Origin of the sequence: Acidovorax temperans, assembly GCF_006716905.1 — a bacterium.
Taxonomy (GTDB): Bacteria; Pseudomonadota; Gammaproteobacteria; order Burkholderiales; family Burkholderiaceae_C; genus Acidovorax; species Acidovorax temperans.
In genome coordinates this window covers 1-112,408 of sequence record NZ_VFPV01000003.1, presented here as the reverse complement: position 1 = coordinate 112,408, position 112,408 = coordinate 1, and the positions used below count along the sequence as shown (strand labels likewise).

General features: G+C 62.0%; 110 protein-coding genes and 2 pseudogenes (1 of these 112 cut by a window edge). 60 read left to right on the top strand and 52 right to left on the bottom strand.

All coding sequences use genetic code 11. The annotated features are described in order from the left end of the window. A protein-coding gene (locus tag BDD18_RS15395) for a DMT family transporter (RefSeq protein WP_142084262.1) crosses the window boundary here: on the bottom strand, nt 1-28 show its 5' portion. 887 nt of this gene lie to the left of the window's left edge; the window shows 28 of its 915 coding nt (coding positions 1-28); its start codon is at nt 26-28; its stop codon lies off the left edge, out of view. Nucleotides 29-431: 403 nt separating this feature from the next. On the opposite strand from BDD18_RS15395, the gene BDD18_RS15390 reads away from it, so the two are divergent. Then, complete coding sequence (locus tag BDD18_RS15390; RefSeq protein WP_142084259.1) at nt 432-1,439, top strand: class I SAM-dependent methyltransferase; 1,008 nt, start codon at nt 432-434, stop codon at nt 1,437-1,439. Here BDD18_RS15390 and BDD18_RS15385 read toward each other — a convergent pair. After that, the gene (locus tag BDD18_RS15385) at nt 1,417-1,905 is read right to left on the bottom strand and encodes an EVE domain-containing protein (RefSeq protein ID WP_142084257.1); all 489 of its coding nucleotides are present in this window, start codon (nt 1,903-1,905) and stop codon (nt 1,417-1,419) included. The two genes, BDD18_RS15390 and BDD18_RS15385, sit on opposite strands and share 23 nt — an antisense overlap. Before the next feature lie 206 nt (nt 1,906-2,111). On the opposite strand from BDD18_RS15385, the gene BDD18_RS15380 reads away from it, so the two are divergent. After that, entirely contained in the window at nt 2,112-3,377 is a 1,266-nt protein-coding gene (locus BDD18_RS15380) for a hypothetical protein (protein ID WP_067513568.1), read from the top strand. 282 nt (nt 3,378-3,659) lie between these two features. Further along, a complete protein-coding gene (locus tag BDD18_RS15375) occupies nt 3,660-3,971 on the top strand; it encodes a DUF3592 domain-containing protein (RefSeq protein WP_170207414.1) in 312 nt (103 codons plus the stop codon). A 17-nt stretch (nt 3,972-3,988) separates the two neighbouring features. On the opposite strand, the gene BDD18_RS15370 is transcribed toward BDD18_RS15375, so the two are convergent. The 4 genes from BDD18_RS15370 to BDD18_RS15355 all read right to left on the bottom strand — a co-directional run bounded on the left by BDD18_RS15370 (nt 3,989) and on the right by BDD18_RS15355 (nt 9,197). Beyond that, entirely contained in the window at nt 3,989-5,170 is a 1,182-nt protein-coding gene (locus BDD18_RS15370; RefSeq protein WP_067513566.1) for an HPP family protein, read from the bottom strand. Between the two features lie 195 nt (nt 5,171-5,365). Continuing rightward, a complete protein-coding gene (locus BDD18_RS15365; protein WP_142084253.1) occupies nt 5,366-8,143 on the bottom strand; it encodes a DEAD/DEAH box helicase in 2,778 nt (925 codons plus the stop codon). After that, nucleotides 8,124-8,528: a hypothetical protein gene (locus tag BDD18_RS15360; protein WP_066697449.1), complete on the bottom strand. Its 405-nt coding sequence runs from the start codon at nt 8,526-8,528 to the stop codon at nt 8,124-8,126. Before BDD18_RS15360 ends, BDD18_RS15365 begins: the two co-directional genes overlap by 20 nt. Nucleotides 8,529-8,612: 84 nt before the next feature. Beyond that, entirely contained in the window at nt 8,613-9,197 is a 585-nt protein-coding gene (locus BDD18_RS15355) for a C40 family peptidase (RefSeq protein WP_066697450.1), read from the bottom strand. A 166-nt stretch (nt 9,198-9,363) separates the two neighbouring features. Between BDD18_RS15355 and BDD18_RS15350 the strand changes: the two genes are divergently transcribed. Both BDD18_RS15350 and BDD18_RS15345 read left to right on the top strand, forming a co-directional pair. Next, nucleotides 9,364-10,557, top strand: a complete 1,194-nt coding sequence (locus BDD18_RS15350; RefSeq protein WP_142084251.1) for a PQQ-dependent sugar dehydrogenase — start codon at nt 9,364-9,366, stop codon at nt 10,555-10,557. Nucleotides 10,558-10,609: 52 nt separating this feature from the next. Beyond that, nucleotides 10,610-11,065 (top strand): phosphoribosyltransferase family protein, encoded by a 456-nt coding sequence (locus BDD18_RS15345; RefSeq protein ID WP_420837329.1) that lies wholly within the window; start codon nt 10,610-10,612, stop codon nt 11,063-11,065. A 350-nt stretch (nt 11,066-11,415) separates the two neighbouring features. Here the strand turns inward: BDD18_RS15345 and BDD18_RS15340 are convergent, their stop codons facing one another. Then, nucleotides 11,416-12,318: a LysR family transcriptional regulator gene (locus BDD18_RS15340; protein ID WP_066695306.1), complete on the bottom strand. Its 903-nt coding sequence runs from the start codon at nt 12,316-12,318 to the stop codon at nt 11,416-11,418. A gap of 126 nt (nt 12,319-12,444) precedes the next feature. Here BDD18_RS15340 and BDD18_RS15335 point away from each other — a divergent pair, with 126 nt between their 5' ends. Genes BDD18_RS15335 through BDD18_RS15325 form a run of 3 tightly spaced genes read left to right on the top strand, consistent with a single transcriptional unit; the run spans nt 12,445 to nt 15,940 of the window. Next, nucleotides 12,445-13,785, top strand: coding sequence for an MFS transporter (locus BDD18_RS15335; protein WP_142084249.1), 1,341 nt, complete (start codon nt 12,445-12,447; stop codon nt 13,783-13,785). A gap of 37 nt (nt 13,786-13,822) precedes the next feature. Next, complete coding sequence (locus BDD18_RS15330; RefSeq protein WP_066788714.1) at nt 13,823-15,010, top strand: M20 aminoacylase family protein; 1,188 nt, start codon at nt 13,823-13,825, stop codon at nt 15,008-15,010. A 3-nt stretch (nt 15,011-15,013) separates the two neighbouring features. Next, on the top strand, nt 15,014-15,940 hold the full coding sequence (locus BDD18_RS15325) for a glutaminase (protein WP_142084247.1): 927 nt from the start codon (nt 15,014-15,016) through the stop codon (nt 15,938-15,940). 141 nt (nt 15,941-16,081) lie between these two features. Here the strand turns inward: BDD18_RS15325 and BDD18_RS15320 are convergent, their stop codons facing one another. Beyond that, complete coding sequence (locus BDD18_RS15320; protein WP_142084245.1) at nt 16,082-16,270, bottom strand: hypothetical protein; 189 nt, start codon at nt 16,268-16,270, stop codon at nt 16,082-16,084. A 146-nt stretch (nt 16,271-16,416) separates the two neighbouring features. On the opposite strand from BDD18_RS15320, the gene BDD18_RS15315 reads away from it, so the two are divergent. After that, nucleotides 16,417-17,022 carry an isochorismatase family protein gene (locus BDD18_RS15315; protein ID WP_142084242.1) on the top strand — a complete coding sequence of 202 codons (606 nt, stop codon included), beginning with the start codon at nt 16,417-16,419 and terminating at the stop codon, nt 17,020-17,022. Between the two features lie 128 nt (nt 17,023-17,150). On the opposite strand, the gene gloA is transcribed toward BDD18_RS15315, so the two are convergent. After that, nucleotides 17,151-17,564, bottom strand: a complete 414-nt coding sequence (gloA, locus tag BDD18_RS15310; RefSeq protein WP_066695315.1) for a lactoylglutathione lyase — start codon at nt 17,562-17,564, stop codon at nt 17,151-17,153. Further along, the gene (locus tag BDD18_RS15305; protein WP_142084240.1) at nt 17,561-18,112 is read right to left on the bottom strand and encodes a PaaI family thioesterase; all 552 of its coding nucleotides are present in this window, start codon (nt 18,110-18,112) and stop codon (nt 17,561-17,563) included. Before BDD18_RS15305 ends, gloA begins: the two co-directional genes overlap by 4 nt. A gap of 73 nt (nt 18,113-18,185) precedes the next feature. Here BDD18_RS15305 and BDD18_RS15300 point away from each other — a divergent pair, with 73 nt between their 5' ends. From BDD18_RS15300 to BDD18_RS15280, 5 genes are all read left to right on the top strand, one after another. Further along, nucleotides 18,186-18,665 (top strand): MarR family winged helix-turn-helix transcriptional regulator, encoded by a 480-nt coding sequence (locus BDD18_RS15300; protein WP_142084238.1) that lies wholly within the window; start codon nt 18,186-18,188, stop codon nt 18,663-18,665. A gap of 175 nt (nt 18,666-18,840) precedes the next feature. Continuing rightward, nucleotides 18,841-19,272, top strand: a complete 432-nt coding sequence (gene tnpA / locus BDD18_RS15295) for an IS200/IS605 family transposase (protein ID WP_026437438.1) — start codon at nt 18,841-18,843, stop codon at nt 19,270-19,272. 140 nt (nt 19,273-19,412) lie between these two features. Beyond that, entirely contained in the window at nt 19,413-20,579 is a 1,167-nt protein-coding gene (locus BDD18_RS15290) for an MFS transporter (protein WP_156451477.1), read from the top strand. A gap of 32 nt (nt 20,580-20,611) precedes the next feature. Next, on the top strand, nt 20,612-21,118 hold the full coding sequence (locus tag BDD18_RS15285) for a MaoC family dehydratase (protein WP_066695349.1): 507 nt from the start codon (nt 20,612-20,614) through the stop codon (nt 21,116-21,118). Further along, nucleotides 21,115-22,521 (top strand): MATE family efflux transporter, encoded by a 1,407-nt coding sequence (locus BDD18_RS15280; protein WP_142084234.1) that lies wholly within the window; start codon nt 21,115-21,117, stop codon nt 22,519-22,521. Before BDD18_RS15285 ends, BDD18_RS15280 begins: the two co-directional genes overlap by 4 nt. A gap of 383 nt (nt 22,522-22,904) precedes the next feature. Here BDD18_RS15280 and BDD18_RS15275 read toward each other — a convergent pair whose 3' ends face one another. Both BDD18_RS15275 and BDD18_RS15270 read right to left on the bottom strand, forming a co-directional pair. Continuing rightward, a complete protein-coding gene (locus BDD18_RS15275; RefSeq protein WP_066695324.1) occupies nt 22,905-23,285 on the bottom strand; it encodes a response regulator transcription factor in 381 nt (126 codons plus the stop codon). 165 nt (nt 23,286-23,450) lie between these two features. Then, complete coding sequence (locus BDD18_RS15270) at nt 23,451-23,816, bottom strand: ArsR/SmtB family transcription factor (RefSeq protein ID WP_244939117.1); 366 nt, start codon at nt 23,814-23,816, stop codon at nt 23,451-23,453. Between the two features lie 103 nt (nt 23,817-23,919). Between BDD18_RS15270 and BDD18_RS15265 the strand changes: the two genes are divergently transcribed. From BDD18_RS15265 to BDD18_RS15250, 4 genes are all read left to right on the top strand, one after another. Beyond that, nucleotides 23,920-24,300: a rhodanese-like domain-containing protein gene (locus tag BDD18_RS15265; protein WP_044394697.1), complete on the top strand. Its 381-nt coding sequence runs from the start codon at nt 23,920-23,922 to the stop codon at nt 24,298-24,300. Nucleotides 24,301-24,382: 82 nt separating this feature from the next. After that, complete coding sequence (locus BDD18_RS15260; protein ID WP_044394699.1) at nt 24,383-24,574, top strand: YgaP family membrane protein; 192 nt, start codon at nt 24,383-24,385, stop codon at nt 24,572-24,574. A gap of 41 nt (nt 24,575-24,615) precedes the next feature. Further along, nucleotides 24,616-24,969, top strand: a complete 354-nt coding sequence (locus BDD18_RS15255) for a carboxymuconolactone decarboxylase family protein (RefSeq protein ID WP_066695331.1) — start codon at nt 24,616-24,618, stop codon at nt 24,967-24,969. Between the two features lie 165 nt (nt 24,970-25,134). Next, nucleotides 25,135-25,290 (top strand): hypothetical protein, encoded by a 156-nt coding sequence (locus BDD18_RS15250; RefSeq protein WP_244939116.1) that lies wholly within the window; start codon nt 25,135-25,137, stop codon nt 25,288-25,290. A 43-nt stretch (nt 25,291-25,333) separates the two neighbouring features. On the opposite strand, the gene bioB is transcribed toward BDD18_RS15250, so the two are convergent. Beyond that, nucleotides 25,334-26,371 (bottom strand): biotin synthase BioB, encoded by a 1,038-nt coding sequence (gene bioB, locus BDD18_RS15245; RefSeq protein ID WP_142084231.1) that lies wholly within the window; start codon nt 26,369-26,371, stop codon nt 25,334-25,336. 22 nt (nt 26,372-26,393) lie between these two features. On the opposite strand from bioB, the gene BDD18_RS22130 reads away from it, so the two are divergent. After that, nucleotides 26,394-26,564 (top strand): hypothetical protein, encoded by a 171-nt coding sequence (locus BDD18_RS22130; protein WP_156451478.1) that lies wholly within the window; start codon nt 26,394-26,396, stop codon nt 26,562-26,564. 259 nt (nt 26,565-26,823) lie between these two features. Here the strand turns inward: BDD18_RS22130 and BDD18_RS15240 are convergent, their stop codons facing one another. From BDD18_RS15240 to scpA, 5 genes are all read right to left on the bottom strand, one after another. Then, nucleotides 26,824-27,294 (bottom strand): VOC family protein, encoded by a 471-nt coding sequence (locus BDD18_RS15240; protein ID WP_142084229.1) that lies wholly within the window; start codon nt 27,292-27,294, stop codon nt 26,824-26,826. A 111-nt stretch (nt 27,295-27,405) separates the two neighbouring features. Next, entirely contained in the window at nt 27,406-29,454 is a 2,049-nt protein-coding gene (locus tag BDD18_RS15235; protein ID WP_066695334.1) for an acetyl-CoA carboxylase biotin carboxylase subunit, read from the bottom strand. A gap of 284 nt (nt 29,455-29,738) precedes the next feature. Continuing rightward, nucleotides 29,739-31,271, bottom strand: coding sequence for an acyl-CoA carboxylase subunit beta (locus tag BDD18_RS15230; protein WP_142084226.1), 1,533 nt, complete (start codon nt 31,269-31,271; stop codon nt 29,739-29,741). Between the two features lie 46 nt (nt 31,272-31,317). Continuing rightward, complete coding sequence (gene meaB / locus BDD18_RS15225; protein ID WP_142084224.1) at nt 31,318-32,346, bottom strand: methylmalonyl Co-A mutase-associated GTPase MeaB; 1,029 nt, start codon at nt 32,344-32,346, stop codon at nt 31,318-31,320. Further along, complete coding sequence (gene scpA, locus BDD18_RS15220) at nt 32,343-34,514, bottom strand: methylmalonyl-CoA mutase (RefSeq protein WP_142084222.1); 2,172 nt, start codon at nt 34,512-34,514, stop codon at nt 32,343-32,345. The genes meaB and scpA overlap by 4 nt, the downstream gene beginning before the upstream one ends. 131 nt (nt 34,515-34,645) lie before the next feature. On the opposite strand from scpA, the gene BDD18_RS15215 reads away from it, so the two are divergent. Continuing rightward, nucleotides 34,646-35,281, top strand: a complete 636-nt coding sequence (locus BDD18_RS15215; protein ID WP_142084220.1) for a GntR family transcriptional regulator — start codon at nt 34,646-34,648, stop codon at nt 35,279-35,281. 35 nt (nt 35,282-35,316) lie between these two features. On the opposite strand, the pseudogene BDD18_RS15210 reads toward BDD18_RS15215, so the two are convergent. The 4 genes and pseudogenes from BDD18_RS15210 to BDD18_RS15195 all read right to left on the bottom strand — a co-directional run. Further along, a pseudogene (locus tag BDD18_RS15210) lies at nt 35,317-35,679 on the bottom strand (saccharopine dehydrogenase family protein); the annotation flags it as partial. Nucleotides 35,680-35,777: 98 nt separating this feature from the next. Further along, nucleotides 35,778-35,954, bottom strand: coding sequence for a Tn3 family transposase (locus BDD18_RS22960; protein ID WP_136223706.1), 177 nt, complete (start codon nt 35,952-35,954; stop codon nt 35,778-35,780). Nucleotides 35,955-35,979: 25 nt separating this feature from the next. Continuing rightward, nucleotides 35,980-36,807, bottom strand: coding sequence for an IS5 family transposase (locus BDD18_RS15200; RefSeq protein WP_027868003.1), 828 nt, complete (start codon nt 36,805-36,807; stop codon nt 35,980-35,982). 217 nt (nt 36,808-37,024) lie between these two features. Beyond that, nucleotides 37,025-38,104, bottom strand: a complete 1,080-nt coding sequence (locus tag BDD18_RS15195; protein WP_244939115.1) for a YeiH family protein — start codon at nt 38,102-38,104, stop codon at nt 37,025-37,027. Between the two features lie 43 nt (nt 38,105-38,147). Between BDD18_RS15195 and BDD18_RS15190 the strand changes: the two genes are divergently transcribed. Beyond that, a complete protein-coding gene (locus BDD18_RS15190; RefSeq protein WP_036216428.1) occupies nt 38,148-39,071 on the top strand; it encodes a LysR family transcriptional regulator in 924 nt (307 codons plus the stop codon). A 66-nt stretch (nt 39,072-39,137) separates the two neighbouring features. On the opposite strand, the gene BDD18_RS15185 is transcribed toward BDD18_RS15190, so the two are convergent. Both BDD18_RS15185 and BDD18_RS15180 read right to left on the bottom strand, forming a co-directional pair. After that, a complete protein-coding gene (locus tag BDD18_RS15185) occupies nt 39,138-40,070 on the bottom strand; it encodes an IS5-like element ISAav2 family transposase (RefSeq protein WP_142082744.1) in 933 nt (310 codons plus the stop codon). Between the two features lie 176 nt (nt 40,071-40,246). Next, complete coding sequence (locus tag BDD18_RS15180) at nt 40,247-40,717, bottom strand: 1-acyl-sn-glycerol-3-phosphate acyltransferase (protein WP_420837328.1); 471 nt, start codon at nt 40,715-40,717, stop codon at nt 40,247-40,249. 354 nt (nt 40,718-41,071) lie between these two features. On the opposite strand from BDD18_RS15180, the gene dusA reads away from it, so the two are divergent. Further along, nucleotides 41,072-42,043: a tRNA dihydrouridine(20/20a) synthase DusA gene (gene dusA, locus BDD18_RS15175; RefSeq protein ID WP_244939146.1), complete on the top strand. Its 972-nt coding sequence runs from the start codon at nt 41,072-41,074 to the stop codon at nt 42,041-42,043. Between the two features lie 390 nt (nt 42,044-42,433). Here the strand turns inward: dusA and BDD18_RS15170 are convergent, their stop codons facing one another. Together BDD18_RS15170 and BDD18_RS15165 are read right to left on the bottom strand one after the other, a co-directional pair. Next, nucleotides 42,434-43,318 (bottom strand): HTD2 family dehydratase, encoded by an 885-nt coding sequence (locus BDD18_RS15170; RefSeq protein ID WP_242638256.1) that lies wholly within the window; start codon nt 43,316-43,318, stop codon nt 42,434-42,436. Between the two features lie 201 nt (nt 43,319-43,519). Then, nucleotides 43,520-46,072: a bifunctional diguanylate cyclase/phosphodiesterase gene (locus tag BDD18_RS15165; RefSeq protein ID WP_244939114.1), complete on the bottom strand. Its 2,553-nt coding sequence runs from the start codon at nt 46,070-46,072 to the stop codon at nt 43,520-43,522. Between the two features lie 319 nt (nt 46,073-46,391). Between BDD18_RS15165 and BDD18_RS15160 the strand changes: the two genes are divergently transcribed. From BDD18_RS15160 to rsxB, 3 genes are all read left to right on the top strand, one after another. Beyond that, nucleotides 46,392-47,465, top strand: coding sequence for a GTP pyrophosphokinase (locus BDD18_RS15160; protein WP_142084216.1), 1,074 nt, complete (start codon nt 46,392-46,394; stop codon nt 47,463-47,465). A gap of 265 nt (nt 47,466-47,730) precedes the next feature. Beyond that, nucleotides 47,731-49,131: a polyhydroxyalkanoate depolymerase gene (locus tag BDD18_RS15155; RefSeq protein ID WP_142084214.1), complete on the top strand. Its 1,401-nt coding sequence runs from the start codon at nt 47,731-47,733 to the stop codon at nt 49,129-49,131. A gap of 32 nt (nt 49,132-49,163) precedes the next feature. Further along, nucleotides 49,164-49,826: an electron transport complex subunit RsxB gene (gene rsxB / locus BDD18_RS15150; RefSeq protein ID WP_142084212.1), complete on the top strand. Its 663-nt coding sequence runs from the start codon at nt 49,164-49,166 to the stop codon at nt 49,824-49,826. Between the two features lie 83 nt (nt 49,827-49,909). Here the strand turns inward: rsxB and BDD18_RS22955 are convergent, their stop codons facing one another. The 3 genes and pseudogenes from BDD18_RS22955 to BDD18_RS22945 form a co-directional block, all read right to left on the bottom strand. Beyond that, on the bottom strand, nt 49,910-50,392 hold the full coding sequence (locus BDD18_RS22955) for a cache domain-containing protein (RefSeq protein ID WP_420837334.1): 483 nt from the start codon (nt 50,390-50,392) through the stop codon (nt 49,910-49,912). Between the two features lie 75 nt (nt 50,393-50,467). Continuing rightward, a pseudogene (locus BDD18_RS22950) lies at nt 50,468-50,818 on the bottom strand (methyl-accepting chemotaxis protein); the annotation flags it as partial. A gap of 147 nt (nt 50,819-50,965) precedes the next feature. Continuing rightward, complete coding sequence (locus BDD18_RS22945; protein WP_142084208.1) at nt 50,966-51,397, bottom strand: HAMP domain-containing protein; 432 nt, start codon at nt 51,395-51,397, stop codon at nt 50,966-50,968. A gap of 167 nt (nt 51,398-51,564) precedes the next feature. Between BDD18_RS22945 and dapC the strand changes: the two genes are divergently transcribed. From dapC to BDD18_RS15105, 7 genes are all read left to right on the top strand, one after another. Then, on the top strand, nt 51,565-52,770 hold the full coding sequence (gene dapC / locus BDD18_RS15135) for a succinyldiaminopimelate transaminase (protein WP_142084206.1): 1,206 nt from the start codon (nt 51,565-51,567) through the stop codon (nt 52,768-52,770). A gap of 5 nt (nt 52,771-52,775) precedes the next feature. Beyond that, nucleotides 52,776-53,609: a 2,3,4,5-tetrahydropyridine-2,6-dicarboxylate N-succinyltransferase gene (gene dapD / locus BDD18_RS15130; RefSeq protein WP_142084204.1), complete on the top strand. Its 834-nt coding sequence runs from the start codon at nt 52,776-52,778 to the stop codon at nt 53,607-53,609. Between the two features lie 92 nt (nt 53,610-53,701). Further along, nucleotides 53,702-54,862 (top strand): PilT/PilU family type 4a pilus ATPase, encoded by a 1,161-nt coding sequence (locus BDD18_RS15125; protein WP_142084202.1) that lies wholly within the window; start codon nt 53,702-53,704, stop codon nt 54,860-54,862. A gap of 39 nt (nt 54,863-54,901) precedes the next feature. Continuing rightward, a complete protein-coding gene (dapE, locus tag BDD18_RS15120; protein WP_142084200.1) occupies nt 54,902-56,095 on the top strand; it encodes a succinyl-diaminopimelate desuccinylase in 1,194 nt (397 codons plus the stop codon). Next, entirely contained in the window at nt 56,092-57,000 is a 909-nt protein-coding gene (gene prmB / locus BDD18_RS15115) for a 50S ribosomal protein L3 N(5)-glutamine methyltransferase (RefSeq protein ID WP_142084198.1), read from the top strand. Before dapE ends, prmB begins: the two co-directional genes overlap by 4 nt. A 205-nt stretch (nt 57,001-57,205) precedes the next feature. Further along, nucleotides 57,206-59,245 (top strand): ABC-F family ATP-binding cassette domain-containing protein, encoded by a 2,040-nt coding sequence (locus tag BDD18_RS15110; protein ID WP_142084196.1) that lies wholly within the window; start codon nt 57,206-57,208, stop codon nt 59,243-59,245. Nucleotides 59,246-60,116: 871 nt separating this feature from the next. Then, nucleotides 60,117-61,835, top strand: coding sequence for a sensor histidine kinase (locus tag BDD18_RS15105; RefSeq protein WP_142084194.1), 1,719 nt, complete (start codon nt 60,117-60,119; stop codon nt 61,833-61,835). Nucleotides 61,836-61,873: 38 nt separating this feature from the next. Here BDD18_RS15105 and BDD18_RS15100 read toward each other — a convergent pair whose 3' ends face one another. Next, entirely contained in the window at nt 61,874-62,773 is a 900-nt protein-coding gene (locus tag BDD18_RS15100; protein ID WP_142084192.1) for a LysR family transcriptional regulator, read from the bottom strand. A 167-nt stretch (nt 62,774-62,940) separates the two neighbouring features. Between BDD18_RS15100 and BDD18_RS15095 the strand changes: the two genes are divergently transcribed. From BDD18_RS15095 to mmsB, 5 genes are all read left to right on the top strand, one after another. Next, nucleotides 62,941-64,464 carry a CoA-acylating methylmalonate-semialdehyde dehydrogenase gene (locus tag BDD18_RS15095; protein ID WP_142084190.1) on the top strand — a complete coding sequence of 508 codons (1,524 nt, stop codon included), beginning with the start codon at nt 62,941-62,943 and terminating at the stop codon, nt 64,462-64,464. Between the two features lie 196 nt (nt 64,465-64,660). Further along, nucleotides 64,661-65,038 (top strand): lysozyme inhibitor LprI family protein, encoded by a 378-nt coding sequence (locus BDD18_RS15090; RefSeq protein WP_211360802.1) that lies wholly within the window; start codon nt 64,661-64,663, stop codon nt 65,036-65,038. A 53-nt stretch (nt 65,039-65,091) separates the two neighbouring features. After that, entirely contained in the window at nt 65,092-66,258 is a 1,167-nt protein-coding gene (locus BDD18_RS15085; RefSeq protein ID WP_142084186.1) for an acyl-CoA dehydrogenase family protein, read from the top strand. An 86-nt stretch (nt 66,259-66,344) separates the two neighbouring features. Continuing rightward, entirely contained in the window at nt 66,345-66,833 is a 489-nt protein-coding gene (locus BDD18_RS15080) for a TfoX/Sxy family protein (RefSeq protein ID WP_142084185.1), read from the top strand. Between the two features lie 116 nt (nt 66,834-66,949). Continuing rightward, nucleotides 66,950-67,831, top strand: a complete 882-nt coding sequence (gene mmsB, locus BDD18_RS15075; RefSeq protein WP_142084182.1) for a 3-hydroxyisobutyrate dehydrogenase — start codon at nt 66,950-66,952, stop codon at nt 67,829-67,831. A gap of 103 nt (nt 67,832-67,934) precedes the next feature. Here mmsB and BDD18_RS15070 read toward each other — a convergent pair whose 3' ends face one another. Both BDD18_RS15070 and BDD18_RS15065 read right to left on the bottom strand, forming a co-directional pair. Then, on the bottom strand, nt 67,935-68,234 hold the full coding sequence (locus BDD18_RS15070) for a hypothetical protein (RefSeq protein ID WP_142084180.1): 300 nt from the start codon (nt 68,232-68,234) through the stop codon (nt 67,935-67,937). A 172-nt stretch (nt 68,235-68,406) separates the two neighbouring features. Next, the gene (locus BDD18_RS15065) at nt 68,407-69,582 is read right to left on the bottom strand and encodes a hypothetical protein (protein ID WP_142084178.1); all 1,176 of its coding nucleotides are present in this window, start codon (nt 69,580-69,582) and stop codon (nt 68,407-68,409) included. 121 nt (nt 69,583-69,703) lie between these two features. Here BDD18_RS15065 and BDD18_RS15060 point away from each other — a divergent pair, with 121 nt between their 5' ends. Next, the gene (locus BDD18_RS15060) at nt 69,704-70,051 is read left to right on the top strand and encodes a helix-turn-helix domain-containing protein (protein WP_142084176.1); all 348 of its coding nucleotides are present in this window, start codon (nt 69,704-69,706) and stop codon (nt 70,049-70,051) included. 179 nt (nt 70,052-70,230) lie between these two features. On the opposite strand, the gene icd is transcribed toward BDD18_RS15060, so the two are convergent. Continuing rightward, nucleotides 70,231-71,490 carry an NADP-dependent isocitrate dehydrogenase gene (icd, locus tag BDD18_RS15055; RefSeq protein WP_066784016.1) on the bottom strand — a complete coding sequence of 420 codons (1,260 nt, stop codon included), beginning with the start codon at nt 71,488-71,490 and terminating at the stop codon, nt 70,231-70,233. Between the two features lie 267 nt (nt 71,491-71,757). Here icd and BDD18_RS15050 point away from each other — a divergent pair, with 267 nt between their 5' ends. Then, the gene (locus tag BDD18_RS15050; RefSeq protein WP_142084174.1) at nt 71,758-72,234 is read left to right on the top strand and encodes a DUF192 domain-containing protein; all 477 of its coding nucleotides are present in this window, start codon (nt 71,758-71,760) and stop codon (nt 72,232-72,234) included. A gap of 83 nt (nt 72,235-72,317) precedes the next feature. Here the strand turns inward: BDD18_RS15050 and BDD18_RS15045 are convergent, their stop codons facing one another. Together BDD18_RS15045 and xseA are read right to left on the bottom strand one after the other, a co-directional pair. Then, nucleotides 72,318-72,899 carry a superoxide dismutase gene (locus BDD18_RS15045; RefSeq protein WP_066690166.1) on the bottom strand — a complete coding sequence of 194 codons (582 nt, stop codon included), beginning with the start codon at nt 72,897-72,899 and terminating at the stop codon, nt 72,318-72,320. Between the two features lie 189 nt (nt 72,900-73,088). Beyond that, complete coding sequence (gene xseA, locus BDD18_RS15040; RefSeq protein WP_142084172.1) at nt 73,089-74,411, bottom strand: exodeoxyribonuclease VII large subunit; 1,323 nt, start codon at nt 74,409-74,411, stop codon at nt 73,089-73,091. A 352-nt stretch (nt 74,412-74,763) separates the two neighbouring features. Between xseA and BDD18_RS15035 the strand changes: the two genes are divergently transcribed. From BDD18_RS15035 to adk, 6 genes are all read left to right on the top strand, one after another. Next, nucleotides 74,764-75,396, top strand: coding sequence for a MotA/TolQ/ExbB proton channel family protein (locus BDD18_RS15035; protein WP_066783898.1), 633 nt, complete (start codon nt 74,764-74,766; stop codon nt 75,394-75,396). An 18-nt stretch (nt 75,397-75,414) separates the two neighbouring features. After that, a complete protein-coding gene (locus tag BDD18_RS15030) occupies nt 75,415-75,849 on the top strand; it encodes an ExbD/TolR family protein (RefSeq protein WP_066783920.1) in 435 nt (144 codons plus the stop codon). 92 nt (nt 75,850-75,941) lie between these two features. After that, entirely contained in the window at nt 75,942-76,964 is a 1,023-nt protein-coding gene (gene lpxK / locus BDD18_RS15025) for a tetraacyldisaccharide 4'-kinase (RefSeq protein WP_244939145.1), read from the top strand. A gap of 36 nt (nt 76,965-77,000) precedes the next feature. Then, nucleotides 77,001-77,183, top strand: a complete 183-nt coding sequence (locus BDD18_RS15020; protein WP_142084167.1) for a Trm112 family protein — start codon at nt 77,001-77,003, stop codon at nt 77,181-77,183. Then, nucleotides 77,180-78,022 (top strand): 3-deoxy-manno-octulosonate cytidylyltransferase, encoded by an 843-nt coding sequence (gene kdsB, locus BDD18_RS15015; protein ID WP_142084165.1) that lies wholly within the window; start codon nt 77,180-77,182, stop codon nt 78,020-78,022. The genes BDD18_RS15020 and kdsB overlap by 4 nt, the downstream gene beginning before the upstream one ends. Before the next feature lie 150 nt (nt 78,023-78,172). Then, complete coding sequence (gene adk, locus BDD18_RS15010) at nt 78,173-78,829, top strand: adenylate kinase (RefSeq protein WP_044394792.1); 657 nt, start codon at nt 78,173-78,175, stop codon at nt 78,827-78,829. Between the two features lie 211 nt (nt 78,830-79,040). Here adk and BDD18_RS15005 read toward each other — a convergent pair whose 3' ends face one another. Next, entirely contained in the window at nt 79,041-80,018 is a 978-nt protein-coding gene (locus tag BDD18_RS15005; RefSeq protein WP_142084163.1) for an asparaginase, read from the bottom strand. An 84-nt stretch (nt 80,019-80,102) separates the two neighbouring features. On the opposite strand from BDD18_RS15005, the gene lexA reads away from it, so the two are divergent. The 3 genes from lexA to BDD18_RS14990 all read left to right on the top strand — a co-directional run bounded on the left by lexA (nt 80,103) and on the right by BDD18_RS14990 (nt 82,525). Continuing rightward, nucleotides 80,103-80,777 (top strand): transcriptional repressor LexA, encoded by a 675-nt coding sequence (gene lexA, locus BDD18_RS15000; protein ID WP_142084161.1) that lies wholly within the window; start codon nt 80,103-80,105, stop codon nt 80,775-80,777. Between the two features lie 129 nt (nt 80,778-80,906). Next, a complete protein-coding gene (locus BDD18_RS14995) occupies nt 80,907-81,395 on the top strand; it encodes a hypothetical protein (protein WP_142084159.1) in 489 nt (162 codons plus the stop codon). Nucleotides 81,396-81,517: 122 nt separating this feature from the next. Beyond that, nucleotides 81,518-82,525 (top strand): D-2-hydroxyacid dehydrogenase family protein, encoded by a 1,008-nt coding sequence (locus tag BDD18_RS14990; protein WP_066699363.1) that lies wholly within the window; start codon nt 81,518-81,520, stop codon nt 82,523-82,525. A gap of 112 nt (nt 82,526-82,637) precedes the next feature. Here BDD18_RS14990 and BDD18_RS14985 read toward each other — a convergent pair whose 3' ends face one another. From BDD18_RS14985 to BDD18_RS14970, 4 genes are all read right to left on the bottom strand, one after another. After that, a complete protein-coding gene (locus BDD18_RS14985) occupies nt 82,638-83,768 on the bottom strand; it encodes a branched-chain amino acid ABC transporter substrate-binding protein (protein ID WP_066783904.1) in 1,131 nt (376 codons plus the stop codon). A 148-nt stretch (nt 83,769-83,916) separates the two neighbouring features. Further along, nucleotides 83,917-84,183, bottom strand: a complete 267-nt coding sequence (locus BDD18_RS22840; RefSeq protein WP_338071829.1) for a hypothetical protein — start codon at nt 84,181-84,183, stop codon at nt 83,917-83,919. A gap of 193 nt (nt 84,184-84,376) precedes the next feature. Next, on the bottom strand, nt 84,377-84,811 hold the full coding sequence (locus BDD18_RS14975) for a DNA polymerase III subunit chi (RefSeq protein WP_066699357.1): 435 nt from the start codon (nt 84,809-84,811) through the stop codon (nt 84,377-84,379). A gap of 6 nt (nt 84,812-84,817) precedes the next feature. Next, nucleotides 84,818-86,344: a leucyl aminopeptidase gene (locus BDD18_RS14970; RefSeq protein WP_142084155.1), complete on the bottom strand. Its 1,527-nt coding sequence runs from the start codon at nt 86,342-86,344 to the stop codon at nt 84,818-84,820. A 23-nt stretch (nt 86,345-86,367) separates the two neighbouring features. On the opposite strand from BDD18_RS14970, the gene lptF reads away from it, so the two are divergent. From lptF to BDD18_RS14940, 6 genes are all read left to right on the top strand, one after another. After that, nucleotides 86,368-87,462 carry an LPS export ABC transporter permease LptF gene (gene lptF / locus BDD18_RS14965; protein ID WP_066783919.1) on the top strand — a complete coding sequence of 365 codons (1,095 nt, stop codon included), beginning with the start codon at nt 86,368-86,370 and terminating at the stop codon, nt 87,460-87,462. Further along, on the top strand, nt 87,459-88,607 hold the full coding sequence (lptG, locus tag BDD18_RS14960; RefSeq protein ID WP_142084153.1) for an LPS export ABC transporter permease LptG: 1,149 nt from the start codon (nt 87,459-87,461) through the stop codon (nt 88,605-88,607). The genes lptF and lptG overlap by 4 nt, the downstream gene beginning before the upstream one ends. Nucleotides 88,608-88,678: 71 nt before the next feature. Beyond that, nucleotides 88,679-89,110: an IS200/IS605 family transposase gene (gene tnpA, locus BDD18_RS14955; protein ID WP_026437438.1), complete on the top strand. Its 432-nt coding sequence runs from the start codon at nt 88,679-88,681 to the stop codon at nt 89,108-89,110. Between the two features lie 81 nt (nt 89,111-89,191). After that, entirely contained in the window at nt 89,192-89,662 is a 471-nt protein-coding gene (locus tag BDD18_RS14950; RefSeq protein ID WP_142084151.1) for a sirohydrochlorin chelatase, read from the top strand. A 103-nt stretch (nt 89,663-89,765) separates the two neighbouring features. Then, a complete protein-coding gene (locus tag BDD18_RS14945; RefSeq protein WP_142084150.1) occupies nt 89,766-90,707 on the top strand; it encodes a CysB family HTH-type transcriptional regulator in 942 nt (313 codons plus the stop codon). Between the two features lie 11 nt (nt 90,708-90,718). Further along, nucleotides 90,719-91,891, top strand: a complete 1,173-nt coding sequence (locus BDD18_RS14940) for a pyridoxal phosphate-dependent aminotransferase (protein WP_142084149.1) — start codon at nt 90,719-90,721, stop codon at nt 91,889-91,891. A gap of 86 nt (nt 91,892-91,977) precedes the next feature. Here BDD18_RS14940 and BDD18_RS14935 read toward each other — a convergent pair whose 3' ends face one another. The 10 genes from BDD18_RS14935 to BDD18_RS14890 all read right to left on the bottom strand — a co-directional run bounded on the left by BDD18_RS14935 (nt 91,978) and on the right by BDD18_RS14890 (nt 102,479). Beyond that, nucleotides 91,978-93,057: an IS630 family transposase gene (locus tag BDD18_RS14935; protein ID WP_005801445.1), complete on the bottom strand. Its 1,080-nt coding sequence runs from the start codon at nt 93,055-93,057 to the stop codon at nt 91,978-91,980. A gap of 76 nt (nt 93,058-93,133) precedes the next feature. Next, complete coding sequence (locus BDD18_RS14930; protein WP_063462293.1) at nt 93,134-94,219, bottom strand: IS630 family transposase; 1,086 nt, start codon at nt 94,217-94,219, stop codon at nt 93,134-93,136. Nucleotides 94,220-94,323: 104 nt separating this feature from the next. Then, nucleotides 94,324-95,403 (bottom strand): IS630 family transposase, encoded by a 1,080-nt coding sequence (locus BDD18_RS14925; protein ID WP_005801445.1) that lies wholly within the window; start codon nt 95,401-95,403, stop codon nt 94,324-94,326. 154 nt (nt 95,404-95,557) lie between these two features. Continuing rightward, the gene (gene rng, locus BDD18_RS14920) at nt 95,558-97,048 is read right to left on the bottom strand and encodes a ribonuclease G (protein WP_142085012.1); all 1,491 of its coding nucleotides are present in this window, start codon (nt 97,046-97,048) and stop codon (nt 95,558-95,560) included. Nucleotides 97,049-97,076: 28 nt separating this feature from the next. Further along, nucleotides 97,077-97,703: a Maf family protein gene (locus BDD18_RS14915; RefSeq protein WP_142084148.1), complete on the bottom strand. Its 627-nt coding sequence runs from the start codon at nt 97,701-97,703 to the stop codon at nt 97,077-97,079. A 100-nt stretch (nt 97,704-97,803) separates the two neighbouring features. Next, nucleotides 97,804-98,271, bottom strand: coding sequence for a 23S rRNA (pseudouridine(1915)-N(3))-methyltransferase RlmH (gene rlmH / locus BDD18_RS14910; protein ID WP_007858784.1), 468 nt, complete (start codon nt 98,269-98,271; stop codon nt 97,804-97,806). A gap of 70 nt (nt 98,272-98,341) precedes the next feature. After that, nucleotides 98,342-99,187: a ribosome silencing factor gene (gene rsfS / locus BDD18_RS14905; protein WP_142084147.1), complete on the bottom strand. Its 846-nt coding sequence runs from the start codon at nt 99,185-99,187 to the stop codon at nt 98,342-98,344. Nucleotides 99,188-99,426: 239 nt separating this feature from the next. Beyond that, on the bottom strand, nt 99,427-100,374 hold the full coding sequence (hemF, locus tag BDD18_RS14900; protein ID WP_142084146.1) for an oxygen-dependent coproporphyrinogen oxidase: 948 nt from the start codon (nt 100,372-100,374) through the stop codon (nt 99,427-99,429). Next, on the bottom strand, nt 100,374-101,654 hold the full coding sequence (gene purD / locus BDD18_RS14895; protein WP_142084145.1) for a phosphoribosylamine--glycine ligase: 1,281 nt from the start codon (nt 101,652-101,654) through the stop codon (nt 100,374-100,376). The genes hemF and purD overlap by 1 nt, the downstream gene beginning before the upstream one ends. Nucleotides 101,655-101,759: 105 nt before the next feature. Then, a complete protein-coding gene (locus BDD18_RS14890; protein WP_066690248.1) occupies nt 101,760-102,479 on the bottom strand; it encodes a YebC/PmpR family DNA-binding transcriptional regulator in 720 nt (239 codons plus the stop codon). A gap of 78 nt (nt 102,480-102,557) precedes the next feature. On the opposite strand from BDD18_RS14890, the gene BDD18_RS14885 reads away from it, so the two are divergent. The 5 genes from BDD18_RS14885 (at nt 102,558) to upp (ending at nt 107,924) form a co-directional block, all read left to right on the top strand. Beyond that, a complete protein-coding gene (locus BDD18_RS14885; protein WP_142084144.1) occupies nt 102,558-104,090 on the top strand; it encodes a helicase HerA-like domain-containing protein in 1,533 nt (510 codons plus the stop codon). A gap of 179 nt (nt 104,091-104,269) precedes the next feature. Next, nucleotides 104,270-105,088 (top strand): glycine-rich domain-containing protein, encoded by an 819-nt coding sequence (locus BDD18_RS14880; RefSeq protein WP_142084143.1) that lies wholly within the window; start codon nt 104,270-104,272, stop codon nt 105,086-105,088. A gap of 169 nt (nt 105,089-105,257) precedes the next feature. After that, nucleotides 105,258-106,112, top strand: a complete 855-nt coding sequence (locus tag BDD18_RS14875) for an enoyl-CoA hydratase-related protein (RefSeq protein WP_142084142.1) — start codon at nt 105,258-105,260, stop codon at nt 106,110-106,112. 119 nt (nt 106,113-106,231) lie between these two features. Further along, nucleotides 106,232-107,206, top strand: a complete 975-nt coding sequence (locus BDD18_RS14870; protein WP_142084141.1) for a threo-3-hydroxy-L-aspartate ammonia-lyase — start codon at nt 106,232-106,234, stop codon at nt 107,204-107,206. Nucleotides 107,207-107,294: 88 nt separating this feature from the next. After that, on the top strand, nt 107,295-107,924 hold the full coding sequence (upp, locus tag BDD18_RS14865) for a uracil phosphoribosyltransferase (protein ID WP_044394847.1): 630 nt from the start codon (nt 107,295-107,297) through the stop codon (nt 107,922-107,924). A 158-nt stretch (nt 107,925-108,082) separates the two neighbouring features. Here upp and BDD18_RS14860 read toward each other — a convergent pair whose 3' ends face one another. Continuing rightward, nucleotides 108,083-109,801 (bottom strand): nitrite reductase, encoded by a 1,719-nt coding sequence (locus tag BDD18_RS14860; RefSeq protein ID WP_142084140.1) that lies wholly within the window; start codon nt 109,799-109,801, stop codon nt 108,083-108,085. Nucleotides 109,802-110,144: 343 nt separating this feature from the next. On the opposite strand from BDD18_RS14860, the gene BDD18_RS14855 reads away from it, so the two are divergent. Next, nucleotides 110,145-111,413: an amidohydrolase family protein gene (locus BDD18_RS14855; protein WP_142084138.1), complete on the top strand. Its 1,269-nt coding sequence runs from the start codon at nt 110,145-110,147 to the stop codon at nt 111,411-111,413. Between the two features lie 80 nt (nt 111,414-111,493). Here BDD18_RS14855 and BDD18_RS14850 read toward each other — a convergent pair. Then, nucleotides 111,494-112,408: ABC transporter permease (locus BDD18_RS14850; protein WP_142084136.1), on the bottom strand; the 915-nt coding region annotated here is incomplete at its 5' end.

The window sequence follows — 112,408 nt, the reverse complement described above, 5'->3', positions numbered from 1 at the left end:
GTTCGGCGGACCAGTGTTTCCAGGGCATCAGTGGGGGCGCAATCCAGAAAGTGCGAGGCGGGCGGTCAGGTACCCGCCTTCATTGAGTGGACGTGATGATGGGGCAAACCCGCTGCACCCGCCCTTGCCCATTTCCACAGCGTGCATTCGCCAAAAGCGAATGGTGCTACCGTGCGTGCCGCATTCGGGCAGGCGGCTCATTCACCCGCTGCAGCCGGTGGAACAGTGGGGCGCAAGGCGCAGATACTTTCCACTTGCTTCAAAAAACATAGCTACCTGCGCTTGTTAGCATTGCGCTGGCGCCCATTTTTGTATAAAACCCAGCCTCCCCATGCGGGTGGCGTTGTTGCCCCCGGCCATTCGATCCATCCATTCGCTTGCACCCGCACTGCACCCTGGCGGGGGCATGACCGTTCCATACCGCTTCCTCTATGCAAGCCCTGCTCAGCGCCATTGCCTCCATGCCCCTGCCCACCGATGCGCAGCGCATCTTCCACGGCCGTGGGGGCCGCTACCCCGGCTGCGAGCAGTGGACGCTGGACGCCTACCCGCCCGTGTTCGTTCTCACCAGCTTTTTGCCAGCCACCGACGAGACCGACGCGCAGTTGGCCGCTATTGGGCAGGCCCTGGCCGAGCGCTGGGCCGTGCTGGCCCCAGGGCAGCCGCTGAACTGGGTCTTCCAGTGCCGTAACGAAGCGCTGCGCACCCAGGGCCGCACCGAAACGCGGCTGATGCAAGGCGAGGTGCCTGACCCGCACGTGGTGACCGAGAACGGCGCGCGCTTCAAAGCCCATGTGCTGCGCGGCCAGAACCATGGTCTATTTCTCGATATGGCCGAAGGCCGCCGCTGGGTGCGCCAGTACGCCGAGGCCCGCAGGCAAGACCGCTACGGCCTCAAGGTGCTCAACCTGTTTGCCTACACCTGCGCGTTTTCGGTGGTGGCATTGCAGGGTGGGGCCAAACAGGTGGTCAACGTGGACATGAGCCACGGCGCCATGGCCATTGGCCAGCAAAACCACCAGCTCAACGGCATCACCACCGGCGCCAGCTTTTTGGCGCACGACATTTTCAGCAGCTGGGGCAAGATCACCCGCAGCGGGCCCTACGGCCTCGTCATCGTGGACCCACCCAGCTACCAAAAGGGCAGCTTCGTCGCCACCAAAGACTACGCCCGCCTCATGCGCCGTCTGCCCGACTTGCTCGCACCCGGCGGCCACGCCCTGCTGTGCCTGAACGCGCCCGAGCTGGGCGTGGACTTTTTGCAAAGCCAGATGCAGGAACTGGCACCCGAGCTGCATTTTGTGGAACGCGTGGCCAACCCCGCCGTGTTTGCCGATGTGGACGAGGGCAGGGCGCTGAAGGTGCTGGTGTACGCCATGCCCGACCTGCCACAGCCCAACGCGGCAGACCCAGCCCCTAGCGGGCCAGCCGCTCTGTAATCTCGGCCCATTCCTCGGGCTCCACCGGCGTGATGGACAGCCGGCTGCCTTTTTGGAGCACCCGCATCTGCGCAAGTGCCGGGGTGCTGCGCAGCTCGGCCAGGCTGATGAGGCGCGTTTTGCGCAGGGCCTGCACATCCAGCAGCAGCCAGCGGGGCGCATCGGCGGGTGATTTGGGGTCGAAGTAGGGTGAGGCGGGGTCGAACTGCGTAGGGTCCGGGCGGGTGCCGCTGGCCACGCGGGCGATGCCGGCAATGCCCGGTTCGGGGCAGCTGGAGTGGTAGAACAGCACGCCGTCGCCCACCTGCATGCCATCGCGCATGAAATTGCGCGCCTGGTAGTTGCGCACGCCCGTCCAGGGTACGGTGGCGTTGGGCGCGGCCAGGGCGTCGTCGATGGAACACTCGTCGGGCTCGGACTTCACGAGCCAGTAGCGGGGCGCTGGGGCAAGGGTGGATGTGGTCATGGGGTCGGCAGCTGGCTTAGCAGGGTTTTGATGCTATTGATTTAATAGCTGGTCGCGCTTATTCCATAAGCGCCATGTGCCATTTTGGCTTGAAAAACGGTGTGGCCGTTAGACTGGGTTCCACAAAAGTCAGCGCACCCGCACACATACCGCGCGCCGAAGCCCGCGCGAAACACAACAACAAACGACGCTTGAGGGAGTCTGTGATGGGTTCATCCGCAGAAAACGGGACTGTGCATGCCCCGCAAGGCCAACCCTGGCTGACGCGCAAGGCATGGGCAGGCAACCGCATTCGGTCGCACAAGCGCTGGGAGGTCATCATCCTGTGGGGCTTTGCCGTGGTCTGGAGCGCTCTGTCCATGCCCCTGGCCTATGTGCAGATTCCAAAGGCTTTGGCACGGGGCGAGACGCTGGTGGCCTGCATCATCGGCGTCATGCTGGTGGTGGCGGTGGGGTTGCTCATCGGCGCCATCCGCACCACGCGTGATGCACGCCGCTTTGGCGATGTGGCGCTGCAGCTAGACCCGTTTCCAGGCAGCATTGGCGGGCACTTTGGCGCCACCACGGTGCTGCCCGTGGCGTATCGGCCGGGGCTGCTGTTTGCCGCCACGCTGGCCTGTCTGCACCACAGCACCCGCCGCACCACCGACGCTGACAACGATAACAACACAGAGGTCCGCGAAAACGTGCTGTGGCAAAGCGAGGGCATGGCCCAGGTGCGGCCGCAGGGCGATGGCATTGCGCTGAGCTTTCGGCTGGATGTGCCCGCAGGCCTGCCAGAATCCGAGCCTGCCCACGGCGACCACCACGCCTGGCGCCTGACGCTGGAGAGCCGCAGCGACCCACCATTGGCATTTGTGCGCCACTTTGACGTGCCCGTTTACGCCACGGGCGAGGCATCGCAACGGCTGGTGGCTGATGCTGTCCAGCACCCGGCAGCAGTGCAGTCGCGCAAAGCCCGGCTGGACGAGGTGGTCCACCTGCGGCGCACCCCCGGTGGGGTGGATCTGTATTTGCCCTATGGCCGCACCTGGCAAAAAAACCTGGTCTGGCTGGTGTTTGGCGTGACCTTTGGCGGTTTTGGCCTGCTGGCTGGCCGCCTGGGGGCACCGCTGCTGTTTCCCCTGGTGTTTGGGGGCGTGGGCGGCGCTTTTACCGTGTGGGCCTTTTTTGCGCTGGGCAACAGCCTGAAGGTGCAGTTCAGCCCGCAGGGCCTGCGCACCGATCGGCGCCTCTTGGGTTTCATGTTGGCCTGGCACCAGGTGCCCCGCCGTGATTTGCAGGGGCTGCAGCTGGTGCAGAGCTACACCTCGCAATCCGGCTCGCGGCACACCGTGTGGTACCGGATACGGGTAGCGCTGAAAAGCGGCAAAACCATCACCGTGGCCGACAGCCTGCGCGGCGAGGCCGTGGCAGAGCAGATGCTGCAACAACTGGCCCAAGCCACCGGGCTGCCCGTACGTGCGGACTGACAGCCATTCATCCTCTCTCCAGCCCCATGTCTCGCACATCCACCCCCGCCACGCCCCTCGCCAGCACAAATCCTTCTCACGCGGGGGAGACTTCCTCGCCGCTCAAGCTCGGCCTGGCGGCGCTGTTCATGCTGCCCTTTGTGGTGCTTGGGCTCAGCCTGCTGCTGTTCGGTGTGACCCCCACGCTGGTGGACTGGGCCCGCGCCCAGCAGTGGCAGGCCACCCCGGCCATCGTTGAATCTGCCGCCGCCCTGTGGGAGCGTAGGCAAGAGGGCGCTGGAGGTGCGCTTTCGCTACACCGTGGCGGGCCAGGAATACCGTGGGCAGCGAGCATCACTGCACATAGGCAATGGCAACGCCAGCCTGTATTACCAACAACTGGGCGAAAGGCTGGAAGCCGCGCAGCGCACAGGCACACCGGTGCCGGTGTGGGTTAACCCCGCGCAGCCCACCGAGTCGATCGTGGACCGCAGCCTTCGACCTGGGCTGCTGGCCTTGCAGTTGGGGCTGGCCCTGGCGTTTGGGGGCGTTGGCGGCAACCTTTTGGTGCGCATGGGGCGCACGATGTGGGTGCGGCTGCGTACCCCAGGCTGAACGCTAGCGCCGGGCGGCTACAGCTTGGCCGCCTGGCTGGCCTGCCCCAGTGCAATGCTCTTGTACAGCGCCACCAGCAGGTCCGACTGCGTGACCATGCCCACCACCTTGCGCTGTTCATCCACCACCGGCACATGGGGCAGGGCACGCTGCGAGATCTGGCGAATCAGCTCCGACAAGGGCGTCTGCGGCGTGGCCGTGAAAACGTTGGCGCTCATGATCTGGCCCACCACTTCCGGCTTTTGCGCAAACAGGCCCGGAGTGCGTTTGAGCAGCACCTGAATCCGCGTGGCCAGGTCTTTGGGGGTGGCCTGGCGGTCAATCTGGCGCAGAAAATCAGCCACCGTGACGATGCCGATCACCCGCTCAAACCGGTCCACCACGGGCAGGGATTTGATCTTGTGCTGGCGCAACAGCCTCCAGACCTGGGCCAGCTCGGTGTCGAAGTGGGCGGTGATCACATCGCGCGACATGATGTCGGCGCAGGTCAGTGCCACATGGCGGCCAAAGGCGTGGTCCACCGCCAGGTTGTAGATCTCGACCAGCTCGTCCTCTTGCACGTCCACAAAGGTGTTGAGCGTTTTGACGGCGCTTTCCAGATCCGTGTGGTTCAGCCCCATGCGCTCAATCGGCGGCCGGTCTTGCGTGCGGTGGCTGGGGCCGGGCGGGGTGTTGCTGTGTGGGTAGCGGCGGCGCAGCAGCATGCGGTTGATGAGCAGCGCCACCAGCAGCAGGGTGCCTGCGTTGACGACAATCAGCTCAGCCACCGACACCATGTCGGCGTTGGAATACGGGCCGTTGAGCACCAGCAACAACGCCAGCGCGCCCCCCGGCGGGTGCACGCAATTGAGCCAGGCCATGAGCCAGATGGTCAGCGCCACCGCCAGGGCGGCCGCCAAAATGGGCTGGGTAACCCAGTGCGAGCAGGCCAACCCCGTAGCGGTGGCAATCAGGTAGCTGCCCAGCAGCGGCCACGGCTGGGCCAGCGGGCTGTGAAACTGCACAAACAGAATGACCACACTGGCCCCCACGGGCGCCAGCAGCCAATGCGCGTCCAGCGGCAGGCTGCGCAGCAGCAACCCGCAGGCCGCTAGGCACAGCAGTGCACCCAGGCTGGCTTTCCACCGCTCACTGCTCGATAGGGAAAGGGTGTTGCTCAACACCCTGGTGTGGAACCAGGCGTTTATTCTTTTGTGCACTTGAAACGAAGAGCAGGAAGGCTGGGGGAGGGACGAACGCTTGCCGCCGTGGCGCACCACATTGGGGCGGGCGCACATGGTACCGCTCAGGCCGCGCCATCGCGGCAGTAGGGTTTCCGTCGCCCGCGCTGCAGATTTGCTATCTTATTGATAGCTTGCTGCGCTTGTCAGTAAAGCGCTGGGGGCGAAAAAAACCTAATTTTCGGGCGGCTGCAGCGGCCGAGGCCGCCGCTGGCCGGTGCCGCCCCAGCGCAGTGCATCGTCGCCTGGAATGCCCAGCGGGTTGTTGGCGGGCTCGGTCAATGGCGCCAGCAGCGCGTGCAGGTCGGCCTCGCTGAACTTCACCGCGCCCTCGGCATCGTGGCCCAGCACGCCATGCGCCAGCGCGGCCTTGCGCTCCTGCAGTTCCAGCATGCGTTCTTCAATGCTGCCTTCCACCACCAGTTTGTAGACGAACACAGGCTGGCCTTGCCCGATGCGATGGGCGCGGGCGGTGGCCTGCTCTTCCACCGCAGGGTTCCACCAGGGGTCGAGGTGGATCACGGTGTCGGCCGCCGTCAGGTTCAGCCCCACGCCGCCGGCCTTCAGGCTGGCCAGCAAAATGGGCGCGCTGGTTTCGTCCTGCGCCTGAAAGCGCTTCACCACGGCCCCACGCTCGCGCGGCGGGGTCTGGCCAGTGAGCGTGAGGTAGGGCAGGGCCAGGGTGTCGAGCATCTCGGCCGCCAGCGCCAGCATTTCGGTGAACTGCGAGAACACCAGCACGCGGCGGCCTTCATCGACCAGGGCGGGCAACAGGTCGGCCAGCAGTTCGAGCTTGGCGCGCTCCATGGTGTGGGCGGTCTTCGTCGTTCCTTTGACGAGGCGAGGATCGCAGCAGACCTGGCGCAGCTTGAGCAACGCGTCCAGGATGGCGATTTGCGAGCCTTCAAAGCCTTGCCGCTCCAGTGCGCGGCGCACCTGCTTGTCGGAGGTGGTGCGTACGGCCTCGTACAGCTCGCGCTGCTTGCCTTGCAGCTGCACGCGCAGGATGGTTTCGGTGCGCGGGGGCAGTTCGGTGGCCACGTCCTGCTTGCGGCGGCGCAGGATGAAGGGGCGCACGCGCTGGGCCAGCAACTGGGCGCGCAGGGTTTCGCCGTTTTCCTCGATGGGCTTGCGCCAGCGGGCGTTGAAGCTGCGCACATCGCCCAGAAAGCCGGGCATCAAAAAGTCAAACTGTGCCCACAGCTCGCCCAGGTGGTTCTCCAGCGGCGTGCCCGTCAGGCACAGCAGGTGCGGTGCCTGCAGCTTGCGCAGGGCGCGGGCGCTGCGGCTGCCGGCGTTTTTCACCATCTGCGCTTCGTCCAGGATCAGCAGGTGAAAGGGCTGCGCGGCCAGCGCCTCCACATCGCGCCAAAGCAGGGGGTAGGTGGTGAGCACCAGGTCGTGGTCTGCAATGTGTGGGTAGCGTTTGGCACGGTCGGCACCATGCAGCGCCAGCACGCGCAGGCCGGGCGCCATGCGCGCAGCCTCGGCCTGCCAGTTGAAGAGCAGCGAAGTGGGCAGCACCACCAGCGCGGGGCGGGTGAGCCGGCCCGCTTCCTTCTCGGCTAGCACATGGGCCAGGGCCTGCGCGGTCTTGCCGAGGCCCATGTCGTCGGCCAAGATGCCGCCCAGGCCTTGCTCGCGCAGGTATTGCAGCCAGGCCAGGCCCTCCAATTGGTAGGGGCGCAGTTGCACTTGCAGCCCCTGCGGCGCTGCCACCGGCTGGGGCGTGCCGATGCGGCGCAGGCGCTGGGCCAGGTGGGCCAGGCCCGCATCGCCCTGCAGCTGCCAGTCGTTGCTCCAGCCATTCACGGTGCCCACACGGTGGGCTTGCACCAGCCCGGCGCGCAGGGCCTCGATGCGGCGGGCCTCCCACGCGCCCAAGTGCAGCGGATCGCCATCCTTGCGCTGGTTACGGGTCGGGTCGGTCAGCAGGTCCACCATGGCGCCCACGATGGCCTTGAGCGGCCCGGCGGGCGCGTCGATGCGTTTGCCGCCGGGTGCGCGCAGCGAAATGATGGCGATATCGTCGATGGCGGCCATCTGCTGCGCGTTCAGCCAGCGGGCATCGCGGCGCAGCAGGTCGGCCAGCAGCGGCGCCAGGTCCAGGGTTTCGCCGTCGATCTCGATGCCCAGCGTCAGCAGCCAGGCGCCTTCGCGCTCGGGCAGCATGAGCTTTTGCACGGGGCGCGCGCGCGCGGCTAGCGGGCCATCCACCTCCTTGCCCAGTATTTCGCCAGTGTCGGGGGCAATGTGCAGCTTCCAGCGCTGCACGGGCACGCTTTCGTGCGCAAAGCCGGGGCACACCACCACGCTCCAGCCTTCGGTGCGCAGCTGGGGCACCACGTCGGCCCAGAAGTCGCCAAACTGCGCCTCCTGCGCCAGCGTCCACACGGGGCCCAGGCTGCTGGCGGCGGCGCGGTGGCGCCATTGCAGCTTGGCGGGGTCCACGGGGACCAGGCCCAGATCCCACACGCGGTCCATGGCGTCGGCCTCGGCCGCCAGGTTGCGCTGCATGCGCAGCACGGGGCCACCGGTGTCGAACAATTCCTGGACTTGGGCAGGGCGGGCGCCCAGAACGGACGTGGGAGCAGGCGTAGCCCAGGTGGCGCCACTGTCGGTGCGGTACGTCCAGTCGATCTGCACCAGCGTCACGCTGTCGCCGCGCGGGCCCAGCTTGCCCTGGGGTTGCATGCCCAGCAAGCCATCGCCACGGCCCAGGGTCATCAAAGTGAGCCGGGGGCGGAACTGGCCTGGGGCCACGTCTGAGGAAGCGGCGCCGCCCGAGTGCGCCACTGCGGGGGCAGCGCTTCGCATCAACGCCATCACCTGCGCGGCTTCGCTGTCCGTCAGCGGGGCCATGGCCCGCAATTGAGCGGCGTTGGCTCCATCGCGCAGCGCCTGCACCCACGACTGAACCACCGCCGCCCGATCAGCGCCCGGGGGTGGCATCGTCCCGCACCCGTGTGCGCCCCCAATCCAGCCGCCCGCCTGCAGACCAGCCAGTGTCGCTTTGCAAAGGCACCCATTTCAGCCCAAAGCCCAGGCCCCGGTAGGTGGTGGCGGGTTCGTACTGCTTGTCTTTGGCGCGGCCCAGCACAGCTTCCATCTCCAGACCTGGAAGAACGCCTGCGCCCACCACCAGATCCACGCCCCGGGTCTTGTCGTCACGGAACGCAACGGCTTCCAGCTTCATCGTGCCCTGAGCAAGGGTGCCCGCGTCATCCGTGTGCATGGGCGACTCGGCCGCAGCGGGCACGGCGCAATTCAACCCGGCCAGGGCAATGCACCAGGCGATTGCTGGAAATGTTTTGAAAGGAGGGAGGGGAAAGGTCATAGGGCGCTCAAACGTAGAGCGCCCATTTTGCAACGACCGGGATAGCGCGAAAACCAAGGCGGCCCGCAAGCCGCCTGTAACTGCTTATTTGATGTCGTCCACCTGGCCGACCTGGGTGCCAGCCGCAGGCGTGACCCGGCGGGCGCCATCAAAGCGGCGCTGCCAGTAACTTTGGCGCATGTCTTCCACGCGCACTTCTGAGCCACTGCGGGGGGAATGGATGAACTTGCCGTCGCCCACATAGATGCCTACGTGGCTGAAGGTGCGGCGCATGGTGTTGAAAAAAACCAGGTCGCCCGGCTGCAGTTCTTTCTTGTCGATCACCTGGGTGGAAGCCGCTTGCTGGTCTGCACGGCGGGGCAAGACCAAACCCACGGTTTGCTGATAGATCGCCCGGACAAAGCCGCTGCAATCAAAACCGGTTTCTGCACTATTGCCACCGCGCTTGTAGGGCACGCCCAAAAAGCCCATGGCGTTGACCACCAAGTCGCCCGCACGGCCGGCAACGGTCTGAGCCTTGTCTGCCACCTTGTGGCTCACGTCTTCGAGTCGTGTGAGAAGCCCTTTGTCCGCGAGCAAGCGGTCCATATCGTCAGAATTGGTGCCTTGGGGGGCAGCGTGCGCTGCGGTTGCGCAGGCAAGGATAAGGATGCATAACCATTTGGACATGGGGGCGAAGGGTAACACGATATGGTCATTTATCAAAAATAATCGGTCTTACAAGCTGTTGATTTCATTCAGATAAACCGGTGGTTCCAGCCTTTTCCCAGGCAACTGCCGCTTGACACATGCGCGCCATGCGCACGCTGTACCGCGCTGGTGCCGGATGGAACGCATGGCCGGGGAATCCAAGGAGGTGGAAGGCATGGATTGGAGATCAAATCGGCCGGTAGCGCCAGTGCACAAAGCGCTGGTAGCTCTATTTTTGATAGTAACGAGCGTACAGACCGGCGCCCATGCCCAAGATGCGGCCGTCCCTGCGCCAGCGGTGTCGCTGGTGCCGGTCGCCACCGGTCTGGTGCATCCCTGGGCGGTGGCCTTTTTGCCCGGCGGGCAGTTTTTGGTGACTGAGCGCCCGGGGCGCCTGCGCGTGGTCAGCGCAGCGGGGCAGGTGGGGCCTGCGCTGGCAGGGGTGCCGCCGGTGGCAGCGGGCGGGCAGGGCGGTCTGCTGGACGTGGTGACCGACAACGATTTTGCCCGCACCCGCCGTATCTATTTCTGTTTTGCCGAGCCTGCAGCGGGTGGCGCGGCGGGCAACAGCACGGCGGTGGCGCGCGCCACCTTGTCGGCAGATGCCAGCAGCCTGCAGGACGTGCGCGTCATCTTCAGCCAGCGGCCCAGGGTGGAGAGCGCGCTGCACTTTGGCTGCCGCATTGCCCAGGCCAGTGATGGCAACCTGTTTGTGGCGTTGGGCGAGCGCTACCACCGCAAGGACGACGCCCAAAAGCTCGACAACCACCACGGCAAGGTCATCCGCATCACCCCCGATGGAGCGGTGCCGCCAGACAACCCCTACGTGAAGCAGCCCGGCGCGTTGCCCGAGATCTGGAGCTACGGCCACCGCAACCCCCAGGGCGCCACCATGGGCCCCGACGGCAAGCTGTGGATGCACGAACATGGCCCGCAGGGCGGCGACGAAATCAATCTGCCCCACCCCGGGCGCAACTACGGCTGGCCCGTGATTACCTACGGTGAGAACTATGGCGGCGGCAAGATGGGCGAAGGCACAGCCCGCGCCGGAATGGAACAGCCGCTGCACCAGTGGACACCGTCCATCGCCCCCTCGGGCATGGCGTTCCTGACCAGCATGCGCTACGGCACGGCGTGGCAGGGCAGCCTGTTTGTCGGATCGCTCAAGTTTGGCATCCTGCACCGCCTGGAGGTGGCGGGCGGCAAGGTGCAGCGCGAGGAAAAGCTGCTGCAAGGCAATGGCGAGCGCATTCGCGATGTGCGGCAGGGCCCCGATGGCCTTCTTTATATGGTGACCGATAGCCCGCAGGGCCGGTTGCTGCGCCTGCAGCCCCTGTGAGCGGGGTCAGAATCTTGATGCAGATCGCGCGCCGCTGCTGGCCGACTGGATCGTGCAGCAGCGCCCCGGCGCGCTGCTGATGGGTCCCGACGGCGAATCTGCCCAATGGGTGGCCCAGGCAGCCGCGCGCCACGGCCTGGAGCACGCCGTGTGCACCAAGGAGCGCCACGGCGACCGCAGCGTCACCATCCACCTGCCACCCGTGGCCGTGCAGGGCAGGGCGGTGGTGCTGCTCGACGACATGGCCAGCACCGGCCACACCCTGGCCCAGGCGGCGCGGCTGCTGCTGCAGGACGGTGCTGCCTCGGTGGACGTGGCGGTGACGCACGCGCTGATCGACGCAGAGGCCCTGGCCGCGCTGCACGCGGCAGGGGCGGGAGAGTTCTGGAGCACGGATTGCGTGGCGCACCCTACGAACGCGGTGGCGATGGCGGTGGCGCTGGCGCGGGGGGGGCAGTTGTGGGGCTCGAGGGCTGATATTCCCGGTTGCATGTGTTTGCCCGACTGAATATGTAGCACTGTCGGCCATGGTCCAGCAGCCGGTTTTCTGGTGGCCGGCTTGTGTGACACGACGGTTTGCAGCAGCCGACTCGTTCCAACTGCTGGTCAATTTTTGGCGAGCGACCGCTTGGGCAAGCATCGGGGGGTGCCAAAACTCCAAATTCATCGGCCCGATTTCACCCAACCCTCTGGGCAATTGCCTTGCCGGGCGGTCTGCGGCGTTACGGCGCTTGTGGATAGCCGAGCTGTACGCAGCGCCCCGTGCCTTGCATCCCAACCCAGCAAAGGACTCGTGCAACTCCAAAAAGACTTTGAACCAAGGCTCTTGGAAGATTTAGCGTGGCCCACAAGGGGCTCTCAGTCATGCAGATGCTCGGCTACAAACTGGCGAAAAATTCCCATGGCAGGCGCTTCAGTACGGTCGGCCAGGGTAACGAACGCAAAGTGTGCGCCCTCGTTCAACGCCGGAGTGATGGGCAACTCCACCAAGGTACCGTTGGCGATGGCTTCACGCGCGGGGCTGATGAGGCCGAGGAACACCGCGTCACTGCCGTGTACCGCGTGTAGCAAACTGTTGATATCGTTGCAGCGCAGGGTCACCGCGACCTGGGGGTCAGCTGCGGGCCCATAGCGGGTGATCAGAAGACGTGCCAACTCCGGATTGAGTGAAGTCGACGCTAACGGATAGCGTTGGAGGTGTGCAAATGTAATGGGGGTGTTGAGTTTGGTAAGGGGGTGACCCGCGCGACAGATGAAACCACCGCGCATTTGACCCAAATCTTCGATCAACAGGTCATCAGCTGGCGTGACGCTGCGTAGATCCACAACCAGTGCGTCGAATCCACGTTCGCGCAAACGGTTGGTCTGCAACTCGGGGGGGCCTGATTCGAGGCTGACCTGCACTCTTGGATGCATGCAGGCCATGTAACGCAGAAAGGGCTGCATCAGCAGTGCAGTAGGCCCCGCGCCGAGCCCAATGCGGATGACCCCCAAGTAGCCCTCTTGCAATAGCTGTGCGCTGCGTTTTAGCTCAACGGCATCCAGCACCATGCGGCGCGCCCGGCTTGCAACGGTCTGGCCGAACGGCGTCAACTCGTTGCGCTTGCCCATTCGGTCGATCAGACGTGCTCCGAGGTCGTCTTCGAGGGTCTGGATGCTGCGACTCAGGGCGGACTGGGTGATGTGGCACCGCTCCGCGGCGCGGCTGAACGAACCGGTGTCCGCCACAGCCAGCAGGTACTCCAGATGGCGCAGGTTCATTTCGTTTGTCGTATGAGTTTTTTGAATGCATTCCGAATAAATTATGCATTAGACGCATTTGATCATGATTCATATGATTTCGCACGCTGTCGTCCAGGGCAGCAGCAATCATCCGGAGACAAATTCATGGGCGTTCAAAATTCCAGTACGGGCGACGTCGCGTTGCCGCCCACATCCCAGCGCGTATCGAACAATTCAACTGCCGCGAAGAGCAAGGTGCAGCCCCGCGTCGTGGCTGCAACAGTGGCGGGCAACGCGCTGGAGTTCTTTGATTTCACCACCTACGCGTTCTTCGCGGTGTATATCGGCCAGACCTTCTTTCCTGCTGACGAGCCGCTGGTCACAGTGATGCTGTCGGTAGCGGTCTTTGGCGTTGGCTTCATCACGCGCCCTCTGGGCGGGCTGCTGATCGGCTCTTTTGCTGATCGTGTCGGCCGCAAGCCGGCCATGCTGTTGACCATTGCGCTCATCACGATCGGCACGATCGGCATGGCGCTCACCCCCTCGTACGCAAGCATCGGGTTGGCGGCACCCATCATCGTCATTGCCTGTCGGCTGGTGCAGGGGCTGGCACTGGGCGGCGAGGTCGGGCCGTCTACCACGTATCTGATCGAGATCGCACCCCAGGGCCGGCGCGGCCTGTATGGCAGCTGGCAGCTTGCCAGCCAGGGCATAGCCTCGCTGGCGGCTGGCGTCGTCGGCATTGTGCTCACGCTGGCGCTAAGCAAGGAGCAGATGCTGGCGTGGGGTTGGCGTATCCCTTTCTTGCTCGGTCTGGCATTGATCCCCATTGCTTTCTTTCTGCGCCGCCACATGCCTGAGAGCCTCGAGCAGCCCACGCATAGCGGACCCATCAAGAGCCCGCTGGCCGATATCCGGCACCATCTGCGACCGATCATGCTGGCGCTCATGGTCATCCTGGGTGTGACGATCTCGACCTATGCGGCGATCTACATGACCACTTATGCCGTGACCACGCTCAAGCTCTCCGCGACGATCGCCATGTCGGCGACCATCGTATTCGGCGTGGCGACCTGGGCGGGTGCGCTGCTGGGGGGCTGGCTGTCAGATCTGTATGGGCGCAAACCTGTGATGCTCTGGGCTCGCGTAGCGTTGTTTGTTCTGGTCTATCCGGCTTACATGCTGCTCATCGACCATACCAGCGTTGCCACTCTGGCACTGGCGACTGCGCTGCTGGCATTGCTCACGGGCATTGGTGGCGCGCCAACGCTGGTGGCCATCCCGGAGCTGTTCCCTGGTCATGTACGCGCGCTCGGGCTGTCGATTGCCTATGCCTTTGGTGTGGCGCTGTTTGGCGGCACCGCGCAACTGGTGATCACCTGGCTGATCAAGGTGACCAACAACCCGGCGGCGCCAGCGCTCTACGTACTTGTCACCAGCTTGATCGCCATCGTCGGCATTCTGCTCATGCGCGAAACCGGCGGTGACAAGGAACTACAGAAATGATCACCAGGCGAATTTTTGCGGACTGTGAGTTCATAGCATGACTGTTCAAGACACCTTGCAGGCGGTACGCGCACACGAAGACGAATTCATCGCTTTGCGCCGTGATATCCATCAGCACCCCGAGCTGCCATTCGAAGAGCTGCGCACGAGTGATTTGGTGGCTGCTCGACTGCGGGACTGGGGTTACCACGTTGAGCGCGGCCTGGGCGGAACCGGTGTGGTCGGGCAACTCAAGCGTGGCGACGGCACGCGCACGCTGGGCCTGCGTGCGGACATGGATGCACTGCCGATCCAGGAAGCCACGGGTCTGCAGTACGCAAGTCGCAACCAGGGCGTCATGCACGCCTGCGGCCACGACGGACATACGGCCATGCTGCTGGCGGCAGCCAAGGTGCTGGCAGAGCAGGGTGACTTCTCAGGGACACTCAACCTGATCTTCCAGCCCGCGGAGGAATACGGCACCAGCGACTGTGGCGCCGTACGCATGATCAACGACGGCCTGTTCGACAAATACCCATGTGACGCTATCTTCAGCATGCACAACATGCCCGGCTGGCCACAGGGGCACTTGATCTTTCGCGAAGGCCCAATGATGGCCTCCTCAGACAAGGTCTACATCACGCTGGTAGGCCACGGTGGTCACGGTGCTGTGCCGCACAAGACAGCCGATCCGGTGGTGGCGGCGGCCAGCCTGGTGATGGCGTTGCAGACCGTGGTCTCTCGCAACGTCGATCCACTGCAAACAGCGGTGGTTACTGTGGGGGTGCTGCAATCCGGGCGCGCCAATAACGTCATCCCCGACAGCGCACATCTCGAGCTGAGCGTGCGCGCGCTCGATTCTGAGGTGCGCAGCCTGCTGCAGCAGCGCATTACCGAAATCGCCCACGCTCAGGCGCAGAGCTTTGGCGTCAAGGCTGAAATCGACTATCGGCGCGGCTACGCGGCACTGGTCAACAGCAAGGACGAAACCGACTTCGCCCGCCAGATTGGCACCGAATTGGTTGGTGCCGAGCGCGTTGTGCTGCAGGCCCCGCCTCTCACCGGCAGCGAAGATTTCGCTTTCATGCTGGAGAAGTGCCCCGGCAGCTACCTATTGATCGGAAACGGGGATGGCGACAAGCTGGGCGCCTGCATGGTGCACAACCCGGGTTACGACTTCAACGACGCCAACCTGGCCATTGGCGCTGCATACTGGACGCTGCTGGCGCGGCGTTATCTGGTTTGAACGATGGACCGCGCCGCTTTGGAAACGCTCCAGGGCTTTCTGGTAGGGCTCGACGCGCGCATGAAGCGCGCGCACAAACGCGGCCAGGTGGCGCACTACATTCCGCAACTGGCCAGCGTTGATGTGCATCAGTTCGGGATCAGTGTGTGCCTGGCCAGTGGTGAGCAGCTGAGCGCGGGCGACGCTGCGACGCCGTTTTCGATCCAGAGCATCTCAAAGGTCTTCTCGCTGGCGATCGCATTGGGCCGTCACGGCGACCGGCTCTGGAAGCGGGTGGGCAAGGAACCATCTAACTACACCTTCAACTCGGTCATTGAGCTTGAGCAGGAAGGCGGCAAACCGCGCAATCCTTTCGTCAATGCGGGTGCACTGGTCACCACCGACGCCATGCTTGATGCGCCTGACGCGGGCGGCGGACTCGACGAACTGATGGATTTCGTTCGCACGGCGGCTGGAGATGACCGGATCTCGATTGATGAACAGGTTGCCGCCTCGGAATACCGCACGGCCTACCGCAACTTCTCCCTGGCGTACTTTCTACGCTCGTGCGGCAATCTGCACACGGAATGCGAACGGCTGCTGCAGATTTACTGTCGCCAATGCGCGATCACGATGAACTGCCAGCAATTGGCCAGCGTCGGCCGGTTCCTGGCCGGTTTCGACTCCGCAGCCCACCTGCTGAACCCAGCTCAGGCACGCAGCATCAACGCCTTGATGCTGCTCGCGGGGCACTATGATGGTTCAGGCGACTTCGCCTATTCGGTCGGCTTCCCCGGCAAGAGTGGCGTTGGAGGCGGCATTCTTGCCGTCGTTCCGGGACATGCATCGATCGCGGTCTGGTCTCCTGGCCTGAATGCGTTTGGCAATTCACTGCTCGGCACGCGCGCGCTGCAAGAGTTGTCAGAGTTCACAGGCTGGTCGGTGTTCTGACGTGCAGACTTTATCGTTTGCCTCGACATGAACAGCCCCGGATTTTGAGCAGGCTGGCTGGTTTGAATGAAGGTCGGTGAGACTGCCTCGCTGGCCCATTGCCGCCAGACTGCTTTGAGTGCTGGCATGGTCGGCTCAGCCTCAGCAAGGCAATCCCAGCAGCTCTGCGATCACTTTACACTCCAGCTTGGCAAGGTACTCCTGAATCAAGGGAGGCCCGGCGCGATCGGCCCATGATGTGTTGTCCTTCGCGTCATCCCGCGTGGTCATGACGACCGCAGCTCCGGGGTTCGTCGCGGTAAAAGCCTTGTTCAGAGCCAAGGGTTGCATGAAGCTACCTCCCATGCTCCTGCCAGGCAAGCGCGCTGGGGCCTGCCCGCAAAGTTCAAGATACGCCTGCTGGTGCAAAGCCCCCGGCGCTGCGCTACGGCTGCGACAATCCGGCCCTTGCAACCACAAGAGAGAAAGACCCTGCCATGCTGCTCGACGCTGACGAATCCCAACTTGTGCTGGTGGACTACCAGGCACGCTTGATGCCCGCCATCCACGATGGCCCGGCCGTTCTGGCCAACGCCCGCTTGCTGGCCCGTGTGGCGCGCACGCTGGGCGTACCGGTGTGGGGCACCGAGCAAAATCCGTCGCGTCTGGGTGCCAACGATGCCGACTTGCGCGCGCTGTGCGACCGCACCCTGGCAAAGATGCACTTCAGCGCTGCGGAAGAAGGTTTGGGCGAATGGCTGCGCCCGCCCGCCAAGCCCCAGCAGGGCGGCAATGCCCGCAGCCTGCCCAAGCACCTGCAAAAGCCAGTGCAACAGGCCCCTGAGCGCGGCACGATTGTGATTGCCGGATGCGAAGCCCATGTCTGCCTGTTGCAAACAGCGCTGGACTTGTTGGAGGACGAGTTTGAAGTGTGGGTGGTGACCGACGCCTGCGGTTCACGCACCGAGCGCAACCGCGATGCAGCGTTTGACCGGCTGGCCGGCGCGGGCGCAGAGCTGGTCACCACCGAAATGGTGGCCTTTGAATGGCTGCGCACTTGCGAGCACCCTGACTTCAAGGAAGTGCTGGGCTTGGTGAAGTAATCCTGCCGAGAAAATTTCAATAAAAATAGCTGCTAGCGCTTATCTGGAAAGCGCCAGCAGCTATTATTTTGAGAGCAACTGGCAAGAGGGCCAGCACCTTGCCAATGCGCTTGGTGACCAGGTTCAGGTCAGCGCAAGCCAGCGCCCGCAGCGCCCTCGGCCCGCTGAATCAATTCGATCTTGTACCCGTCTGGATCGGTGACAAAGGCAATCACGGTAGTGCCGCCTTTGACGGGGCCTGCCTCGCGCGTGACGTTGCCGCCAGCGGCCTTGATCTTTTCGCAGGCGGCATACGCGTCAGGCACGCCCAGTGCGATATGACCATAGGCGTTGCCGTGGTCGTAGCTTTCCACGCCCCAGTTGTAGGTCAGTTCAATTTCTGCCTGGCCAGGGTTGCCCCCCTCAAAGCCCAAAAACGCCAGCGAATACTTGTATTCGGGGTTTTCAGACTGGCGCAGCAGTTGCATGCCCAGCACCTTGGTGTAGAAGTCGATAGAGCGTTGAAGGTTGCCAACGCGCAGCATGGTGTGAAGGAATCTCATGCCTTCGATTGTGCCGGCAAGTCAAAAACCAAGCAGGTGGTGGTGGCATGCGCGTACAGCGTGCCATCCGGCCCCGCCAGGCGCGCTTCGGCCGTGGCCAGCTGGCGCCCGCAGTGGATCACGCGGCCTTCGGCGCGCACGCGCTGCACCTTGGGCGTGATGGCCTTGACCAGATCGATGCCCAGCTCCGCCGTGGTGTAGCCGCGGCCCGGTTCCATGCGCGTGTGCACAGCGCAACCCAGTGCTGAATCGAGCAGCGTGGCAAACCAGCCGCCATGCACCGTGCCCATGGGGTTCAGGTGCTCTGGGCGGGGCGTGCCCTGGAAAACGGCCTTGCCATCGTCCACCTCCACGATCAGGAAGTCCAGCGTCTTGGCAATGGCCGCGTAGGGCAGTTCGCCCCGCAGCATGGCTTGCATTTGCTGCAGGCCATTGAGGTGGGCGATCTGCTCGCGGGTGGCTACACCCGGGCCCGGGCCTGCGTCCAACGCGGCCAGGACCTCGCGCTCCTGCGCCAGCCAGTGTTCAAGGTGGTTGTGTTGGGTCATGGGGTGTCCGGATTGTGGGTGGGGCCAAAACTTATTAATTGCATATGCAATTATTGCAGATACAATTAAATCCATGCAAGCCGACTCATCCACCCAGGCCTCCGTGCTGCCGCAGGGCTGCACCAACTTCAAGCTGCGCCAGCTGATGCGCCGCGTGGCCAACCACTACGACGCCGAGATGGCGAAGTGCGGGATCAAGACCACGCAGTACTCGCTGCTGTCGCATGTGCTCAAGCTGGGGCCAATTCGCCCCGGTGATCTGGCCACAGAGATGAAGATGGATGCCTCCACGCTCACGCGCAACCTGCGCCCACTGGTCGATGCAGGTTGGGTGACGCTGCAGGCAGGCACGGACGCACGCAGCCGCTTGGTGCACATCACCGATGCAGGCCGCGACAAACGCGCCGAGGCCCAGCGCCACTGGAAGGCTGCGCAACTGGCGCTGAATGAAACGCTGGGTGTGGAACGTGTGCTGGCCTTACACGCACTGGTGGATGACTCGCTCGATTTGCTGGCGGCGCTGCCTGCGCAGGAGGCCGGGCATGACGAATAACGCGACACCTCAAGCCGCAGCCAGGTCCGCCGCGCCCGCTGGCCCTGTGGCTAGCTACCAAAAGGAGGCCCCCCGGCTCTGCCGGGGAGGCAGTAGAAGTTTGACTTTTCAGGAGGTTGTCCACCGTAGAGACTTTCAATCGTGAGCCGCCAAGCAAACGAAAGGAAGAAACACGATGGACAAGTATGAAAGTTTGAGTCACACGGCCTGGGATTGCAAATATCACGTGGTCTTCATCCCCAAGTGTCGAAGGCGAACGCTGTACAAGCAGCTACGCGAACACCTGGGTGAGGTATTCAGAAAGTTGGCCGCGCAAAAGGAATGCAGGGTTGAAGAGGGGCATCTGATGCCCGATCACGTGCACATGATGCTGTCGATCCCACCGAAGTACTCGGTGTCGCAGGTGGTGGGCTTTATCAAAGGCAAGAGCGCAATCCACCTTGCGCGGGTGTACGGAGAGCGAAAGCGCAACTTCGTGGGTCAGCACTTCTGGGCGCGAGGGTACTTCGTCTCGACGGTGGGACGCGACGAAGCGGTGATACGGGAGTACATCCGAAACCAGGAGAAGGAAGACGAGAGGTTGGACCAACTCGGTCTATGGAGGTGAGTAGCCACCGATAGGTGGCCCCAAGAATGAGGGGCCGCGTTAGCGACCCCTTACAGCCGCTTTGAGCGGCTCACATCCCGAATGCCCCCGGCTTTGCCGGGGGATGGTTACTGCTGCTGGCTGCAGCAGGCACCTTTGCGATGACGATGGGCACGCGCCAGACGATGGGCCTGTTCCTGTCCGCGCTCAACACCTCCACCGGCCTGGGCATTGGCAGCATCAGCCTGGCGTTTGCATTTGGCCAGCTGTGGTGGGGCCTGACCCAGCCGTTTGCCGGTGCAGTGGCCGACCGCATCGGCACAGGCCGCGTCATCCTGCTGGGCGTGGCGCTGGTAGCGCTGGGCACCTTCATCACGCCGTACATGACCACCACGGCCGGGCTGATCTTTGCGATTGGCGTGCTGGCCGCAGGTGGTGCGGGCATGGCCGGGCCGTCCGTGCTGATGGCAGCTACTGCGCGGCTGGTGCCGCTGCAAAAACGGGGCCTGGCCAGCGGCATCGTCAACGCAGGTGGCTCGTTCGGCCAGTTTGTGATGGCCCCTATCGCCATCAGCCTCACGGCCGCCGTGGGCTGGGCCAGCGCCCTGCAGTGGCTGGGCGTGCTGGTACTGCTGGCGCTGCCTGCGGTGTGGGTGCTCAAGGGCAACTCCAATGCGCTGGCAGCGCAGGCTGCGGCAGCCTCCGGCCAGAAGACATTGACCGCGCGCGAGGCCATTGCCCAGGCACTGGCCACACCCAGCTACCAGTACCTGGCAGCGGGTTTCTTGGTTTGCGGCTTTCATGTGGCGTTTTTGGCTACGCACTTGCCTGGCGTGATTGCAGCGTGCGGGCTGGCGCCCGAAGTAGGGGGCTGGTCGCTGGCGGTGATCGGGCTGTTCAACATTGTGGGCAGCCTGGGCATGGGCTGGGCAGTAGGGCGCTGGCGCATGAAGTCGCTGCTGTCACTGCTGTATACGGTGCGTGGCCTGGCGGTGCTGATCTTCCTGTTTGCCCCCAAAACGCCCGCCTTGGTGCTGATCTTCGCCGCCGTCATGGGCATCACCTTCCTGTCCACCGTGCCCCCCACGGCCGGGCTGGTCGCCAAGATGTTTGGCACGGCCAACATGGCCATGTTGTTCGGCATCGTGATGCTTTCGCACCAGGTGGGCGGCTTTCTGGGTGCCTACCTGGGCGGCAGCGTGTTCCAGGCCACCGGCAGCTATGACTGGGTCTGGTACATCGACATCGTGCTGGCCCTGGGTGCAGCGCTGGTCAACCTGCCGATCCGTGAAGCACACCTGGCGCGGCCTGCCGCCACGGCCGCGTGAACCCAAAACCTCGCACCAAGAAAGCCATCGACATGACGCAGACCCCGGCCAGCCACGCCTCGACGACCACCCAGCCCCCGATCTACCTGGAAGACCTGACCGCGGGCGACCAGTTCACCAGCGGCGAACACGCCATGGACGAGGCGCAGATCACCAGCTTTGCCGCGCAGTTCGACCCGCAGCCCTTTCACCTGGATGACGCTGCGGCCCGCGATACCCTGTTTGGCGGTCTGGCGGCCAGTGGCTGGCACACAGCCGCAATCACCATGCGTTTGCAAGTGACGAGCGGTTTGCCCATCGCCGGCGGCATCATCGGAGCAGGTGGCGAGCTGAGCTGGCCACGGCCCACCCGCGCTTCAGACGTGCTGCATGTGGTGAGCGAGGTGATAAAGGTCACGCCATCGCGCTCCAAACCCGACCGGGGCATGGTCTCCGTGCGCAGCGAAACACGTAACCAGCATGGCGATGTGTTGCAGGTGGCCACCGTGCGCATCGTGGTGCCGCGCAGGCCCGGCGCCAGCAAAGCAGCCCCCGCATGACTGCCACGCTCGACCCGCGCACCCGGCTCCTGCTGGAAGCCCCCATTGCGCCCACGCTGCTGCGCCTGGGCGCACCCAATGTACTGGTGATGCTGGCCCAGGCTGGCGTTGGCCTGATGGAAACCTACTTTGTTGGCAAGCTGGGCACCGATGCGCTGGCCGGCATGGCACTGGTGTTCCCGGCTGTGATGCTGATGCAAATGACATCGGCGGGTGCCATGGGTGGAGGCATTGCTTCTGCCATCGCCCGGGCCTTGGGCGCCCGGCGTCGCAATGATGCCGATGCGCTGGTACTGCACGCGCTGTTGATTGCGGCTGTGTTTGCATTGGTTTTCATGATCACGGTGGTTGCAGGAGGGCGCTGGCTTTACACCCGCATGGGCGGCAGTGGCGGGGCGCTGGATGCGGCAATGGTCTATTCAAACTGGGTGTTTGGTGGCGCGCTGCTGGTCTGGCTGTTCAACACGCTGTCGGCCGTGATCCGTGGAGCCGGCAATATGGCCTTGCCCGCCTATGTGACGGTAGCGGGAGCCGTGTTGCTGCTACCGCTGTCTCCGCTACTGATCTTTGGGTGGGGCCCGTTACCGGGCCTTGGCATCGCCGGGGGCGCCATTGCGCTGCTGATGTATTACCTGGCAAGCAGTGCGGTGTTGGCTGCTTACCTCTGGTCGTCGCGCAGTTTGCTGCGGCCATCGCTGCGCGGTCTGCAGTTACGGTGGGCACTGTTTGCAGACATTTTGCGTGTGGGCTTGGTGGGCACGGTGTCCACCGTGGCCACCAACCTGGCCATCGGAATCACCACAGCCTTGGTGGGTGCATACGGCACTGCGGCGATTGCAGGGTATGGCACCGCATCACGGCTGGAGTATCTGCTGGTGCCGCTGGTGTTTGGCCTGGGCGCACCCCTGGTGGCTATGGTTGGCACCTGCATCGGCGCCGGTCAGCGCGAACGCGCCTTGCGCGCCACCTGGATCGGGGCGGCGATTGCATTCGCGATGACCGAGGCCATTGGTCTTTGGGCTGCGGCGTATCCGGCAGCCTGGCTGTCGCTATTCAATACGGAGCCTGCCATGATCGAAGCAGGTTCACAGTATCTGCGGATCGTCGGGCCCTGGTACCGTTTCTTTGGTCTGGGCCTGGTGCTGTACTTTGCTTCGCAAGGGGCAGGACGCTTGCTGTGGCCGGTGCTTGGCAACATCGCACGCCTGGTGGTAGCCGTGGCCGGAGGTTGGTTGGCTCTGCACGGCGGCTACGCCATTGCAGGCGTGTTCGCTGCCCAGGCCGCCGCCATGGTGGTGTACGGCATCGCCAACGCCTGGACCATTGCCGGTGGCGCGTGGTTTGGCCCTGTGGGCTGGCCCCGGGGCATGGCAGCGTTGCTCAGACGTTTGCCGCAGGGTTGAAACAGGTATGAGGCTGGCTGCTAGGGCGCTGGGAGAGTGTTGTGCGCTGGCCGCTGGTCTGTGAAGTCCACAAGATACGCTGCATGTTCAGGTTTCAATCGACCGCGCTGGCTTACGGGATGACGATACCGAGAGCATCAGCGGAAGTTATGTGACTAGATACGATGTATATTATGTTAAATAGCTCAGCAGCAAACATCGAAAAAAATTAAACGCCTGGTGGAGATACGCCGCTTGCCCGCCCGGCATCTGCTGCTGATGACTGGATGCCTACCTCTAGGGCCAGGGCCGAGCTGACTGCCGGAACTGGCGACGTACCGATCTGCGGGACGTTTCAACGAATGTGTTGGACGGCAAAATTTCTTTTCAGCCGACCCAACACATTAATGTGCGGACTTTTCACAGAGACGCTTCACGATTTCCAGAAGCTTCATGGAATTGAAGGGTTTCACCAGATAGGCATCAGCGCCAGCAGCAAGCCCCGCTTCAATATCACGCGGTTGCCCCCGCGCTGTCACCAACACCACCGCAGGCAATCCCAGAGCTGGGTTGGTTTTCAAGAGACGACACAAGTCCAAGCCATTCATGCCACCCGGAAGCATGATGTCGAGCACCAGTAGATGCGGACGCACTCGGTGAACCATCTCTAAACCTTCAGACGCATCTGAAGCCTCATAGATTTCATAGCCATCGAACTCCAGCATCATTCGAATCAAATGGCGGAGGTCGGCATGATCTTCGACGATCAGAATGCGTGCGCTCATCGTGTATTTATTTTTTGCCTGCCGAGGAAAAAGAAAAAGCACCTTCATCAAGGTGCGATTCAAGAAGACTTTGCGGTTTTCCTCGATGGGAAGTGACTTGGCAAGAGACCCTGGCGGCACTTCGGCACCCCGCCAAAGCAATCGGCCCAAGGCTCCAAGCGAAGCCTACGCGATCTCACTGGTTTCAGGCACACAAAACTGCTGAAACAGCACGCTCATGACGGCCAAGGCCTGGGGGCTGGCGATCTGGTAATAGATGTTTTTGCCCTCACGGCGGGTACTGACCAAGCCTTCTTCGCGCAAGACCCCCAATTGCTGCGACAGCGTAGGCTGACCAATGCCGACCAGCTCCTCCAGCTCCCCTACCCGCTTCTCGCCCTCGGTGAGTTGGCACAGCAAAAGCAAACGGTCGGGGTTGGACAACGCCTTCATCAGCCTGCAAGCCGTATCTGCCGAACGCCGCATGGTTGCCAAGTCCATGGCAGTGGTGCCGTCAACGTCCATTTCCATCGACTCCATATTCAATTTCATTGACTATAGTCTATTGACTGACAATATATAAGTCAACATACTATGTGCCAGTTCATTCAGCCCGATCAATCCCGTCCCCCTACTCATCTTTGAGGAAACATCCATGAAAAATGCCCATGACCTCGTGCAAGACGCCAAGCTGCACGTGCAGGAGGTGCCGCTGGACCTGGCGGAAAAAGCCATTCAGCAGGCGGACGTTCTGATCGATGTGCGTGAAGCCGAAGAGTACATGGCTGGGCACATTCCGGGTGCTGTGCACATGTCGCGCGGCGTGCTGGAATTCAAACTCAGCGGCACCCCTGCTCTGGCAGCGCGCGACACCCGAATCACGCTGTATTGCAAGACGAGCGGCCGCGCCGCGCTGGCAGCCTGCGCGCTGCAAAGCATGGGCTACTTGAACGTGCAGTCCATTGCTGGCGGATTTGATGCATGGGTGGCTGCCGGCAAGTCGGTAGCGCAGCCAGAGCAGCCATCGTTTGAATAACCCACAGGCCGTCCACGCCACCTAATTTTCCCTTTTCCCAAAGGTGCCTCATGGTGGGGCACCACAACTCTCTGGAGGAACCATGAAATTCAACGTCGGAACCATAGATCGCGTATTGCGGATCGTTGCCGGTCTCGTGCTCATCGCCCTGGCCGCGACCGGCACCGTAGGGTGGTGGGGCTGGCTGGGGGTCATACCTCTTGCCACCGGGCTGTTTAGGTTCTGCCCCGCGTACACCCTGCTGGGCATCAACACCTGCCCACTGAAGAAGTAACCCCAGCGCGGCACTGCCGCGCGCACCGCGAGGAACATGCAATGAGTACTCTTGACCACGCAGGCCTGATCCAGGGCATCAACGAGAGCCTGGCCACCTTCCGCAAGGCCCAGCCTGAGACCATGCGAGGCTTTTCACAACTGGCGCAGGCCTCCATGGCCGAGGGCGCGCTCAGCAGCAAGCACAAAGAATTGATTGCCCTTGCCATCGGCGTCACCCAGCGCTGCTCTGGCTGCATCGGTTTTCACGTCAAGGCACTGCAAAAGCTGGGCGCTACCCGCACCGAGCTGGAAGAGATGCTAGCCGTGTGCGTCTACATGGGCGGCGGCCCAGCACTGATGTACACGGCCGAGGCTTTGAAGGCCTGGGACACCATGGCCGCAGCCGCCGCTTGATTTTCATGCCACCGGGGAGCGACAAATCCTCTCCGGCCTGACGCAGCAAAAGCACGCGGCGCTACAAAGGGCCGCGCGCAAGAAACCTTCATCCCAGCACCCCCCCCCGCGTCCTTATCCCTCGGCTCATGGCCCATCGTGTGCCGACCTCCTCTGGTAACGCCTTTGGCGGATTCCTTCCTCGCCCTGTCCGAAGACTTCCGGCGCATCGCCCAGGAGTTTGCCGACGCAGAACCCGCAAGGCTGGCCGAGGTAGACCGCCTGGCCGCTGATCTGCCCATCGAGCGCATTGAGCTGACATCGCGCGACGAGCCGCTTTGAAGGCCATGCTGCCCTGGCAACGCCCGCCGCAGCGGAGTGCGCTTCAGGCAGCGAGGGCGTGGTCGTCTTGGGTGGTTGTGGTGCGGTGGCCGTTCAGGCCCAGCTTGGCCAGCAACTGCACATCAGCATCCACATCGGGGTTGCCCGTCACCAGCAGCTTGTCGCCGTAAAAAATCGAGTTGGCCCCGGCCATGAAGCACAACGCCTGCACTACTTCGCCCATTTGCTGGCGACCGGCCGACAGGCGTACGCGCGCCTTGGGCATGGTGATGCGGGCCACCGCAATCACGCGCACAAAGTCAAACGGGTCGATAGGTTCGCTGTCGGCCAGCGGCGTGCCGGGCACGCGCACCAGGCTGTTGATGGGCACCGACTCGGGGTATGGCTGCAGGTTGGCCAACTGCGCAATCAGGCCCGCACGGTGCACCGGCGCCTCGCCCATGCCCACAATGCCGCCGCAGCACACGCTGATGCCTGCAGCGCGCACGTTCTGCAACGTGTCCAGCCGGTCCTGATAGGCCCGGGTGCTCACCACGTCGGTGTAGTACTCGGGGGCGGTGTCCAGGTTGTGGTTGTAGTAGTCCAGCCCGGCGTCCTTCAATGCCTGCGCCTGGTGCGATTCGAGCATGCCCAGCGTGGCACAGGTCTGCAGGCCCAGGCCTTTCACGGCGCCAATGAGGGCGCTGACTTTTTCAATGTCGCGGTCTTTGGGCGCGCGCCAGGCGGCGCCCATGCAAAAGCGGGTGGCGCCTGCGTCCTTGGCGGCCTGGGCGGCGCGCACTACCTCCTCCACTTCCATGAGCTTTTCGGCCTTCACGCCGGTGTCGAACTCGGCCGCCTGCGGGCAGTAGCCGCAGTTTTCAGGGCAGCCACCCGTTTTCACCGACAGGAGCGTGGCCAGTTCAATGTCGCCCGCAGGCCAGTGCTGGCGGTGCACCGTCTGGGCCTCGAAAACCAGCTCCAGCAAAGGCTTGTCGAGCAATTGCTGAATCGCTTCGACAGACCACGGGCCCGCCTGGCGAGCCTGAGGCGACGAGGGGCGGTGGATGTGTACGGTTTGGGACGTCGTGCCGGGGTTCATGCTTGCTCCTTGAATGGTGTTTGTGGAAATCGCCCTGGGCCTTGGCGGTCACCACGCCATGTGTGGTGCCGGGCCGCTGGGCTTGCAATGGGGCGGATTCTGGTCCAGAAAGTTGCACAAATCCAGCCTTCAAGGCCATAAAAACCGTCATAAAAATGGTGCAGCAAAAGACGGCAAATTGAAGAATATTTAGAAGCACTTAGAAAGTTTTTGATGTTTTTTAGACGAACTTGAAAGCATCTGAAAAGTCACTTTTTCTGCCACACGCAACCTGCCCTCATCTGCTGTCTATTGCCGGCAAACTCCCGCGCCAGTCTTCCAAAAATGAGCGCTTTTAACGGCAGACATCTGCGCCATGCAGACGAAAAAAAGCCAACCTCAAGGGTTGGCTGTTTCGGGGCGTCTGCTCAATCCCCCTGTCTGCCGTTGGGACCCTGTCCCAGGGCGGTGGTTCAGCCCAGCGCCGCAATCACATCGGCAGGTGCCTGCACCAGTTCAATCAGCACGCCCTCCCCCGCAATCGGAAACTCGTCATTGCTCTTGGGGTGCAAAAACGTGATGTCGTAGCCGGCAGCGCCCTTGCGGATGCCACCGGGGGCAAAGCGCACGCCCTGGGCGGTGAGCCATTCCACGGCCTTGGGCAGGTCGTCAATCCACAGGCCAATGTGGTTCAGCGGCGTGGTGTGCACGGCGGGCTTTTTCTCGATGTCCAGCGGTTGCATGATGTCCACCTCCACCTTGAAGGCGCCCTTGCCCATGGCCAGGATGTCTTCGTCCACGTTTTCGCGCTCGCTCTGGAAGGTGCCTGTCTGCTCCAGGCCCAGCATGTCCACCCACAATGTCTTCATGCGTTGCTTGTCGGTGCCGCCAATGGCGACTTGCTGGATGCCTAGGACTTTGAAGGGGCGTTGTGTTGCGCTCATGAATGCTCCTGATTTGATAGCTACCAGCGCTTATAAATCAAGCGCCAGAGGCCAAAAAGACTAAAAGGGGCGCAAGGCCCCTCTGGAATGCCTGGCAAACCAAGCGGCAGATCACTGGAATTCCAGGATCACCTGGTCTACCGCCAGCGACTCGCCCTTACCCGCCACGATCTTGCCCACCACGCCATCTTGCGCGGCAAAGAGGATGTTCTCCATCTTCATGGCTTCGATCACAGCCAGCTTTTCGCCCGCCTGCACCTTCTGGCCAGGCTGCACCGCCACATCCACCAGCAGGCCGGGCATGGGCGAGAGCAGGAACTTGGACAGGTCTGGCGGTGCCTTGTAAGGCATCAGCCGGTGCAGGCGCGCGCCCAAGGGCGAGAGCACCATGGCTTCGATCTGCGTGCCGTTGTGCTGAATGCGCAGGGCCAGCGGGTTCTTGCCCGCGCCGCGCTCGACCTGGGCGGTAAAGCCCTGGCCGTTGCAGGCGCCCTGCACGCGGATCTGGCCCAGCGTGGCAGTGCTACTGATTTGATAGCTTTTGCCGCTTACTGTGACTGCGCTGGAGCCCGATTTGTCTTCAAAGTCAGACACCGTCACCTCGTGGTGCTGGTTCTGCCCTTCGGCCCCCAAAACCACCACCACGAACTGTTCACCCACCTTCACCTCGTGGCCTGCCAGCTGGCCGCTGATGCCCGAGGCGCGCGCGCGGTAGCGGCGGTTCATGAACGCGGCCAGGGCCACCAGGAACAGCGGGTCGTCGTGCGGCACATCTTCGGCCGCAAAGCCCTTGCCGTAGTGCTCGGCAATGAAGCCGGTGTTGAACTGGCCCGACACAAACTTGGGGTGTGCCAGCAGCGCGGCCTGGAATGGGATGTTGCTGCTGATGCCGCGGATCACAAAGCCGTTCAGCGCCGCGCGCATCTTGGCAATCGCGTCGTTGCGGTCGGTGCCGTGCACGATGAGCTTGGCGATCATCGAGTCGTAGTACATGGGGATCTCGCCACCTTCGTACACGCCCGTGTCCACCCGCACACCCAGCTTTTTGCTGGTGTCGGACTGGAACATGGATTCCTCCGGCGGCTGGAAGCGCACCAGGCGGCCAGTGGAAGGCAGGAAGTTGCGGAACGGGTCTTCGGCGTTGATGCGGCACTCAATGGCCCAGCCGTCGCGCTTCACGTCGGCTTGCGTGAGCGGCAGCTTTTCGCCAGCGGCGACGCGGATCATCAGCTCCACCAGGTCCAGGCCGGTGATGCACTCCGTCACCGGGTGCTCCACCTGCAGGCGGGTGTTCATCTCCAGGAAGTAGAAGTCCTGGTCCTTGCCCACCACAAACTCCACCGTGCCCGCGCTCTGGTACTTCACTGCCTTGGCCAGGGCCACGGCCTGCTCGCCCATGGCCTTGCGGGTGGCGTCGCTGATGAAGGGCGATGGCGCCTCTTCAATCACCTTCTGGTGGCGGCGCTGGATGGAGCACTCGCGCTCGTTCAGGTAAATCACATTGCCGTGGCTGTCGCCCAGGATCTGGATCTCGATGTGGCGCGGCTCCTGCACGAACTTCTCGATGAAGATGCGGTCGTCGCCAAAGCTATTGCGGGCTTCGTTCTGGCAGCTGGCAAAGCCTTCAAACGCCTCTTTGTCGTTGTAGGCCACGCGCAGGCCCTTGCCGCCGCCGCCGGCCGAGGCTTTGATCATCACGGGGTAGCCAATGCCCTTGGCAATTTCCACCGCCTGCTCGGGGCCGGCAATGGCGTCGTTGTAGCCAGGAATGGTGTTGACCTTGGCTTCGTTGGCCAGCTTCTTGGAGGCGATCTTGTCGCCCATGGCCGCAATCGAATGCGCCTTGGGGCCGATGAAGGCAATGCCTTCGTCTTCGCAGCGCTGGGCAAAGGCCTCGTTCTCGGACAGGAAGCCGTAGCCGGGGTGGATGGCCTGTGCGCCGGTTTGCTTGGCGGCAGCAATGATCTTGTCGGCCAGCAGGTACGACTCGCGCGAAGGCGCGGCACCAATGTGCACGGCCTCGTCGGCCAGCTTGACGTGGCGCGCTTCCTTGTCGGCGTCGGAGTAAACGGCCACCGTCTTGATGCCCATCTTGCGGGCGGTAGCGATGACCCTACACGCAATCTCGCCACGGTTCGCGATCAGGATTTTTGTAAACATTCTCTTCACTCCTCAGGCGATGGGATGGCGTGTAGCAGCCCGCTGTGCGGTCTGCGGCAGGCAATTTGTCGAAACGTCCGCTGTGCGGCCGTTTTCGCCACGGTTGGCGATCAGGATTTTGGTGAACATGTTTTGTCTCTTTCCAAGGGCTCTTACCCGAAACGTATTGGGTTAGGTGCTGGCACAGCCCAGCGAAGCGGTTGGGGCTAGGCGCCGGACCGCAGGCAGTAGCAGCGCTACGACAAGGTCCGGTAACGACGCCCCAAGGGCTGTGGCAGTGCCGCTCAAAGGGGAATGTTCCCGTGCTTGCGCCAGGGGTTCTCGATCTTCTTGTTTTGCAGCATCACCAGCGAGCGGCAGATGCGCTTGCGGGTTTCGTGCGGCAGGATCACGTCGTCGATAAAGCCACGCGCACCGGCCACAAACGGGTTGGCAAAGCGCTGCTTGTATTCGGCTTCGCGCGCCGCCAGCTTCACCGGGTCGTTCTTGTCTTCACGGAAGATGATTTCCACCGCGCCCTTGGCGCCCATCACCGCAATCTCGGCGTTGGGCCAGGCCAGGTTCACGTCACCGCGCAAGTGCTTGGAGGCCATCACGTCATACGCGCCGCCATAGGCCTTGCGGGTGATGACGGTGATCTTGGGCACGGTGCACTCAGCGTATGCGTAGAGCAGCTTGGCGCCGTGCTTGATGATGCCGCCGTACTCTTGAGAAGTACCTGGCATGAAGCCGGGCACGTCCACAAACGTGACCACGGGGATGTTGAACGCATCGCAAAAGCGCACGAAGCGCGCGGCCTTGATGCTCGACTTAATGTCCAGGCAACCGGCCAGCACCAGCGGCTGATTGGCCACGATGCCCACCACCTGGCCTTCCATGCGGGCAAAACCGATGATGATGTTCTTGGCGTACTCGGGCTGCAGCTCGAAGAAGTCCCCATCGTCCACCGTCTTGAGGATCAGCTCCTTCATGTCGTAGGGCTTGTTGGGGTTGTCGGGCACCAGCGTGTCCAGGCTCATGTCCATGCGGTCGGCCGGGTCGTTGCTGGGGCGCACCGGGGCTTTTTCGCGGTTGTTGAGCGGCAGGTAGTTGTACAGGCGGCGCAGCATCATCAGCGCCTCCACGTCGTTCTCAAACGCCATGTCGGCCACACCACTCTTGGTGGTGTGGGTGATGGCGCCGCCCAGTTCTTCGGCCGTGACTTCTTCGTGCGTCACGGTCTTGACCACTTCGGGGCCGGTCACGAACATGTACGAGCTGTCCTTCACCATGAAGATGAAGTCCGTCATGGCGGGCGAGTACACGGCGCCACCGGCGCTGGGGCCCATGATCATGCTGATCTGCGGCACCACGCCGCTGGCCAGCACGTTCTTCTGGAACACGTCGGCATAACCGCCCAGGGATGCCACGCCTTCTTGGATGCGGGCGCCGCCCGAGTCGTTCAGGCCAATCACCGGTGCGCCGACCTTCATGGCCTGGTCCATCACCTTGCAGATCTTTTCAGCGTGTGTTTCGCTCAAAGCACCGCCGAACACCGTGAAGTCCTGGCTGAAGACGAATACCAGGCGGCCGTTGATCATGCCGTAGCCGGTGACCACGCCGTCGCCCGGCACCTTGTTGTCCTGCATGCCAAAGTCCGTGCAGCGGTGCTCCACGAACATGTCCCATTCTTCAAAGGTACCGTCGTCCAGCAGCAACTCAATGCGCTCGCGGGCGGTGAGCTTGCCCTTCTTGTGCTGGGCGTCGATGCGCTTCTGGCCCCCGCCCAGGCGGGCAAGTTCGCGCTTTTTCTCCAGTTGGTCCAGGATGTCTTGCATGGTCGTCCTTCGGTGAAATGCTGTCTCGTTGGAATGAATTTGCTATTTATTCAATAGCTGCTGGCGCTTGTCCAGACTGCGCCAGCAGCAGATTTCTTGCTGCAGTGGAAGCCGCGATGCGCCCCGCCACCACGTCTTGCTGCAACTGCGGCAGCAGCGCGCGCACCTGCGGGTGCTGGCGGAAGGCGAGCTTGAGGCCCGCCTCAATCCGTTCCCACATCCAGGCCAGAGCCTGCTTTTCGCGGCGCTGGGCGAGGCGGCCGTTGGCGGTTTGCAGCCTCTGGTATTCGCTCACTGCGGCCCAAAAGCCATCCACGCCCTGCCCCAGCAGCGCGCTGATCTGCACCACCTTGGGGTGCCACTGGGTTTCGTTGTGGTGGGCGTTTTCGGGGTTGCCGTGCTGGCCCAAGAGGCGCAGGCTGGAAGTGATCTGCGCCTCGGCCCGCGTGGCAGCGTTCTTGTCGATGTCGGCCTTGTTGATGACCACCAGATCAGCAATTTCCATCACGCCCTTCTTGATGGCCTGCAGGTCGTCACCCGCATTCGGCAGCTGCATCAGCACGAACATGTCCGTCATGCCCGCCACGGCAGTCTCTGACTGGCCCACGCCCACGGTTTCGATGATGACCACGTCGTAGCCAGCGGCCTCGCACACCAGTAATGCCTCGCGCGTCTTCTCGGCCACGCCGCCCAGCGTGCCGCTGCTGGGGCTGGGGCGGATGTAGGCGCGTTCGTTGACAGAGAGGTGCTCCATGCGCGTCTTGTCGCCCAGGATGGAGCCGCCGGACACCGTGCTGGAAGGGTCCACCGCCAGCACCGCCACGCGATGCCCCTGGCCAATCAGGTACAGGCCCAGGGCTTCAATGAAGGTGGACTTGCCCACGCCCGGCACGCCGCTGATGCCCAGGCGGAACGCCTTGCCCGTGTGGGGCAGCAGCGCCGTGAGCAGCTCGTCTGCCTGCGCGCGGTGATCGGCGCGGGTGGATTCGAGCAGCGTGATCGCTTTGGCCATGGCGCGGCGCTGCAAGGGGCCATCGCCCCCCACAATGCCGCGCTGGATCGCTTCAGGTGTCACGCCGCAACCGCCTTGCGAATCTGCTCCAGCACATCCTTGGCGCTGGCAGGGATGGGCGTGCCGGGGCCGTAGACGCCCTTCACGCCGGCTTCGTACAGGAAGTCATAGTCCTGCGCAGGAATCACGCCGCCCACGAACACGATGATTTCATGAGCGCCCTGCTTCTTCAGCTCGGCAATGATGGCGGGCACCAGCGTCTTGTGGCCCGCGGCCAGGGTGCTCACACCCACGGCGTGCACGTCGTTTTCAATCGCCTGGCGGGCGCATTCTTCGGGGGTCTGGAACAGCGGGCCCATGTCCACGTCAAAGCCCAGGTCGGCAAACGCAGTGGCCACCACCTTGGCGCCACGGTCGTGCCCGTCCTGGCCCAGCTTGGCAATCATGACCCGGGGGCGGCGGCCCTGGTCTTCAGCGAAAGCGTTGATTTCGGTCTTGAGTTTTTCCCAGCCTTCGGCTGAGTCATAGGCAGCTGCGTACACACCGGTCACCTTTTGCGTATCGGCGCGGTGGCGCCCGAAAACCTTTTCCAGCGCATCAGACACCTCGCCCACCGTGGCGCGCAGGCGGATGGCCTGGATGGACAGCTCAAGCAGGTTGCCCTCGCCCGACTCTGCTGCAGAAGTAAGAGCATCCAGCGCTTGCTGCACCTTGGCTGCATCGCGTTTTGCCTTGATTTCCTGCAGGCGGGCAATCTGGCCGTCGCGCACCTTCACGTTGTCGATTTCGAGGATATCGACCTTGTCTTCCTTGGCCAGCTTGTACTTGTTGACGCCGACAATCACGTCCTTGCCACTGTCGATGCGCGCCTGCTTCTCCGCAGCGGCGGCTTCGATCTTGAGCTTGGCCCAGCCGCTGTCCACGGCCTGGGTCATGCCGCCCATGGCTTCGACCTCTTCGATGATCTTCCAGGCAGCATCCGCCATGTCCTGCGTCAGCTTCTCCATCATGTAGCTGCCAGCCCAGGGGTCGATCACGTTGGTGATGTGGGTCTCTTCCTGGATGATGAGTTGCGTGTTGCGCGCAATGCGGGCGCTGAACTCGGTGGGCAGTGCAATGGCTTCATCCAGCGCATTGGTGTGCAGCGATTGCGTGCCGCCAAACACGGCTGCCATGGCCTCGATGGTGGTGCGCACCACGTTGTTGTAGGGGTCTTGCTCAGTCAGAGACCAGCCCGAGGTCTGGCAGTGTGTGCGCAGCATCAGGCTCTTGGGGTTCTTGGCGTTGAAGCCCTTCATGATGCGGCACCACAAGAGGCGCGCGGCGCGCATCTTGGCCACTTCCAGATAGAAGTTCATGCCGATGGCCCAGAAGAAGGAGAGGCGCCCGGCAAAGTCGTCCACGTCCATGCCCTTGGCAATCGCTGTCTTCACATATTCCTTGCCATCAGCCAGGGTGAAGGCCAGCTCCAGCGCCTGGTTGGCCCCGGCTTCCTGCATGTGGTAGCCCGAAATCGAGATCGAGTTGAACTTCGGCATGTTCTTGGCCGTGTACTCGATGATGTCGCCAATGATCTTCATCGACGGCTTGGGCGGGTAGATGTAGGTGTTGCGCACCATGAACTCTTTCAGAATGTCGTTCTGAATGGTTCCGCTGAGCTTGTCTTGCGACACGCCCTGCTCTTCTGCCGCCACCACGTAGCCCGCCAGCACGGGCAGCACCGCGCCGTTCATGGTCATCGAGACCGACACCTTGTCGAGCGGAATCTCGTTGAAGAGGATCTTCATGTCCTCCACCGAGTCAATCGCTACACCGGCTTTGCCCACATCGCCCGTCACGCGGGGGTGGTCAGAGTCATAGCCACGGTGGGTAGCCAGGTCAAACGCGACCGACACGCCCTGCCCGCCTGCGGCCAGCGCCTTGCGGTAGAAGGCGTTGGATTCTTCGGCGGTCGAAAAGCCTGCGTACTGGCGAATCGTCCAGGGGCGCACCGCATACATGGTGGCCTGCGGGCCGCGCAGGAAGGGCTCGAAACCGGGCAGCGTGTCGGCGTAAGGCAGGTCTTTGGTGTCTGCCGATGTGTAGAGAGGTTTGACGGTGATGCCATCGGGAGTGACCCAGTTCAGGGCATTCACGTCGCCACCGGGGGCCGATTTGGCCGCTGCCTTGGCCCAGGCCTCCAGGGAGGTGGGGGCGAACTCGGGGGCGTTGTTCTGGGGGGTGTCACTCATGGCGAAGGCTTCTCCGAAGATGGCGTTGGGGGTCGTCGCACGCGACGCTCGGCTGTTACCGATGTGGCGGCAAGTTTACATCATTCATAATTATTCATTCAAAATATTCCGCGCAGCTTACAATCTGGCCCATGTCAGCTATTACCCTCACGCCCAAAGCCCTGTACGAAGAAGTTGCCGAGCAATTGCGCCAGCGCATCTTCCGCCGCGAGCTGGAGCCTGGCAGCTGGATTGACGAACTCAAGATTGCGGAAGAATTCGGCATCAGCCGCACGCCCCTGCGCGAGGCGTTGAAGGTGCTGGCCGCCGAAGGCCTCGTCACGATGAAGGTGCGCCGTGGCGCCTATGTGACGGAGATGAGCGAGAAAGACCTGCGCGACGTGTACCACCTGCTCAGCCTGCTGGAGAGCGACGCCGCAGGCGTGGTGGCCGAGCGCGCCACGCCCGAGCAACAGCAAACCCTGCGCGATTTGCACGCCGAGCTGGAATCGGCCGCAGGCAACCGGGAAGCCTTCTTCTCAGTGAACGAGCGTTTTCACATGGCCTTGCTCGACATGGCCGACAACCGCTGGCGCAGCCAGATGGTGGCCGACCTGCGCAAGGTAATGAAGCTCAACCGCCACAACTCGCTGTTCAAGCAAGGGCGGATTGAAGATTCGCTGAACGAGCACCGCGCCATTCTGGACGCCATGCTCTCGCGCGACCCCGAAGGCACGCGGCGCGCCATGCAGGCGCACTTCGCGCAGGGGCTGCAAGCCGCCACCTAGAAACCTGTTCTAAGTGGCGGAGGCACACCGCCGCGTTAAGCCACCACCGCCACCGCGCCCCCGGCGTAGGCCACGCCAAAGCGGTTGTCCAAAAAGTCGGCCAGCGGTACAGCCTCCTGCCCCACAAACCCTTTTTGCGGCAAACGCCCCTGGGCCACCAGGTCCAGCGCCGTGCAAATGCCTGCCGCCGTGGTGAGCTGGATGGCGCTGAGCGTATGGCCCGCCACGGGCGCGCCCACGATGCGTGCTGAATACGAATGCTGCACCAGCCGCCCGCCGCGAAGCCCCGATGCGGTGGCAAACACCACGATCACGTCCTGGTCGGTGGTCGGAATGGCGGTTTCCAGCAGGTCTTTGAGCAAGTCGCGCCGATCACGCAGGCGCAGGTCATTGGGGAGAATAGGGAAAACGGAAAAAATCGGGCGCTAAGCCCTGTTACCGATTCTTGAAGTCCGCAGCGGCCGATATTTTTCTCATCAACCTTCTTGCTCTTCCTTCAAATGTAATATCCGGTCCCGTAGATGTGCTCCCAGGCCAACGAGGACACGAAACTGCAGCATACTGGCGTCGGGGAGCTGCCAGGACCGCGCGCAACCTGTGTCGCCCGCTCCAGAAACACCGCATGCCAAAGAACGATGGCGCCCGTCACCAGGTTTAAGCCGCGGTCGCACATATCACCTAAGAGACGGTTTAATAACTCACCGGAAACGCATCCGGTGCAGTAATGAAGAGCCGAGCGCGATGAAAATCATCGCTTCCGACACATCAAGGCGCTGCTCGTAGTCCCGGACAAGACGGCGATAGCGCATCAGCCATGCAAACGTGCGCTCGACGACCCAGCGTCGCGGTTGTACCTGAAAGCCGTCCTGGCCCTGTAAGCCACGTACGACTTCGACGGTAAAGTCGAGATAGGCTGCCTTGTCGAGCAAGGTGCGTCGGTCGTAAGCCGCATCGCCGAACAGATGCTTGACCCATGGCCAACGCTTGACTAAAGCATCGAGGACCGATTGCGCACCTGTTGAATCGGCGATGTCGGCAGGCGTCAGATTCACTGCCAGCAGTCGCCCGTCGGTATCGACCGCGATATGTCGTTTGCGGCCGCTGATCTTCTTGTGTGCGTCGTAGCCGCGCTCACGTGCGCCTGGTGCCTTGACGGACTGGCTGTCGACGATGCCGGCCGAGGGGACGACTTCGCGCTGTTCGCACATTCGGTCCAGCATCAATGCCAGATCGTGGATCGTTCGGAAGAGGAAGCGTCGCACTAGCCGACGGAACCAGTAATACACCGTTTGATAGGGAGGAAAATCGTTTGGCAACATGCGCCATTCGCAGCCCGAACGGACCAGATAACGAAGTGCATTGATCACCTGGCGAAGTTCCGTCCTGCGGGGGCGACCAGTACGAGCAGCGCCCGGCAGTAATGGCTCGATGAGTTTCCATTCCTGATCACTCACATCAGTAGGATAACCCTTGCGCTCCTTGGGAACCCGGACCTTATGCCGTGTTCGTTGCTCTGCTGTCCACATGGCGTACTCCTATCGAAGAGGACCATTTGGACATCATAGTTGCTTCCGAGTTTTCAAACCGTCTCTAAGCGATGAATCAAGACCGCTCTGGCAAGCGCATTGCGCGACTGCTTGCCAAGCGTATCAGACTGTAACTTTCTGCAATACCACCAAGTTTCTCGTATTAAAAAAATACAGATCCTCGATTTCTAACGGTAGCCGCTAATCGGGCAGTGCTTCAAACGATGCCGAGCATTTTTATCAGGAAAAAACTGATGACTGCCAACGCCAGCAGCGACAACACGACAACTGCGGCGACCCGGCAACCGGCCCGCATGACTGAGCGCGCATCGACGCCGAGTCCGAGTGCGGCCATCGACATAATGGTGAGGAAATTCGCCGTCACGTGCATCGGCGCAATTGCCGCCTCTGGAATGGCGCCGAACGAGCGCAAGGTCAGCAGTAGCAAAAAGCCGACGATGAACCACGGGACCATATGCGACAGCGCAGGACGACGACCACCTTCGCGCCGACCAATCAGCGACAGTACCAGCACGACTGGGCCCAGCATCAGCACCCGCACCAGTTTCACCAGGGTGCCGATGTGGACGCTGCTAAGCGATATCGATGAGGTCGCGGCCAGCACCTGGGGCACCGCGTAGACGGTCAGCCCGGCAAAGACACCGAACTGCGTTGGTGAAAACGACAACAGTGACACCATTAGCGGCAGCACCAGCACCACGACAACGCCAAGCACGGCAGTGAAGGCGATCGCCGCAGCGACGTCCTTTCCATCCGCATCGATAACCGGGGCCACCGCGGCAATGGCAGAGTTACCGCAAATCGAATTGCCGCAGGCAATCAAGATGGCCATCTTGCGCGGCAGACCAAAAGCACGGCCAAGGGCAAAGCTGAGCGCAATCGCGATGGCGACCACTGCCGCGATGCCGCTCATCAGACCGATGCCGTTTTCGAGCAGCGCACCGGCGCTGACCGAAGCGCCCAGCAGCACGACCGCGATTTCCAGCAATAATTTCGCACCGACTTGGATGCCGTCTTCGAAGCGAGTATCGAGCCGATGCACCGTCCGCACGGCGGTGCCTAGAAGAATGGCCAGCACCAGGCTTTCGAGCCATGCGTGGCCAAATAAAGCGCTTTCGATGTTTTCCATTGCGTAAGCTATCGCAGTAACCACAGCGCAAAGTGCCAAGCCTGGCAGCGCGTTGCGAACGAGTTTTAGTGGTTGCTTGACCATTTGCCGCTCCTGATTCTCGAATTCAATAGAACGATTATCAAGTCGACAGATTGTTATGTCCATCTTACAATATCGAATATATCGTTCAATAGAATTGAACAATCAGATGACACTAGAACAATTGCGGATTTTTGTTGAAGTCGCCGAGCGACAGCATTTGACCCAGGCCGCCGCAGTGTTGGCGCTCACCCCTTCAGCGGTAAGTGCTTCGATCAAGGTGCTGGAAGAACGCTATGGTACTGCCCTATTCAATCGCGTCGGCCGCGGCATCGAGATCAGCGAAGCGGGCCGTATTTTCCTGATAGAAGCACGCCGCACGATCGCCAGCGCGCGCGCCGCCGAACTGACATTGGCCGAGCTGGGTGGAATGAAACGTGGCACGCTGACCATTCATGCGAGTCAGACTATCGCCAGCTATTGGCTACCCGAGTACCTCGTGCAATTTCGCCAAGCGCATCCGGCGATCGCACTGAGCGTGACCATCGATAACACCCATAATGTCGCCCAAGCAGTGCTTCAGGGGGGCGCCGACCTTGGCTTTGTCGAGGGCGCCATCGACGAGCCGACACTATCGGTCGATGCCATCGCATCCGACCAGATCGTCGCTGTAGTCGCAGCGCACCATCCATGGGCTTCAGGGAGGAGGCTGCTGCACGCGGATCTTCTTGAGGCACAGTGGATCTTGCGCGAAAAGGGGTCCGGCACGCGCTCGGCGCTCGAGTGCGCACTTCAGGCGATGCATGTCGACTTCGATGCACTCGATATCGCACTCACATTGCCGTCCAACGAAGCGGTCCGCTCCGCTGTGATGGCCGGCAAGTTCGCCACCGCCATGTCGGAACTGGTAGTAGCCTCGCATCTGCGGGCAGGTTTGCTGGCGAAAGCAAACATCGACTTGCCGGAGCGCGCGTTCTACATGTTGCGCCATCCCGAACGGTACAAGACAAAGGCATCTCTGGCGCTGGAAGCGATGATCCGCCTCTCCCAAATAGCGCGCGACGAAACGCCTGCGAAAATTAATTTGAAATAGATGGAATAAATCGGCTTTGTTGCATAAATCGGCCATAGGCCAAGGCATCCCCAATCCCAAATAGATTTACGCAGCAGCGACCGTCTGGGGCGTGCCCAGATCGGTAAATTGATTGAGGATTGAAGCTCGGATGTGCAGCTCGGTCACCTGGCGCTCAAACGTCCTGGCCATGACCTTCTCGCCCAGGCGCTTGAAGCAATTCATCTTGGTCTCCACCAGTGACCTTCGGTGGTAGCCGCTCCAGCGTTTCCAGATAGCCCGCCCCAACTGCCTACACGCCTTGACCGCTTCATTGCGGTGAGCAAATGCCAGCCCTTTGCGCAGCTTCGCTCCTTTGCGCGGCGGGATGATTGGAATGGCTCCCCGCAGGTAGCACGCCTTATGTACATCCTGCGTGTCGTACGCCCCATCACCGGTAAAGCTAGCTATCTCTTCATTGCTTGGAATTTGACCTAGCAGGTCTGCTGCCATGGGCGAGTCGCCCACTTCATTGGTTGTTACTGCGATGGCCCGAATCTGCAGTGTCTGGGCATCAATACCCAGATGCACCTTGCGCCACTGGCGGCGCCGCTGTGCGCCGTGCTTTTTGGTTTTCCACTCACCTTCGCCCAAGAACTTGATGCCCGTGGAGTCGGCCAGCATGTGCAAGCCTTTGTCACTTGCACGGTAGCGCACCTGCACATCCAAGCTCTTTTGCCTGCGACACACCGTGCTGTAGTCGGGCACTGGCCAATCCAGGCCTGCCATACCCAATAGCGACTCAACCAGGCCCAGTGTCTGGCGCAAGGGCTGGCCAAACAAGCACTTGATGGTCAGGCAAAACTGAATGGCCGCATCTGAGAATTTTTGGCAACGACCACGCTTGCCCGTGGGCTGAGCTAGCCACTGCATATCCCTATCGAGCCAAATGGTCAGCTCACCTCGCGCCTTCAACGCTGCGTTGTAAGCCTTCCAGTTCGTTGTGCGGTACTTAACCCGACCCCAGCTCGTCTCTCTCATCTCCCGAGCCTACATCAGCTGCGACCGGCATTTGTGCAACAACGCCCCTATGGGGCGCTAGAGCCTGTTTTTGTATAAAACCGGCTCACACCTCGAACTGTGTCGGGTTCTTGCCGCGAATGGGTGCGTAGAAAGCCTTGATGGCAGCCATGTCCAGCTCCAGGTCGCCAGTGGGCTCAAACACCGGCCCCAGCCCCCCCCACCTTGCGGCCGTAATCGACAAACGCCAGCACGATGGGCACGCCCGCCTGCTGGGCAATGAAATAAAAGCCCGTTTTCCAGCGCTTGGTTTTGCCGCGCGTGCCCTCGGGCGGCACGATCAGCTGCATGGGCCCGGTGGCCAGGCGCATGGCCTCTGCCGACGAGGCCACCAGGTTGTTGGCCTGCTCACGGTTCACCGGAATCCCGCCCAGCCAGCGCATCACCGGCCCCAGCGGGCCTTTGAACAGGCTGTGCTTGCCCATCCAGTACACGCGCAGGCGCAGCACAAAGGCCAGCATCAGCGTATATGGCAAATCCCAGTTGCTGGTGTGGGGCGCGGCAATCAGCACGCTCTTGGTCGCCTTGTCGGGCAACTGGCCCTCCACCGTCCACCCCGTCAGGCGCAAAGTGATTCGCGAAAACGCGCGCAGGAAGGTGTTGACCACCGGTGTGTCAAAATGGTGCGGTGCATGGGAAGGGGCGAGGAAAACGCCAGAACAGGGGGCAGCGAGAAAAGCAACAGAAACGTTTCGCTACATTTTGCCCAAAAAATCAAGAAACCTCGGCAAGAAATGCAAAAAATGAACCCTGCACATGTTCGCTATCAAATCGAGCTCGGCCCATCGCCCCAGGCCGCGCGGTGGGCAAGCCCACCACACGACGCGGTCAGGACGCCAATGGGATAATCCCACCCCCGCAAGGCCGCAGGCCCATGCCAGCCGCTTGCCCCGCCCACCCTTTTCCTTACCCTACAACCCGTGCCCTCCCCCACAAGCCCCTGGCGTATGTCCATCGCCCCGATGATGGACTGGACTGATAGGCATTGCCGCTACTTTCACCGCCTGCTGACCCGGCACACCCTGCTGTACACCGAAATGGTGAATGCAGGCGCCATCATCCACGGGGGCACAGAGCGCCACCTGCGCTTCAATGCCGAAGAGCACCCTGTCGCCTTGCAGCTGGGCGGCAGCGAACCCGCCAACCTGGCCCAGGCCGCACGGCTGGGCGCCCAGTGGGGCTATGACGAAATCAACCTGAACTGCGGCTGCCCCAGTGACCGCGTGCAGCGCGGAGCCTTTGGCGCCAGCCTGATGAAGGCCCCGCAACTGGTGGCCGACTGCGTGAAAGCCATGCGCGATGTGGTGGATGTGCCCGTGACGGTGAAGCACCGCATCGGCATCGACAAGGAAGAAAGCTACAGCTTTGTGCGCGACTTCGTGGGCACCGTGGCGGATGCAGGCTGCACCGTGTTCATCGTGCACGCGCGCAATGCCTGGCTGCAGGGCCTGAGCCCGAAGGAAAACCGCGATATTCCGCCCCTGCGCTACGAGGTGGTGCGCCAGCTGAAGGCCGACTTTCCGCAGTTCACCTTTGCCATCAACGGCGGCTTCACCACTGACGAGGCGGTGCAGGAACAGCTGGAGCACCTGGACGGCGTGATGGTGGGCCGCGAGGCGTACCACAACCCCTGGTGGCTGGCCCGCTGGGACGCGCTCTACTACGGCGAACAAGGTGGTGTGCACTGCCCCCTGACGCGTGAAGAGGTGGAACTGGCGATGGTGGAGTACATGGAGCGCGAAGCCGCCCAGTACGGGACGCCCTGGGCGCACATTGCACGGCACATGCTGGGCCTGCGCCACAGCCTGGCAGGTGCGCGCATCTGGCGGCAGGTGTGGAGCAACCACCTGCTCAAAGACCGCCCCGCCCGCGAGGTGTATCACCTGGCGCAGCAGGCCGTGGCCGAGTCGCTGGCCAACCACCAGGAACACTGAGGCGGCGAGCGCTGGTCGGCAGGAGCCATATCCACCGACCACGCCAACCCGCAAGCGCCTGGGCCTTTGAGGCCAATCACTTCAAAAAGCATAGCTGCTGGCGCTTGCGTGGTGAAGGTTACAGCCTGATTTGGCTTTGATTCCCTCTGCGAAAAGGTGCTGACGAATGGGGTGATTTTTCACCTGAATTGAAGCCCAATCGGCATCCAGGCCAAACGCCATCAGCGGCAGCAGCTATTGATTCAATAGCAAACCAATCCACCGTCGCCTTGCGGTAGCGAACCCCAGTGGTGGCCGGGGCAAGCCATGGGGTTCACGCAGACAGTGCCGTGAATCGCCTGCAACACGCCAGCCGGGTGACCCGTATCCTGGGCTTGCACCAGACGAAACTCAAAAAAGCTCGGCCGTGCCCTGCAGGGTGAGCCAGCCTTCATGGTCATTGCTCCAGAGGCGCACAGATTTCCCATCGGCCGATGGCGCGCCGTTCAAGCCAAACGGGTGCAAGTCAAACGTGGGCCGCACGGCTTTGAAGTGAAAACTCTTCACGCGGGCGCTGGGGCACTGGCGGCGCAGCAGGTCGATGAGCAGTGTGGCAATGAGCGGCCCATGCACGATGAGGCCTGGATAGCCCTCGACTTCAGTGACGTAGCGCCGGTCGTAGTGGATGCGATGGCCATTGAAGGTGAGCGCGGAATAGCGGAACAGCAGCACATCGTCTGGCGTGATGCTACGGTGCCAGGGCGCGCCGGTTTCCGCAGCGGTAGGCACTGGCACCGGGTCACCGGGCTGGGGCGCAGCGCGGTAGACGATGTCGTGCTCTTCGGTCAGCGCAAGGCCCTTGGCATTGGAAATCTCGTGCTTGACCAGCACAAACACCAAATCCCCCGTTCGGCCCGCCTTGTGCGTGATGGATTCGATGCGCGAGGTGCGCTGCACCGCATCGCCCACCAACAGGGGGTTGTGCTCTTCCCACCGCAAACGCCCACCCGCCCACATGCGGCGCGGCAGAGGCACCGGGGGCAGAAAGCCGCCGCGCGCCGGGTGGCCGTCGGGCCCGAGACCGCTTTGGCGCACCTGGGGCAAAAAATAAAGCCAGTGCCATAGCGGCGGCAGCGCAGTGCCCGGAACAGGAGCGGGGTCTTCCCGGTCCAGCGTGGCCGACAGGCCGCTGACGGGAGCGCTGGTGATGGTGTCGCGCAAAGTTTCGGCTCTGCCCTGCCAGGTTTGCAGGTGGCTCAGCAAGGCAGCGTCAACGGTGCGGAGTTCTTCGGTCATGGGCGGCACCGTACGGCAAGTGGTAGCAAGTGGTAATGCAGGGTGCTGCCGGAGGCTGGGCCTTGCGCACCGACACGACGAACAGATTCAACGAGGCCCAGCGGCAGCAATTTGCGCGCTCAACCATCCCTGTAGCGGTTGCGGGCGGCTGTAGAGATAGCCCTGCAGGCATTCGCAATGGTTCTGGATGAGGAAATCTGCCTAGGCCTGCGTCTCCACCCCTTCGGCTACCACGCGCAGCTTGAGGTGGTTGGCCACCGCCAGGATGGACTGCACGATGGCCGTGTCGCTCGGGTCGTCCGGTGCGTCCTGCACAAAGCTCTTGTCGATTTTCAGCTCGTACAGCGGCAGGCGTTTGAGGTAGGCCAGACTGGAATAGCCGGTGCCAAAGTCGTCGATGGAGAAGCGCACGCCCAGGTGCACCAGCTCGGTCATACGGGCGATGGTGTCACTGAGGTTTTCAATCAGCAGGCTCTCGGTCACTTCCAGAATCAGCAACTCTGCCTTCGCTCCGGTGGCCGAGAGCACGTTGCGGATGCGTTCCACAAAATCTTCTTGCCGGAACTGGCGCTCGCTCACGTTCACCGAGATGGTGTATTCCAGCCCCTGCGCCTGAAGCTGGGCCAAGGCCTCGCAGGCCTTGCCAATCATCCAGTCGCCCATGCGCAGGATGAGGCCTGAGGCCTCGGCCACCGGGATGAAGCGGCTGGGTGGCACATTGCCACGCTCGGGGTGGTTCCAGCGCATCAGCAACTCGCCGCCCACCACTGCGCCGCGCGCATCCACTTGCGACTGCACGAACACGGCCAGCTGGCCCTCGGCGCTGGCTTTTTTCAGGTCCTGCTCCAGCGCCAGGCGCTCCTGCACATCGGCCTGCATGGCCGCTTCATAGAAGCGAATGCGGTTGCGCCCCATGTCCTTGGCGCGGTACATGGCCGTGTCGGCCTCGCGCAGCAGGTCTTCGGCACCTTCCTGCTGCTTGGGGAACAGCGTAATGCCGATGCTGCAGGTGTTGCTGTAGTGGTGGTTCTGGATGTTGTAGGGCACATCCAGCGCGGTGCGGATGGCTTCGGCCGCCAGCAGCGCAGTGCGCCCTGCACTCTCCATGTCCAGCCCCAGCTGGCCAATCAACATCACAAATTCATCGCCCCCCAGCCGGGCCACCGTGTCCCCCGGGCGCTGCAAACCAAGCAGGCGCTGTGCGACCTGCTTGAGCATCACGTCACCCACGGCATGCCCGCGTGCATCGTTAATTTGCTTGAAGTTGTCCAGGTCCACAAACAGCAAGGCGCCAATTTGCCCCGACTTGCGGGCACCGGCCACGGCTTGCTCTGTGCGGTCGAGCAGCATGCGGCGGTTGGGCAACTGCGTGAGCGCGTCGAAATACGCCAGATGGTGCGAGCGCGCCTCGGCTTGCTTGCGCTCCGTGATGTCCCGCGACAGCGCGATGAAGCGCTGGATCGACTCGCTGGGCCCGGACTTTCTGGCAATCGAGAGTTCAAACCAGTACGGACGCCCCTGCAGGCTCAACGCGAACTGGTGCCCTGCCGAATACCCTGTGGCGCTGGCCGCCTGCAGCGTGGCGCGGCAGCCCGCAACGGCTTCCGGCGCCACGATGTCTTGCAGCCGCTGGCCCTCAAAACTGTCTGCCACCTCGGCCAGCAAAGCCTGGTGGTCGCTACGGCAGTGAAGAATGCGGCCTTCCTCGTCGATTTCCATCAACAGATCGGGAATGGCGTTGAGGGTGCTGGCCAGTTCGTCGCGCGTACCGCGCAGCTCGGCCGTCATGCGGTAAGCAAGGGCTTCAGCCCGGGTGCGGCCAGTGGCCAGCAACCACGCAAACCAGCCCAGTACGATGCTGAGCACCACGCCAAACAACGCAGAGATATGGTGCGTTTCGTACTCGTAGCGGTCTTCAAAGGCTGGCAGTGGCCTCATGCGCAGCGTCCAGGTGCGGCCACCAAACTGCACTTGGCGAAACAGCTGGCGTGGAGTGTTGACGGACTGCACCCGCGGGTCGGCAAAAAGCTGCTGCCGGCCTTCAGGGGCTGAGCCGTCGATCACATCCAGGGCAATGTCGGATTCAAATTCGCGCGAGAGCCCGGCGATGACATCGGCCATGTAAAACGGGGCCGACACCCAGCCGCGCAAAGCGTTGCGGCGCTGCTCGGCGCTTTCCGGCGCAGCACCCTTGGCATAGATAGGCAGGTACATCACCAGTCCCTTGGGTGCGGCAGAAGTGTCTTGCTCCAGGGCCAGCATTCCCGATACTGCCAGCACACCTGTGTCGGCAGCACGCTCCAGGGCATCTCGGGCCGTTGGGATGGCGTAGGCATCCAGCCCCAGCGCACGCTGGTTGTCAGCATCCAGGGGTTCAATGTGCGTCACGGCCGCATACAGGGGCCGCACCCCGGGTGGGCGGACGGTGTAGTCAGAAAAGCCGCGCTGGCGCATGTCCTGGATGTGCGCGGGCAGCTCTTCCTGCGATAACTTGAGAATCAGCGAAATGCCCCGCAGGCCCGGCCGTACCTCTTGCAGCTGCAGAGAGCTCACGTAGGTCTGAAACTCCTCGCGGTCAATGCGTTCCGAGCCTTCGAAGTACCCCCGCAAACCGCGCAGTACCAGCTCGTACGACGCCATGCGGTCTGCCAGGTTGTAGGCCATGCGATCGGCAGCCACCCGCAGGTCAATTTCGCGCCGCTCGCTGCTCGCCCGCTCTTCACTGCGCCAGTGGGCGAACGTGAGGCTAAGCATCACCAGCGACAGAATGGGCGCCAACAGCCATCCCCACCGGCGCTGTAACAGTCCGGTAGATTCTGGCAGTGCAAAAGGAGCGTCAGGGACAGGCATCGTGCATTCAAGGCGTGCCCGCCCAACGGGTGGCACAAAAGCGAGGGCCATTATCAACGGGGGAAACGGTGTGCGACATGCTTTTTAACGATTTTCAAGCCCCGTGACGGCGCCCGCACAACACCTTTTTCTGCGCCTGACACCTGGGGTGTGGTGGACAATCCACGCCTGGTACCGCCCCCTCGGGCGGCAAATCCCCAGCTGCACTACCCTGTAAACACCCATGGCCCAGATCCCCCTGGAGCTGGAAGAAACCCAGTTCCGCCACTTCTACGCCGACCACCTTACGCAACTGCAAGCCGCGTGCGCGCGGGTCGTGAGCACGGTTCGGGCACTGGTCGAGGCTGCGCCGGGGCTGGAAATCTCCAAGGTCGAGGGCCGCGTCAAGGACGTGGAAGAGTGCATCCGCAAATTCCGCCGCAAATACCGCGCAGCCCTGGAAGAGCGCAACACGCCCTACGAGATCCAGCACTGGATCACGGACCTGATCGGTGTGCGCGTGGTCTGCCTGTACGAAGACGAAATCGAGAAGGTGGCCCACCTCATGCAATCGCACTTTGATGTGATTGAAGTGACCGACAAGGTGGCAGCCGTTGAGTCCACCGAAGCGGAATTTGGCTACAAAGGCCTGCACCTGGACCTGCGCTGGAACAATGCGCAACGGGCCACGCCCGAACACGCGGCAGAAGCCCCATGGCCTTTTGAGCTGCAGATCCGCACCATCATCCAGGATTCGTGGAGTGTGCTGGACCACAAGATCAAGTACAAGAAATCCATTCCCGGGCAGCTCAAACGCCGTATCAATGTGCTGTCTGCCCTGTTCGAGCTGGCTGACCGGGAGTTTTTGCAGATTCGCGACGCCACCGCTGCCGAGCTGCTCAAGGCCCCGGACGAAACCGCCGAGCCCGCACCAGAAACGCAGACCGATCCGCTGGAGCCCACCAAATCCCCCAGCCTGGGCAGCGAGCTCAACGCGTTCACCTTCCTCAAGATTGCCAACCACTTTTTCAAGGACTTCGAGTTCGAGCCTTCCAAGGTAGACAGCTTTGTGGCCGACATCCACCAGTGGCAGCCGGGCATGACACGCGCCCAGCTCAATGAGCTGTTGCGCCACACGATTGGCACGGTCAAGAAGTACAAGCTGCACTTCGAGGAACAAAACCCTGACGCGTCCTTCAACCCCTTCACCGTGATTCGGCATTGCCTGTACCTGGGGGACAAAAAGCTGTTTCGCACCGCGTTGCGCAACGTGGCCCGCCAGGCCTTTGAAGCCTGGCTGGCAGAAAACCAGGTTTGATGGACTTCTGGCCGAGATGCCGAACCGCCTGTGCGGCACTGGCAGAAAATAGAGTAAAAATCAGCTCTAACGCCCAATGACAAAGCGCCAGCAGCTATTCTATTGATAGCAAATCAGTTGTTTTCAAAGGCTTTGAGATGCCAAAGCCAGTGCCTTCGAACGCACCCAACCTGTCTCCAAGGCGACTACAGATTGGTGGTTCTACTCCATTCTTTTGTTACGGAGTGCTGCTATATTGCACCGCAACATAACGGAGTTTCGCCCCATGCTCTACCAGATTTACGAAACCCAGCGCTCCTTGATGGAGCCTTTTGCTGACTTCGCGCAAGCCGCGTCCAAATTGTTCAGCAACCCCCTGTCGCCATTCAACCAGATCCCGATGGCACAGCGTATGTCTGCGGGGTACGACCTGCTGTACCGGCTGGGCAAGGACTACGAAAAGCCCACCTTTGATATCCCCAGCGTGGAGGTGGACGGCGTGGGCGTGGCCATCCATGAACGGGTGGAGCTGGACAAGCCCTTTTGCGAATTGCGCCGTTTCAAACGCTTTTCCGACGACCCCGCCACGCTGACCAAGATCAAGAACCAGCCAGTGGTGCTGGTGGTGGCACCGCTTTCCGGGCACTACGCCACGTTGCTGCGCGACACCGTGCGCACCATGCTCAAGGACCACAAGGTCTACATCACCGACTGGAAAAACGCCCGCCTGGTGCCGCTGTCCGAAGGTGAGTTCCACCTGGATGACTACATCAACTACGTGCAGGAGTTCATTCGCTACCTGCAGGGCGTGTACGGCAACTGCCACGTCATCAGTGTGTGCCAGCCTACGGTGCCTGTGCTGGCAGCGGTGTCGTTGATGGCCAGCCGCGGTGAAACCACCCCGCTGACCATGACCATGATGGGCGGCCCCATTGACGCGCGCCGATCGCCCACGGCCGTGAACAACCTGGCCATGAACCGCAGCTATGAGTGGTTTGAAAACAATGTGATCTACCGCGTGCCAGACAACTTCCCCGGCGCTGGCCGGCGTGTGTACCCAGGCTTTCTGCAGCACACGGGCTTTGTGGCAATGAACCCTGACCGGCACGCCACCAGCCACTATGACTACTTCAAGAACCTGATCAAGGGCGACGACGCCAGCGCCGAAGCCCACCGCAAGTTCTACGACGAGTACAACGCGGTGCTCGACATGGACGCCGACTACTACCTGGAAACCATCAAGACGGTGTTCCAGGAATACAAGCTGGTGCACGGCACCTGGGATGTGCGCTCGCCCGAAGGCAAGATCGAGCGCGTGCGTCCCCAGGACATCACCACCACGGCCCTGTTCACCGTAGAGGGCGAACTGGACGATATCTCGGGCTCCGGCCAAACCAAGGCCGCCCACGACCTGTGCACCGGCATTGTGAGCAAGGAACAGCGCCACCTGGAAGCCAAGGGTGCCGGGCACTACGGCATCTTCAGTGGCCGCCGCTGGCGCGAACTGGTGTACCCGCAGGTGAAGGCCTTCATTCTGGAACACCAGGCAGGCTTGAAACCGGCAGCTGCTGGTAAATCGGGCGCTGCTGCCGAGGTGGCTCCATCGGATACAGACGCCATGGCTGCGGCCAACGTGTCAGCCAGCCCCGCGCAGCGCCCGCGCCGATCCTCGGCGCGCAAGGCTTGAGCCCTGTCGTGCCCGCCAGGGTGGGCACCCCGATGAGCGATTTGGCGCGTCGGATCGACGCAGCCCTACCGCAAACGCAGTGCACCCGCTGCGGCTACCCCGATTGCGCGGCCTACGCGCGCGCTGTCGCGGCTGGTGAAGCAGGAATCAACCAGTGCCCTCCCGGCGGCGCTGAAGGCGTCGCGCGGCTGTCGGCCATCACCGGCCTGCCGGAGGTCACCCTCAGCCCCGAACACGGCGTCGAGTCGCCACGTGCCGTGGCGTTGATTGATGAAAACTGGTGCATAGGCTGCACGCTGTGCATCAAGGCCTGCCCCACCGATGCCATCGTGGGCGCCAACAAGCTGATGCACACCGTGATGGAATCACACTGCACCGGCTGCGAGTTGTGCGTGCCGGTGTGCCCGGTCGACTGCATTCAGCTGGAGAACGCCACAGGCTCACGCACCGGCTGGGCCGCCTGGAGTGCAGAGCAAGCCGACGAAGCCAGACAACGTTACGCAGCCCGAACCTTGCGGCTGGAGCGCACAGCACCAGAAGCGGATAAAGATGTAGCAACGCTCTGCGACCCGGAACCTGCCAGCGCAACACCGCAGCCGGCTGCTGCTGCACCGGCGGCCGACGCAGCGGAGGCCCGCCGCGCCGCCATTGCCGCCGCCATGGAGCGCGCCAGGCAATTGCGGGCGCGAAGCTAAGCCTTCCAAGCCCGCAACGCAAGCCCAGCGGTTGGGCTGACGGGCGCTGGGGGCTTGTGCGTACCGCGCCTACCAAGTGCCTCTCAGCGCGCAGCAAGCGTCTTGTAGACGCCGCAGCCTACATATCCCGCATCCACCTGGCTCACAAAAGACATCTTGGTCTGCACCACGCCAGTGGCGGGATTGGTGATGTCATATTCCACCCAGCCAGGCCCATGCTGCGCCTGTGCCACGATGTCGTGCACCAGTTGATCGCCTGCGATCCCCGGAATGTCCTGCACTCGGGTGCCCACCTTGGCAGGGTTGCCACCAAAAGCCAGGTAGCGGCCGGTTTCGTCGAGTACGAACACATACATATCGCGGTCATGAAAACTGCCCGCCTTGTCGGTGATGCGGCTCAAAAACTGTTCCCTGGATGTGGATCGGTGCAACTCAACCGCTTTGCGCACCAGGCCCACCGCTTCTTCCGCGGTACCCTGTTGCAGTCGGAAGGCGGCCACCGCACGGTTCAACGTGCTGGCACGCTGCTCAAGAGCTTCGGCCTGCTGCACGGCCAGCCCCACCATCTGGGCGTTGTCCTGTGTGATCTGATCCAGCTGCTGGACCGCGCCGCTGATTTCCTTGAGGCCCGTGCTCTGCTCGTTGCTGGAGTTGGCAATCTCGCTCATGCTGGCGGCCACGCTGTGGATGCCCCCGGCCATCGCCGAAATGCCCTCGCCTGCTGAGCGGATCAGGCTGGCACTGGATTCGACCTGCCCCACCGACGTCTGGATCAAGTCGCGAATCTCGCGGGCCGCCTCGCCAGAGCGCTGCGCCAGCATGCGAACCTCGGACGCCACCACGGCAAACCCCCGGCCTTGCTCACCAGCCCGGGCCGCCTCGACTGCAGCATTGAGCGCCAGGATATTGGTTTGAAAGGCGATGCCATCGATCACGCCAATGATTTCGCTCATGCGCCGGGCGCCTTGCTGAATGGCTTCCACCGACTGCACCGCACGGGCCATGGCCTGCGCGCCGGTGTCCGCCGCCTGCCGCACTTGTGCGGCTTTCTGGTCGGCACTCAAGGCGGTATGGGCATTGTTTTGCACAGTGGACGAAAGCTCTTCCACACTGGCTGCCGTCTCCTCCAGGTTGGCTGCCTACTGCTCAGTCCGGTCGGCCAACGCGCGGTTGCCATGCGCCAGGCTCTGGCCGGCGTGGGCCACCAGGGCTGCGTTGCTGCGAATGTCAGCCACCATGGCCGATAGCTTGTAGACCATCTGGTCCAGCGAACGGGCCATCTCGGCCATTTCGTCATGCCCCTGCAGGCTGGCGTGCACGGTCAGATCACCCTGCGTGGTTTGCTGCATCGACCGCGCGACCAAAGCCATGTCGTGCGACAGAGTCAACCACAACACCAGCTGCACATACAGCATCAGAACGCAAGCCACCGCAGTGAGCCACCAGGGCGCCGCCATCACGGCAAGCACCACGGCCACCAGCGACTGGGCAGCGCACCAGCCGAGTTTTCCGGGCAGCTTGAGCCGCCTCATCAGCCATGCACCCGGCCGCAAAGGTGAAAACGCCACCATGTCTCTTGTCTCCTGTTTCTAGTTGTATCTAACCCATGCTAGGGGCCGGCTCTTACGCTGCGTTGACGACAGGCTGACATTCAGGGTAACCACCCAGTCGAAAGCGTCGGTTGCACCCGTGCTTTGGTAGCCCACGGTAGTACAGGCATCCACCATAATGCAACCCCATGAATTCCCTGCTTTCTCTCCTGCAGCCCTACCCTTTTGAGCGGTTGAAGCAACTGTTTGCCGAGGTGACGCTCCCGGCCAACTACTCCGCGATCAGCCTGGGCATGGGCGAACCCCGCCATCCCACACCCCAGTTCATCAAAGATACGCTTTGCAGCCACCTGGAGGGATTGGCCAGCTACCCGGCCACCGCAGGAGACATCCGCTTGCGCACCGCTTTCACCGAGTGGATCCAGCGCCGCTATCAGCTCGACCTGAGCCCCGCCACGCAGGTGCTCCCGATCAACGGCTCTCGCGAAGCGCTGTTCGCATTTGCTCAAACAGTCATTGACGGGGCCCAACCAGACCCCATGGTGGTCTGCCCCAACCCGTTCTATCAAATCTACGAAGGCGCAACCCTGCTGGCGGGCGCCAAGCCTTATTACGCCCCCAGCGACCCGGCCCGCAACTTCGCGGTGGACTGGGACGGCGTGCCTCTGGACGTATGGCAGCGCACCCAGTTGATCTTTGTGTGCTCGCCCGGCAACCCCACAGGTGCGGTCATGCCGCTGAACGAGTGGCACAAGCTGTTTGCCTTGAGCGACCGTTACGGCTTTGTCATCGCATCGGACGAGTGCTACAGCGAAATTTACTTCCGTGACGAGCCACCGCTGGGCGGCCTGGAAGCGGCCAAGAAGCTGGGGCGGCACGATTTCAAGAACCTGATCTCCTTCACCAGCCTGTCCAAGCGCAGCAACGTGCCCGGCCTGCGCAGCGGCTTCGTGGCTGGCGACGCGGCCTTGATCAAGAACTTCCTGCTCTACCGCACCTACCACGGCAGCGCCATGAGCCCCATCGTGCAAGAGGCCAGCATCGCTGCTTGGGGCGATGAGGAACATGTGGCGCAAAACCGGGCCCTGTACCGCAAGAAGTTCGCACAAGTCACCCCCTTGCTGGCAGGCGTGATGGATGTGGCCTTGCCCGATGCAGGTTTTTACCTCTGGGCCAAGGTGCCCGATGCACTGGGCATGACCGATGCTGAGTTCGCGAAGGCCCTTTTGGCTCAATACAATGTCACCGTGCTGCCTGGCAGCTACCTGGCCCGCGAGGCGCAGGGCAGCAACCCCGGCGCCCAGCGCGTGCGCATGGCCCTGGTGGCCGACACCGAAGAATGCGTGGAAGCCGCCCTGCGCATCGTCCAATTCATCCAATCCCGTACTGCTTGAACAACATGAGCCAACAACTGCAAAACACCATCGAAACCGCCTGGGAAAACCGCGCCAACCTGTCCCCCGCCTCTGCCCCCAAGGAAGTGGTGGATGCGGTGGAGCAAGTGATTGCCGAGCTGAACAACGGCACGCTGCGCGTGGCTACCCGTGAGGCCGTGGGCCAATGGACGGTACACCAGTGGATCAAGAAGGCCGTGCTGCTGTCCTTCCGCCTCAAGGACAACGACGTCATCCAGTCGGGCGACCTGACTTTCTACGACAAGGTGCAAACCAAGTTTGCCCACCTGAGCGCTGATGAACTCAAGGCGACCGGCGTGCGCGTGGTGCCTCCAGCCGTGGCCCGCCGCGGCAGCTACATCGCCAAGGGCGCCATCCTGATGCCCTCTTACGTCAACATCGGCGCCTATGTCGGCGAAGGCACCATGGTGGACACCTGGGCCACCGTGGGTTCCTGCGCACAGATCGGCGCTGGCGTGCACCTGTCGGGCGGCGTGGGCATTGGCGGCGTGCTGGAGCCGCTGCAAGCAGGCCCCACCATCATTGAAGACAACTGCTTCATCGGTGCGCGCTCCGAAGTCGTCGAAGGCGTGGTGGTGGAAGAAAACTCGGTTCTGGGCATGGGCGTGTACCTGGGCCAAAGCACCCCCATCTTCAACCGCGCTACCGGCGAAATCAGCTACGGCCGCGTGCCTGCAGGTTCCGTGGTGGTCAGCGGCAACCTGCCCAAGACGGCCGCCAACGGCGCGCCTTACAGCATGTATGCCGCCATCATCGTCAAGCAAGTGGATGCGCAAACGCGTTCCAAGACCAGCATCAACGATCTGCTGCGCGACTGATCGCGCAGGCCCAGGGCTGGCGCGCGCGCCGCGCCGGCCTTGAAAAGAGCCGCCTAGGCCGCTGGCAGACCCAGAACGAGAGGGAGATACCCATGAGTACGATGGAGCGGATTCTTCGCCTGATGAGCGAAAAGAAAGCGTCAGACGTTTACCTGTCTGCCAACGCCCCGGCGCTGATCAAGATCAACGGCGAGTGCATACCGATCAACAACCAGGTGCTGCCGCCAGACGCTCCACGCAACCTGCTGTCTGAAATCGTCCCCGCCGAGCGCATTGAAGAGCTGGAGGAAACCGGCGAGCTGAACATGGGCGTGCCGCTCTCAGGCGTCGGGCGCTTCCGTATCAGCGCCATGCGCCAGCGCGGCAGCTATGCCGTGGTGGTTCGCTTCATCTCGCAGCAGGTGCCCGATTTTGAATCGCTGAACCTGCCGCCCGTCCTGACCGAACTGATTCTGGAAAAGCGCGGCCTGATTCTGGTGGTGGGCGCTACGGGCTCTGGCAAAAGCACCACCCTGGCCTCCATGATCGACACGCGCAACGCCTTGATGTCCGGGCACATTCTCACCATCGAAGACCCGGTGGAATACCAGTTCCGCAACAAGAAATCGATCGTGAACCAGCGCGAGATCGGCAGTGACACCCAATCGCTGCAGACCGCCCTCAAGAATGCACTGCGCCAAGCCCCTGACGTGATTCTGATCGGGGAAATCCGTGACCGGGAAACCATGTCCTCGGCCATCGCGTATGCGCAGTCGGGCCACTTGTGCCTTGCTACCTTGCACGGCAACAACAGCTACCAGGCACTCAACCGCATTCTGAGCTTCTACCCTGCCGAGGTGCGCCCCACCATGCTCGGTGACCTGGCCTCGTCCCTCAAAGCCATCGTCTCGCAACGCCTGGTGCGCACGGTGGAAGGCGCACGCGTTCCTGCCGTGGAAGTCATGCTCAATACCAAGCTGGTGGCTGATCTGGTGGAAAAAGGCGACTTTTCCGGCGTCAAAGACGCCATGGAGAAATCCATGGCCGAAGGTTCGCAAACCTTTGAAGAAGACCTCGCGCGCCTGATCATGGAAAAGAAGATCGACCGCAAGGAAGGCATGGCCTATGCCGATTCGCCCACCAACCTGATGTGGCGCCTGCAAAACGACTTTGCCCAGGCCGCCAATGCCGCGAAAGCGCAAAAAGAAGCCCGCGACACCCCCGACGACCAGCCCTCGTTCACCGAGATCGTGCTGGACGTCAAAGGCAGCTGAGCCCGTTGGGCCCAGCGCGCTTGAAACCTGTGATTGCCAATGACCCGTACCCTGCACCTTGCTGAACAACTGATCGCCCTGCCCTCCATCACGCCGCTGGACGAAGGATGCCTGGAACTGCTCGCGCAGCGCCTTCAACCCCTGGGATTTGTGTGCGAACGGCTGGACAGCGGGCCTGCCGATTTCCGTGTCAGCAACTTGTGGGCAAAAAGGCCTGCAGCGCAATCTGGACAAGCGCCAGCAGCTATCAAAACCATAGTATTTGCAGGCCATACCGACGTGGTGCCCACAGGCCCGTTGGCCCAGTGGAGCAGTGACCCGTTCACCCCCACCCACAAGGACGGCAAGCTGTACGGGCGTGGCGCCAGCGACATGAAGACGTCCATTGCCGCGTTTGTGGTGGCCGTGGAAGAATTTCTGGCTGCCTACCCTGATGCACCGCTCAACATCGCTTTCCTGCTGACCAGCGACGAGGAAGGCCCTTCCGTGGATGGCACGAAGGTGGTGGTGGAGCAACTCCGCGCGCGTGGTGAGCCTCTCGACTATTGCATCGTGGGTGAGCCCACCTCGGTCGAGCGCACGGGCGACATGATCAAGAACGGCCGCCGCGGCACCTTGAGCGGCAAGCTCACCGTGCGCGGCATCCAGGGCCACATCGCCTATCCCCAACTCGCCCGCAACCCCATCCACCAAGCCCTGCCTGCGCTGGCCGAACTGGCAGCCACCGTGTGGGACCAAGGCAACGCCTTCTTCCCGCCCACCAGCTGGCAGATCAGCAACATCCACGGGGGCACGGGCGCCACCAACATCATCCCCGGCGATGTGGTGGTGGACTTCAACTTCCGGTTCTGCACAGAATCCACAGCCGAAAGCCTGCAGCAGCGGGTGCACGCCGTGCTCGACCGCCATGGACTGGAATACGACCTGCGCTGGACGCTGGGCGGCCAGCCCTTCCTGACCACGCCTGGAGAGCTGGTCACCGCAGTGCAACAAGCCATTGCCGGCGAAACGGGGCTTTCCACCGAACTGTCCACCACGGGCGGCACCAGCGACGGGCGTTTCATCGCCCAGATCTGCCCCCAGGTCATTGAACTGGGCCCGCCCAACGCCACGATCCACAAGATCGATGAGTATGTGGTGGTGGCCGACATTGAACCGCTGAAGAACATTTATCGCCGCACGCTGGAAAACCTGCGTCAGCAAGCGCTGGAACGCATGGCGGTGGCAGCATGAGCCACACCCCCACCCAACCCCTGACCGTCGCTGCCGCCGTCGCACGGGCTGCTCAGCGGTTGTCTTCTGCCGGACTGGCTTTTGGCCACGGCACGACCAACGCCGAAGACGAAGCCGCATGGCTGGTGTTGTGGCGCCTGGGACTGCCCCTGGACAGCGACCTGTCTGACGCGCCAGATTCCATCGCCCACCGCACCGTGACTGCCGAAGAAGCGGCTGCGGTCGATGCGTTGATCGACCAGCGCATCCAGACGCGCAAACCTGCGGCCTACCTCACGCATGAGGCCTGGCTGCAAGGCGTGCCGTTCTACGTGGACGAGCGCGCCATCGTGCCCCGCAGCTTCATCGCTGAACTGCTGGCCGACGGCAGCATTGACGACTTTTTGGGGGAACACACCCGCCGTGTGCTCGATTTGTGCACCGGCAATGGCAGCCTGGCCATCCTGGCCGCCATGGCGTACCCGGAAGTAGAAGTCACGGGCGCTGACATTTCTGCCGATGCGCTCGCCGTTGCGCGCATCAACGTGGACAAGCACGGCTTGGCGCAGCGCGTGCAGTTACAAATCTCGGACGGCATGGAGTCGCTACCCGGCCCGTGGGACTTGATTCTGTGCAACCCGCCCTACGTCAACGCGCAAAGCATGTCGAACCTGCCTGCCGAATACCGGGCAGAGCCTGAACTGGCCCTGGCAGGCGGCACCGATGGCATGGATTTCATTCGCAGGCTGCTGCGCGATGCGCCCGCACGCATGAGCGAACACGCCGTGTTGGTGCTGGAAATCGGCAACGAACGGGAATTTTTTGAAGCTGCCTTCCCGACATTGCCCGTGTTCTGGATCGAAACCAGCGCCGGTGAAGACCAAGTGCTGCTGGTCACCCGCCAAGCCTTGCTGGGACAAGGCTGACGGCAGGTGGGCGGCGCATCTTGAGCTTCCGCCCTCTTCCCGAAACCGGGCCCAGACCACCCGGTCACTGAAACCCCGATAATAGAAGGCTGCCTCCAGCCCACCGCACACACTCACCGTGTGCCGCGTTGATGGGCCAGGGGCCTACCCTACACAGGGTGGACAGGGCAACGCACTGCGCAGCCCCCGCCCTGCCTGCACTCTCATGATCACTCTCAAAAATATCGTCCTGCGCCGGGGCACCAAGGTGCTGCTGGACAACGTCTCCGTCACACTCAACCCCGGCGAAAAAGTCGGCCTGGTGGGCCGCAATGGCGCAGGCAAATCCACCCTGTTTGCCCTGCTCAATGGCACGCTGCACGAAGACGGCGGCGATTTCTCCATTCCCAAGCAGTGGCGCATGGCCCAGGTGGCGCAGAACATGCCGGAAACAGACGAAACCGCCACGGCCTTCGTTCTGGCGGGCGACACCCGACTGGCGGAACTGCACGCGCAGCGCCTGCAGCTCGAAAACAGCGACGCCAGCTACGACGACCCGGAGCATGGCATGGCCATTGCGCAGGTCTACACCGACCTGGCTGACGCAGGCGACCACGATGCAGAACCACGCGCCCAGGCGCTGATCCTGGGGCTGGGCTTTCAGGCGCATGAGCTTGACCGCCCCGTCAACAGCTTCTCGGGCGGCTGGCGCATGCGGCTGCAGCTCGCTCGCGCGCTGATGTGCCCTTCTGACTTGTTGCTGCTGGACGAGCCCACCAACCACTTGGACTTGGATGCGCTGGTGTGGCTGGAAGCCTGGCTCAAAAAATACGCCGGCACGATGATCGTCATCAGCCATGACCGCGAGTTTCTGGACGCCGTCACCAACGTCACGCTGCAAATTGATAGCGCCAAGCTGACACGTTACGGCGGCAACTACAGCAAATTTGAAGAGCTGCGTGCCCAGCAAATGGAGCTGCAACAGGCCGCCTACGCCAAGCAGCAGGACAAGATTGCCCACCTGCAGAAGTTCATCGACCGTTTCAAGGCCAAAGCCAGCAAAGCCAAGCAGGCGCAGAGCCGCGTCAAGGCGCTGGAACGCATGGAACGCGTCGCGCCCCTGCTCGCCGAGGCCGAGTTCACCTTCGAGTTCAAGGAACCGGTCAACCTGCCCAACCCCATGCTGGCCATCAGCGATGCTTCGTTTGGCTACCAGACTGAAGACGGCACCAAAACCATTCTGCAAGGCGTCAACCGCTCGGTTCTGGCCGGCCAGCGCATCGGCATCCTGGGTGCCAATGGCCAGGGCAAGTCCACGCTGGTCAAAACCATCGCCCGTGAAATGGCGCCGCTGGCCGGTACGGTGACGGAAGGCAAGGGCCTGTCCATCGGCTACTTCGCCCAGCAGGAACTGGACGTGCTGCGCCCCGGCGAAAACCCGCTGGAGCACATGATCCGCCTGGCCCGCGAGATGGGCGCCAACGCCCGTGAATCCACCCGCGAACAGGACCTGCGCAGCTTTCTGGGCAGCTTCAACTTCAGCGGTGACATGGTCAAACAGGCCGTGGGCACCATGAGCGGTGGCGAAAAAGCCCGCCTGGTGCTGGCCATGATGGTCTGGCAGCGCCCCAACCTGCTGCTGCTGGACGAACCAACCAACCACCTTGACCTGGCCACCCGTGAAGCCCTCTCGATGGCACTCAACGAATTTGAAGGCACCGTGATGCTGGTCAGCCATGACCGCGCCCTGCTGCGCGCGGTGTGCGACGAGTTCTGGCTGGTCGGGCGCGGTGTGGTCGGCCCCTTCGACGGTGATCTGGACGACTACCAGCGCTACCTGCTGGAAGAATCCAAACGCCTGCGCGAGCAAACGCGCCAGGACGAGGCCGCCGCCCGCATCGCAGCAGCAGCCCCTGCCACCCCCGCGCCAGAAACGACGCCTCCTCCATCTGCGGCTGCTGCCCCCGCGCCTCAGATCAAGGACAGCAAAGAACAGCGCCGCCTGGATGCCCAGGCGCGCCAGCAACTGGCAGACAAAGCCCGCCCGCTCAAGAAAGAGCTGGAGCAGATCGACAAACGCTTGGCCACCTTGGCCGCCGAGCGTGCTGAACTGGAAACCCGACTCACCCAGCCCCTGCCCCCTGCGGAAATTGCCGACTGCGGCAAACGCCTAAAACAAGGGCAAGACGAAACGGAAAAGCTCGAAGAGCGGTGGCTGGAGATTTCTGCGGCCCTGGAAGACATGGGTGCCAGCAGCCCTGCTTGAATGAGCATCACCGGCTATTGCTGACGATTTTTGGGCCTAGCGCTTACCCAGAAAGCGCCAACAGCTATCAATTCAGGAGCAAATCAAGCCATACAAAAAACAGAAATTTTTTGGATCAGGGTGTCAACCGGGCATGCACGGCGCACGTTGTGGTTCCATCACAGGAGTTTTCCAGTATGAACACCACCCACATGTTGAACGCTTGGCCCGACGACGAACGCGATCGCAAACGCTCTCCTGCCCGCTGCTGAGCAACAGGCGACATTGGCGTCGCATCTCCAGGTTCCTCTTTCAAAGCCCCGGACTCCGGGGCTTTTTTCTGCCTGCGAGTTTCTGGAAGGTGGCGCAGCCCCCTCCATCTCTGACCGAAACCGGTGCAAGTTTTTGTGTTTGTGAAGGCGATGCTGTCAACCACCCATCCGGTAAGTGCGTTGACTGACTATCTCAGGAGCTTTTCCCATGAACACCACAATTTTGAACGCTTGGCCCGACGACGAACGTGACCGCAAACGCGCACCGGCAGCGCTTTGATTGGCATGTTGAGCATTCGGTATGTGGGTCTTTTTTAGCCCCATGAAATGCTCACCCTAGGTGTAGAAAAACGCTGAATCTCCTACCGCCGATACACCCAAATTACCAAGGGAACGTGATTGTCACGTTCCCTTTTTTCATGGCGCCGCCTGCAAGCCCACCGCAGTGGAAAGCTGGGCAGACCCCCACGCACACACAGTGCGAAGCTGGAGCAGCGCGCTGCTTCTTCCCAGCACCAAGCCAAATCTGCCGCGGCTTGCAATCATAAAATTTGATTTATTTGAAAAAAATTTATGATAAAAACATAAAATATAGACTTCATCTCAAAGTGGCGAGCACCATGCCCATCTCCCTGCCCAGCGTCATCAGCATGCGTGCGTTCCAGATACGCCTGCTCAACTGGATACTGCTGGCCAATGTGGGGTTCAGCCTGGTTCTGCTAGTTCTGGGGCTGACGCCGCTCATCGTGCCGCCGCCCTATTGGAGCCAGGTGCTGATTGGGGGCATATTGCTCATGCTGGCGTTGTGGGCGATTGTGCGGACAGCCCCCCAGCACTACGTCGCGGTATCTGTCGTGATGACGGTGGCGGCGCTGTTGCTGTTCACCTATGCACTCACGCAATCTCAGGCCAATGAGCTGCGAGCCGTCTGGTTCCTCACGGGGGTAGGCACCGCTTACATCCTGTTGGACAAGCGAGCGGGTATTGCTTACACGTTTGCCAGTCTGGCACTGGTGCTGGGTACCAACAGCATCCAGTCCCACCCTTACACGCAGCACGCGCTGATCGTTTTCACGCTGGCAACGCTGTTGTGCAGCATGTGTTTTCATATCTTCGTTTCGCATGGCGAGCGCCTGTACAAGCACCTGTCCAAGCGCGAGCAGCAGTACCGGCTGCTCACTGAAGGGGCCGAGGACGTGATCTGGCGCCTCAACTCAGACATGACGGTGGCGGATGTGAGTTCTGCCGACGAGCGGCTGCGCGGCGTGCCTGCGCATGAAGTGATCGGGCGACCCATCTCCGCTATCTTGACGGCCGAGGGCGCGCAGAGCCTGGACCAGGCCCTTCGCCAGAAAGAACGGCTGGCCATCCTTCCGCTGCCTTGCAAGAACGGCGAAATCCGCTGGTTTGAAATGACTGGCCGGGCCTATTTCGACGCCCGTGGCCGGCCCGCCGGGTACCACAGCATTGGCCGCGATGTGACAGAGCGTGTGCGCCTGGAGAGCGTGCTGCAGCAAGAGCGGCAATTGCTCGAAGAGCGGGTCAAGGAGCGCACGTCTGCTCTGTCTGTGGCCAAGCAGGCGGCTGAAGCCGCATTGCGCACCAAAACCGTGTTCCTGGCGAATATGGGGCACGAGCTGCGCACGCCCATGACACTCATCATGGGGATGACGGAACTGGCACTGAAGCGTGCGGCCGTAGCCGATGTACGGCCCATGCTGCAAGAAGTGCAGACGGCCGCGAAAAAGCTCATGGTGCTGCTCAACGATCTGATCGACCTGGCGGCGCTAGAGGCACACCAGGTCCCCTTCCAGCAAGAGCCTTTGTCCGTGCCCGATGTAGCTGCCAGCTCGGTACGGCTGATCGCCCCGCTTGCGGCACAAAAAGGCTTCTCGCTGGAACTCGTGCCCGCACCAGGCCTGCCCGCACAGTGGCATCTGGGTGACGCAGAACGCATCCAGCAAGTGCTGCTGAACCTGCTCGACAACGCCGTGAAGTTCAGCCACAGCGGCGCCATCCGCCTGGAGATCCATGCCCAGGAAGCGGGCGAGCGCACCACATGGTCGTTGCGGGTCATCGATCAGGGGATTGGCATTGCCGCCGCAGACCAACCCAGGCTGTTCACGATCTTTGAACAGATGGACGGGTCGGCGACGCGCTCTTTTGAGGGCGCGGGGTTGGGGCTGGCACTTTGCAAGCGCCTGGTGGAGGGCATGGGCGGACGCGTGGGCGTGGAGAGCGAGCTGGGCAAAGGCAGCTGTTTCTGGTTTGAGTTGACCTTGCCAAGCGCGCCGAGCCTGGACGACGCTACTCGTCCAACAGATCTACCCCCAGCCTAATCCCCAGCCAAGTCGCCGCGGATTGGCACAGCGCTCGCCTACCGCACGGCCTTGGGCTTGAGCAAATCTTGCTGAGCCGCCACGGTATCGCGCAGAAATGCCCAGGTCACCTGCATGCGCGCCAGGTGTTTGGATTCAGACGGCATGCTCATCCAGAACGTGCGGGTGAACTGCCCCTCTTGCGGCAAAACGCGGGTGAGCACCGGGTCACGGTCGGCCAAGAACGCGGGCAACACCGCCAGGCCCGCCCCCGCGCGCACGGCTTCGTATTGCGCCGTAATGCTGGTGCTGCGAAACGCGAAGCGCTCAGGCTGGTGCAAAGCGTCCAGAAACTGCAGCTCTTTGGTGAACAGCAAATCGTCCACATAGCTCACGAACGCATGGTGGCGCAGGTCTTCGCGCGTGGCCACCAGCGGCTTGCGGGCCAGATACTCGCGCTGGCCGTACAGATACAGGCTGTAGTCAGAAAGCCGGCTCACGATGACCGAGCCGCGTGTGGGCCGCTCCAGCGATATCACGATGTCCGCCTCGCGCCGCGACAGGTGCAGCATGCGCGGCAGCGCCAGCAGGTCAATCGACAAATGCGGGTGCTTGCGCGTGAGCTGTGCCAGGTGTGGCGCCAGTATCAACGTACCGAACCCTTCGGTTGCCCCCACGCGTACCAAGCCTGAGGGCCCCTCGTGCGATGCTGGCGCGGCGCGCTCGGCCCCCATCACGGCGGATTCCATCGCCTCCACCACCGGCAGCAACTGGCGCCCGGCCTCGGTCAGCCGGTGGCCCCCGGCCTCACGCGCAAACAGCGCTGCGCCCATCTGCTTTTCCAGCGCCTGGATACGGCGCGACACCGTGGTGTGCTCCACCGCCAGACGCCGGGCCGCCGCAGCCAGCGTGCCCGCGCGGGCCAGCTCCAGAAAATAGCGCAGGTTGTCCCAATCCATACCGGTCGTCCTCTCTCGCGGCAGTTTCATGCACCGCCCGTGATGTGCATTTTTGCAGATCAAAAGTGCACAAATTCATATTGTTATTTGTTTTTTGCACACATACCATGCGGCAGCTGGCTTTGCTAACGCACTGCTGTCCTGAAGCACCCCTTTGAGGAGACAACATGAACGCACCTACATCCACGGCCGTCCTGGCCCCCACCGTCAAGCTGCTGATTGGCGGCAAGTTTGTCGAATCCCAAACCACGCAGTGGCGCAACGTGGTGAACCCCGCTACGCAAGAAGTGCTGGCCCGCGTGCCCTTCGCCACGCCTGAAGAAATCAACGCCGCCGTGGCCAGCGCCAAGGAAGCGTTCAAGACCTGGAAGAAGACCCCCATCGGCACCCGCTCGCGCATCTTCCTGAAGCTGCAGCAGCTGATCCGCGAAAACATGAGCGAGCTGGCCGCACTGCTCACGGCCGAGCAAGGCAAGACCCTGCCCGACGCCGAAGGCGACGTCTTCCGCGGCCTGGAAGTGGTGGAACACGCCGCTGGCATTGGCAACCTGCAACTGGGGGAGCTGGCCAACAACGTGGCCAATGGCGTGGACACCTACACCGTGCTGCAGCCCCTGGGCGTGTGCGCGGGCATCACGCCCTTCAACTTCCCTGCCATGATCCCGCTGTGGATGTTCCCCATGGCCATTGCCACGGGTAACACCTTCGTGCTCAAGCCCTCTGAGCAAGACCCCATGGTGACCATGCGCCTGTGCGAACTGGCGCTTGAAGCCGGTACCCCCCCAGGCGTGCTCAACGTGGTGCATGGCGGTGAAGACGCCGTGAACGCCATTTGCGACCACGCTGATATCAAAGCCATCAGCTTCGTAGGCTCCACCAAGGTCGGCACCCATGTGTACAACCGCGCCAGCCTCAACGGCAAACGCGTGCAGTGCATGATGGGCGCGAAGAACCACGCCATCGTGGTGCCCGATGCGAACAAGGAACAGACCCTGAACGCCCTGGCCGGTGCCGCCTTTGGCGCAGCAGGCCAGCGCTGCATGGCCCTGTCGGTCGTCATTCTGGTGGGCGAATCGCAGAAGTGGATTCCGGAACTGGTGGCCAAGGCCAAGACCCTGAAGGTGAGCGGCGGCACGGAAAAAGGCACCGACGTAGGCCCACTGATCTCCTGCGCCGCACGCGACCGCGTGGTGGGCCTGATCGAGCGCGGCATTGCCGACGGCGCCACCCTGGAACTGGATGGCCGCAACCCCAGCGTGCCCGGCTATGAAAAGGGCAACTTCGTCGGCCCCACCATCTTCAGCGGCGTCAAGCCCGGCATGTCCATCTACGACCAGGAAATCTTTGGCCCCGTGCTGTGCCTGGCCGCTGCCGACACGCTGGACGAAGCCATTGAATTCATCAACAGCAACCCCAACGGCAACGGCACCGCCATCTTCACGCAAAGCGGCGCTGCGGCGCGCAAGTTCCAGGAAGAGATCGACGTGGGCCAGGTCGGCATCAACGTGCCAATCCCAGTGCCTGTGCCCATCTTCTCGTTCACCGGTTCGCGCGCTTCCAAGCTGGGCGACCTGGGCCCCTACGGCAAGCAAGTCGTGATGTTCTACACACAGACCAAGACGGTGACTGCACGCTGGTTTGACGACAGCACCGTGAGCCAGGGTGTGAACACCACGATCAGTTTGAAGTGACATCCCCCTGAGGCGCTGCGCGCCTTCCCCCTTCTCTCGCGCTTTGCCCGGGAAGGGGGATGCTACCCGTGCCTGAACCTCTGGATGGCGGCCCTTGCACGGTGGCACTGGCCTGGACAGCGCCGGTTTCGAGCACTGCAGGCGGTGGTAAAAGCAGGGCATGCAAACTTTTCAGACAACGATGCGGAAATGGACCATGGTCTTCGGTACTGCGTGCGTGATGCAGATGGACACCCTGGCCCACGCCCAGGCGGGCGCAGCCTGCCAACCCGGCGGCACGGTTGCCGAAGTCAATGCCTGCGCGGTGCAAGACTTTCAAGCGGCAGACACCACCATCCAGATCCTGTACGAAGACGTGATGCGCGCCCTCTCGGCCCACGAACGCCCGCAACTGCGGCAAGAACATTCCGCCTGGGTGCGCGAGCGCACGGTGCAATGCAAGCGCGAGACGCAAGCCACCGAAACCCAGCCCGAAGGCCCGCGCCTGTACCACCAGTGCCTGACGCGCAAAACGCAAGAGCGTCGCAAAGGCCTGATGCGCTGGCTGAGCAACGACAGCCCGGCCAGGCCCTGAAGCCTTGACGCCCCATTCACCCAAAGCCCCACAACAAGACAAGAGACAACGCCATGGACTTTGAGCTGACCGAAGAACAACGCGCCTTTGCCCACACCGCCCGCGACTTTGCCCTGGCCGAACTGGCCCCCCACGCGGCTGAGTGGGACGCCGAAGGCATCTTCCCCAAAGAGGCCATCGCCAAGGCGGGCGAACTGGGCTTTTGCGGCCTGTATGCGCCTGAAGCCGCAGGCGGCCTGGCCCTGCCCCGGCTGGACGCCACGCTGGTGTTTGAAGAAATGGCGGCGGTTGACCCCAGCACCACCGCCTTCATCACCATCCACAACATGGCCACCTGGATGCTGGGCACCTGGGCCACACCGGCGGTACGCGACCACTGGGGCCCGCTGCTCACCACCGGGCAAAAGCTCGCCAGCTACTGCCTGACCGAGCCCGGCGCGGGCTCCGACGCCGCCTCGCTCAAGACCCGCGCCGAGCTGGTGGGCAACGAATACGTCATCAACGGCAGCAAGGCCTTCATCAGCGGCGCGGGCAGCACCGATGTACTGATCTTGATGGCACGCACGGGTGACGCAAGCTCGGGCGCCAGCGGCATCAGCGCCTTTGCCGTGCCCGCCGATGCGCCCGGCATCACCTACGGCAAAAAAGAACACAAGATGGGCTGGAACAGCCAGCCCACCCGCACCATCAGCTTTGACAACGTGCGCATCCCCGCCAACCACTTGCTGGGGCAAGAAGGCGAAGGCTTCAAGATCGCCATGAAGGGGCTGGACGGCGGGCGCATCAACATCGCCACCTGCTCCGTCGGCGCAGCGCAAGGTGCCCTCGCTCAGGCGCAGCAATACATGCAAGACCGCAAGCAGTTTGGCAAAAGTATTGCCAGCTTCCAGGCCCTGCAGTTCAAGCTGGCCGACATGGCGACCGAACTGGTCGCCGCCCGCCAAATGGTGCGCCTGGCCGCCAGCAAGCTCGACGCCGGGGCGCGCGACGCCACCACCTACTGCGCCATGGCCAAGCGCTTTGCCACCGATGCAGGCTTTACCGTGGTGAACGAGGCCCTGCAGCTGCACGGCGGCTACGGCTACATCCGCGAATACCCGCTGGAGCGCCTGCTGCGCGACGCCCGCGTGCACCAGATTCTGGAAGGCACCAACGAAATCATGCGCGTCATCATCGCCCGCCGCATGTTGGATGGCGATGCGCCGGAGGCGATTCGCTGATGCCCCAGCGCTCGCCAGAACGCTCTGTTTTTGATAGCTGCCTGCGCTTACCCATCAAGCGCTAGCGGCCTATTTCATTCAAAGCCATGGCCACCCGCCCACTCAGCGACGAAACCCTGCACCTCATCGGCGCCCTGCGCACGGCCCTAGCGCAGCGCAGCGATGTGGACGAGCGCACCATGTTTGGCTGCTACTGCTTTTTTGTGGACGGCAAGCTGTGCATGGGCGTGAAGGGCGAAGAGTTGCTGGTGCGCCTGCCGCCAGATCGCCATGGCGAATTTCAAGAGATGCAGAACACCCGCGAACTCTCGCCCGGCGGCGGTATGCAAGGCTACTTCTGGGTAGAGCCCAACGGCTACGCCACCCGCGCGCAGTGGCGCTTGTGGCTGGACGAAGCCCTGGCCTACAACCCGCGGGCCAAGGCATCGCCGCGCCGCAAGCCCGCGGCAGCGAAAACAGCAGCCAGCGCGGCGCCCAAGGCAACGGCCAAAAAGTCAGCCACCGTGCCGAAGCGGCAATCAGGAAAAGCAGGCAACGCAGGCAAACGGCACAGCATTTTTGACGAGGACGACTGAGGCAGAGAAATCACAGTCAAATAGACCTCCTGCACTTATCTAGCAAGCGCTAGCAGCTACTAATTCAATAGCAATCACTTTTCACTTCACCTTAGACCGACCACAGGAGACAACACATGAAAATCGCATTCATCGGCCTCGGCAACATGGGCGGACCCATGGCACACAACCTGCACAAGGCAGGCCACGAAGTGCGCGCGTTTGACCTGTCCCAACCCGCCCGCGACAAGCTGGCCGCAGACGGCGTGCCCATCGCCGCCGACGCCAAAGCCGCCGTGCAAGGGGCCGAAGTCGTCATCAGCATGCTGCCCGCCAGCCAGCATGTGGAAGGCTTGTTTTTAGGCGAGGGCGACCTGCTGACCCAGCTGCCCGCAGGCACGCTGATCATCGACTGCTCCACCATCGCAGCCGCCACCTCCCGCAAGGTGGCCGAAGCCGCCAAGGCCAAGGGCGTGGCCTTTATCGACGCCCCCGTCTCGGGCGGCACCGGCGGCGCCATCGCAGGCACGCTGACCTTCATGGTGGGCGGCGACGCCGCCGACCTGGAACGCGCCCGCCCCGTGCTCGAAAAAATGGGCGCCAACATCTTCCACGCAGGCAGCGTGGGCGCAGGCCAGACGGCCAAAATCTGCAACAACATGCTGCTGGGTATCTTGATGGCAGGCACCAGCGAAGCCATTGCCCTGGGCGTAGCCAACGGCCTGGACCCCAAGGTGCTGAGCGAAATCATGCGCCGCAGCTCAGGCGGCAACTGGGCGCTGGAGAAGTACAACCCCTTCCCCGGCGTGATGGAAACGGCCCCCGCCAGCAAGGGCTACGCGGGGGGGTTTGGCACGGACCTGATGCTCAAAGACCTGGGCCTGGCGCAAGAGAACGCGATGGCGGTGAAGGCCGCCACGCCGCTGGGGGGCTTGGCGCGCAACCTGTATGCCATGCATTCGATCGCCGGCAATGGTGCGCTGGACTTCTCCAGCATCATCAAGACGGTATTGAAATAAGCCGCTGAAGTGATCCGATGCGGTGGGCAACTACCGCATCCGCAAGTTCACTATCAAAAAAATAGCTGCTTAACTTAGCGGCATTGCCCCGAAGGGTGCTTTTTCATTTGCTCCATGCACTGAATGATGCTAGAAGATCTGCATGCGATTCAATGATGGCTTGGCAGAATTCAGGATTTTCCGACAAGAAGCGATACAAGGGATATTTGTCAGGCTCAATTTCAACCTCTTCCTTTTTCACATTAACCACCGCATCTACAAAATATGGTGCAGGGCCAATAAGAATTACTTGTGGGTAGGCCAATGCAATCAGCGTGTCACCAATGGTTGTGTTGGTATCCTTGCGAAAAACTGGTTTGATATGGTTCTCAAAGAATGCAAAATGACTTTTCATGATTTCCATGTGAGTTGCAAAAACGTATTCGCTCTTCAACATGTAGTTTCAAGATGGCCATATCAGACTTTGAGTCGGGAGTCAGTAGAATTTCAGTCATGTCGCATTGACACAATTTTTAATCGATCTCGGATACGGGGAAGTTTCCCCGTATCACTATTGGCCCCAGAAAACTTTTAGATCATTGTTTTGCGCAAATTCCAATGCCACGTGTACTTTGATTTTCCACCACAGCCATGCTGGCAGACAGAGGCAGAATCAGAGCACTGCTGGATGGTTTGCCTGACATTTGAATTGTCATATACCCTGCAAATGTCAACTTGGAATTGTCCGAAGCATTGACGGTGTTGTAACTCAAGTCTTCAGACCAAGTGGAAGGGTTCTCGTTAGGATTGGTAATGGTGGCTTGACCTGTACCGGCAATCACTGTTGCAGTTCCATTGGATGTTCCGCATTTCCAGGTCCCGTTGAATTCAGAGCCCTTCAATGTCTGGCTCTTCACTGCATAGAAGTTGCCGACACGAACCGTACTGCTCGTACCGTTGTCGCCATTGCCAAAACGGTCAATCAGAAGCACCGGCCCCAGATCCCCGTTGCCCACCAGCAGGTTGCCAAAGTCATGAATGAGGTTGTCACTGCCAGTAACCGAGAGCTTATAGAAGCCACCATTGGCACCCGTGTCCTTGGCAATAGCAATCACCCCCTTCTCCGGTGTCTTGGTGTCAGTCTTGTCCACATCAATGCAGTTGCCAGAAGTGTCCACCTGCCCCCCAATGCACAGCGTAGCAGTTGCACCATCAGTTGAAATCAGCATTTGACCCGCAAAGAACTCAGGACTAGATCCGCCCACTTTTTCGCGTGTTGTACCCATGAAGGAGTAGATACCGGCAAGCTTGCTTGAGTTGGCAACTTGGTAGGGTGTGCCTGAGACAGTAGCACTTTGACTGCCCACCGTCATGCTGCCTGTGAGAGCACCAGTGCGAGTATCTTGCTTGAGATCCACCTTGTTGGCCAATGCGTAGGTCACGAAGTCACCAGAGACTGTGCGGGTCAAGGTGCCCGATTCAGCAGTCAAACCGTACTGGGAGTTGTTGGGGGTCAAGGTATAGGCCCCCGTGTCCTTAGTCACGGTCAAACGCCATGTGTCACCAATGCTGGCCAACACATCGAAGGATTCGGTGGCAGGATCGTTTGAAATGAGCGTTCCTCCCATAGTGGCCAAGTTGGTAGCCGCAGCGTCTGAGACTGTGGGAGCAGTGGCTTGGTCATCAGCATCTGCACCGCCTCCACCACCACAAGCAGCCAAGACCAAAGCCACGACAGACAGAGCAAATGCGACAGGTGTCTTTTTCTTCATAAGAAGCTTTCAGGTCAAAAAGTTTAGGAACACAACCTTGTAGTTCGTACCCCAACTTTAGCGCATGTTCAACTTCTTCGGTTGACTGACGACCATATGGGTAGACAAAAGGACGTCAAACATGCACCCAGACAACACCCACCGAGAGCTTTTCAAGAGCATTGGCCGCGTCTTGGCCCAAAGACGAGAGAGCACGGGACTGACACAGGAACAGGTAGCTGAGGTGCTTCAGATCGGCACAGAAGCCGTGTCACGCATGGAGCGAGGGATCACCATGCCCACCATCCAACGGATGGCGGAACTGGCTGACATCTATGGATGTGGCATTGAAGAGCTCGTGATCGCCACCAGCACCAGCGACCAGGCAGAGCTGATCTCACAGATCCTGCATACCCTGCCAGAAGCAGACAGGGCCATGATTGTTGAAGTAGTGCAGAAGATAGCTGAACGACTCAAGCACCACCTATAAGAATGCACAACCAAGGTAACGGCATGGACAAGAACGAACAACGATTGAAGATGATCGGCGCAAGCATCAAGCGTAAGCGCGAAAAATCAGGCTAGAAGAGCCTTTTTTATATCAACCCCTAGCGAAGAACCTCAACGCGAGGGATGGGAGGGTAGTGCACCGACCTGCGGTGACGCGGGTCACATCTGGTCGATCATCACCTGACCAAAGCCCGAGCAGCTCACCTGCGTGGCACCGTCCATCAGGCGGGCAAAGTCGTAGGTCACCTTCTTGCTGCCAATGGCTTTTTCCAGCGAGGTCAGGATCAGGTCGGCCGCTTCCTTCCAGCCCATGTGGCGCAGCATCATCTCGGCGGAGAGGATTTCGGAGCCGGGGTTCACATAGTCCTTGCCCGCGTACTTGGGTGCCGTGCCGTGGGTGGCTTCAAAGCAGGCCACCGAGTCGGACATGTTGGCCCCCGGCGCAATGCCGATGCCGCCCACCTGTGCGGCCAGCGCATCAGAGATGTAGTCGCCATTGAGGTTGAGCGTGGCCACCACCGAGTACTCGGCGGGGCGCAGCAAGATCTGCTGCAGGAAGGCATCGGCAATGCTGTCCTTGATGATGATTTCCTTGCCCGTCTTGGGGTTGGCAAACTTGCACCATGGGCCGCCGTCGATCAGCTCGGCGCCAAACTCCTTTTGCGCCAGGGCGTAGGCCCAGTCGCGGAAGCTGCCTTCGGTGTACTTCATGATGTTGCCCTTGTGCACGATGGTCACGCTGGGCTTGTTGTGGTCAATGGCGTACTGGATGGCCTTGCGGATCAGGCGCTCGGTGCCTTCGCGCGAGACGGGCTTGACGCCAATGCCCGAGGTGTTGGGGAAGCGGATCTTGGTGGCGCCCAGTTCGTTCTGCAAGAACGCGATGAGCTTCTTGGCCTTGTCGGACTCGGCGGGGAATTCAATGCCCGCGTAGATGTCTTCCGAGTTCTCGCGGAAGATGACCATGTTGGTCTTTTCAGGCTCTTTCAGCGGCGATGGCACGCCCTTGAAGTACTGCACGGGGCGCAGGCACACGTACAAATCCAGCTCCTGACGCAGGGCCACGTTCAGCGAGCGGATGCCGCCGCCCACGGGCGTGGTGAGCGGGCCTTTGATGGACACCACGTAGTCGCGCACGGCCTGCAGGGTTTCGTCGGGCAGCCACACATCGGGGCCATAGATGCGGGTGGCCTTCTCGCCCGCAAACACTTCCATCCACTGGATCTTGCGCTGGCCGCCGTAGCTCTTGGCCACAGCAGCATCCACCACCTTGATCATCACGGGCGTGATGTCGCGGCCCACGCCATCGCCCTCGATGAACGGGATGATGGGCTGATCGGGCACGTTCAGCGACATGTCGGCGTTGACGGTGATCTTCTGCCCCTCGGCAGGAACCTGGATGTGCTGGAAAGTGGTCATGGGCAAGGGTCTCCGTAGCGGCTAAACAGGGTTCAACCGGTGAATCAGGGGTTAGCGGGATGGCCTGCGGGCGGCAAGCGCCCGGCCAGGCGGCAAACTTTTTCATTTTAGGGCTTGTTGTTCGGCCCGGCGCACAACGCGGAACCTGCGCCCAGGGCAAGCCTCCAAACACAAGCCTCCAAACCCGCGGCGGCGCCCGTCAGAGTTCGATGAAAATGCGGGCCAGTCGCGCAGCGCGCAACCCAGCAACCTTTCCTGAAAGCCACCATGCCCCGCCTTTCACCCGCCACCGCCCGGCTGCTTGCCACCAGCCTGATTGCCCTGGCCAGCACAGCCCCCGCCGCCGCCCAAGGCCAACCCCAAATGAACTTGCCGCGCATCGAAATCACGGCGGGCATGCACCGCATTGAGGCGCAGGTGGCGGCATCGCCCCAGGAGCGCCAAGCCGGCCTGATGCACCGCAAGGAAATGCCCGCACATGAAGGCATGTTGTTCGTGTTTGAACAGCCCGCCACGCAGTGCTTCTGGATGAGGAACACGCTGCTGCCACTGACGGCTGCCTTTGTGGCCGATGACGGCACCATCGTGAACCTGGCCGACATGAAGCCACAAACCGAAGACTCGCACTGCTCTGCCAAGCCCGTGCGCTACGTGCTGGAGATGAACCAGGGCTGGTTTGCGCAAAAGGGCATCAAGCCGGGCAGCAAGCTGGTAAATGCGGCGGTGTTCAACCCCAGGAAGTGAGCAGGCGACAAAGCCTGCGCCCATAAAAAAACGGCCTCGCGGCCGTTTTTTTATGCTCTGGTGAAACCAGACATGAAGCGAAATCAGGCGAAGTTGGCTTCGGCAAACTTCCAGTTGACCAGCTTGTCCAGGAAGGTTTCCACGAACTTGGGACGCAGGTTGCGGTAGTCGATGTAGTAGGCGTGTTCCCACACGTCCACGGTCAGCAGGGCCTTGTCGGCGGTGGTCAGGGGCGTGCCAGCAGCGCCGGTGTTGACGATGTCCACGCTGCCGTCAGCCTTCTTCACCAGCCATGTCCAGCCCGAGCCGAAGTTGCCCACGGCGCTCTTGACGAAGGCTTCCTTGAAAGCGGCATAAGAGCCGAACTTGGCGTTGATGGCTTCAGCCAGGGCGCCCGTGGGTTCGCCGCCGCCGTTGGGGGCCATGCAGTTCCAGAAGAAGGTGTGGTTCCAGATTTGGGCTGCGTTGTTGTAGATGCCGCCGGAGGACTTCTTGATGATCTCTTCCAGAGTCATCGATTCAAACTCGGTGCCCTTTTGCAGGTTGTTCAGGTTGACCACATAGGCGTTGTGGTGCTTGCCATGGTGAAACTCCAGCGTTTCCTGGCTGTAGTGAGGGGCCAGTGCGTCGATGGCGTAGGGCAGCGGGGGCAGGGTATGTTCCATGGTGGTGATTCCTCGTGGTTTGCAATGCTGGAAGAGCGGCAGCCGTCTGATGGGCAGCGGGTCGCCGCGCTGGCGCGCAATTTGACGCGACGGAGCATTGTAGAAAGATCCATAGCCCTGTGCTGAGAAGTGGCGATCAGGCGACGGTCATTCGCCCGTAACGCACGGCGCTATCACCGCCGCAGCGCGTTACAGCAGGCGGGGCTGGTCTACGGTCACGTCCAGCACCCCGTCTGCCAGCGTGGCGCGCAAGGCATCGCCCAGGCGGGCCTGGCCCACACTGGTCACCGCGTGGCCGTGGCTGTCGGTCAGCAGGGCATAGCCGCGCTGCAGCACCAGGTGCGGGTTCAGCAGCTCCAACTGCATGCGGGCGCGTTCCAGCCGGTCAGACTGCAGGGCGATGTGGCGCGCCGTTTTTTGAGCAAAATCGGCCTCCAGCGCTTTATTCTTCAGCGCAAGGCGCTCTAAATTCAATAGCATTCCGTGACGCAGGCGCTGCGCGCAGCGGGCCAGGCGCAATTGCTCGCGCGCAGCCAGGCCCGATGGGCGCCCCAGCCGCTGCGCAGCCTGGTCCAGGCGCTGGTGGCGCAGGTCGATCTGGCGCTGCACGGCGCTCTCCAGCCGGTCGGCCAGCAAATCGAGGGCGCCGAGCCACACCTCGCGCGGCTGAGCCACCAGTTCGGCGGCGGCCGTGGGGGTGGGCGCGCGCAGATCGGCGCAAAAGTCGGCAATGGTGAAATCGGTCTCGTGCCCCACCCCGCTGACCAGCGGCACCGGGCTTTGCACAATGGTGCGCGCCAGTTGCTCGTCGTTGAAGGCCCACAAGTCCTCCATCGACCCACCGCCGCGCACCAGCAAGATCACGTCCACCACTACCGGCGTTGCTTTGCCATCTGCCGGAGCCTCGCCTTCGGCCAATGCGTACATCTGCCGCAGTGCGGTCACCATGGATTGGGGCGCCGCAGCGCCCTGCACCTGCGCAGGAATCAGCACCACGGGGATGTGCGGCACGCGGCGCCGCAGGGCGGTCACCACATCGTGCAAGGCGGCTGCGCCCAGCGAGGTGATCAAACCGATGCCCCGTGGCTGCACCGGCAGCGGGCGTTTGCGCCGGGGATCGAACAGGCCTTCACCTTCCAGCTGGGCTTTGAGGCGCAGAAACTGCTCGAACAAAGCGCCCTGCCCCGCGCGCTGCATGCTTTCAACGATGAACTGCAGATCGCCCCGGGCCTCGTACACCCCCAGGCGCCCGCGCACTTCCACCAGTTCCCCATCGCGCGGCGAAAAGTCAAGCAGGCCTGCCGCCCGGCGGAACATGGCGCAGCGCAACTGGCCGTTGGCGTCCTTGATGGAGAAGTAGCAATGCCCGCTGGATGCGCGTGAGAAGCCGGTGATCTCGCCGCGCACCGCGACAGGATTGAACCGGGCCTCCAGCGCATCAGCAATGGCGCGGCACAGCGCGCCAACTTCCCAGATACGCGGCGCCGCTGCGGGCTGTGGCGACTCAAACATAGCCCAGCCCTGGGGTTGACAGAGCGCTGAAGGGGTCAGTACTCCACAGCTCGGGGCGTGCAGCGGTGCAACATAGACCTGCGACACCCACACCGCGCAAAACAAGAAGGCACGTACAAGTTATTGATTTATAAGACATTTTTGCTGTTCAATTTTTCAGCAATCTGTTCCAAGCACGGATTGGCGCGGGTTCAAGTGGGATACCCACCCGCTTACCCACAAAGTTATCCACAGATTTTGTGAGCGAGTGGCACATGCCAGACTGGCAGTTTTCTCGTAACGGTTTGTGACCTCAAAGCGCCAGCCACGTGGGCCATAATTGCCGGCTGACTACATCCGAGCGGAGAGAGAATTGCTGTCCATCATACAAGCCGCAGGCTGGCCCATCTGGCCCCTTATTGCCTGCTCTGTCCTGGCGCTGGCCTTGATTTGCGAGCGCTTCATCTCTCTGAAAACAGCGCGCATCGCGCCCCCGAAGCTGCTGGATGAAGCCATCACCGTTTCGTCGCGTTCGCTGCCCACGCCCGACGTGGTGAACCAGCTGGCCCAAAGCTCTGCGCTGGGTGAGGTGCTGGCTTCCGGGCTGCGCGCACTCAACAACAACCCCCAGTGCAGCGAGGCCGACCTGCGCGCCACCATGGAAGGCAACGGCCGCGCCGTGGCCCACCGGCTTGAAAAGTACCTGAGCGCGCTGGGCACCATCGCCTCTGCAGCGCCTTTGCTGGGCTTGCTGGGCACAGTCATCGGCATGATCGAGATTTTTGGCTCGCAAACGGGCGGAACCGGTGCCATGGGCAGCGGCAACCCTGCGCAGCTGGCGCACGGCATCTCTATTGCCCTGTACAACACGGCGTTTGGTCTGATTGTCGCCATCCCTGCGCTGATCTTCTGGCGCTACTTCCGTGGCCGCGTGGATGCCTACCTGCTGACCCTGGAGCTGGCGTCCGAGCAGTTTGTGCGCCACATCCTGCGCCACCGCAAGTAAGCAGCGCGGGGTATGCCCATGAACTTCCGCCCCCGTGCGAAGGATGAGCCCGAGATCAACCTGATCCCATTCATCGATGTGCTGCTGGTGATCCTCATCTTTCTGATGCTGACCACCACCTACAGCAAATTCACCGAGCTACAGCTGACCCTGCCCGTGGCCGATGCCGAGCAGCAGCGTGACCACCCCAAGGAAGTCATCGTGGCGGTGGCGGCCGATGGCCGCTACGCCGTGAACAAAACCGGCGTTGAAGGCAAAAGCGTGGACGCCGTGGCCCTGGCGCTGCGCAGCGCTGCCAGTGCCGGCAAAGACAGCGTCGTGATCATCAGCGCAGATGCCACGGCCCCCCACCAGTCCGTGGTCACCGTAATGGAAGCTGCCCGGCGCGTAGGGCTGACCCAGATCACCTTCGCCACGCAATCCACCGCGGGCGCTCGCGCGGGCAGCCGCTGAGCGGCATGGCAACGCAGCCGCCCTTGCCCCCTTCTACCGGGCAGGCCGCGCAGACCAAGGCCGCTGGCAGTGCTCCGCAGGGCTGGCCAGCCATGTGGCTGCACCGCAACCTGCGCAGCTGGGCGCTGTGGCCCGTGTCCCAGCTGTACCGCGCCCTGATCGCATTACGGGCAGCGCTCTACAAGATGGGCGCGCTCCGTTCCCAGCATCCCGGCAAGCCGGTCATCGTTGTGGGCAATGTGGTGGCGGGCGGGTCGGGCAAAACCCCGGTGGTGATGGCCTTGGTGCGATACCTGCAGAACCAGGGGCTGCGCCCCGGCGTCATATCGCGCGGATACGGCCGTACCACCACGGACTGCCGCGCCGTGCTGCCCCATGCAGTGGCCAGTGAGGTCGGCGATGAACCCTTGCTGATCGCCACCCAGTGCCAAGTGCCGGTGTACGTGGCCCGCCAGCGCATTGAGGCGGCGCGTGCGCTGCTGGTGCAGCACCCGGACACCGACGTGCTGGTGTGTGACGACGGCCTGCAGCACCTGGCGCTGGCACGCGATATCGACATTTGCATCTTCAACGCACAAGGCACGGGCAATGGCTTTTTACTGCCCGCAGGCCCCTTGCGCGAACCCTGGCCGCGCCCCGTGGACTGGGTGCTTTACGCGGGCGACACCCCTCCCCTGCCAGCCGCCACTGGTGGCAACAAGGGCGGCTCAAAGGCTCCAGCCTTTGCCGTCCACCGCAGCCTGGCCGACCATGCCGTGGCGGCAGACGGCACAGCCGTTGCGCTGAGCACCCTGCGCGGCCGCCCCCTGCATGCCGTGGCAGCGATTGGCCAACCGGGTGCCTTTTTTGCCATGCTGGAGGAAGCCGGCCTGACGCTGGCACATGCAGAAGCCCTGCCAGATCACTATGATTTTGATAGCTGGTCGCGCTTGCCCAGCAATGCTGAGGTGCTGATTTGCACTGAAAAAGATGCCGTCAAACTGTGGAAAAAGCACCCCGAGGCACTGGCAGTACCGCTGGAACTGGCGCTGGACGCGCGTTTTTTGCAAGGCCTGAAAGATCAATTGCTCGCGCTTGCGGCGCCGCTATCATCGACCACCCCATCTGCGCGCTGAGCGCATGGCCCCCTGTCTGATTCTGAATTGCCCGCCATGGACCCCAAGCTGCTCGAACTGTTGGTATGCCCAGTCACCAAAGGCCCATTGACCTATGCCAAAGAGACCCAAGAGCTGATCTCCCGCAGCGCGCGTCTGGCCTACCCTGTACGCGATGGCATTCCCGTGCTGCTCGAAAACGAGGCACGCCCCCTGACGGACGAGGAGCTGGAGGCATGAGCCACGGCGTCCAGCCGACCTCATCCACCAATCCGTCGGCTTTCACCGTGCTGATTCCGGCACGCTTGGCATCGACGCGCCTGCCCAACAAACCCCTGGCAGACATTGCCGGCCTGCCCATGGTGGTGCGCGTGGCACAACGCGCACAGCAAAGCAAGGCCGAGCGCGTGGTCGTGGCGGCAGACGACGAACTCATCCTGCAAGCCTGCCAGCAGCACGGCGTGCAAGCCCTGCTGACGGACAAAGACCACGCCAGCGGCAGCGACCGCCTCGCCCAGGCCTGCGCCCAGCTGGGTCTGCAGGGTGACGATATCGTCGTCAACGTGCAGGGCGACGAACCCCTGATGGACCCTGCGTTGATCGACGAAGTGGCTGCGCTGCTGTCGGCCCACACCGATGCCAGCATGGGCACGGCCGCGCATGCCATCGCCTCGCAATCCGACTACCTCAACCCGAACGTGGTGAAGGTGGTGCTGGACGCCCGCAACATGGCGCACTATTTCAGCCGCGCACCCATCCCGTGGTCCAGAGACCAATCCGATCTGGCCTGGTGGCATGAAGAACAGATGGCACCTGCCGTGCGCAGCGCCTCTGCAGGCTTTGCACCGCTGCGCCACGTCGGCATCTACAGCTACCGGGCCGGTTTTCTGAGGCAGTTTCCGCAGCTGCCCCCTGCGCCTACGGAAGCTGTCGAGGCACTGGAGCAGCTCAGGGCCCTGTGGCATGGCCACCGCATTGCCGTTCATATCGCCGCTGCGACCCCTGGCCCCGGTGTGGACACCCCCGAAGACCTCGAAAAAGTTCGCGCTATTTTGGCGTTGCAGGGCCAAGCCCACTGAGCCGCGTGCAAGGGGTGGCGCAAGTGCCAAGCGTAAGCCAGAGCCAAGCTGTCACATGCTATCCTTGCCCGCCACAAGAGCACGGCATCCTGGACGCCGCACCGCGCCCCTGCTAGCCGTGCCACACGATTTCTAACCTTGAGGACCTCCATGAGACTGATTCTGCTGGGCGCGCCGGGCGCCGGAAAGGGCACGCAAGCCACCTTCATCTGCCAGAAGTACGGCATCCCGCAAATCTCTACCGGCGATATGCTCCGCGCAGCAGTCAAGGCAGGTACCCCCTTGGGCCTGCAGGCCGATGCCGTGATGAAGGCTGGCGCCTTGGTCAGCGATGAGCTGATCATCAATCTGGTCAAAGAGCGCATTGCCCAGCCCGACTGCGCCAAGGGTTTCCTCTTTGACGGTTTCCCCCGCACCATTCCCCAGGCCGATGCCATGAAGGCTGCCGGCGTCAAACTGGACTACGTGCTGGAAATTGATGTGCCCTTCGAAGCCATCATCGAACGCATGAGCGGCCGCCGCTCCCACCCCGCCAGTGGCCGCACCTACCACGTCAAGTTCAATCCTCCGAAGGTGGAAGGCAAAGACGATGTCACCGGTGAAGACCTGATCCAGCGCGAAGACGACAAGGAAGAAACCGTCAAGAAGCGCCTGCAGGTGTACAGCGACCAGACCCGCCCCCTGGTGGATTACTACAGCAACTGGGCCAAGAGCGAGCCATCGCTGGCTCCCAAGTACCGTGCCATCAGCGGCACCGGCAGCGTCGAAGAGATCACGGCGCGCGCGCTGGAAGCGCTGAGCAGCTGAGTTCTGCCATGCATTCTGGCGTGATGTAACAGGCACTTCTGCACATTGCTCTGGACTGCGACCCTCAAAAGCCCCGGTAGGCAGCCAGCCTACCGGGGTTTTTTGCGTTCAGCCAGCCCAATTGGTGTGCGCTCTTGCCATCAGAAGCCTTGGCGATCGAAAAAGCAGATACAAGGCAATAGCAAGACAGCGCAGCCTGTGACGGCAGAGGTCATACGCCGGAAATCTGCATGGCTCGCTCCGCAAGCAAGTCAAGCAACAGTGCCACCCTTGCCTTGATGGGCGAAAGCCCGGCATAGCTGGGGAAGTCCCCTAAATCCCCGACCAAGGACTGACCCTGGCCGCAACGGGTTGCCTTGACGACGCGAACACCGCGCTCACTTGCGCGCAGCAACGCGTCCTTCAATTCATGGTGCAGTGATCCATTGCCCGTGGAAGCCACCACCAGGCCCTTCACCTGCGCGTCTACCAAGGCATCTACCGCACGGCCGCTGACGCCCGCGGCGCTCAGCACCACCTCAACCCAAGGCCAACCCTGCGCCGCAGGCAGATCATTCAACAGGGCTGTGTGGGTTGAATTGGCCTGCGTTGAGGGGCGCCGCAGCCAGCGCACCTGGCCTTCTTCTACCCAACCGCAAGGCCCTGCCTCACCAGAACTGAACGCATCGACCCGGTAGGGAAACGCCTTGTGAACCCAGCGCGCTTCATGAACGGTGCCTGCAGCCACTGCCAGCACGCCCCTGGCATCTGGCTCCAAGGCGACAGCCACAGCGTCCAGCAAGTTTTGCGGCCCATCGGGCGACAAAGCCGTCGCAGGACGCATGGCACTGGTCAACACCACGGGCTTCTCGGGGCTCAAGATGCACTGCAGAAACCAGGCAGTTTCTTCGAGCGTGTCTGTGCCATGGGTAATGACAATACCGCGCACCTCAGGGTCTGCCATCGCATCCCGGCAGCCCATCGCCAGTGCACGCCACACGTCAAAACCCATGTCCTTGCTATCGATCTGCGCCACTTGTTGTGCAACCAGTTCGTGGCCTTGCAACGCCGCCTGCATGCCGGGAATATTCGCCAACAACTCGCCTATCGCGACCTCACCAGCTTTGTAGCCCACGTTGTCAGACATGGAGGCTGCCTTGCCGGCAATCGTGCCACCCGTGCCAAAAACGACGATTTTTTGCTTACTCACTTGCGCACTCCAAAAAACTGGTCAAAAATACAGTTACTGGATTAAAAAACAGTAATCAACCACCTCGCCCTTACCCACACCGCCATGCTCGACAACCCCAAACTCACGGCCCGGCAGCAGCAGATTCTGGACTTGATCCAGCACGCAATAGCGCGAACCGGTGCCCCACCCACACGGGCCGAAATTGCGACAGAGCTTGGATTCAAATCCGCAAACGCTGCTGAAGAGCATTTGCAAGCACTGGCCCGAAAAGGCGTCATTGAACTGCTCAGTGGAACCTCCCGTGGTATCCGCCTGCGCAATGACACCGTCAGGGCCATCAACGCAGCCCGTGGGCAACACTTTGCCAACCCCCTGCAGCAGGCAACCCAATTGTTTTTGCCCTTGATCGGACGCGTTGCCGCAGGCTCGCCCATTCTCGCGCAGGAACATGTGGACCAAACCTACTGCCTAGAAAACAGCCTGTTCCAGCACAAGCCTGACTATCTCCTCAAAGTCAGAGGTATGTCGATGCGCGATGCAGGGATCATGGACGGTGATTTGCTCGCAGTGCAAGCGACCAAAGAGGCGCGCAACGGTCAAATCGTGGTGGCGCGTCTGGGCGATGAAGTCACCGTGAAAAGACTCAAGCGCACCACCAAAGGCGTTGAACTGCTGCCAGAAAACCCAGATTACCCCGTCATCACAGTCCAGCCGGGCGAAGTGTTTGAAATTGAGGGGCTGGCGGTAGGTCTGATCCGCAACACCATGCTGATGTAACGCACAAGGTCAGTGCACAGGTTCCAGGTGGCGGGCGTTTGGCGCAGCAAGTTTGTTTGCGCCAGCCCTGGGACATTCTGTTGTTTTCAATCCTGCCTATGTTCGTCCACCGATTTTCGGAGAATTCACATGGGAACTGGAACCACGCCCCTTTCATCCATCCGTAAACCGCTGCAGGCAGTAACGCGCTTTTTGTGGTCGCTCAAGGGCAGCAAACAACACATCGGCATCGTTTCCAAGCAGCTTGATGGCGATGCGCCACCCAAGCCATTGCCCACACTCGCCACCGGTCATGCGGAAGTGCACTTAACCCTAGCCACCCAAAGCGCTGTGGCTACCACCGTGTCTCGCCGCAAGCAAACTTCGCCACCCAAAGGTCGGCATTTGTACGTTGCGGCGAGCAAACCGATTCAAAAAGGCGAGACTGCAGACCTCTTTGCCACGCCTTCGGAGCAAGATGCCCCCGCAGGCTCAAAGCAGACCCTCAAGCCTCTTCGAATCGTTCACTCACGCGGCGGCAAAGATGGAGGCAGGCTGGTCATTTCCGGACGAATGGCAGACGTATGTGCCGAACTGGACCGTATGGCCGCCAGAGAAGCCGCTTTGGCGTACGGATGACGCCAACGCGCTGACTGACCACGCCGCCATGGCCCGCCAACGCGCTACATCACGTTGCATATGGCGCTTGCGAAGCGACATCCTGCAAGGAATTGGCGGCGTCTACAAGGCACAATACCGGGATGAATATCGTTATCCTGGACGACTATCAAGACGCGGTACGCAAGCTGCATTGCGCCTCGCGGTTAGACGCCTACACAGCCAAGGTCTATACCAACACCGTCAAAGGGCTGGGCCAACTTTCGGTGCGGCTGAAGGATGCAGACATCATTGTGCTGATCCGGGAGCGAACCCAAATCACCCGGCAGCTGATAGAGAAACTCCCTCGACTCAAGCTGATCGCCCAGACCGGGAAGATCGGCAGTCATGTGGATGTCACGGCTTGCACCGAGCGAGGTATTGCGGTCGCTGAAGGTGTGGGCTCGCCAGTAGCGCCTGCCGAGCTGACCTGGGCTCTGATTATGGCAGCCAGCCGTCGCCTACCCCATTACATCGCCAACCTCAAACATGGAGCATGGCAGCAATCCGGCCTCAAAACAGCATCCATGCCGCCCAACTTTGGGATCGGCTGCGTATTGCGTGGCAAGACCCTGGGGATTTGGGGCTATGGCCGTATCGGACAGTTGGTAGCTGGCTATGGGCGGGCGTTTGGTATGAACGTCCGAATCTGGGGGCGCGAAGCCTCGCGTGCGAAAGCGCTGACCGATGGCTACCAGGCAGCCAGTACGCGTGAGGAGTTTTTTGCCCAGTGCGATGTTATTTCCCTGCATCTGCGCTTGAATGATGAGACCCGCAACATCGTCTCGCTCGAAGATCTCTCATGCATGAAGCCCACGTCTTTGCTGGTGAATACATCACGCGCTGAACTCATTGAACCCGATGCCCTGATTGCAGCGCTGAACCGCGGACGCCCGGGCATGGCCGCCGTGGACGTCTTTGAGAGTGAACCGATCTTGCAGGGCCATGCGCTGCTCAGGCTGGAGAACTGCATTTGCACCCCGCACATCGGCTACGTTGAGCAAGACAGCTATGAGCTGTACTTTGGCGCTGCTTTTGACAACGTCGTCAATTTCATCAAGGGAACGCCCACCAACATCGTGAACCCTGGGGCTCTGCAAGTGCGCCGATAAATGCTCTGCCACTGAGGTGCCGCCTGGCAAACTGAAACCAGGTAGCGCAAGAACAAAGGCCTTCTGCTTTCATCAAGCAGAAGGCCTTTTTAGCGAGACCGCTGAGCAGACTTTAGTTCAGAGGAGTCTTCTTGCCATCCTTGTAAACGTACAGGGTGATGGCAGGGTTTTTCATTTCGCCGTTGGGTTCAAACTGGATCGTGGAAGTCACGCCCTTGAAGTTGGCCTTCAGCAGCTCAGGGGTGTAAACCTTGGGATCCCAAGAATTGGCGCGCTTCATAGCGTCAACCAGCAGGAAGGTCGCGTCATAGGTGTAGGGGCTGTACACCTGGAACTGGTTGGGGTACTTGGCATCGTACTTGGCCTTCCAAGCCTTGCCGCCAGGCATCTTGTCCAGCGAAGAGCCGCCTTCGGCGCAAACCACGTTGGCCAGTGTCTTGGCGCCGGCAGCGAGCTTGGCGATTTCGGACGTGCAGACGCCATCACCACCGAAGTACTTCACGTTGCCCATGCCCAGCTGTTCCATTTGGCGCAGCATAGGGCCAGCCTGTGGATCCATACCGCCGAAGAAGATGGCGTCTGGGTTCTTGGACTTGATGGCAGTCAGAATGGCCATGAAGTCTGTAGCTTTGTCGGTGGTGAACTGCTCGTCAACCACTTTCATGCCCTTGGCTGCAGCGGTCTTCTTGAACACGTCAGCAACGCCTTGACCATAAGCGGTACGGTCGTCCACGATGGCGACAGTCTTGAGCTTCAGGGTGTCGGCAGCGTAGGAAGCCAGACCAGCGCCCAGTGCGTTGTCGTTGGCAATGATACGGAAGGTGGTCTTGTAACCGGGCTTGGTCAGGTTGGGGTTGGTGGCCGCGCCGGTGACGTGAGGAATGCCACAGTCGTTGTAAACCTTGGATGCAGGGATGGTGGTACCGGAGTTCAAGTGGCCCACAACGCCAGCAACCTTGGCATCGCACAGTTTCTGAGCGGCTGCAGTGCCTTGCTTCGGATCAGCAGCGTCGTCTTCAGCAACCAGTTCAAACTTGATCTTCTTGCCGCCGATGGTGACACCTTGTGCGTTCAACTCTTCAATGGCCATGCGGGCGCCATTTTCGTTGTCTTTGCCGTAGTGAGCCTGGGCGCCGGAAACAGGAGCCACGTGACCGATCTTGACCACCTGCTCTTGTGCAGAGGCAACGCCGGCAACAGCTGCGATAGCAGCAACCACGGTCAGTTTCAACTTCAATTGCATATCTATCTCCAGTAAAGGTAAACGCTGAGAATTGTTCTTGTGTCTCAACGCAGTGAAACATATCGCAATTTACAGGCCAGCTCATTAGGGAACACGATTAAATGCAGCGCGAAACCACAGGGGATTACCCTGTTACCGTTGCGCCAAGTCACTTTTGACCTGATGCCAGCTCGTCTGCAACGGCTTCGTACACCGCGTGGCGCACCACCGATTCGATTTCTTCGCGCAGGCGCGGAAGCACCGATCTGGTTTGCTCTTGCACCACCGTGGCGATCGCCTCGCGCAACCTTTGGTCAAGCACCACATCCACGCGCTGCATGACGCGATGAATCATGTATTCCTCGACGCCATCCGGCATGCGCTGGGCGGGTGGCTGCGGGGTCGCGGCCGCCGGTGAAGGGACTGCTGCGGGCATAACAGGCGGCCTCTGAGCCAGACTGGCCGGGGCTGCCCGCACTGGCGCAATCGGGCGGGTGACAGGCCTCGAGGAGGCTGGAGGCATGACCGGTGCAGCCGCAGGCCGTGGGACACCAGCCACCGGGGCTTGCACCACTTCGGTGAGGGTTGGAACAAATTTCGGAGGAACTCGGGGAGGAGAGGTTGCCACATCAACCCCCTTTCAACACCAAGTCATGCCGGGCGATGGCATAGCCGCGAGAGGCGTATTGCTTCCAACGCAATCGAGCATGCCCCCGATCCTGCTCATCGACGGAACTCACCACCTCGATCAAACGCAAGAAACGCTCGAAACCCGCCGGCACCTGGCTGTCCAGATTCAAAAGCACTTCATGGTGCGGAACCTGGCGCAGCTCACTGGCCAGCACGACCGGGGTAGCGGCAATTTGGTCTTCATCCGCATCGGCAAAGCAATGGGCAACAAAGTCCTGCGGTGAAAAAGACCAGAGCATGCGGTCCAGCTCAGTCAGCACAGGCCGTGGGGCGAGGATCACCAACCGGGCGCCCGCGCGCTGGGCCTTGCGTGCAAAGCGGCACGCGTAGGCGAGCTTGTCCGGGGCGTTGAAGTGGAAGGCAATCTCTGTCATCTCTTCTTACTTGGCAGAAGGTGCCCGCCGCACGGTTTTGACAGCCTTGGCGCGCGCTGTGGCGGCGGGCTTGGACTTGGCAGAGGCAGCAGCGTTGCTGGCGTGCGCGAGCAGGTACTGAAGCAGCAGCCCCACAGGGCGACCCGTGGAGCCCTTGGCTGCGCCACCCTTCCAGGCCGTGCCTGCGATATCCAAGTGCGCCCATGGCAAGTCGCCCACAAATTTTTGCAGGAACTTGGCTGCAGTGATGGAGCCACCCGCCCGCCCTGCCACGTTGCCCATGTCTGCAAAATTGCTCTTGAGTCCCTCGGCGTATTCATCGTCGAGGGGCATGCGCCAGCACGGGTCGAGAGACGCTTCACCGGCTTGGTGCAATGCATGCGCCAGCTCATCACGGTTGGCATACAGGCCGCTGCGCACCCCGCCCAGCGCAATCACGCAGGCGCCGGTCAGCGTGGCAATGTCCACGATCGCTGCAGGCTTGAAGCGGGCCGCATAGGTGAGGGCATCGCACAGCACCAGACGTCCTTCCGCATCGGTATTGAGAATTTCGATGGTCTGTCCACTCATGCTGGTAACCACATCACCAGGCTTCACGGCGCGGCCATCGGGCATGTTTTCGCACGCCGGGATCAAACCCACCACGTTCAATGTGGGCTGCAGCTCGGCCAGTGCCTTGAACACCCCCAACACACTGGCCGCCCCGCACATGTCAAACTTCATCTCGTCCATTTCGCCCGCAGGCTTGATGGAGATACCGCCCGTGTCAAAGGTAATGCCTTTGCCTACCAGTACCACGGCAGGCACATCCTTGCCGGCACCACGGTAATGCAGTTCAATGAAGCGCAGGGGCTGCTCAGTGCCTTGGGCGACCGCCATGAAAGCGCCCATGCCCAGCTTGGCCACTTCCGCCGGGCCGTGCACCTTGCACTGAACGCGGGGCTGCTTGGCCAAAGCCTTGGCCGCATCGGCAAGCATCGTAGGGGTGGCGTAATTGGCGGGCCGGTTGCCCCATTCGCGGGCCAGTTCGATACCCGCCACCAAAGCGACTCCGGCATCAAATTCCGCACGGGCTGCAGCCACATCGGCTACACCCACCACACAGCGGGTCAGCGCACGCGCTTCGGCTTTGGATTTGGTGGTGGTGTAGACATAGCTGGCTTCTGCCACCGCCTGCACCGCAATGCTGACGTGGGAAGCTGCCAGCGGCGATGCAGACAACACCACCATGCGCTTGATCTGTGGCCCTTTCAGCAAACCAGACAAAGACAACACCGCTTGCCGCACAGCACGCGCCGAGCCGTCTCCTGTTCCCAGAAACACCACACGCTTTGCAGCCGCTGCCGAGGTCCCATAGCACTGCAGGTGTTTGCCAACCTTGGCGCTGAAGTCCCCCTGCTTGATCGCCTGCGCCACCAGGGCCGACAGCTCATCCCGGCCAGGCTTGAACTCCTCTGGCACCAAAACAGCGAGCAGGTCGCATTTTTCGATGGCGGCCGCTTCCAAATCCAGTTTCTTCAGATCAAAGTTCATAATCGGTGTTTTCCTTCGAGCCAATGTTATTCGATTCATCTATTCGCAAGGAGCTGGCGCGCAGCTTCGGCGCGACGCTGGTGGTGCTGGTCACGGTCGTAATGACCATGATGCTGATCCGCACCCTCGGGCAGGCCTCCCGTGGCAGCGTCAATCCCTCAGACGTCATGCTGGTGATGGGGTTCACCGTGCTCGGCCAGCTGCCCATCATTCTCAGCCTGAGCCTGTTCGTTGCGGTGGTCAGCACCCTTTCCAGAATGTACCGCGACAGCGAAATGGTCATCTGGTTTGCCAGTGGGCGCGGCCTGGCCAGCTTGCTTCGCCCCTTGCTGCGATTCGCCTGGCCTGTCATGGCCGTCATCGCTGTGCTGTCGCTTGCAGTATGGCCCTGGTCCAACACGCAGATTCAGGAGCTGAAGACACGTTACGAGCGGCGCAGCGACATTGACCGTATTGCCCCAGGTGAATTCCAGGAATCGGCCAACGGCACACGGGTGTTCTTCATCGACAAGGACACTCCTGATGAACAAGCGGGCAACAACATCTTCATCGCGACCTCGACGGGTGACAAAGAGACCGTGACCAGCGCCCGCAGCGCCCGCATGGAAATTCGTGGGGAAGACCGGATTGCCGTGCTCAGTAACGGCCAGCGGCTGGAAACCACCCGCAACCAGCCGGGGTTGAAGATCAGCGAATTTGAGGAATATTCGACCCGCATCGGCTCAGCCCCGCCCGGTGCAGCGGAAGAGTTTTCCGTCAAAACCCGCTCGACCCCTGCCCTGCTGGCGCAACCCGTGCCTGTGCACATGGCAGAGTTGGGCTGGCGCGTAGGGCTGGCACTGGCTGCGCTCAATTTCGTCGTACTGGGGCTGGCCCTGGCCAGCGCCAACCCCCGTGCCGCGCGCAGCACCAGCATGGTGCTGGCACTGTTTGCCTTCATTGTTTACTACAACCTCATGACGCTGGGCCAGAGCTGGGTGGGCTCTGGGCGCATGGGCCTGCTGGCGTTCATGGCTCTGCTGCATGGCGGCACGTTCGGAGCAGGCATGCTTTTGTTGGCGATACGGCACAACCAATGGACGCCCCGCCGCCTTTGGGCACAAAGGAGCCCCGCTTGAATACCCTGCGCCGCCTGATTCACCGCGAAGCCGTGTTCGCGGTTGCGTTTGTCACGATGGGCTTTCTGGCCCTGTTCTTTTTCTTCGATTTGGTCGATGAACTGCGCTGGATTGGCCGCACGGGGTCAGACGGCTACCAGCTGTCCCATGCCCTGCTGTTTGTCGCGCTCAGCATTCCCAGCCATTTGTATGAGTTGCTGCCCATCACCGTGCTCATCGGCACCATTTTTGTGATGGCGCGCCTGGCGCAGAGCTCTGAATTCACCATCATGCGCACCAGCGGCATGGGCCCCTGGCTGGCATTGCGCACGCTGCTCACACTGGGTGGCTTCTTTGTGCTGCTGACCTTTGCTGTGGGTGACTACCTGGCTCCACTCACCGACAAAGCGGCCCAGCTGATCAAGGTGCGCCACCTGGGCAAACTCAGTTCGGGTGCCACCGGGGCGTGGCTCAAGGCGCGCCAGGACGACCACTCCTTCGCCGTCAACGTGCGTGCCATCGGCGCCGATGGCGGGCTGATCGACGTGCGCATCTTTGAGTTTGACGAGCAGGGCAAGATCGCCTCGCAAACCCGTGCAGCAACAGGACAAGTGCAGGGTTCGGACGACGCCGCCTGGGTGCTGCGCGATGTGCAGCGCAGCGTCTTTCACCAACGCGCGGCGGATGAAGCCCAGGTAGAGCACCAAAAACTGCCAGAGTGGCGCTGGCCCACCAACATCAGTGCCGACATGATTGCCGCATCGCTGCTCAAGCCTGACCGCATGGCGACGTTTGATCTGTTCCAGTACATCCGCCATCTGGACGACAACGGGCAGTCCGCGCAGCGTTATGAAATCGAGTTTTGGCGCAAGGTCTTCTACCCCTTGAGCTGCCTGGTCATGGTGGTTTTGGCGCTGCCCTTCGCATACCTGCACTTCCGCTCAGGCAGCATTGCAGGCTACGTTTTCGGGGGCGTCATGGCTGGCATCAGCTTCTTTTTGCTCAACAACGTGTTTGGCTACGCGGGCAACCTGCAAAACTGGTCTCCATGGCTTACCGCTGCCGCGCCGGGGCTCATTTACTCTGTGTTGTCACTGGCCGCCTTTGGCTGGCTAGCTACCAAAAGGAGGCCCCCCGGCTCTGCCGGGGAGGCAGTAGAAGTTTGACTTTTCAGGAGGTTGTCCACCGTAGAGACTTTCAATCGTGAGCCGCCAAGCAAACGAAAGGAAGAAACACGATGGACAAGTATGAAAGTTTGAGTCACACGGCCTGGGATTGCAAATATCACGTGGTCTTCATCCCCAAGTGTCGAAGGCGAACGCTGTACAAGCAGCTACGCGAACACCTGGGTGAGGTATTCAGAAAGTTGGCCGCGCAAAAGGAATGCAGGGTTGAAGAGGGGCATCTGATGCCCGATCACGTGCACATGATGCTGTCGATCCCACCGAAGTACTCGGTGTCGCAGGTGGTGGGCTTTATCAAAGGCAAGAGCGCAATCCACCTTGCGCGGGTGTACGGAGAGCGAAAGCGCAACTTCGTGGGTCAGCACTTCTGGGCGCGAGGGTACTTCGTCTCGACGGTGGGACGCGACGAAGCGGTGATACGGGAGTACATCCGAAACCAGGAGAAGGAAGACGAGAGGTTGGACCAACTCGGTCTATGGAGGTGAGTAGCCACCGATAGGTGGCCCCAAGAATGAGGGGCCGCGTTAGCGACCCCTTACAGCCGCTTTGAGCGGCTCACATCCCGAATGCCCCCGGCTTTGCCGGGGGATGGTTACTGCTGCGGCGCTAGCCAGGCGCAGCCCATTTTGGCGCGCCAATTCTTTGATTCCACATCCATGACCGAGCCCACCTCTGCTGTCGTTCTTTTTTCGCACGGCTCTCGCGACCCTCTCTGGCGCGCCCCCATTGAGGCCGTGGCCGCGCGCATCAAGGCAGACCACCCGCAGCGCCCGGTGGTTTGCGCCTATCTGGAACTGAGCGAGCCTCCATTGGCGCAAGCGGTGGCAGGCCTGGTAGCTGCAGGCGCAACCCATGTCACCGTGGTGCCCATGTTCCTGGGCACCGGCAAGCACGCCCGCGAAGACCTGCCTGTCCTGGTGCAGCAACTGCGCGACAACCACCCCCAGGTGGCCATTCATGTGCAACCCGCTATTGGCGAAGACCCGCGCATGACGGCCTTGATGGCCGACATTGCCTGCGAACGCCCCGCTGCCTGAAACGCAATACGGCAAGCGCCACAGGTTGCGCTCTTGGGCGGATCCGCGCCAGTTCTTTAGATGAATGAAGCATAATGATGCAAATCTTTAGCCTTCATCAGATATGAACCTGCACCAATTCCGCTTCGTGCAAGAAGCCGCCCGCCGCAATCTCAATCTGACCGAAGCTGCCAAAGCCCTGCACACCTCCCAGCCGGGCGTGTCCAAGGCCATCATTGAGCTAGAAGAAGAGCTGGGCGTGGACATCTTTGCCCGCCACGGCAAACGCCTCAAGCGCATCACCGAGCCCGGCCAGCATGTGCTGCAGAGCATCGAAATCATCATGCGCGAGGTGGGCAACCTCAAGCGCATTGGCGAACAGTTCAGCGCCCAGGACAGCGGTACCCTGAGCATTGCCACCACCCACACCCAGGCCCGCTACGTGCTGCCCGTGCCCGTGGCCCGCCTGCGCGAGTCCTATCCCAAGGTCAACATCAGCCTGCACCAAGCCACACCGCACGAAGTAGCCCGCATGATCATTGACGAGGGGGCCGAGATCGGCATGGCCACCGAATCCCTGGCCGACTACCCCGAGCTCGTCACCCTGCCCTGCTATGAATGGCAGCACGTGCTGGTGGTCCCCAACGGCCACCCGCTGGCACAGAAAGAACGCATCGGCCTGGACGACCTGGCGCACGAGGCCCTCATCACCTACCACCCCTCCTTCACCGGGCGCGGCAAGATCGACCATGCCTTTGCCGCGCGCAAGCTCACGCCCCGCATCGTGCTTGAAGCGATTGACTCCGACGTGATCAAGACCTACGTGCGCCTGGGCCTGGGCATTGGCATCGTGGCCGAGATGGCCATGCGCGACGACCCGCTGGGCGACCTGGTGGTGCGCCCCGTGGGCCATCTGTTTGGGCAAAGCGTGGCCCGCGTGGCCTTCAAGCGCGGCGCGTACCTGCGCAATTTCGTCTATAAATTTGCCGAACTGCTCAGCGACCGCCTGAGCCGTGAACTGATCGCCCGGGCCATGACCGGCCATGTGAACGACTACGAATTCTGACCCGCCCCACCATGACCAACGCCACTTCTGCCGCACGCACGCCCGCCTTTCCCAGCAAGCTGCCCAACGTGGGCACCACCATCTTCACGGTGATGTCCGCCCTGGCCACCGAGCACAACGCCGTCAACCTGGGGCAAGGCTTTCCAGACTTTGAATGCGCCCCTGAACTGGTGGACGCCGTCACCCAGGCCATGAAGGCCGGTCACAACCAGTACCCGCCCATGCCCGGCGTGCCCGCACTGCGCGAAGCCGTGGCACGCAAGATCGAGGCACTGCACGGCCGCGCCTACCACCCTGGCACGGAAATCACCATCACCGCCGGGGCCACGCAGGCCATCATTACCGCCATTCTTGCCATCGTGCACGCGGGTGATGAGGTGATCGTGCTCGACCCCTGCTACGACAGCTACGTGCCCAACATCGAGCTGGCAGGCGGCAAGGCCGTGCGCGTGCCCCTCACGCCCGGCACCTTCCGCCCCGACTTTGCCAAGATCAGCGCTGCCATCACACCGCGCACCCGGGCCATCATCATCAACAGCCCGCACAACCCTAGCGCCACCATCTGGACGGCCGACGAGATGCGCCAGCTCGAAGCCCTGCTCGCGCCCACCGACATCCTGCTGATCAGCGACGAGGTGTACGAACACATGGTGTTTGACGGTGCCGAACACCAAAGCGCCGCGCGTTTTGCCGGCCTGGCGGCACGCGCGTTCATCGTGTCCAGCTTTGGCAAGACCTTCCACGTCACAGGCTGGAAAGTGGGCACCGTGGCAGCGCCTGCAGCACTGACGGCCGAATTCCGCAAGGTGCACCAGTTCAACGTGTTCACCGTCAACACTCCCATGCAGCATGGCCTGGCCGCCTACCTGCAAGACCCTACGCCCTATCTGCAACTGCCCGCTTTCTACCAGGCCAAGCGCGACCTGTTCCGCCAGGGCCTGGAAGGCTCGCGCCTGAAGCTGCTGCCCAGCACCGGCAGCTACTTCCAGTGCGTGGACATTTCGGCCGTGAGCGACCTGAACGAATCAGATTTTTGCCAGTGGCTCACGCGTGAAGTGGGCGTGGCGGCCATTCCGCTGTCGGCCTTTTATGGCGACGGCTTTGACCAGCGCGTGGTGCGTTTTTGCTTTGCGAAGAAGGATGAAACCCTGCGCGCAGCGCTGGAGCGCCTGCGCAAGCTTTGAAGGCACTGCCAGGGCACTTTGATGCCTTTTAGCGCTCTGGCGCTTATCCGACAAGCGCCACTAGTGTGGTGTCTCAAAAGTAATCATCAAATAATGGTACTCGCTGCCCGCGCCACAGATGCCAAGATGGTGTCCGCACTTTTATGCCACACGAACGGCTTGGGATCCTCGTTGTGACGATCAATGTATTCCCGTATGGATTGCTCCAGCTGAGCAACGCTGGTGTGGGCGCTGCGCTTGATCCACTGCTCGCTGATCTGGCTAAAGAAACGCTCGACCAGATTGAGCCAGGACGCTGAGGTGGGCGTGAAGTGAACGTGGTAGCGAGGATGGGCTGCTAGCCAGGCCCGCACTGCCTGCGTCTTGTGCGTGCCGTAGTTGTCCATGATCAGGTGAATGTCTTGTTCGCCAGGCACCGCTGCATCGATGGCTTTGAGGAACTGCAGGAATTCCACACTGCGGTGACGGCGCTTGAGCTGTCCTATGACTTTGCCAGTGGCCACATCCAGCGCTGCAAACAGCGACGTTGTGCCATGGCGCTTGTAATCGTGCGTGCGCGTGCTGGGTTTGCCAAACGTCAGTGGTAACCCTGGTTGGGTGCGATCCAGAGCCTGGATCTGGCTCTTCTCGTCCACGCACAGCACCAAGGCGCGATCGGGTGGTGCCATATACAGCCCCACCACATCCCGTACCTTGTCCACGAAATGGGGATCCGTCGATAGCTTGAAGGTTTCTTGCAGGTGCGGCTTCAGCCCAAAGGCATGCCAGATGCGCTGCACCGTCGCGGGCGATACGCCAGCGTGCCGACTCATCTGGCGCACGCTCCAGTGCGTGGCGTTGTCAGGCTTGCTCTGGCGAACCTTGTCCACAATGAGCTGAACCTGCTCGTCGCCCACACTGCGCGGGCGGCCAGCGCGCGGGGCATCGGTCAAACCCGCCAGACGATACGCCCGGTAGCGCCGCCGCCACTTGGAGACAGTTTGCACCGTCGTGCCCAAGCGTTGGGCAATCATGGTGCCTGACTCCCCATCTGCGCAGCCCAGCACGATTCGCATGCGCAGCTTCTCGTCCTCGGGCGCTTTGCGTACGCGCAGTCGCGCATGCAGCTCTGCGCGCTCGGCATCGGTGATCTGCAGCTTCGTGGCGGGGCGTCCAGGGTGGGCCATCAGCGTAGTCTCCTATAAGGAAGCTGATTCGACCAACACCGGTCAAAATAGTTCTATCTATTTTTGAGACACCACACTAGTGTCCTGAGTTAGAAATTCGCAGACAAAATCTCTCGATACTCGCCAGGATGTCATCGGCAGACTTGACCCACGCGAACGGTTTGGGATCTGAATTGTTCAACTCCAGGTATTGGTGGATTGCCTGCTCAAGCTGTCTTGTCGATCGGTGTGTGCCGCGACGGATGCACTTCTCGGTCAGGGTTGCAAACCAACGCTCCACCTGATTGAGCCAGGACGCGGAGGTTGGCGTGAAGTGCACGTGGAACCTGGGATGTCTTGCAAACCATGCCTTGACCGCAGGGGTCTTGTGCGTGCCGTAGTTGTCCATCACCAAATGCACATCCAACTGGGCTGGCACATTCGCTTCAATGGAGCGCAGGAACTGCAAAAACTCCGTGCTGCGATGGCGCCGGTGTAACTCTCCAATCACTTGGCCCGTGGCAATGTCCAGTGCCGCAAACAGCGTCGTCGTTCCATGGCGCATGTAGTCGTGGGTTCTGCGCTCAGGGATGCCCGGCATCAGCGGCAAGATCGGCTGTGTGCGGTCCAATGCCTGTATTTGACTCTTCTCATCCACGCACAACACCATCGCCTTGAGTGGCGGGTCCATGTACAGGCCGACAATGTCGCGGACCTTTTCGACAAAAAACGGATCACTGGAGAGTTTGAACGTCTCCTGGCGGTGCGGCTGCAAACCGAAAGCCCGCCAGATTCGACTCACAGCCGTCTGTGACATGCCCATTGCGCGGGCCATGGTGCGACTACTCCAGTGAGTCGCGCCAACTGGCACAGACTCCAGCGTCTTGGCGATCACTGCATCGACGCGCTCATCTTCAATCGTGCGCGGAGCGCCAGGGCGCGGCGCATCCAGCAAACCCTCCAAGCGCAGTTCAACAAAACGGCCCCGCCACTTGGAAACCGTCTGCTGCGTGACCCGCTGGCGCGCTGCCACCACCTTGTTGTCCAGGCCCTCAGCGCACGCGAGCACGATGCGCGCGCGCAGGGCCAAGGCCTGCGCGGTCTTACGGCGCTTGGCCAACGCAATCAATTGCTCTCGCTCCGTTGCGCTCAACACCAATGGAGTCTTTGGTCTTCCGCTCATGGCCACCTCGTCGTGTAACACCCTACACGAATGATTGCCATCAGGGAAAATAATTCAATGAATTTTTAACTCAGGACACTAGTGTGGTGTCTCAAAAGTAATCATCAAATAATGGTACTCGCTGCCCGCGCCACAGATGCCAAGATGGTGTCCGCACTTTTATGCCACACGAACGGCTTGGGATCCTCGTTGTGACGATCAATGTATTCCCGTATGGATTGCTCCAGCTGAGCAACGCTGGTGTGGGCGCTGCGCTTGATCCACTGCTCGCTGATCTGGCTAAAGAAACGCTCGACCAGATTGAGCCAGGACGCTGAGGTGGGCGTGAAGTGAACGTGGTAGCGAGGATGGGCTGCTAGCCAGGCCCGCACTGCCTGCGTCTTGTGCGTGCCGTAGTTGTCCATGATCAGGTGGATGTCTTGTTCGCCAGGCACCGCTGCATCGATGGCTTTGAGGAACTGCAGGAATTCCACACTGCGGTGACGGCGCTTGAGCTGTCCTATGACTTTGCCAGTGGCCACATCCAGCGCTGCAAACAGCGACGTTGTGCCATGGCGCTTGTAATCGTGCGTGCGCGTGCTGGGTTTGCCAAACGTCAGTGGTAACCCTGGTTGGGTGCGATCCAGAGCCTGGATCTGGCTCTTCTCGTCCACGCACAGCACCAAGGCGCGATCGGGTGGTGCCATATACAGCCCCACCACATCCCGTACCTTGTCCACGAAATGGGGATCCGTCGATAGCTTGAAGGTTTCTTGCAGGTGCGGCTTCAGCCCAAAGGCATGCCAGATGCGCTGCACCGTCGCGGGCGATACGCCAGCGTGCCGACTCATCTGGCGCACGCTCCAGTGCGTGGCGTTGTCAGGCTTGCTCTGGCGAACCTTGTCCACAATGAGCTGAACCTGCTCGTCGCCCACACTGCGCGGGCGGCCAGCGCGCGGGGCATCGGTCAAACCCGCCAGACGATACGCCCGGTAGCGCCGCCGCCACTTGGAGACAGTTTGCACCGTCGTGCCCAAGCGTTGGGCAATCATGGTGCCCGACTCCCCATCTGCGCAGCCCAGCACGATTCGCATGCGCAGCTTCTCGTCCTCGGGCGCTTTGCGTACGCGCAGTCGCGCATGCAGCTCTGCGCGCTCGGCATCGGTGATCTGCAGCTTCGTGGCGGGGCGTCCAGGGTGGGCCATCAGCGTAGTCTCCTATAAGGAAGCTGATTCGACCAACACCGGTCAAAATAGTTCTATCTATTTTTGAGACACTACACTAGCTACTTTTTTCATAGCAAAGAGCCAGCAAGCAGGGTGAAGCCTGGGTCACGGGCCACCCGCCCTGGCCCGTTGGCTACAGCAGAACAATGTCGTACTGCTCTTGCCCCATGGCGCTTTCCGCCTGCAGGGAAATGGGTTTGCCGATGAAGTCCGACAGGCCCGCCAAGTGCTGGCTTTCCTCGTCCAGAAACAGCTCCACCACCCGCGGTGAGGCCACCACGCGAAACTCGCGCGGGTTGAACTGGCGGGCCTCGCGCAGGATCTCGCGCAGGATGTCGTAACACACGCTGCGCGCCGTCTTCACGCTGCCCTTGCCCTGGCAGGCTTCGCAGGGCTCGCACAGCATGTGCGCCAAAGATTCGCGGGTGCGCTTGCGCGTCATCTCTACCAGGCCCAGTTGCGAGAAGGTGCCGGACGACATGGTCTTGACCCGGTCTCGCGCCAGTTGCTTCTTGAACTCGGACAACACAGCCTGCTGGTGGTCCTCGCGCACCATGTCGATGAAGTCCACGATGATGATGCCGCCCAGGTTGCGCAAGCGCAGCTGGCGGGCGATGGCCTGGGCGGCTTCCAGGTTGGTCTTGAAGATGGTGTCGTCAAAATTGCGCGCACCCACGTAGCCGCCTGTGTTCACGTCGATGGTGGTCAGCGCCTCGGTCTGGTCCACGATGAGGTAGCCGCCCGATTTCAGCTCCACCCGCCGCCCCAGCGCCTTGGCCACTTCTTCGTCAATCGAATACAGGTCAAAGATCGGGCGCTCGCCTTTGTAGTGCTGCAGCTTGCCCGCAGCCGCCGGCATGAACTCCTGCCCAAAGGCACGCAGGCGATGGAACTGCTCCATCGAATCGAGCCGGATGGTCTGCGTATGGTCGCTCACCAGGTCGCGCAACACGCGCTGCAGCAAGTCCAGGTCCTGGTGCAGCAACGACCCAGCAGGCAGCTTGACGGAAGCCTCCTTGATGCGCGCCCAGGTCTTGCGCAGGTAGGCAATGTCTTCGGCCAGCTCGGCATCGGTCGAGTCTTCTCCGTTGGTGCGCAAAATGAAGCCACCGCCGCCGCCCGCGGATTTATCGCCCACCAGCGCCTGTAGCCGTGCCCGCAGCGCATCACGCTCGGCCGGGGGAATCTTCTGCGACACGCCCACATGGTCGTCCTGCGGCAAAAACACCAGCAGGCGGCCTGCAATGCTGATCTGCGTGGACAGGCGCGCACCCTTGGTGCCAATGGGGTCCTTGATGACCTGCACCATGAGCGACTGGCCTTCAAACACCTGTTTTTCAATGGGCAACTGCGGCTCGGTCTTGCGGGCGAAGGCGGGTGGCTCGCCATCAGGCTGGCGGTGCCACACATCGGCCACATGCAAAAACGCCGCACGCTCCAGCCCGATGTCGATGAACGCCGACTGCATGCCCGGCAGCACGCGCGAAACCTTGCCCAGGTACACGTTGCCCACCAGCCCACGCTCCAGCGTGCGCTCGATGTGCAGCTCTTGCACCGCCCCGTGTTCCACGACGGCCACGCGGGTTTCTTGGGGCGACCAGTTGATCAGAATGTCTTGTTGGATAGCGGCCATGGCAGATATGCGTTGAATCTCACACAGAGAAGCCGATGGCACGCAGCAACTGGGCTGTCTCGTACATCGGCAGGCCCATGATGCCCGAATAGCTGCCATGCAGCACCGGAATAAACGCGGCCGCGCGCCCCTGAATGCCGTACGCCCCCGCCTTGCCCATGGGCTCGCCAGTGGCCACATAGGCGGCGATCTGATCAGCCGTGAGCGGCGCAAATGTGACTTCTGACACCGAAAGCGCCTGCAGCCGCTGTGCACCTGCGCCATCACCCACCTGCACAGCCACCGCCGTCAGCACCCGGTGGGTTTGGCCCGCTAGCTCGGCCAGCATGCGCTGGGCGTGCGGGGCGTCGTCGGGCTTACCATAAATGGTGCTTCCGAGAGCGACCGTAGTGTCTGAGCACAGGATGGGCGCCATAGGCAGCCCGCGCCGAGCACACCGGGCCACAGCGGCGTCGAGCTTCAGGCCGGTGACGCGGGCTACGTAGTCGTCCGGGCTTTCGTCGGGCAGCACAGCTTCGATGCCTTCGGCGTCTTCGGCCACATCGCCATCCACATTGGGCAGCAGCAATTCGTTGCGCACGCCCAGCTGCTCCAGCAACTGGCGGCGGCGCGGGCTTTGGGAGGCAAGGTAGATGAAGTCAGGCATGAAGGGATTTTGAAGAAAACCGACTCCAGCGCTTATCCATCAAGCGCCAGCAGCTATTAATAGTGAAGCAAATGACGGGCCAATACAGGGCATGGGCAAGTCACTCGCGGTGGTAGGGGTGCCCTGCGTTCACCGACCAGGCCCGGTACAGCTGTTCAATCAGCAGCACGCGCACCATGGCATGGGGCAGTGTCAGATCGGACAGGCGAATGCGCTCGTGTGCCGCCTGCCGAAAGGCAGGGTCCAGGCCATCAGGGCCGCCAATGACCAGGGCCACATCGTCACCGCCCAGTTGCCAGCCTTTGAGCCGCTCTGCCAGGGCCTTGGTGGTGAGGTTGGTACCGCGCTCGTCCAGCGCGACCACGCGGGTGCCGCGGGGAATGGCGGCCTCGATGCGCTCACGCTCGGCGGCGTACAGCGTCTCCAGTGTCTTGGAGCCACGCGGCTCGGTCTTCACGGCCTTGAGCTCCACTTTGAGTTCCGGTGGAAAACGCTTGGCATAGTCGTCGTAGGCAGTTTGCGCCCAATCGGGCACCCGCTGCCCCACGGCAACAATCAGCAGCTTCATGAGTCAACCTGAATGTGTGAAAGACCAACGCGCCGCACACCCACGCGATGGGTGCACGGCGGCAGGGCCATCAGCCCTTGCGGGCCGGTGCCTTCTTGGCAGCGGGCTTGGCCGCAGCCTTGGGGGCTGCTTTGGCAGCAGGCTTGGCAGCTGCGCGTGCAGGGGCCTTGGCGGCAGGAGACTTCTTGGCTGCAGGCTTCTTGGCGCCGCCCGGCTTGACGACCACGGTCTTCACGGGAGTCTTGGCGGCTGCGGGCTTCTTGGCGGCGGCAGTGCCAGCGGTTTTGCTGGCAGGTTTGGCTGCGGTGGTCTTTGCAGCCGGTTTGGCCGCCGCAGTTTTTGCGGGTGCAGCTTTGGCAGCAGTCTTTGCCACAGCCTTCACCGTGGCCTTGCCAGAGCGGGCGGGTGCTGAAGGGGCAGCTGCCGCTTTTTTGGCCGGAGCCTTTTTGGCTGCAGTTTTCGCATCCGACTTGGCGGCCTTCTGGGCAGACTTTTTGTCAGCCAGATCGGCGGCAGCCGTCGAAGACGGCTTGGCGGCACCCAGCTTCAAGCGCACTGGCGTGTCACCCCACAGCTCTTCCAGGCGGTAGTACTGGCGAATGGCGGGCTGCATGATGTGCGCCACGGCCGAGCCGCAGTCCACAATGATCCACTCGCCATTGTCTTCGCCTTCAATCCGCGGCTTGGGAAAGCCTGCTTCCTTAACGGCATCGCGCACGCTGGAAGCCAGCGCTTTGGTCTGGCGGTTAGAGGTGCCCGATGCCACGATCACCCGTTCAAACAGCGGCGACAGATGCTCGGTGTTGAAGACCTGGATGTCTTGCGCCTTCACGTCTTCCAGGCCATCAACGATGGCGCGCTGGAGTTTGGCAACGTCTTTTTTGGCCGCGGTTTCCGATTTGGTGGATGTGGTCATCAGGCAGTGAAATAGATAGGAATGGAATCAATATAGCGCGCAACGCGGCGCACAGCCAGAGGGGCTACGCCTTGGGTGTTGCACATGGGCGCAGAGGCGTTTTACGGTGTTTTTGGCCTCTTGCGCTCATGAATCAAGCGCTGCCAGCTATTGAAATTATAGCTTTTGGGCCTTTGGGGGTGGCAAGGGCTGGCTGGCAACTGCCCCCAGCCCTTGTGTTTAGTGGTGTCGCGTGGCGCTTACAGCCATTCGCGCCGCACCAGAAACTGCTGCATCAGTGCGGCCTCGGGCGAGCCTGGTTCGGCAGAACGCTGGTACGACCAGGACACCAGCGGCGGCATGGACAGCAGGATCGATTCGGTGCGCCCACCCGACTGCAGGCCGAAGTGCGTGCCCCGGTCCCACACCAGATTGAACTCGACATAGCGGCCCCGGCGGTACAACTGGAAGTCGCGTTCGCGTTCGCCGTAAGGCATGGCCTGGCGGCGCTCAACGATGGGCAGGTATGCACTCAAAAAGGCATCGCCCACCGATTGCGTCATGGCCAGGCTTTGCTCAAAGCCCAGCTCTGAAAAATCGTCGAAAAACACACCGCCCACGCCGCGCTGCTCGTTGCGGTGTTTCAGGAAGAAATATTCGTCGCACCATTGTTTGAAGCGCGGGTACTTGTCTTCGCCAAAGGGCGCCAGCGCGTCGCGGCATGTGCGGTGGAAATGCACGGCGTCTTCCTCAAAGCCGTAATACGGCGTGAGATCCATGCCGCCCCCAAACCAGCAGATAGGTGCCTGACCAGGGTGCCCGGCGGCAATCATGCGCACGTTCATGTGCACCGTGGGCACGTAAGGGTTGCGCGGGTGAAATACCAGCGAAACGCCCATGGCCTCAAACGGCGCGCCTGCCAGTTCGGGCCGGTGCTGCGTGGCCGAGGGCGGCAACTGTGGGCCACGCACATGGCTAAAGCCACAGCCCGCGCGCTCAAACACCCGGCCGCCTTCCATGATCTTGGTAATGCCATCCCCCTGCAGCGGCTCGCCGGGCGGCTTGCTCCAGGCATCGGCCAGGAAGCGGGCACCGCCCTCGCCTTCCACAGCCTCCAGCGCATCGGTGATGCGGGCCTGCAGGCCCACCAGGTAGCCGCGCACGCGGGCCACGGTGTCTGCCGTGTTCAGAACTTGTGCTTCAGCCATCAGTTTTTGATGGCCCGGAAGCCAATGTCACGGCGGTACTGCGCACCTTCGAAGTGAATGCCGCGCGCCACGTCGTAAGCACGCTGCTGCGCTTGCTTGACGCTGTCGGCCAGCACGGTCACGCACAGCACACGGCCGCCCGTCACGCTGACCACGCCGTCTTTTAACTGCGTGCCGGCGTGGAACACCACCGCATCGTCCGCGTCGGCGGGCAAGCCGGTGATGAGGTCGCCCTTGCGGGGGCTTTCGGGGTAGCCGTGCGCAGCCATCACCACGCCCAGCGCGGTTCGGCGGTCCCACTGCACCTCGATCTGGTCGAGCTTGCCATCCACCGCCGCGCTCAGCACATCCACCAGGTCGCTCTTGAGGCGCATGAGGATGGGCTGCGTTTCGGGGTCGCCCATGCGGCAGTTGAACTCGAGCGTCTTGGGATGGCCCTTGGCGTCGATCATCAGGCCGGCGTACAGGAAGCCGGTGTAGGGAATACCGTCTTTTTCCATGCCGCGAATGGTGGGCAGGATGATCTCGCGCATGGCGCGGGCATGCACATCGGCCGTGACCACGGGCGCGGGCGAATACGCGCCCATGCCGCCGGTGTTGGGGCCTTCGTCGCCATCCTTCAGGCGCTTGTGGTCCTGGCTGGTGGCCAATGCCAGCACGTTCTTGCCATCGCACAGCACGATGAAGCTGGCTTCTTCGCCTTCCAGGAACTGCTCAATCACCACGCGCGCACCACCTTCGTTGTGCGTCACGCCGTATTTGTTGTCCACCAGCATGAAGTCCACGGCATCGTGGGCTTCCTGCAGCGTCATCGCCACGACCACGCCCTTGCCCGCCGCCAAGCCGTCGGCCTTGATGACGATGGGCGCGCCCAGGCGGTCAATGAAGGCGTGGGCTGCAGCGGGGTCGGTAAAGGTGTCGTAATCGGCCGTGGGAATGCCGTGGCGGCGCATGAAGGCCTTGCTGAACGCCTTGGAGCTTTCCAGCTGCGCAGCAGCCTTGGTGGGGCCAAAGATACGCAGGCCGTTGGCGCGAAACTCGTCCACCACCCCTGCAGCCAGCGGGGCTTCGGGGCCAACCACCGTGAGGGCGATCTTCTCGGCCTGGGCCCAGACGCGCAGTTCACGCACGTCAGAAATGGCCACGTTTTCGAGCTTGGGGTTGAGCGCCGTGCCGCCATTGCCTGGGGCCACGTACACCTTCGTCACCTTGGGCGACTGGCTCAGCTTCCAGGCCATTGCGTGTTCACGGCCGCCGCCACCAATCACGAGTACTTTCATAGGAACCTTTGGTGAGTCCTGCAGGCGCCTTGTGGAGACGCCCCCCGAGGAACTCAGAGAAATATCAGTCGAAAAACCTGCTCGCGCAAGAAAAAAGCAGCCGGATCAGAGCGCCGCGTTGTGATAGACCTCCTGGGCGTCGTCCAGGTCTTCCAGCACGTCGAGCAGCTTTTGCATCTTGGCGGCATCGTCGCCCGTCAGCTCAATCGTGTTCTCGGGCCGCATGGTCACGCCAGCCACTTCGGGCGTCAGGCCGGCAGCTTCCAGGGCGTTCTTCACCGCTTCAAATTCAGCCGGGCTGGTCAGCACCTCCACTGCACCGTCTTCATCGGTGATGACATCGTCTGCGCCCGCTTCCAGCGCCACTTCCATCACCTTGTCTTCGCTCGTGCCGGGGGCAAAAATCAGCTGGCCACAGTGCTTGAACTGGAACACCACCGAGCCTTCAGTACCCATGCTGCCGCCGTGCTTGCTGAACGCGTGGCGCACCTCGGCCACGGTGCGCACACGGTTGTCGGTCATGGTGTCGATGATGATGGCGGCGCCACCAATGCCGTAGCCTTCGTAGCGGATTTCTTCGTAGGTCAGGCCTTCGGCGTTGCCAGTGGCCTTGTCGATGTTGTATTTGATGCGGTCGGCGGGCATGTTGGCCGCCTTGGCCTTGTCCACCGCCAGGCGCAGGCGGGGGTTGGCAGACAGATCGCCGCCACCGGCGCGGGCTGCCACAGTGATTTCACGAATGATGCGGGTCCAGATCTTGCCGCGTTTTTCATCCTGGCGCCCTTTGCGGTGCTGGATATTCGCCCATTTACTGTGTCCTGCCACGAGAGATCCTTTGGTATTGATTTAATCTAGCCTGCTGATTTTACTTTTTGCCAGACCGTATCCCCGAGGAACCCCCAAATGGCAGACCCCATGCTGATCGCCAAACACGCCACCACCGAATGCCACCTGTTGCCCGGCCTGGCCAACCGACACGGTCTCATCACCGGCGCCACGGGTACAGGCAAAACCGTGACCCTGCAGACCCTGGCAGAAAACTTCTCGCGCATCGGGGTGCCTGTGTTCATGGCCGACATCAAAGGCGACCTGACGGGCGCCAGCCAGCCCGGCAAGATCGGTGACAAGCTGGCAGGCGTGCTCAAAGAGCGCGGGCTCGACTTGCCCACGCCCCAAGCCTGCCCCACCACGCTGTGGGACGTGTTTGGCGAGCAAGGCCACCCGGTGCGCGCCACCATCTCGGACATGGGCCCGCTGCTGCTGGGGCGCATGCTCAATCTCAACGAGACCCAGCTGGGCGTGCTGAACCTGGTGTTCAAGATTGCCGACGACAACGGCCTGCTGCTGCTGGACCTGAAAGACCTGCGGGCCATGCTGCAGTACGTGGGCGACAACGCCAAGGATTTCACCACCGAGTACGGCAACATCAGCTCGGCCAGCGTGGGCGCCATCCAGCGCGGGCTGTTGCAAATCGAGCAGCAAGGCGGCGACAAGTTCTTTGGCGAGCCCATGCTCAACATCCAGGATTTCATGCAGACGGTGGACGGCCAAGGCGTCATCAACATCCTGGCGGCCGACAAGCTCATGAATTCGCCGCGCCTGTACGCCACCTTTTTGCTGTGGATGCTGTCCGAGCTGTTCGAAACCCTCCCCGAAATTGGCGACCCTGAAAAGCCCAAGCTGGTCTTCTTCTTCGACGAGGCCCACCTGCTGTTCAACGAGGCGCCCAAGGTGCTCATTGAGCGCATCGAACTGGTGGTGCGCCTGGTGCGCTCCAAGGGCGTGGGCGTGTATTTCGTCACACAGAACCCGCTCGACATCCCTGACAGCGTGCTGGCCCAGCTGGGCAACCGCGTGCAGCACGCGCTGCGGGCCTTCACTCCGCGCGACCAGAAGGCAGTGAAGGCCACGGCCACCACCATGCGCCAAAAGCCTGGGCTCGACATCGAAACCGCCATCACCGAGCTGGCCGTGGGCGAAGCCCTGGTGAGCTTTCTGGACGCCAAGGGCCGCCCCAGCGTGACCGAACGCGTGTTTGTGCTGCCCCCCGCCAGCCAGCTCGGGCCCATCACGCCCCAGCAGCGCCAGGCGCTCATCGCGCAATCGCTGGTGGCCGGGATCTACGAAAAAGTGGTGGACCGGGAATCGGCCTACGAAAAGCTCAAAGGCCGCACCGAGGAAGCGGCAGCGCAATCCCCCGCCGCCACCGGTGCGGGCAAGACGCCAGCTGGAGACAATGCCAACGACGGCGGCGGGCTGCTGGGCGGCCTGAACGACGTGCTGTTTGGCTCCACCGGCCCGCGTGGTGGGCGCCGTGATGGCCTGGCGCAAACGATGGCCAAGTCGGCCGTGCGCACCATGGGCACCACCCTGGGCAAAGAGATTTTGCGTGGCGTGCTGGGCAGCATCTTTGGGGGCAGCGGCAAGCGGCGCTGATTTCAAAAAAGCTGGCAACCAACCAAACCCGGGCGGTTGCCAGCGCAGGCACCGCCCGGTGTGCTTCTGTCGCCACAGTACGCTGCCAACAGATGCATGACTTCCATATGACATTCACCATTTCGTCATAAAACGGGCGTTGAATCGATCCCAACAAAAACAACAACAAAGGAGGATCGATGACAAAAACCGAAATCGCGCTGCTGCGCTGGGGCCAGCTGCCCATGTTTGCCGCCATCATGGGCTGGATACTGGGCTTTGTCGGGGTGGCTGCGGGCCTGTGGCGCCCCCAGTGGTACTGGGTCCTCTATTTCATCGCCACCGTGGCCATGACAGCGCTGTGCATCCAGCAGACCAACGCAGCGCGTGAGCGCTACATCCGCGAAGCCCCCCTGCCCCGCTTCTTGCAGCGCAAACTGCGCGAGGCCTACCCGCAGCTGAGTGCCAAGGATGGCGAGCTGGTCGAACGGGGTCTGCGGCAGTTCTTCCTTGCCTGCCTGCGCAGCCGCCAGTTCGTCGCCATGCCCTCACAGGCGGTGGATGTGCTGTGGCACGAGTTCATCCTGCACACGCAGGCCTACCAACGGTGGTGCACCCACGCGCTGGGCCGCTTTTTGCACCACACCCCGGCCGAAGCCCTGGGGCGCAAAGGCATGCACAACGACGGCCTGCGGCGCGCCTGGTTCTGGGCGTGCAAGGAGGAATCCATCGACCCCAAGGCCCCCAGCCGCCTGCCGCTGCTGTTTGCACTGGATGCCAAGTTCGCCATCCCCAACGGGTTCCACTACGTGCCCGACTGCCGATTGACGGGTGCGCAAAGCAGCGCGGCGGCCAACGCGAGCAGCGGCGGCTGTGGCGGCTCCCCCTACTGCGGCACCGATTTTTCGGATGGCAGCTACAGCGGCAGCTCGGGCGACTTTGGCGGAGCCGACTGCTCGGACGGCAGTGGCGGTGATGGAGGCGGCGACGGCGGAGGCTGTGGCGGGGGCGGCGATTGAGCCGCACAAGGCAAGCCACGGCGGGCCACCTTGGCTGCACAGCGCCGAGATGCCAATGCTATTAAATCAATAGCTACCAGCACTTTCCAATCAAGCGCGAGCGGCTGATTTCATTCAAAGTCGCCCAGGCGACGAACGCCGAAGCGCGGCCGCCCTAGAGTGTCAGTCCATGCACACCGACATCAACGCCCTCACCTGCTTCACCCTCAGCACCACCGCGCAGGTGGCCCACCTGGTTTTGAACAAGCCAGAAGCGCTGAACACCATGCACCCCACCTTCTGGCGCGAGCTGGACACGGTGCTGGCCCACCTGCATCAGACAGGTACGGCACGGGCGCTCGTCATCAGCAGCACGGGCAAGCATTTCAGCGCGGGCATGGCGCTCGAAACCTTTGGCGGCGCCATCACCATGGACGACGAAAGCCCCGAAGGCCGCGCCGCCATTTTTGACCTGCTGACCGACATGCAGGTCACCTTCACACGGCTGGAGAACCTGCGCATCCCGGTCATCATGGCCATCCATGGCGGCTGCATCGGCGGCGCGGTGGACATGGTCACGGCGGGCTGCATCCGCTACGCCACGCAGGATGCGTTCTTCTGCATCCAGGAGATCAACATCGGCATGGTGGCCGATGTGGGCACGCTGCAGCGCCTGCCCAAGCTCATCCCGCTGGGCGTGGTCAAGGAGTTGGCCTACACCGGCCGCCGCCTGAGCGCGGCCAAGGCGCAGGACTACGGCCTGGTCAACGACGTGTTTGACACCCAAGAAGCCATGGTGGCCGCAGCCCTGCAATGTGCACAAGAAATTGCCAGCAAGCCGCCCGTAGCCATCTGGGGCACCAAACAGGCCATTCACTACGCCCGAGACCATTCGGTGGAAGACAGCCTGCGCCAGATGGGCTGGTTGCAGGGCGCCATCTGGAGCAACCAGCATGTGCGCGAATCTGTTACCGCCATGAAGCAAAAGCGCGCGGGTGACTTCCCCGCACTCACGCCGCTGCAACGCTTTGCAGATCTGGGCTGACGCAAAACAGCAGGCCACACAGAGACACTACGAGCGAAGCGGCCCCTGGGCCGCTTTTGCGTTGAGGCATGGCAGTGCCTATGATGCAAGGCATTTCCTGATTGATTGCGGAGCCTTTCATGAACCCAGCCGCCCTGCCTGCGCCCACCTTTGATGACCTGCGTGCGGCGGCGCAGCGGCTGCACGGCATTGCCCACCGCACACCCGTGCTGCGCTCTACCAGCGCTGACGAAAGCACCGGGGCGCAAGTGTTTTTCAAGTGCGAAAACCTGCAGCGCACGGGGGCGTTCAAGTTCCGTGGGGCTTACAACACGCTGGCCCAGTTCACCCCCGAACAGCGCGAACGTGGCGTGCTGGCCTTTTCTGCGGGCAACCACGCACAGGCCATTGCGCTGTCGGCACGCCTGCTTGACATGCCCGCCGTGATCGTGATGCCGGAAGACGCCCCCGCGACCAAGATGGCTGCCACGCGCGAATACGGCGCGCAAGTGGTGACCTACAACCGCTACACCGAAGACCGCGAAGCCATCAGCCGCCGCTTGGCGCAAGAACGCGGCATGACGCTGGTGCCACCGTTTGATCACCCCCATGTCATTGCAGGCCAGGGCACAGCAGCGATGGAGTTGCTGGAAGATGTGCCGGGGCTGGACTACCTGTTCGTCTGCGTGGGCGGTGGCGGCCTGCTGGCGGGCAGCACGTTGGCCGCGCAGGTCATGGCGCCGGGGTGTCGGCTGGTGGGTGTGGAGCCTGAAGCAGGCAATGACGGCCAGCAGTCGTTCAAGGCCGGGCACATCGTGCAGATACCCACACCCCACACTATTGCCGACGGCGCGCAAACACAGGCGCTGGGCCAGCTCACCTTTCCCATCATTGCCGAAGGCGTGGAAGACATGGTGACTGCCACCGACGAACAACTGGTGCAGGCCCTGCGGTTTTTTGCAGAGCGCATGAAGATCGTGGTGGAGCCCACGGGTGCGCTGGCATTTGCCGGCGTACGCAATGGCAGTGTGGATGTGCGTGGCAAGCGGGTGGGCGTGCTCATCAGCGGTGGCAATGTGGACTTGCCGCGCTATGCACGCTTTCTTGCAGAGTGAAGACCCGCCTTTTGCACTGCGAGTTTTACCGGTTGGTGGAAAATACCGGGTGTTTTCCAAGTCATCTATTCGCTAATTCAGGTTTTTCATGAGCAACGTCACCGTCATCACCCACCCCCTCGTCCAGCACAAGCTCACGCTCATGCGCAAGAAGGACGCCAGCACCAACAGCTTCCGCCGCCTGCTGGGCGAGCTGTCCACGCTGATGGCTTACGAGGTGACGCGCGACATGCCGCTGCAGGACGTGCAGATCGAAACCCCGCTGGAGACCATGACCGGCAAGATGATCGACGGCAAGAAGCTGGTGCTCGTCTCCATCCTGCGCGCGGGCAATGGCTTTTTGGACGGCATGCTCAACGTGGTGCCCGGCGCCCGTGTGGGCCACATCGGCCTGTACCGCGACCCCAACACGCTGCAGCCGGTCGAGTACTACTTCAAGATGCCTTCCGAGATGGAAGAGCGCGACATCATCGTGGTGGATCCCATGCTGGCCACCGGCAATTCGGCTGCCGCCTGCGTAGACCGGCTCAAGCAGCTTAAACCCCGCTCCATCAAGTTCGTATGCCTGCTGGCTGCGCCTGAAGGCGTGGCCACGCTGCAAAAGGCCCACCCCGATGTGCCGATTTTCACTGCCGCCATCGACCGCGAACTCAACGACCACGGCTACATCCTGCCGGGCCTGGGTGACGCAGGCGACCGCATCTTCGGCACCAAGTAAGGCGAAAGCCCTGCGCCTGCGCCGCAGGCGTTGCGCGGGCAAATAAAAAACGCCGCAGGGTACAAAACCCTGCGGCGTTTTTTTGTGCCCCGGTTTTCAAGCCGAGGCGCTGATACCTCTACCCACTGTGCGGGCAAGCCGCACAGTGCCTTGGGCCATCAATACACGTCGTACTGCGTGTTGTAGACGTTGAAGTGGCCCGTGGGGGTAATCAGGCGTGGATCCTTGATGACCTTCTTGAGCTTGAGGGTCTTGTCGTCCACCACCACGATCGCGCTTTCCTTGTTCTTGGCGGACCAGACAGAGAACCAGACCTCGTCACCAGCCTTGTTGTACTCAGGCTGCACCACGCGCTTGGCACCGTCGTCCTTCAGGTCAGCCCACTCAGCGATAGGAAGCGTCTTGTAGCCCTTGTCCAGGTTGTTGATGTCGTACACCACCACCGACTGCGAGATCTTTGGATCAGGATTCAGTGGAGCGTCTGAGTACAAGTGCTGCGACTTGGGGTGGCTCTTGACGAACAGAGCACCGCCGCCAGGCCCCTTGAGCTTGGCCACTTCCTTGAAAGCGTACTGCTTGAACTTCTTGGGGTCGGTGCCGATCAGGGAGATCGTATCGTCGCCCAGGTGGCCGGTAGACCACACGGGACCGAACTGCGGATGGGTGAAGTTGGCGCCACGGCCGGGGTGGGGGATCTTGCCCACATCGGTCAGGCCAGCCAGCTTGCCGTCCTTGGTATCGATCGCAGCAATCTTGTTGCTGTTGTTGGCAGCCACCATGAAGTAGCGCTTGGAAGCATCCAGACCACCGTCATGCAGGAACGGAGCAGAACCGATTTCGGTGATCTTGAGGGCGTCCAGATTGGAGTAGTCCACCATCAAGGTCTTGCCGGTTTCCTTCACGTTCACGATGAATTCGGGCTTGTAGTGGGAACCCAGAATGGATGCCACGCGGGGCTCAGGATGGTATTCCTGCGTGCCCACGACCATGCCGCGGGTGGAGACGATCTTCTTGGGCTCCAGCGTGTCGCCGTCCATGATGGTGAACTGGGGCGGCCAGTAAGCACCAGCGATCACCAGCTTGTCCTTGTAGCCCTTGGCCTTGGAGGTTTCCACCGAGCGGGCTTCCAGGCCGATGCGCACTTCTGCCACGCTGTCGGGTTTTGCCATCCACAGGTCGATCATGTTGATCTTGGCGTCGCGGCCAATCACGAACAGGTAGCGGCCCGAAGCCGACATGCGAGAGATGTGCACCGCATAGCCGGTCTTGATGATGCTGATGATTTCCTTGGTGTCGCCATCGATCAAAGCAATCTCACCCGTGTCACGCAGCGTGGTGGAGAAGATGTTCTCGATGTTGAAGTTGTTCATCTTCTTGGTCGGACGGTCCTTGGGCGCAACCGTTACCTTCCAGGTCTTCTTGGTGTCGTCCAGACTCCACTCGGGTGGCGTAGGCGCGTCGTGCTGGATGTAACGGGCCATCAGGTCCACCGTGGCTTCATCCATTTCACCAGAGGTCTGCCAGTTGGGCATGCCAGCGGGCGAACCGTAGGCAATGAACACCTTCAGGTAGTCGGTGCCCTTGGCCATGGTGATGTCAGGGGTCAGGGGCTTGCCGGTGGCGCCCTTGCGCAGCACACCGTGGCAGCCAGCGCAACGCTCGAAGTAGATCTGGCGAGCGCGATCGAACTCGGCCTGCGTCATCTTCGGCGCTTTGGGGTTCGTGCTTTGGTACATCGGTACATCGGCCAGAGGTGAAGAACCTGCCTGGTATTTCACCTCAGGGTCCGTAGCACCATCTTTGTGTTGTGCAGCGGCGGCCAGAGCCAGAGTGGACAGTGCCAGGGCCGCAAGGCGCGCCAGCTTTCGGGTTGTCATGGGGACTCCTTGTATGTCGCGGCCCAAGATGGCTCAATCTCCATCCCTCCAATAGGCCCGCCGCGGGCTGCGACGACTGGGGTTCGGCAGGCTCAGAGGCATTCTTTGTCAGCCAAACCGCCAGCGCTTTGATACCTATCAATGATTCATGTTAGATACCCATTTGGTTCAGGTGGCCCGATTCCGCGTGTCGTTTTCATCACCATGACATCAAGAGCCATACACGCCTCCGCAACCACAATGCAAGTGCATATCTCCCGCGCCCAACACTGAAGCGCAGCACCTCTGCAAATCGCAAAAACAACGTATCCTGAGCAAAACCCGTCCTGCCCCCTCTAATCCCATGCTTGACCTGCTCATCACCCATGCCACCCTGCCCGACGGGCGCCAGAACATGTCGATTGCCGTGCAAAACGGCCGCATCACCGAAGTGACTGAAGGCCTGCAAGCCCCAGCGCATGAAACAGTGGACGCAGGCGGCCTGCTGGTGAGCCCGCCGTTTGTGGACGCGCATTTCCACATGGATTCGACCCTGAGCTACGGCCAGCCGCGTGTGAATGAAAGCGGCACCCTGCTCGAAGGCATTGCGCTGTGGGGCGAGCTCAAGCCCCAGCTCACGCACGATGCCATCGTGCAGCGCGCATTGCAGTACTGCGACTGGGCCGTGGCGCGCGGGCTGCTGGCCATCCGCAGCCATGTGGACACCAGCGACCCCAGCCTGCTGCCGGTGCAGGCCCTGCTGGATGTGAAGCAGCGCGTGGCACCTTACCTGGACTTGCAGCTGGTGGCCTTTCCGCAAGACGGCGTGCTGCGCCGCCAGGGCGGGCTGGACAACCTGAAGCGGGCGCTGGACATGGGCGTGGACGTGGTGGGCGGTATTCCGCACTTTGAACGCACCTACGCCGATGGCACCGAGAGCGTGCGGCTGCTGTGCGAGCTGGCTGCCGAGCGCGGAAAACGCGTGGACATGCACTGCGACGAAAGCGACGACCCGCATTCGCGCCACGTCGAGACCCTGGCCTTTGAAACCCAGCGCCTGGGCCTGCACGGCCGCGTCACGGGCTCGCACCTCACCTCCATGCACAGCATGGACAACTACTACGTGAGCAAACTCATCCCGTTGATGTGTGAGGCCGACCTGGGCGTGGTGGCCAACCCGCTCATCAACATCACCCTGCAAGGCCGCCACGACACCTACCCCAAGCGCCGGGGCATGACCCGCGTGCCCGAGCTGATGGCCGCCGGCCTGACGGTGGCCTTTGGCCACGACTGCGTGCTCGACCCCTGGTACAGCGGCGGCAGCGGCGACATGCTGGAAGCCGCGCACATGGGCCTGCATGTGGGCCAAATGACCAGCCAGGCGGGCATGCGCCAGTGCTTTGATGCGGTGACCGTGAACCCTGCCCGCCTGCTGGGCTTGGAGGGCTACGGCCTGGCCCCCGGCTGCCACGCGGACTTTGTGCTGCTGCATGCGCGCAACCCGGCAGAAGCCATTCGTCTGCGGGCGGCGCGCCTGGGCGTCTGGCGGCGCGGCCAGCGCGTGGCGAGCCAGCCGGCGCCCACGGCGGCATTGAACTTGCCTGGGCGGCCGGGCACCGTGGAATTTATGTAAAAAGCGGCTCCAGCGCTTATCTAGAAAGCGCAAGCAGCTACCAAATCAATAGCAAACCCCATAGCAACTGGCGCGCAAGATCAAGCCATCTGCGAGATGGTCTTGCGAAAGCGCGCCAGTGCCAGGGCAAACAGCACGGCGCCAATCGCCAGCAGCCACACCAGCGACGACCACACCACCGACAACCCCGCGCCCCGGTACAGGATGGCCTGAGACAGCTCGGTGAAATGCGTGGTGGGCGCCAGCGACATCACGTACTGCACCCACAGCGGCATGCTCTCGCGCGGGGTGATGCCGCCTGAGAGCATCTCCAGCGGCATCATGGTCAGCACCATCAACAGGCCAAACTGCGGCATGCTGCGCGCCAGGGTGGCCATGTAGATGCCCATGGACGTGGTGGCAAACAGGTGCAGCACCGTGCCCAGCAAAAACAGCGGTATCGAGCCTTCAATCGGCACCCCAATCGCCCAGCGGATCACCACGGTGAGCGACACCCAGGTGGCCACCAGCACCACCAGCGCCATGGCCCACACTTTGGCCAGCATGATCTCGGCCGGGGTGACGGGCATGACGAGCAAGTGCTCCACGGTGCCGTGCTCGCGCTCGCGGATCAGCGCCGCGCCGGTGAGGATGATGGAGAGCATGGTGACGATGTTGATCAGCTCCATCACCGAGCCAAACCATGCGGGCGTGAGCGCCGGGTTGAACCGGGCGCGCACGGCCAGATCGATGGCAGGCGCAGGCACAGACCGGTAGCGCTGCACAAACTCGGCCACCTCCAGCTGAACGATCTGCTGCACCGCACCGTTGGATGTGAAGGCCTGCATCATGCGCGTGGCGTCCATGTTGAGCTGCACGCGCGGCACCTTGCCTGCCAGCACATCGCGCTGGAAGTTGGGCGGTATGTGCAGCACCAGCGTGTAGCGGCCGGCGTCCAGGCCAGGGTCCACATCCTGCGGGGCAATCAGGTCTGGCCCCACAAACTGCGGCGCAAA

Bases quoted from the DNA above. Each gene is read 5' to 3' on its own strand.
- BDD18_RS15390 (WP_142084259.1), top strand. From the start codon at position 432: ATGCAAGCCCTGCTCAGCGCCATTGCCTCCATGCCCCTGCCCACCGAT.
- BDD18_RS15385 (WP_142084257.1), bottom strand. From the start codon at position 1,905: ATGACCACATCCACCCTTGCCCCAGCGCCCCGCTACTGGCTCGTGAAG.
- BDD18_RS15380 (WP_067513568.1), top strand. From the start codon at position 2,112: ATGGGTTCATCCGCAGAAAACGGGACTGTGCATGCCCCGCAAGGCCAA.
- BDD18_RS15365 (WP_142084253.1), bottom strand. From the start codon at position 8,143: ATGCCACCCCCGGGCGCTGATCGGGCGGCGGTGGTTCAGTCGTGGGTG.
- BDD18_RS15360 (WP_066697449.1), bottom strand. From the start codon at position 8,528: ATGACCTTTCCCCTCCCTCCTTTCAAAACATTTCCAGCAATCGCCTGG.
- BDD18_RS15355 (WP_066697450.1), bottom strand. From the start codon at position 9,197: ATGTCCAAATGGTTATGCATCCTTATCCTTGCCTGCGCAACCGCAGCG.
- BDD18_RS15350 (WP_142084251.1), top strand. From the start codon at position 9,364: ATGGCCGGGGAATCCAAGGAGGTGGAAGGCATGGATTGGAGATCAAAT.
- BDD18_RS15340 (WP_066695306.1), bottom strand. From the start codon at position 12,318: ATGAACCTGCGCCATCTGGAGTACCTGCTGGCTGTGGCGGACACCGGT.
- BDD18_RS15335 (WP_142084249.1), top strand. From the start codon at position 12,445: ATGGGCGTTCAAAATTCCAGTACGGGCGACGTCGCGTTGCCGCCCACA.
- BDD18_RS15330 (WP_066788714.1), top strand. From the start codon at position 13,823: ATGACTGTTCAAGACACCTTGCAGGCGGTACGCGCACACGAAGACGAA.
- BDD18_RS15325 (WP_142084247.1), top strand. From the start codon at position 15,014: ATGGACCGCGCCGCTTTGGAAACGCTCCAGGGCTTTCTGGTAGGGCTC.
- BDD18_RS15320 (WP_142084245.1), bottom strand. From the start codon at position 16,270: ATGCAACCCTTGGCTCTGAACAAGGCTTTTACCGCGACGAACCCCGGA.
- BDD18_RS15315 (WP_142084242.1), top strand. From the start codon at position 16,417: ATGCTGCTCGACGCTGACGAATCCCAACTTGTGCTGGTGGACTACCAG.
- gloA (WP_066695315.1), bottom strand. From the start codon at position 17,564: ATGAGATTCCTTCACACCATGCTGCGCGTTGGCAACCTTCAACGCTCT.
- BDD18_RS15305 (WP_142084240.1), bottom strand. From the start codon at position 18,112: ATGACCCAACACAACCACCTTGAACACTGGCTGGCGCAGGAGCGCGAG.
- BDD18_RS15300 (WP_142084238.1), top strand. From the start codon at position 18,186: ATGCAAGCCGACTCATCCACCCAGGCCTCCGTGCTGCCGCAGGGCTGC.
- tnpA (WP_026437438.1), top strand. From the start codon at position 18,841: ATGGACAAGTATGAAAGTTTGAGTCACACGGCCTGGGATTGCAAATAT.
- BDD18_RS15290 (WP_156451477.1), top strand. From the start codon at position 19,413: ATGACGATGGGCACGCGCCAGACGATGGGCCTGTTCCTGTCCGCGCTC.
- BDD18_RS15285 (WP_066695349.1), top strand. From the start codon at position 20,612: ATGACGCAGACCCCGGCCAGCCACGCCTCGACGACCACCCAGCCCCCG.
- BDD18_RS15280 (WP_142084234.1), top strand. From the start codon at position 21,115: ATGACTGCCACGCTCGACCCGCGCACCCGGCTCCTGCTGGAAGCCCCC.
- BDD18_RS15275 (WP_066695324.1), bottom strand. From the start codon at position 23,285: ATGAGCGCACGCATTCTGATCGTCGAAGATCATGCCGACCTCCGCCAT.
- BDD18_RS15270 (WP_244939117.1), bottom strand. From the start codon at position 23,816: ATGAAATTGAATATGGAGTCGATGGAAATGGACGTTGACGGCACCACT.
- BDD18_RS15265 (WP_044394697.1), top strand. From the start codon at position 23,920: ATGAAAAATGCCCATGACCTCGTGCAAGACGCCAAGCTGCACGTGCAG.
- BDD18_RS15260 (WP_044394699.1), top strand. From the start codon at position 24,383: ATGAAATTCAACGTCGGAACCATAGATCGCGTATTGCGGATCGTTGCC.
- BDD18_RS15255 (WP_066695331.1), top strand. From the start codon at position 24,616: ATGAGTACTCTTGACCACGCAGGCCTGATCCAGGGCATCAACGAGAGC.
- bioB (WP_142084231.1), bottom strand. From the start codon at position 26,371: ATGAACCCCGGCACGACGTCCCAAACCGTACACATCCACCGCCCCTCG.
- BDD18_RS15240 (WP_142084229.1), bottom strand. From the start codon at position 27,294: ATGAGCGCAACACAACGCCCCTTCAAAGTCCTAGGCATCCAGCAAGTC.
- BDD18_RS15235 (WP_066695334.1), bottom strand. From the start codon at position 29,454: ATGTTTACAAAAATCCTGATCGCGAACCGTGGCGAGATTGCGTGTAGG.
- BDD18_RS15230 (WP_142084226.1), bottom strand. From the start codon at position 31,271: ATGCAAGACATCCTGGACCAACTGGAGAAAAAGCGCGAACTTGCCCGC.
- scpA (WP_142084222.1), bottom strand. From the start codon at position 34,514: ATGAGTGACACCCCCCAGAACAACGCCCCCGAGTTCGCCCCCACCTCC.
- BDD18_RS15215 (WP_142084220.1), top strand. From the start codon at position 34,646: ATGTCAGCTATTACCCTCACGCCCAAAGCCCTGTACGAAGAAGTTGCC.
- BDD18_RS22960 (WP_136223706.1), bottom strand. From the start codon at position 35,954: ATGTGCGACCGCGGCTTAAACCTGGTGACGGGCGCCATCGTTCTTTGG.
- BDD18_RS15200 (WP_027868003.1), bottom strand. From the start codon at position 36,807: ATGTGGACAGCAGAGCAACGAACACGGCATAAGGTCCGGGTTCCCAAG.
- BDD18_RS15195 (WP_244939115.1), bottom strand. From the start codon at position 38,104: ATGGACATAACAATCTGTCGACTTGATAATCGTTCTATTGAATTCGAG.
- BDD18_RS15190 (WP_036216428.1), top strand. From the start codon at position 38,148: ATGACACTAGAACAATTGCGGATTTTTGTTGAAGTCGCCGAGCGACAG.
- BDD18_RS15185 (WP_142082744.1), bottom strand. From the start codon at position 40,070: ATGAGAGAGACGAGCTGGGGTCGGGTTAAGTACCGCACAACGAACTGG.
- dusA (WP_244939146.1), top strand. From the start codon at position 41,072: ATGATGGACTGGACTGATAGGCATTGCCGCTACTTTCACCGCCTGCTG.
- BDD18_RS15170 (WP_242638256.1), bottom strand. From the start codon at position 43,318: ATGACCGAAGAACTCCGCACCGTTGACGCTGCCTTGCTGAGCCACCTG.
- BDD18_RS15165 (WP_244939114.1), bottom strand. From the start codon at position 46,072: ATGCTTAGCCTCACGTTCGCCCACTGGCGCAGTGAAGAGCGGGCGAGC.
- BDD18_RS15160 (WP_142084216.1), top strand. From the start codon at position 46,392: ATGGCCCAGATCCCCCTGGAGCTGGAAGAAACCCAGTTCCGCCACTTC.
- BDD18_RS15155 (WP_142084214.1), top strand. From the start codon at position 47,731: ATGCTCTACCAGATTTACGAAACCCAGCGCTCCTTGATGGAGCCTTTT.
- rsxB (WP_142084212.1), top strand. From the start codon at position 49,164: ATGAGCGATTTGGCGCGTCGGATCGACGCAGCCCTACCGCAAACGCAG.
- BDD18_RS22955 (WP_420837334.1), bottom strand. From the start codon at position 50,392: ATGGTGGGGCTGGCCGTGCAGCAGGCCGAAGCTCTTGAGCAGCGTGCC.
- BDD18_RS22945 (WP_142084208.1), bottom strand. From the start codon at position 51,397: ATGGTGGCGTTTTCACCTTTGCGGCCGGGTGCATGGCTGATGAGGCGG.
- dapC (WP_142084206.1), top strand. From the start codon at position 51,565: ATGAATTCCCTGCTTTCTCTCCTGCAGCCCTACCCTTTTGAGCGGTTG.
- dapD (WP_142084204.1), top strand. From the start codon at position 52,776: ATGAGCCAACAACTGCAAAACACCATCGAAACCGCCTGGGAAAACCGC.
- BDD18_RS15125 (WP_142084202.1), top strand. From the start codon at position 53,702: ATGAGTACGATGGAGCGGATTCTTCGCCTGATGAGCGAAAAGAAAGCG.
- dapE (WP_142084200.1), top strand. From the start codon at position 54,902: ATGACCCGTACCCTGCACCTTGCTGAACAACTGATCGCCCTGCCCTCC.
- prmB (WP_142084198.1), top strand. From the start codon at position 56,092: ATGAGCCACACCCCCACCCAACCCCTGACCGTCGCTGCCGCCGTCGCA.
- BDD18_RS15110 (WP_142084196.1), top strand. From the start codon at position 57,206: ATGATCACTCTCAAAAATATCGTCCTGCGCCGGGGCACCAAGGTGCTG.
- BDD18_RS15105 (WP_142084194.1), top strand. From the start codon at position 60,117: ATGCCCATCTCCCTGCCCAGCGTCATCAGCATGCGTGCGTTCCAGATA.
- BDD18_RS15100 (WP_142084192.1), bottom strand. From the start codon at position 62,773: ATGGATTGGGACAACCTGCGCTATTTTCTGGAGCTGGCCCGCGCGGGC.
- BDD18_RS15095 (WP_142084190.1), top strand. From the start codon at position 62,941: ATGAACGCACCTACATCCACGGCCGTCCTGGCCCCCACCGTCAAGCTG.
- BDD18_RS15090 (WP_211360802.1), top strand. From the start codon at position 64,661: ATGGTCTTCGGTACTGCGTGCGTGATGCAGATGGACACCCTGGCCCAC.
- BDD18_RS15085 (WP_142084186.1), top strand. From the start codon at position 65,092: ATGGACTTTGAGCTGACCGAAGAACAACGCGCCTTTGCCCACACCGCC.
- BDD18_RS15080 (WP_142084185.1), top strand. From the start codon at position 66,345: ATGGCCACCCGCCCACTCAGCGACGAAACCCTGCACCTCATCGGCGCC.
- mmsB (WP_142084182.1), top strand. From the start codon at position 66,950: ATGAAAATCGCATTCATCGGCCTCGGCAACATGGGCGGACCCATGGCA.
- BDD18_RS15070 (WP_142084180.1), bottom strand. From the start codon at position 68,234: ATGGAAATCATGAAAAGTCATTTTGCATTCTTTGAGAACCATATCAAA.
- BDD18_RS15065 (WP_142084178.1), bottom strand. From the start codon at position 69,582: ATGAAGAAAAAGACACCTGTCGCATTTGCTCTGTCTGTCGTGGCTTTG.
- BDD18_RS15060 (WP_142084176.1), top strand. From the start codon at position 69,704: ATGCACCCAGACAACACCCACCGAGAGCTTTTCAAGAGCATTGGCCGC.
- icd (WP_066784016.1), bottom strand. From the start codon at position 71,490: ATGACCACTTTCCAGCACATCCAGGTTCCTGCCGAGGGGCAGAAGATC.
- BDD18_RS15050 (WP_142084174.1), top strand. From the start codon at position 71,758: ATGCCCCGCCTTTCACCCGCCACCGCCCGGCTGCTTGCCACCAGCCTG.
- BDD18_RS15045 (WP_066690166.1), bottom strand. From the start codon at position 72,899: ATGGAACATACCCTGCCCCCGCTGCCCTACGCCATCGACGCACTGGCC.
- xseA (WP_142084172.1), bottom strand. From the start codon at position 74,411: ATGTTTGAGTCGCCACAGCCCGCAGCGGCGCCGCGTATCTGGGAAGTT.
- BDD18_RS15030 (WP_066783920.1), top strand. From the start codon at position 75,415: ATGAACTTCCGCCCCCGTGCGAAGGATGAGCCCGAGATCAACCTGATC.
- lpxK (WP_244939145.1), top strand. From the start codon at position 75,942: ATGTGGCTGCACCGCAACCTGCGCAGCTGGGCGCTGTGGCCCGTGTCC.
- BDD18_RS15020 (WP_142084167.1), top strand. From the start codon at position 77,001: ATGGACCCCAAGCTGCTCGAACTGTTGGTATGCCCAGTCACCAAAGGC.
- kdsB (WP_142084165.1), top strand. From the start codon at position 77,180: ATGAGCCACGGCGTCCAGCCGACCTCATCCACCAATCCGTCGGCTTTC.
- adk (WP_044394792.1), top strand. From the start codon at position 78,173: ATGAGACTGATTCTGCTGGGCGCGCCGGGCGCCGGAAAGGGCACGCAA.
- lexA (WP_142084161.1), top strand. From the start codon at position 80,103: ATGCTCGACAACCCCAAACTCACGGCCCGGCAGCAGCAGATTCTGGAC.
- BDD18_RS14995 (WP_142084159.1), top strand. From the start codon at position 80,907: ATGGGAACTGGAACCACGCCCCTTTCATCCATCCGTAAACCGCTGCAG.
- BDD18_RS14990 (WP_066699363.1), top strand. From the start codon at position 81,518: ATGAATATCGTTATCCTGGACGACTATCAAGACGCGGTACGCAAGCTG.
- BDD18_RS14985 (WP_066783904.1), bottom strand. From the start codon at position 83,768: ATGCAATTGAAGTTGAAACTGACCGTGGTTGCTGCTATCGCAGCTGTT.
- BDD18_RS22840 (WP_338071829.1), bottom strand. From the start codon at position 84,183: ATGCCCGCAGCAGTCCCTTCACCGGCGGCCGCGACCCCGCAGCCACCC.
- BDD18_RS14975 (WP_066699357.1), bottom strand. From the start codon at position 84,811: ATGACAGAGATTGCCTTCCACTTCAACGCCCCGGACAAGCTCGCCTAC.
- BDD18_RS14970 (WP_142084155.1), bottom strand. From the start codon at position 86,344: ATGAACTTTGATCTGAAGAAACTGGATTTGGAAGCGGCCGCCATCGAA.
- lptF (WP_066783919.1), top strand. From the start codon at position 86,368: ATGTTATTCGATTCATCTATTCGCAAGGAGCTGGCGCGCAGCTTCGGC.
- tnpA (WP_026437438.1), top strand. From the start codon at position 88,679: ATGGACAAGTATGAAAGTTTGAGTCACACGGCCTGGGATTGCAAATAT.
- BDD18_RS14950 (WP_142084151.1), top strand. From the start codon at position 89,192: ATGCCCCCGGCTTTGCCGGGGGATGGTTACTGCTGCGGCGCTAGCCAG.
- BDD18_RS14945 (WP_142084150.1), top strand. From the start codon at position 89,766: ATGAACCTGCACCAATTCCGCTTCGTGCAAGAAGCCGCCCGCCGCAAT.
- BDD18_RS14940 (WP_142084149.1), top strand. From the start codon at position 90,719: ATGACCAACGCCACTTCTGCCGCACGCACGCCCGCCTTTCCCAGCAAG.
- BDD18_RS14935 (WP_005801445.1), bottom strand. From the start codon at position 93,057: ATGGCCCACCCTGGACGCCCCGCCACGAAGCTGCAGATCACCGATGCC.
- BDD18_RS14930 (WP_063462293.1), bottom strand. From the start codon at position 94,219: ATGAGCGGAAGACCAAAGACTCCATTGGTGTTGAGCGCAACGGAGCGA.
- BDD18_RS14925 (WP_005801445.1), bottom strand. From the start codon at position 95,403: ATGGCCCACCCTGGACGCCCCGCCACGAAGCTGCAGATCACCGATGCC.
- BDD18_RS14915 (WP_142084148.1), bottom strand. From the start codon at position 97,703: ATGCCTGACTTCATCTACCTTGCCTCCCAAAGCCCGCGCCGCCGCCAG.
- rlmH (WP_007858784.1), bottom strand. From the start codon at position 98,271: ATGAAGCTGCTGATTGTTGCCGTGGGGCAGCGGGTGCCCGATTGGGCG.
- rsfS (WP_142084147.1), bottom strand. From the start codon at position 99,187: ATGACCACATCCACCAAATCGGAAACCGCGGCCAAAAAAGACGTTGCC.
- hemF (WP_142084146.1), bottom strand. From the start codon at position 100,374: ATGGCTGAAGCACAAGTTCTGAACACGGCAGACACCGTGGCCCGCGTG.
- purD (WP_142084145.1), bottom strand. From the start codon at position 101,654: ATGAAAGTACTCGTGATTGGTGGCGGCGGCCGTGAACACGCAATGGCC.
- BDD18_RS14885 (WP_142084144.1), top strand. From the start codon at position 102,558: ATGGCAGACCCCATGCTGATCGCCAAACACGCCACCACCGAATGCCAC.
- BDD18_RS14880 (WP_142084143.1), top strand. From the start codon at position 104,270: ATGACAAAAACCGAAATCGCGCTGCTGCGCTGGGGCCAGCTGCCCATG.
- BDD18_RS14875 (WP_142084142.1), top strand. From the start codon at position 105,258: ATGCACACCGACATCAACGCCCTCACCTGCTTCACCCTCAGCACCACC.
- BDD18_RS14870 (WP_142084141.1), top strand. From the start codon at position 106,232: ATGAACCCAGCCGCCCTGCCTGCGCCCACCTTTGATGACCTGCGTGCG.
- upp (WP_044394847.1), top strand. From the start codon at position 107,295: ATGAGCAACGTCACCGTCATCACCCACCCCCTCGTCCAGCACAAGCTC.
- BDD18_RS14860 (WP_142084140.1), bottom strand. From the start codon at position 109,801: ATGACAACCCGAAAGCTGGCGCGCCTTGCGGCCCTGGCACTGTCCACT.
- BDD18_RS14855 (WP_142084138.1), top strand. From the start codon at position 110,145: ATGCTTGACCTGCTCATCACCCATGCCACCCTGCCCGACGGGCGCCAG.